Source organism: Luteimonas saliphila (genome assembly GCF_016774335.1).
In the GTDB taxonomy this organism is placed as follows: Bacteria; Pseudomonadota; Gammaproteobacteria; order Xanthomonadales; family Xanthomonadaceae; genus Luteimonas; species Luteimonas saliphila.
Window position 1 is genome coordinate 167191 of the sequence record NZ_JAETWA010000014.1, and the last position, 115343, is coordinate 282533.

Sequence of the window (115343 nt, forward strand, 5' to 3'; positions counted from 1 at the left end):
GCGCGCATCCGGGGACGGGGACATGGCCACCATCTACGACATCGCCAGGTACGTCGGCGTCTCGGCGGGCACCGTGTCCCGCGCGCTCTCGCGGCCCGAGAAGGTCCTGCCTGACACGCGCAAGCGCATCGAGCAGGCCGCCGCCGCGCTGGGCTACGTCCCCAATGCGGTGGCCCGGACGCTCAGGACCCAGCGCAGCGCCAAGATCCTGATCACGGTGCCGGACATCGGCAACCCGTTCTTCGCCCAGGTCCTCAAGGGCGCGGAGGAGGCCGCACAGGCCGCGGGCTACGCGGTCCTGCTCGGCGATACCGAGCACCAGGCGGAGCGCGAGGAGCGCTACGCGCAGATGCTGCCGCGCAACCAGGCCGACGGCATGATCGTCCTCGGGCACCGGCTTCCGCCGACCGCGCGGGAGATCGTCCGGCAACTCGGCGCGACGGCGCCGGTGGTCAACGGCTGCGAGTTCGATCCGACGCTGGGGATTCCCAGCGTGCACATCGACAACGCGGCCGCGGCGCGCACGGCGATGGAGCACCTGTATGCGCTGGGGCACGCGCGGATCGCCGTGGTGGGTGGCCCGACCGACAACCCGCTGCATCGGCAGCGCCTGGAAGGGGCCATGGCCGCGGCCAGGGCGCACGGCCGTGTGGACCTGCTGACGACGGTGCCCGGCGACTTCTCGGTGGAGTCCGGCCACGCGGCCGCGACGCAGTTCCTGGCCCGGGCGCCTGCGCCCACCGCCGCGTTCTGTTTCAGCGACCAGATGGCGTTGGGCGTGCTCGCGGCGTGCAGGGACCTGGGCGTCCGCGTGCCGGAGGACTTTTCCGTGGTCGGTTTCGATGACCTGGCGTCCTCGCGCTACCTGAGCCCGCCGCTGACGACCATCAGCCAGCCCATGCGGGAGATCGGCGTCCGCGCGGCCAGGCTCCTGCTGGCCATCATCGAGGGGGTCGACGTGCCGCACCAGCAGACCCTCGACTTCAGCCTGATGCTGCGCGGGTCGACCGCCGCGCCACCGGAGCGGCGCCTCTGACGCGCTGTGACCGGGCGCAGGTGGCCACCAGGCAACCTGCGCTGCGCCCGACGGCTCCGCCGGTTGGCGGCAGACGCAAAACGCGCGGGCGCCGTACATCGCGCCGGCCGCGGAAAGGATCCATGCGCGCATGGACCTCGGCGGTACAGGCCGGGCACGCTCGGCGTGGCTAAAATGGGCCGTTTTCCGCCCGCCACCGAGCCAGCCGTGACCCACGCTCCCGTCAGTACGATCAAGCAGGACGATCTGATCCAGTCGATCGCCGACGCCCTCCAGTACATCAGCTACTACCACCCCGTCGATTACATCCGGAACCTCGCCGCCGCATACGAGCGCGAGGAGTCGCCGGCAGCGAAGGACGCGATGGCGCAGATCCTGATCAACTCGCGCATGTGCGCCGAGGGTCACCGCCCGATCTGCCAGGACACCGGTATCGTCACCGTGTTCCTCGAAGTCGGCATGGACGTGCGCTGGGAGGGTTTCAGCGGCTCGCTGGAAGACGCCGTCAACGAGGGCGTGCGCCGCGCCTACAACCACCCGGACAACAAGCTGCGCGCCTCGGTGCTGGCAGATCCCGCCGGGCTGCGGGTGAACACGAAGGACAACACCCCTGCGGTGGTGAACGTGAAGATCGTGCCGGGCGACAGGCTCGACGTGATCGTCGCGGCCAAGGGCGGCGGCTCCGAGGCGAAGTCGAAGTTCGCGATGCTCAACCCGTCCGATTCGATCGTCGACTGGGTGCTGAAGACGGTGCCGACGATGGGCGCCGGCTGGTGTCCACCGGGCATGCTCGGCATCGGGATCGGCGGCACCGCCGAGAAGGCGATGCTGCTCGCGAAGGAGGCGCTGATGGAGCCGATCGACATCCAGGACCTGATCGCACGCGGGCCGGCGAACCGCATCGAGGAACTGCGGCTGGAACTCTACGGGAAGGTCAACGCGCTCGGCATCGGCGCACAGGGCCTGGGCGGCCTGACCACCGTGCTCGACATCAAGATCCGCGATTACCCCACCCACGCGGCGAACCTGCCGGTGGCGATGATCCCCAACTGCGCCGCGACGCGCCACGCGCACTTCACCCTCGACGGCACCGGCCCTGTGGCGCTGGATCCGCCTTCGCTGGAAGACTGGCCAAAGCTCACCTACGCCCCGCAGAATGCGCGCCGGGTCGACCTCGACAGCATCACGACGGACGACGTCGCCACCTTCAGGCCGGGCGAGGTGCTGCTGCTCAACGGCAGGATGCTCACCGGGCGCGACGCCGCCCACAAGCGCATCGTCGAGATGCTCGATCGTGGCGAATCGCTGCCGGTCGACCTGCGCGGGCGCTTCATCTACTACGTCGGGCCGGTCGATCCGGTGCGCGATGAGGTCGTCGGCCCGGCCGGCCCGACCACGGCCACGCGCATGGACAAGTTCACCGAGCAGGTGCTGTCGCAGACCGGCCTGCTGGGCATGATCGGCAAGGCCGAACGCGGCCCCGCGGCGCTGGAGGCGATCAGGAAGCACCGCTCGGTGTACCTGATGGCGGTCGGCGGCTCGGCCTACCTGGTGTCGAAGGCGATCCGCGCGGCGCGCGTGGTCGCGTTCGAGGACCTGGGCATGGAGGCGATCTATGAGTTCGAAGTGCGCGACATGCCGGTCACGGTGGCGGTCGATTCGAACGGCACGTCGGTGCACGTCACCGGGCCGCGCGAATGGCAGGCCAGGATCGGGAGGATCCCGGTGGTCGAGATCGCCTGAGCATCGCGCGGCCGGTCGTTGGATTTCTCCCTTCGGTCGAAATGACAGGTTTCTGCAGATCGAGCCCGTCGTTCCAACTGGAAAAAATGCCTGGCGTTCCGACTGGAAACGCCTGTCGTTCCGAATGGAAAGGCCTGTCATTTCAACTGGACGACCTTTCATTTCGACTGGAAAAGGCCTGTCATTCCGAACTCGCGCAGCGGGTGAGGAATCCCGCACGGCGCACCCTCCTTGCGCGGGGCCATCGCAGGCTGGCCGCATCCGGGCGGCGCGCCGGGGCACGGGGATCGCCCGGTGTTCGACGACGCAGGCGCAGGCGATAATCGCAGCTCCCCGATGCGTGCGAAGCCCATGTCGATCGTCCTCTATGGTTCTCCCAGCAGCGCCTCCCTCGTCGTCCACTGGCTGCTGATCGAGCTCGGGGTCGAACACGAGCTGCGCATGCTCGACTTCGGGCGGCACGAGCAGAAATCGCCGGACTACCTCGCGATCAATCCGCAGGGCCGGGTGCCGGCGCTGGTCGTGGACGGGCAGGTGCTGACCGAGTCGGCGGCGATCGTCATGCAGCTCGCCGACCTGCATCCGCAGGCTGGACTGGCGCCTGACGTCGGCACGTCCGCGCGCGGCGACTACTACCGCTGGATGCTGTTCTGCGCCTACACGCTGATGCCGGCCTACCGCAACTGGTTCTATCCGGACGAGCCGGCCGGCCCGGAGAACGTGGAACGGGTGCGCGAGTCGGCGCGCGGAGTCGTCGAGCGTGCCTGGCAACAGGTGTCCGACCATCTCGCCGAGCACGGCCCCTACCTGCTCGGCGGGCGGCGCAGCGCCGCCGATTTCCTGCTGACCATGCTGATGCGCTGGTCGCGCAACATGCCGCGACCCAGCGACGGCTGGCCGGCGCTGGCCGCGCACGCGGCGCGGATGAAGGCATTGCCTTCCTTCGCCGAGGTCTACCGCCGCGAAGGCCTCGTCGACTGGACCTGAGCGCCGCCCGCTACAGCTGCGAGCGCAGCGGCCTTACCACTTTCTCGGCGAACTTCTCCGACAGCGGCCGGTTCGCCCACATCGCCAGGCTGTACTGCTTCGCCCGCCCCAGGTCGTCCTCGAACACCGCGGTCATCTTCGCCGCGAAGTCGCGGTCGTAGACGTTGAGGCTGGCCTCGTCGTTGAGCCGGAACGAACGGATGTCGAAATTCGTCGAACCCACCGACACCAGTTCGCCGTCCACCACCAGCAGCTTCACGTGGGTCATGGTCGGCTGGTACTCGTGGATCTCGACCCCGCCCTCCAGCAGCGGCCCCCACGAGGCCTTCGACGAGAGCTTCACCGTGTCCGAGTCGATGTGCTCGCCCGGCAGCAGCACCCGAACCCGCACCCCCCGCCTGCGCGCCGCCAGCAGTGCGTCCGCGATCAGCTCGTCGGGCACGAAATAGGCGGCGGACAGGTCGATGCTGCGCGTGGCCGCGGCGATCGCCGAGAGATACATCAGGTGCATGCTCTCGCTGCCCCCGGCCGGCGAGGCGATGAACAGGTGCGCGTCCATATCGCCGGCGCGCTCGAGTTCCGGGAAATACTCCGGCCCGTTGAGCAGTTCGCCGGTGGTCTTGATCCAGTTGTCGTTGAAGGCCGACTGCATCTGCGCCACGGCCGGTCCCCCGATGCGGAAGTGGCTCTCGCGCCAGTGGTCGGGATCCTGGGCGTGGCCCGTCCACTGGTCGGCGATGCCGACGCCGCCGGTGAAGCCGATCCGGCCGTCGACCACCAGCAGCTTGCGGTGGGTACGGTTGTTCATGCGCCCCAGGTTGTACCAGTGCAGCGGCCGGTAGCGCTCGACGCGCACGCCCGCGTCTTCCATCAGCGACAGCAGCTGCTCATCCATCTTGATGCTGCCGACCCAGTCGACCACCAGGTGCACGGCGACGCCGTCGCGTGCGCGCGCGGACAGGGCTTCGGCGAACTCCTTGCCGATCTCGCCGGACCAGTAGATGTAGGTTTCCATGGTGATGGTGCGCCGGGCGCCACGGATCGCCTCGAGCATCGCCGGGAAGATCTGGTCGCCGTTCTGGAAGTCCTCGATGTGGTTGCCGGCCAGGATCGAAGGGCCCAGCAGCACCGACATCTCGCGCCGGAACTGGGGGTCGGAGACCGCATGCCGGTGCTCGACCTTCTTCTCGACCTTCTTCTCGGGCGTGGCGAAGTTCATCGCCAGCACCACGACCAGGATCGTCAGCACGATCGTCACGACGATGACCCAGGTCATGCGGCGGCGGCTCCGGCGAAGGGTGGGCATGGGCAGTGCGAAAGGGCCGTTCGGACGCGGCGCGGCACTGTGCCGGGTTGGCCGCCATGGCTGCGTGAAGCCGTCGCCGCGGGCGGCTCAGTCGACATGCGGCTCGAACCACTCCTGCAGGGAAACCCCGAGGCCCAGGTAGGTCGCCTTGTGGTTGTAGTCGATCAGGCTCTCGCCGTAGCCGTGGAAGAGCTGCAGGCGGCCGCGCATGGGCAACGAATGGTGGATCGGGAAACCCCAGTCGAACTGGACCGCGCCGTGCGAGCGGTCGCCGCCGCGCAGCGAATGCCGCGCCATCAGCGAGAACTCGTTGCGCCCGCGCACATGGGTGAGTGTGGCGTCGCCGCGGCCGATGTAATCCTCCATGCCGGGGTTGTCGTCGTCGTCGCCGTCGGACACCCGGATCCAGGGACGCAGCATCAGCGCCCAGTCCTCGCGGTCCAGGCCGATGTTGAACATGATCCGGTTCCAGCTGCGCGAGAGCGGGTCGCCGCGGCCGTTGGACTGGTGGTTGATGCCGATCGCGGCCATGCGTCCCTTCCAGTCGCCGAGGCTGTAGGCGTTGCGGAACACCAGCAGGATCTCCGGCTCGTAGTTGGTCTCCCGGAACGGCCGCGACGCGTCCGCGTTGTAGACCTGCCAGCGCGAGGACTGCGTGTATCCCATCCAGAGGTCGCCGTTGTCGCCGAACAGGTTCTCCACCGCCTTGGTCTTGAAGCTCAGCTGGAACTTGGTCTCGATCGCCTCCTGCCCGGTCGCCTGGGTGACGGTATTGTCCGGGTTGGGCGAGAACGGCAGCTCGTTGGTCCGCGAGGTCCAGAACGCGGGCATCAGGTACACCGGTTTGTAGACGCGGAAGTTGAAGATCCCGAGCTTCGAGTCGCGGGCCAGTTCCCAGCGGCTGTCGAGCAGCGATCCGCGCCCGGCATTGGCCAGCGCCTGGCCGATCTCGTCGTCGTGCCGGAACAGGTCGTTCGCGCGCCTCGCGCGGCCGCGGCCCGGCGCCGCGTCGTCTCCCGCCTGCGCATCCCGCGCTGCGCGCGCGCGGGCCGCGGCGAGGTCCGCTTCGAGCGGACCGGCCGAATCGCGCCGGGCGAGCGTGTCGTAGCACGCGAGCCGCGCGGCATCGGTTTCGATCGCAACGCAGGTTTCCAGCGAAGGATCAGCGTCCGACTGCGCCAGGGCCGGCGCCGATGCGAGCGCCAGCAGGGCCAGGGCTGCGGTCGGGGCGTACATCGGGTTCATCTGGCGTCGGACCGGCGTTCGAGGAGGTTGACGCCGCCGTCGGCCGCTTGTTGCGCTTGAGCCAGTTGTTCGTCGATGTCGCGGTTGACCGAGGTATCGGCCTCGGCGCCGTGCACCGGTTCGGCATGCTCACGCGCCTGCGCGGCGCCGCTCTGCTCGCGTGCGGTCAGCAGGTGGTAGGTCGTACGCGGCCCCTCGATGCCGGCGTGCGCAAAGGCCGTCTTGACCAGGCGGATCGCCTCGCTGCGAACCTTGCCCAGGTCGCTGTGGCGCTGGTCGATCCAGCCGAAGAAGCGCAGCACGATGCCGCCGGGCGTGAACTCCTTCACGCTCCACGACGGGCCGGGGTCGGAGAGCAGTCCCTCGATCCGGCACACCTGCTCGAGTCCCAGCGACTGCGCCATCCGGATCGACTGGCCGACATCGATGGTCACGGTGAAATCGAAGCGCCGCTTCGGATTGCGGCTGTAGTTGAGGATGATGGCCTTGAACACCAGCGCGTTCGGCAGCCGCAGTTCGTTGCCGTCGAGCGTCATCAGCAGGGTCGAGCGCGAGTGCAGCGCGACCACCTTGCCCTCGTTGCCGTCGACCACCACGTGGTCGCCCGGCGCGAACGGCTGGCGCAGGCTGAGCAACACGCCGGCGACGTAGTTCTCGGCGATGTCCTTGAAGGCGAAGCCGAGCACCAGGCCGATGACGCCGGCCGACCCCAGCACGGCGGTGACCAGGGCCGTGGCGTTGAGCAGATCCAGCGCCAGCAGCACGCCGAACAGGATCAGCAGCGCACGCAGGACGTTGCGGATCAGCCCGTCCATGTAGGGGTTGTGGGTCCGCAGCCGCAGCAGGTGCAGCCGCCGAGACACGAAGCCGCCCAGCCACGCGGAGAAGGCGACGATCAACAGCGCGGCGAGCAGCAGCGGCAGCTTCGCCACCAGTTCGGCAAGCCGCGCGGCCACCCGGTCGAAGGTGAAGTCGAAGCGTCCGCGGATATCGTCGTCGGGCGGGGGCACGGCCGGTGCGGCGGTCGCGGGCGGCTGTGCGGGCACGGCGGCATCGGCGGCCGCCTGCATCGCCTCGACCGGAACGACGGACAGCACGCCGGCGAGCAGCAACGCCGACAGCACGATGGTTCGGGCTGCGAGCCCGGGAGCGAAGTGGAACGCAGGCATGCGGGGGCGGGGCGGGGAAACCGGCAGTCTATCGCCGCACCGACAAGGCGGCGTCAATCGGTCCACCAGGCCAGCGCGAAGATACCGACCATCGCGAACGCAATGGTGATCTTCAGCACGGTGCCGACGAAGATCCCGAACCAGGTGCCGATGCCGACCCTGGTCGCCTGGCCGAGGTCGCGGTGTCCGATGCCGCGGCGCGCGACCAGTTCGCCGAATACCGCGCCCACGAACGGGCCGACGAACACGCCCACCAGCCCGAAGAACAGCCCGACCACGGTTCCCACCAGCGCCCCGACGACCGCCAGCCGGCTCGCTCCGACGCGCTTGGCGCCGGCGGCGGAGGCGAGGAAGTCGACGCCGATGGAGATCAGGGTGAGCGCCGCGAGCAACAGGACCGTCCACCCCCCGATCTGTTCGAATCCACCCGCCCACGCGGCCAGCAGCATGCCCGCGAACACCAGCGGCAGGCCCGGCAACGCCGGCAGCAGGATCCCGGCCAGACCGGCCAGCACCAGAAGCACCGCGACGGCGTAGTAGATCGATTGCGCTTCCATGGGAACTCCGTGGACGGCGGATGCCGTCGGTCGGCCCATTCTGGCAAAGGCGTCGGGCTGGCGCCCGTTTTTCCTGCGAATGCGGGAGGCGTGACCGCCCGGGGCCGGCGGCCGCGTTGTCTGTTGTGGCACAGGCGCACACGCACGCGCACGGGGCATCCGTCGCCGGCGACCCATGGCCGGCACAGGCTGCCGAGCAAGCGCCCGTCGGCCCGGCCAGGAAAGGCCACGACGACCAGGCGCGCGGGCAGGCACCTGATTCGTCGCGAGCGGGTCCGGACATGCGTCGGACTCTCGACCTGGAAACGCGCGGGACGCGCGTTTCCAACCACCTGTTCCATCACCTGTCGGGGAGAATCACCATGTCGTCGGAGCGTCAGACTGGCACCGTCAAGAGCATCAACGAAGGCGCGGGCCAGGTACTCGTGGGCCGGGTCGGCGGCGGCGACATCCGCTTCGGCAGCGCCGACTTCGTCGCGATGGGCGGGCCGTCGCCGTTCGTCGGCCAGCAGATCAGTTTCCTCGTCGACAGCGCCGATCCCGACAGCGCCCACCTCGATCCCGGGTGGCACGAGCCGCAGGGCGGCGGCGGCACCCATCTCTGACGGGCCTTGGTGGCACCACACGGATACGACTCGTCCGAGATGGGCCGCGAGGATGCGGGGCGGACCTTGCGCGGTTCACCCCGGGGACGGACAAGAAGACGCCGCCGGTCGCGTGCGGCCGGCGGCGTCGGGACGACAGACAGCGTCCGGACTCAGTAGACCCAGGCGCGCCCGTTCTGGACGCGGACGTAGGAGCCTTCGCGAATCCCGCCAAGATCGGCCTGGTGCACGGCGGTGGTGCGCCCATCGTCCATGCGGACGTGGACCGTGTAGCCGCTGCGATTGGCTTCCACCCGGTTCTGGATGGCGTTGCCGGCGACCGCGCCGCCGGCCGCACCCGCGGCGATCGCGACATTGCGCCGGCCCTCGCTGTCGGTGTTGCGGCGTGCGAGCTCCTTGGCCGCGACCGCGCCGACGATGCCGCCGAGTACCGGTCCGGCGACGTTGGTGCCGCCCGCGGCCGAGGTTTCGATGGCGACCACCGTGCCGCAGTCGTAGCAGCGACCCGAAGCCGGCGCGGTGCCGGTACTGCCGTAACCCGGACCGTAGCCGGGGGATGTGCTGGCGCAGCCGGCGAGGGCCAGCGTGGCGATCGTGGCGACACAGGTCATGCGCATGCGGATGCTCATCGGTAACTCCTCGACTTCGTGGACGACGGGCCGCGCGCAACGCGGCACGGGTCGGACACTAGGCTTCGCCCGGTGAACGTCGCGGCAATCTCCCCGCAAACCCGGGCCATCCCGGCGAACCCATGCAGTCGCGGTTCAGCCGTTGCGGTCGGCGTTGCGCCCGGCGTCAGCGGAAGTCCTGGTGGCAGGCCTTGCAGGCCTCGCCGACCTTGTCGGCAGCCTGGGTGACGCCCTGGCAGCCCACGGGCGGTGCGGACAGCGCGGCGTCGAGCTCGCCACGGAACTGGGCCGCGTGCGCGACGAAGCGCTGGTCGTCGCGCAGCTCCGGCAACGCACGCTCGAAATCGTTACCCAGGGTGCGCAGCGCCTGCAGGTGGGGCAGGGTGTCGGTGGGGCTGCAGCGGTTGGCGGTCGCGTTCTCGCGCATCTGCGCGGCCTGTGCCGAGAGCAGGTGCATCAGCGCATCGGGGTAGTGGTCGCGCCAGGTCTTTCGCGACTCCAGGGTGCGCAGAAGCATCACCACCGCCACGATGCCGATCACCAAGCCCAGCAGGAATACGAACAGGTACTTCGACGCGGCCGACGGCGGTTTGCGTCCTGGCCCGGATGCGGATGCGGGCGGTGGCGTGGTCGACATGGCGGACTCCATAACGGGCACGGCGACGATAGCACGCGGTCCCGCCGGCTAGACTTGCAGGATGGAACAGGTCTGGAGCGAGCGGTTTGCCGGGATCGACCGGCTGTACGGCCGCGGCGCGGTCGAGCGCCTGCGCGGCGTGCGGGTGGGGGTTGTGGGCCTCGGCGGGGTGGGTTCGTGGCTGGTCGAGGCGCTGGCGCGCAGCGCAGTCGGGCACCTGTCGCTGATCGACGCCGACGACCTGTGCCTGTCCAACACCAACCGCCAGTTGCCGGCGCTCGACGGTCAGTTCGGCCGCAACAAGGCCGAGGCGATGGCCGAACGCTGCCGGGCGATCAACCCCGCGGTCTCGCTCGACGTGGTGCCGGCGTTCCTCACGCCCGGTAACCTCGAGGAACTGCTCGATCGCGGCTTCGACCTGGTGGTCGACGCCTGCGACAGCTTCCGCAGCAAGGTCGAGCTGATCGCGTGGTGCCGGCGGCGCAAGCTGCCGGTGCTGACCGTCGGGGCCGCGGGCGGGCGCACCGATCCTACCCTGGTGCGCGTGCGCGACCTCTCGCGCACCGAGCACGATGCGATGCTGGCCCTGATCCGCAAGAAGCTGCGCGGCGAATTCAGTTTCCCGAAGAACCGCGACCGTTACTTCGGCGTGCCGGCTGTGTATTCGCTCGAGAACGTGAAGTATCCGCAAGCCGATGGTTCGGTCTGCGGGACGCGGCCCCCGGCGGGGCCGGACGCCGCGCTGAAGCTCGACTGCGGCGCTGGACTGGGTGCGGCCACCCACATCACCGGTGCCTTCGCCTTTGCCGCCGCGGGCAAGACCCTGGAGATCCTGCTCAAGCCGCAGCGTCCATAGCTGCGCCTGTGTGCGGCCTGGCGCACGGCGTTGCGGATGCAGACGCGATCCGCTCGCGAGTCACGCCAGCCACTTGAGAACGCGATACCAGACGAACCGGGGGAGCTGATTCCGGGCCCGCACGGATCGTGTCGACGACCGCCGCACCGTCCGGAACACGGTTGCAGTACGCGCCGCGCGGAGGAAGCGCGGCCCCGGCCGGACGCGCATCCCTGCTCAGCGAGCAGCCGTCGCGACTTCGTCAGGCGGATCCCGTGGCGGCGGCAGGCCGAACAGGCGCGCGGCATTGACGCTGGTCGCCCGGGCGATCTCTTCCGGATCGACCTCGCGCAATGTCGCTACCGCCTCCAGCACGGCCGCCAGGCGTGCCGGTTCGTTGCGCTGGCCGCGGATCCCTGCGTCGGGCTGGTCGGGTGCGTCGGTTTCCAGCAGCAGGTGCTGCAGCGGCATGGCCGCCACCAGCCGGCGCAGTCTCCTGGCGCGTTCGTACGTGACCGGCCCGCCGATGCCGAGCAGGAAGTCGAGTCGCCACAGTTGCCGCGCCTGTTCCTCGCTGCCCGACCAACTGTGGACCACGCCGCGCAGCCCGCCGATGCGGCGCAGGGTCGCGATCACGGCGTCGACCGCACGGCGCGCATGTACGATCACCGGCAGGTCGAACTCGCGCGCAAGCCGCAACTGGCCTTCGAAGCAGGCCTGCTGCGCGTCGCGGTCGAGGCCGTCGACGAAGTAGTCCAGCCCGCACTCGCCCACGGCGACCGGGCGCTCGCGCTCGATCCAGGCACGCAGGTCCTGCAGGTGCCCGGGCAGATGCGCCGCGAGATACATCGGGTGCAGTCCATAGGCCGGATACAGGCCCGGCGTCGTGCGGCAGAGATCGCGCAGCTTCGGCCATGCCTCCGCCTGCACGGCAGGGATCACCTGGGAGCGCACGCCGGCCGCGTGGGCGCGGGCGACGACGGCATCGCGGTCGCCGTCGAACTCCGGGGCATCGAGATGGCAATGGCTGTCGATCAGCAGCATGGCGGGCCGCGGCGCGGCGGGCGCTCAGGAACGGCGCGTCGCCTCGCCCTCGACCGCGGATGCCGGCGGCTTGCGATTCTTCCAGTTCGCCAGCAACAGCGTGCCGAGGCCGAGCACGATCTCGTCGATGAAAGGGATCGGGTCGAACGGCCAGAGCACGCTGATCGCGAACGCGATCGCGGTGACCTTGAACAGGGTCGGGTAGCGCAATCCCCGCGCCCAGTTGAGCAGCGGCAGCAGCAGCGGGTTGGCCATGCGCGGGACTCCGGCAGAGGCAGTGGCGACGACGCTAGCACGACCCGCGACCGCTGGCGATTCATTGCCGCGTCAGCTTGCCGGGAACTTCTGCGGTCCTCGTTCAGGTTGGCAATGCTGCAATCACCTCGCAGATTCGGATGCGGGCACAGACCCGAGGAGGAGCGTGATGAAAAGCAATACTCTGGCCATCGCCCTGGCGTCGCTGCTGGTGGGTGGCGTCGCGGTGGGTGCCTACCACAACAGCCGCGACAAGGGCCCGCTCTCCGCGGAAGATGGCGTCGAAGCCGGCGCAGGTCGGCTCGAATACGCTTCCGTCGTCGCGGTCACGCCGGTGACCGAGAAGGCGGAGCTGTACGCCACCGTGATCGGATCCGAACCGGTGCGCGAGACGACCACGTCCACCACCCCGCGCCAGGTCTGCCAGGACGTGGTGGTGCAGGAGCGCCTGCCGGAGCGCGATGGCAACGTCGGCGGCACCGTGGCCGGCGCCGTGATCGGAGGCCTGGTCGGCAACCAGGTCGGCAGCGGCAACGGCCGCAAGCTGGCGACGGTCGCCGGCGCCGTCGGCGGCGGCTTCGCGGGCCGCGAGGTCGATCGGCGCCATGTCGGCGGACGCGTGGTCGAACGCGTCGACCGCCAGTGCCGGACGGTCCAGGACAGTGCGCGGTCCTCGCGCGTGGTCGCCTACAACGTGACCTACCGCAACCCCGACGGCACCACCGGCACCATGCGCACCGGCGACAAGCCGGGCGACCGGATCGCCCTGGGCAGCGAGGACCGCACCATCGGCTACGACGTCACCTATGAATACGACGGCGTGGAGACCACGGTACGGATGGACGAGGATCCGGGCGACCGGCTGCCGGTCATCGACGGCGAGATCATGACCCGGATGGCGGCGACTCACGTGCCCGACCGCGGCTGATCCCGCGCCCGCCGCAAGCAAGGCGTCCCCGGACGGGCCGGCATTTGCCGGCCCGTCGGCGTTGAGGGGGCGGCAGTCGTGGCCGCGGACCGTACAATATGAAACCTTCCTTGTCCGAAGCCGTCCGATGGCCCTGCATCCCTACGATCTCTACGACGTCCGCTCTCTGCTCAGCGAGGAGGAGCGTGCGGTGCAGGACGCCGTTGCCCGCTTCACCGACGAGCGGGTGTTGCCGATCATCGGCGACTGTTTCGACGAGGGCCGCTTCCCGGCCGAACTGGTCCCGGAAATGGCCGGTCTCGGCCTGCTCGGCGCGACCCTGCCGGAGGAGTACGGCTGCGCCGGCCTCAACGCCGTCAGCTACGGTCTGATCTGCCAGGAACTCGAGCGCGGCGACTCCGGCCTGCGCAGCTTCGCCAGCGTGCAGTCGTCGCTGTGCATGTACCCCATCTTCGCCTACGGCAGCGAGGAGCAGAAGCGACGCTGGCTGCCCGACATGGCGGCCGGCAAGGTGATCGGCTGCTTCGGCCTGACCGAACCGCATGGCGGCTCCGACCCGGGCAACATGAAGACCCACGCGAAGAAGGACGGTGCGGACTGGGTCCTCAACGGCTCGAAGATGTGGATCACCAACGGCAACCTCGCCCACATCGCGATCGTGTGGGCGCAGACCGAGGACGGCATCCAGGGCTTCGTGGTCGAGAAGGATTTCGCCGGCTTCAGCACGCAGGAGATCAAGCACAAGATGAGCCTGCGCGCGTCGGTGACCAGCGCGCTGTACTTCGACAACGTGCGCGTGCCCGACGCCAGCCGCCTGCCTAACGTCAAGGGCCTGAAGGGCCCGCTGGGCTGCCTCACGCAGGCGCGCTACGGCATCACCTGGGGTCCGATCGGCGCCGCCATCGCCTGCCTCGACGAGGCCCTGAACTATTCGAAGGAACGCATCCTGTTCGACCGCCCGGTCGCGGCCACCCAGAGCGCGCAGATCAAGATGGCCGACTGGGCGCGGCGCATCACCTCGGCCCAGTTGCTGTCGCTGCAGCTCGGCCGGCTCAAGGACGCCGGCAGGATGCAGCCCACCCAGGTGTCGCTGGCGAAGTGGAACAACTGCCGCATGGCGATCGACATCGCGCGCGAGGCGCGCGACCTGCTCGGCGGCGCCGGCATCACCACCGAGCACTGCCCGATCCGCCATGCGCTGAACCTGGAATCGGTGATCACCTACGAGGGAACGGAGACCGTGCACCAACTGGTGGTGGGCCGGGAACTGACCGGCATCAACGCGTTCTGATCAATGTGGTCGCCCGCCCCGCGCGGCGGGGCAGGGCCGGGGGCTCGACATGACCGATCACGGTCCCGTTCTCGAAACCGAACGCCTGATCCTGCGGCTGCCGCGGATCGAGGATTTCCCGCGCTACGCCGAGCTGCTGGCGGACGAGGAGGCCTGCCGCTACATCGGCGGGCACCAGCCCGCCGGCGGCGCCTGGCGGCGCTTCCTGCAGATGCCGGGTGCATGGGCGCTGCAGGGCTTCGCGATGTTCTCGGTGATCGAGAAGGACAGCGGTCGCTGGGTGGGGCAGATGGGGCCGTGGCAGCCGTTCGGCTGGCCGGGGACGGAGATCGGCTACGCCTTCCATCGCGATGCCTGGGGCAGGGGCTATGCGACCGAATCCGCGGTCGCGGCGATCGACTGGGCGTTCGCCCAGCTCGGTTGGGACGAGATCATCCATTGCATCGACCCGGACAACCTCGCCTCGCAACAGGTCGCACAGCGGTTGGGTTCGAGCCTGCGCGGCCCGGGCCAGCTGCCGGCGCCGTTCGATGGGGCGCGGGTCGACGTCTGGGGCCAGACGCGCGCGCAGTGGCAGCACAACCGGACGCGCTTCGCATGACCACGGTGCATGGCTACTCCACGTCGGGCAACTGCCACAAGCTGCGCCTGTTGCTGGAACAGCTCGACCGGCCCTGCCGCTGGGTCGAGGTGGACAGTTCCCGGGGCGAAACCCGCACGCCGGAATACCTGGCGAAGAATCCCAACGGCAAGGTGCCGATGCTGGAACTCGACGACGGCCGCGTGCTGGTCGAGTCGAACGCGATCCTGTGCTGGCTGGCCGAGGGTACGTCGTTCCTGCCGTCGGACCCCTGGCAGCGCGCGCAGGCGCTGAGCTGGATGTTCTTCGAGCAGTACAGCCACGAGCCCTACGTCGCGGTGGCGCGCTTCATCCGCGGCTGGACGCCGCCCGATTCTCCCCGCCGCGCGGACCTGCCGCAGCTGCGCGAACGCGGCCACGAGGCGTTCGCGGTGATGGAGCGGCACCTGGGCGGCCATGCATGGTTCACGGGCCCCGAATACGGCATTGCCGACATCGCCCTGTTCGCCTACACCGATGTCGCCGGCGACGGCGGCTTCGATCTTTCCCCCTACCCGGCGCTGCGCGACTGGCTGGCGCGCGTGCGTGCGACGTCCGGGTTCGTTGCGATGCCGGCGCCGCCACGTGAGGTACAGGCACTGCTCGACCAATCCCAGTAGGCCGGCCTCCAGCCCGCCTCCACAGCACGGGCGCCGCCCGCCAATGCGTGATCCGCCGGGTCACGCGACCAGACGACCACACACGAAGACCCTGCATGTTCGCCTCCGTCCCGAATCCGATCCCGGCCCGCATGAAGGGCCTCAACCGCGCCGAGATCTGCGACGTCAACTTCATCGAGTTCGTCAAGGCCTGGAGCGGCAAGGTCGATGCCACACCCGCGGCCGACGAGGCGATTCTCGAAGGCAGCGCGCTCGATGCCCGCGGCTTCCGCGAGCTGTTCGAGTCGCAGCTCGTCAGCCGCCACCTCGACCTGATGGCGCGCGTGCTGCGCGTGCAGAACAAGGTCTTCTACACCATCGGCTCCAGCGGCCACGAAGGCAATGCGATGGTCGCGCGGCTCACGCGCCACACCGACCCGGCATTCCTGCACTACCGCAGCGGCGGCTTCATGGCCGAGCGCTTCCGCAAGCTGCCGGGCATGGACCCGGTGATGGATTCGGCGCTGTCGTTCGCGGCATCCAAGGACGATCCGGCCAGCGGTGGCCGCCACAAGGTGTGGGGCAGCAAGCCGCTGTGGGTGCTGCCGCAGACCTCGACGATCGCCTCGCACCTGCCCAAGGCATTCGGCACCGCGGTGGCCATCGAGCAGGCCCGGCGCATCGGCCATGCGTTGCCGGTGCCCGACGACAGCATCGTGGTGTGTTCGTTCGGCGACGCATCGAGCAACCACGCCACCGCGCAGACCGCATTCAATGCCGCGGCGTGGACGGCCTACCAGAAGCTGCCCGCGCCGGTGCTGTTCGTCTGCGAGGACAATGGCATCGGCATCTCGGTGAAGACGCCGGGCGGCTGGGTGGCGCGCAACTTCGGCCAGCGCCCGGACCTGGATTACTTCCATGCCGACGGCCTCGACCTGGCCGCGGGCTACGGCGAGGTGCAGCGCGCGGTCGAGCACTGCCGGCGTACGCGCCGCCCGACCTTCCTGCACCTGCGCACCACGCGGATCATGGGCCATGCCGGCACCGACTTCGAGATCGAGTGGCGCAGCGTCGAGGAGTTGTGCGCGGTGGAAGCGGGCGATCCGCTGCTGCGTTCGGCCGCGATCGCGCTGGAATCCGGGCTGATGTCGAAGGAGGAGATCCTTGGCCTGTACGAAGCCACGCGCGCGAAGTGCTTCGCCGCCGCGGAGGATGCCGACCGCCGCCCGCGCCTGCAGACGCTGGACGAGGTGATGGCGCCGCTGGCGCCGTACTCGCCCGACGCCGTGCGCGAGGAGGCCATGCGCGCCGACTACGCGGATCGTCGCGTGGCGGTCTTCGGGGGCGAAGCGAAGCTCCCCGAGCACCAGCCGCCCCGGCACCTCGCGATCCAGATCAACCAGGCGCTGCACGACCTGTTCGCCAAGTATCCCGAGGCGCTGCTGTTCGGCGAGGACGTCGCGCAGAAGGGCGGCGTCTACACCGTGACCAGGGGACTGCAGAAGGCCTTCGGCGCGCGCCGGGTGTTCAACACCCTGCTCGACGAGACCATCATCCTCGGTCTTGCCCAGGGCTACGCCAACATGGGCATGCTGCCGCTGCCGGAAATCCAGTACCTGGCCTACTTCCACAACGCCTGCGACCAGATCCGCGGCGAGGCGGCGAGCCTGCAGTTCTTCAGCAACGGCCAGTACCGCAACCCGATGGTGATGCGGATCGCGTCGCTCGGGTACCAGCGCGGTTTCGGTGGGCATTTCCACAACGACAACTCGATCACCGCGCTGCGCGACATCCCCGGGCTCGTGGTGGGTTGTCCGTCGCGCGGCGACGATGCCGCGACCATGCTGCGCACGATGATGGCGCTGGCGAAGGTCGACGGTCGCGTCTGCGCGTTCCTGGAGCCGATCGCGCTGTACATGGCCAAGGACCTGCACGCGCCCGGCGACGGCAGCTGGCTGACCGGCTATCCGCCGCCCGAGCAGGCGATGACGTTCGGCGAGGAACGTGTCTACCACCCGGACGCGAAGGACCTGGTGGTCTTCACCTTCGGCAACGGCGTGCCGATGAGCCTGCGCGCGGCGCGGTCCATCGAAGCCAAGCACGGCTGGAAGGTGCGGGTGGTCGACCTTCGCTGGCTGGTGCCGCTCAACGAGGCCGCGATCGCGCGCCATGCCGGCGAATGCGACCGCATCCTGGTGGTCGACGAGGGACGCCGCAGTGCCGGGGTCGGCGAGGGCATCGTCACCGCGATCGCCGAAGCCGGCTATCGTGCACGGCCGTTCCGGCGCGTGGTCGGCGCGGACACGTTCACCCCGCTGGCGGGCGCCGCGTTCCTGGTGATCCCGTCGGACGACGAAATCGTCGCCGCGGCGGACGCGCTGGCCGCAGGCTGACCGCGCCCGGACCGCAAGGGTCGGGGCGCACCGGCAGCTCGCAGTTCGCCGGCGCGCGGTCGCCCGTGCGGGCCGAACGCGTCGGCAAGCGCTATTCCGCGTAGCCGACCCGCACTTCCACGCGCCGGTTGGGCGCCAGGCAGGCGATCAGCGCCTCGCCGCGTTCGCCGGCGCACTCGACCACCGGTTCGACGCTGCCGCGGCCGACGGCCGTGAACACGTCGGCCTGAACGCCGCGCGCGGCGAGGCGGTCGCGCACCGCTTCGGCGCGCCGGGTCGACAGCGCGAGGTTGGCCTTGTCGCTTCCGATACGGTCGCTGTGGCCGATCACATGCACCGCGCGGGGCCTGCGCTCGACGAGCTTCGCGGCGAGCGCATCGAGTTCGGCAAGCGCCTCGCCGCCGACCGCATCGTCGAGGCTGGACTTGCCGAAAGCGAACAGGCCATCGGCCGAGAGCTTCTCGACGTAGGCGCGCGGCGGTATCGGCGCCGGCGGCGCGGCTTGTGACGCCGGCTCCGGCGTGCTGGAACACGCGCCGAGCAGGAGGGCGGATACGAAAGCCAGGCCGGCGACGGCCGGCGCTCTGAGGTTCGAGTTCATGTGGTCCCCGCAAGGTGGAGTGGGCACGCGCAGCGTTCACGCAATCGCTCCATCCCCGACGATCCTGCGGGAACGCCACGTGCGCGCCGAGCATAGCAAGGCAAACCGGTTGCGATTGCGACAACCGCCGCAGGTGTCGCGACGGCGCCGAGGTCAGCGGGCCAGGCCGTCCAGCAGCGGCAGGGGGCAGCACCGGATGCCGTCCACCGCGAAAGGCCCCGCCCCGGCCTCCAGCGGCATCACCGCCAGCCCTTCCCGGCCGGCGATGCTCACCACGCGCCCGAGGGTACGGTCGGGGGCGTCCATCGCGACCACATCCCCGGACGGCATGGCAGCGTCCGCGCGGAGGCGCTGCAGACCGCGCTTGGCCTGGCCCAGGAAATGGGTGCGGGCCACGATTTCCTGCCCGGGATAGCAGCCCTTGCGGACACTGTAGGCGCGCAGGCGCTCGAGCGAGAGCTGCTGTGGGGTCCATTGCCCGGCGTGGTCGGTGCCCAGTCGCGGCAGGCCGTGGGCGAGGTCCCGGGCCCGCCATTCGGCCGCCAGCCTATCATCCTGCAGCGCGGCGGTGGCGCCGATCCGCAGCGTGCGGCCGTCCTGCGCGGTCCCGAAGTCCAGCTCCAGCCCGCCTTCGGCATCCCGGGCCACGGCGGCGCCTCGTGCGGCGGCCGACGCCATGAACGCGCCGCTGACACGTGAGCCGTCATCGACGACGATCGATACCTTGCTGCGGAAGACGAAGCGCGACAGCGCGGCGGCGAAGGCCTGCGGCTCCGCGTCGGCCAGCAACAGCAGCAGCGAGGTGTCGTCGAGCCTGACCAGCGCGAACAGCGCGACCAGGCGGCCTTTCGGCGTCAACCAGCCGCTCCATTGCCAGTGGCCGGCCGGGAGCGCCACCACGTCGCTCATGAACTGTGCCTGCGCGAAGCGCATCGCGTCCGGGCCGCGCAAGTCCACGACCGACCACCCCGGAATGGTGAAGAAATCGCCATGCGGCGGAATTGGCTTGTCGGACATGGGCGCGGGAACTAAACTTTCGCTCGTGAAACACCATGACATCTTAGGCGAACAGGGTGCCGGACCGGATCCGGTGGGGATGGAAAGCCCTGTTGCGGTCGTGGTGTCCGGAACGCGGCCCGGATCGTCGAAGATGGACCCCACCGGCGGCCAGGAACGCCTGGATCCCACCCGGTACGGAGACTGGGAAAAGAACGGCCGCTGCATCGACTTTTGAACGAGGGCGGGGCCGCGTCGGCGGCCACGATCCTGCCACGCGGCACCGCCGCCAGCGAGGAGACCAGCCAGCGATGGCACATCCGGAACGCCCCCTGTCGCCGCACCTGCAGGTCTACAAGCCGCAGATCACGACGACGATGTCCATCCTCCACCGCATCACCGGCATCTCGCTGTCGCTGGGCGGCATCTCCCTGGTCTGGTGGCTGATGTCGATCGCCATCGGCGGCGAGTCCTTCGCGTTCGCGTCGCGGCAGTGGTCCTCGCCGCTGGGCCTGCTGTTCCTGTTCGGTTTCACCCTGGCGCTGGTCTACCACCTGCTCAACGGCATCCGCCACCTGCTGTGGGATGCCGGCTGGGGCTTCGACATCCCGACCGTGTACAAGTCGGGGTACGCGGTATTCGTGGCGGGCTTCCTGGTGACCGGCCTGATCTGGTTCTTCGGCCTGCGGGGTGGCGCATGAGCGGCGGCTTCCCGGGCGGCGGCGGCGAGACCTCGCGCGCGGCGCCCTACCGCACCCCGCTCGAGCGTGCGCGCGGCATCGGTTCGGGCAAGTCGGGCACCCACCATTTCTGGGTGCAGCGGCTCACCGCGATCATCCTGGTGCCGCTGGTGGTGTGGTTCATCCTGGTGCTGCTGTCGCTGGTCGGCGCGGACCTCGAGACCGCGCGCGCGACCATCGCGCGGCCGTGGAACGCGATCCTGTTCGCGATCTTCCTGGTCGCGATGTTCTGGCACGCGCGCCTCGGCCTGCAGGTGGTGATCGAGGACTACGTGCACACGCGTGCGCTGGAACTGGCCCTGCAACTCTTCGTCGCCTTCCTGTGCGGGCTGGGCGCCATCGCCTCGCTGTACGCGATCGCCCGCATCGCCTTCACCGCATGAGCCCGCAATGACGTCCGCGTATCCGATTACCGAACACAAGTACGACATGATCGTCGTCGGCGCCGGCGGCGCCGGCCTGCGCGCGACCTTCGGGCTCGCGCACAAGGGCCTGCAGACCGCGTGCCTGACGAAGGTGTTCCCGACCCGTTCGCACACCGTGGCGGCGCAGGGCGGGATCTCCGCCGCGCTCGGCAACATGGGCGAGGACGACTGGCGCTTCCATTTCTACGACACCATCAAGGGCTCGGACTGGCTGGGCGACCAGGACGCCATCCAGTACATGTGCCGCGAGGCGATCCCGGCGATCATCGAACTCGAGCACCAGGGCGTGCCGTTTTCGCGCACCGAGGAAGGCAAGATCTACCAGCGCCCGTTCGGCGGCATGACCACGCACTACGGAAAGGGCATCGCCCAGCGCACCTGCGCCGCCGCCGACCGCACCGGCCACGCGATCCTGCACACGCTCTACCAGCAGTCGCTGGCGCACGACGCGCGCTTCTTCGTCGAGTACTTCGCGCTCGACCTGATCATGGACGAGGAGGGCGCCTGCAAGGGCGTGCTCGCGCTGGACATGGCCGAGGGCACGCTGCACCTGTTCCGCGCCCATGGCGTGGTGCTGGCGACCGGTGGCTACGGCCGTGCGTACTTCTCGGCGACCTCCGCGCACACCTGCACCGGCGACGGCGGCGGCATGGCGCTGCGCGCCGGCCTGGGCCTGCAGGACATGGAATTCGTGCAGTTCCACCCTACCGGCATCTACGGCGCCGGCTGCCTGATCACCGAAGGCGTGCGCGGCGAGGGCGGGATCCTGCGCAACAGCAACGGCGAGCGCTTCATGGAGCGCTACGCGCCGAACGCCAAGGACCTCGCCTCGCGCGACGTGGTGTCGCGTTCGATGACCATCGAGATCCGCGAGGGCCGCGGCGTCGGCGAGCACAAGGACCACATCCACCTCGACCTGACCCACCTGGACCCGGCCGACATCCACAAGAAGCTGCCCGGCATCGCCGAGAGCGCGCGCATCTTCGCCGGCGTCGATGTCGAGAAGCAGCCGATCCCGGTGATCCCGACCGTGCACTACAACATGGGCGGCATCCCGACCAACTACCTGGGCGAAGTGGTGCAGCTCAGGGATGGCGATCCGGATGCCGTGGTGCCGGGCCTGTACGCGATCGGCGAGGCGGCGTGCGTCTCGGTGCATGGCGCCAACCGGCTGGGATCGAACTCGCTGCTCGACCTGGTGGTGTTCGGTCGCGCGGTCGCCAACCGCTGCGCCGAGACGATCAGGCCGGGGCAGTCGCACAAGCGCCTTGCCGGCGACGCCACCGACAAGGCGGTCGCCAACCTCGATCGCCTGCGCAACGCCAGCGGCGACACGCCCACGGCCGTCATCCGCGACCGCATGCAGCGCTCGATGCAGGCGCACGCGGCGGTGTTCCGCACCCAGGAAACCCTGGCCGAGGGCGTGAAGCAGGTGCGCGAGATCGGCGAATCGTTCGCGGACGTGCGCGTGAGCGACCGGTCGATGGTGTGGAACTCCGATCTGGTCGAGACGCTCGAACTGCAGAACCTGCTGGCCCAGGCGATGGTGACCATCACCTCGGCCGAGAACCGCAAGGAATCGCGCGGCGCGCATGCGCGCGAGGATTTCCCCGACCGCGACGACGCCAACTGGCACAAGCACACCCTGTGCTGGCTGGACGATGCCGGCAACACCCGGATCGATTTCCGCCCGGTGCACATGTACACGCTCGACGACGAGGTCGAGGTCGTGCCGCCGAAGGCGCGCGTGTATTGACAGCCGTGATCGGTGATTCGGAATAGCAGGACGTCCGACGCAGCACGCCTTCACGAATCACCAATCACGAATCACGGACTCACGATGGCCGAATTCACCCTCCCCAGGAACTCGAAGATCAGGAAGGGACGCCACTTCAAGGCGCCCGCCGGGTCGACGCGCGTGCGCACGTTCAAGATCTACCGCTGGAACCCGGACGACGGCCAGACCCCGAGCACCGATACCTACGAGGTCGACCTCGACAAGTGCGGGCCGATGGTCCTGGACGCGCTGATCAAGATCAAGAACGAGGTCGACCCGACGCTCGCGTTCCGCCGTTCCTGCCGCGAGGGCATCTGCGGCTCGTGCGCGATGAACATCGACGGCACCAACACCCTGGCCTGCACCCGCGCGATCGACGACTGCACCAAGGCCGAAGTGCCGGTGTATCCGCTGCCGCACATGAGCGTGGTCAAGGACCTGGTGCCGGACCTGACCCACTTCTACGCGCAGTACGCCTCGATCCAGCCGTGGATCCGCACCCAGACCGCGCCGCCGCCCGACCGCGAGCGGCTGCAGTCGCCGGCCGACCGGGATCGGCTCGACGGCCTGTACGAGTGCATCCTGTGCGCCTGCTGCACCACCAGCTGCCCGAGCTACTGGTGGAACGGCGAACGATACCTCGGCCCGGCGGTGCTGCTGCAGGCGTATCGCTGGATCGCCGACAGTCGCGACGAGGACACCGGCGCGCGCCTGGACGATCTCGAGGATCCGTTCAAGCTCTACCGCTGCCACACCATCATGAACTGCGCGCGCACCTGTCCCAAGGGTCTGAACCCGGCCAAGGCGATCGGCTCGATCAAGCAGCTGATGCTGGCGCGGCACGGGTAGGAGCGCCTTCGGGCGCGACTGCCGGCCGTTCGGGAATCCCCGCGTTTGTCATTTCGAGCGCAGCGAGAAATCTGCCTTCCGCAGGACGCTCCGCGGCCCGAAGCAGATCTCTCGCTGCGCTCGAAATGACAGGGTGGGTGTGGTTCGTGATCCACAGAGGCCGCGCACGATGACGACATCTTCCGACGCCGCAGAGCTCCGCCGCGTGCGCTGGCGCTGCCGACGCGGGATGCGCGAACTGGACCAGTTGTTCGAGCGCTGGCTCGATCGCGAATGGGCGACTGTTTCCGACGCCGAGCGCGGCGTTTTCCTACGGCTGCTGGATTGCGAGGACGATAAGCTCTGGCACTGGTTCATGGGCCATGAGGCCGCCAGCGATGCCGAACTCGACGCGCTCGTCCGCCGCATCCGCGCACTCCCGCCCGGGTAGCGTTCCCGAGGCGCGGATCGAATGGCGACCCTCGCGATGGCTGCTCACCGCGATCCTCGCGCTCGGCGTGCTGGCCGCGTGCTCGCTCCTCGCTTCGGAAATGCCGCGCGCGGCGGCGTGGCCCGCTGCGCTCGCGGCGCTGGGGTATGGCGTCTGGCTGTTCCGGCGCGAAGCACGGCAACCCGCGCGCTCGTTCGTGTTCAGGGGCGATGCGGCGCCGGTGCGGGTCGATGGCGAGCCCGCAACGGACTTCGAGCTGCAATGGCGAGGACCCCTCGCGTTCGCCAGCTGGCGCGGGCCACGGGGTCGCCGATGCCGTTGCGCCTGGTGGCCCGACACCCTGCCGCCCGCGCGTCGACGTGAACTGCGACTGGCCGCGCCCGCCGGGCGGGCTGCGCGCCGCGGGACTTCGATGGCACCATAGCGCCTGCTCCGTCGGCGTCCCCGCATGTTCAGACCCATCCCCGTCGCCATCGGCCTGCGCTACCTGCGGGCCAAGCGTCGCAACGGCTTCATCTCCTTCGTCTCGCTGGCCTCGATCCTGGGCATCGCCATCGGCGTGATGGTGCTGATCACCACGCTGGCGGTGATGAGCGGCTTCCAGCGCGAGATCAAGGACCGCATGCTGGGCATGGTCGCGCACGCCACGGTCACCGCCGACGGCGAGGCGATGCAGGGCTGGCAGCACGCCATCGAGGTCGCCAAGCGCGATGCGCGCGTGTCCGGCGCCGCGCCCTACATCGACACCCAGGCGCTGCTGCGCGCGAGCCGGCAGGAACCCGCCGCGATCCGCGGTGTCATGCCGGAGGACGAATCGCAGGTGTCGGAGCTGGCCGCGTGGATGGTGCAGGGCCAGCTGTCGGACCTCGCGCCCGGCGAGTTCAACATCGTGCTCGGCAAGGAACTGGCGCAGTGGCTGGGCGCGCGGGTGGGCGACAGGGTGGTCGTGACCACGGACTTCCAGGTCACCCCGATGGGCGCGGTGCCACAGCTCAAGCGCTTCACCGTCAGCGGCATCTTCGAGGCCGGCTACCAGGACTTCGACCGGCGCCTGGCGGTGGTCAACATGCAAGACGCCCAGCGCGTGATGCGCATGGGCGAGGGCGTCACCGGGGTGCGCCTGAAGCTGCACGACATGGACCAGGCCTGGAACGTCGCGCGCGACCTCGCCGAGGCGCTGGCGCGCGAGAACCGCAGCTACTACCGCGTGAGCGACTGGAGCATGGAGAACGCGAACATGTTCCGCGCGCTCAAGCTGGAGAAGACCATGATCGGCATCCTGCTGTCGCTGATCATCCTGATGGGCGCGTTCTCGCTGCTCAACTCGCAGGTGATGCTGGTGACCGACAAGCTCGCCGACATCGCCATCCTGCGCACGCTGGGCCTCACCCCGGGCGGGGTGATGCGGGTGTTCGTGGTGCAGGGCACGCTGATCGGGGTGATCGGCACGGTGCTGGGCGTGGTCGGTGGTCTGCTGCTGACCTACAACCTCGAACACATCCTGCGCGCGATCGAGCGTGCGTTCGACGTCGTGCTCATGCCCGAGGACGTGTACTACGTGACCGGCCTGCCGATCGACCTGCAGGCCGGCGACGTGGTGACGATCGGCCTGGTGGCGCTGGCGATGGCCTTCCTCGCCACGATCTACCCGGCCTGGCGCGCGGCGCGCACCGCGCCGGCGGAGGCGCTGCGGTATGAGTGAGGTCATGCGTTTGCGAGGCACTGCCTCGCGCATGTCCGAACGCCCGGCCAAGGATGGCCAGGCCAGCGGCTCCGAAGCCGGCGTGGTCACGCCAGGGACGGCACGTCATGGCTGAGAGGAACGATGCGATGCCAGAGTACGTCATCCGCGCCGAGACCCTGGGCAAGACCTACGCCGAAGGCAGCATGCGCACGCCGGTGTTCGACGGCTTGGACTTCCAGGTCGAGGCGGGCGAGACGGTCGCGATCCTGGGCGCGTCCGGCGCGGGCAAGAGCACGCTGCTGCACCTGCTCGGCGGCCTCGACACGCCGAGCGCCGGCGAGGTCTACGTGACCGGGCAGAAGATGAGCGCGCTGTCGGACGCGGCCCGTGGCCAGCTGCGCAACCGCGCGCTCGGCTTCGTGTACCAGTTCCACCACCTGCTGCCGGAATTCACCGCGCTGGAGAACGTGATGCTGCCGGTGCTGCTGGGCGGCAGCGACGTCGAGGATGCGTCCGGGCGGGCACGGGCGCTGCTCGAGTCGGTCGGGCTCGGCCACCGGCTGGAGCACAAGCCGGGCGAGCTCTCCGGCGGGGAGCGCCAGCGCGCCGCGGTGGCGCGCGCGCTGGTCAATCGGCCGGCTTGCGTGCTGGGCGACGAACCGACCGGCAACCTCGACGAGAAGACCGCGGAAACGGTGTTCACATTGATGCTCGACCTCAACCGCGCGCAACGCACCAGCCTGGTGCTGGTGACCCACGACCGTCGCCTCGCGCGCCGCCTGGACCGCGTCGTGGAGCTGCACGAGGGCAAGCTGCGGGAACTCGCGCGCGACGCGGTCTGATCGTTCCTGCGGCGCCAGTCGGCCGGCGCATCGCACCGTTTGCGCCCGCGATACGCGCAGCGCCTCGCAGGGGCGTCACCGCCTTCATGGTCGAACACGCGCAGCACATGCTGCGCATCGCCGCCGTCCGGCCGGGATGCGCCGGTACACGTCGGTCGTCCAGCGTCCACCTCAGTGCGCGGAGGCGGGCAGCTGTTCCCCGGTGCGTTCGGATTGCTGAAGCTCCAGCTCGGCAAGGTCCACCGCCGTCCCGCCGGTGAGGCGGATCCGGTACTCGGCATACTCGCCCGGCGACGCGATGTCGAACGGCCGCAACTGCCGCGCCCAGCGGAACGCCTCGCCCTGCCGCTCGTCGAGCGCGGACCACGCACCGGAGGCATCACGACCTTCCAGCACCCAGTCGCTATCGGAGACGGGCCCGGCGCCGCTGGTCAGCGTGTAGTGGGCGATCGCGGTCGGCGCGTCGAAGCGCAGGACGACCGCTGCGCCTTGCGGCAGCGGCAGCGAGGTGGCGGCATCGTCGTCGACCAGCGCACCGGCATTCGCCCCGGCGCCGGCCACGGAAACGCTGGCGACGTCGCTGCGGTCGACGCGCGGCATCGGCTTCCGGCCGGCCTCCGTCAGCGAGGGCGGGAGCGCCTCCGGAGCGCTGCCCCACGCTGAGGGCTCGGGGCCCATGGCGAATTCGAGCGTGCCTCCCTCGGCGATGTCCGCGTGCCGCAGCCAGGCCTTGTCCAACGGCCGGCCGTCGAGCGTGAGCGACTGCACGTAGACGTTCTCCGGGCCGTTGCCGTGCGCGACCACGCTGAGCGTGCGGCCGTTGTCGAGCCGCACGTCGACGCGGTCGAACGCGGGCGAGCCGATCACGTACTCCGGCGCACCCATGCGCAGCGGGTACAGGCCCAGCATCGCGAACAGGTACCAGGCGGACATCTCGCCGTTGTCCTCGTCGCCCGGGTAGCCCTGGCCGATCTCGCTGCCGAGGTACAGCCGCCGCAGCACCTCGCGCGAGACCTGCTGCGCCTTCCACGGCTGCCCGGCCGCCACGTACATCCACGGGATGTGGTGCGAGGGCTGGTTGCTGTGCGCGTACATGCCCATGCGCACGTCGCGCGCCTCGGTCATCTCGTGGATCACGCGGCCATAGCTGCCCGCGAACCGCTCGTGCGCGGTTTCCGGGGTGGAGAAGAACTCGTCCAGCCGCCGCGCCAGCGCCGCGCGACCGCCCATCAGGGCCGCCAGGCCTTCGGCATCGTGCGGCGCGGTGAAGGCGAAGGTCCAGGCGTTGGACTCGGTGTAGTCGTGGCCCCAGATGCGCGGATCGAAGCGCGCGGCCGGTTCGCGCCAGTCGCCATCGGCGTCGCGTCCGCGGAAGAAGCCGGTGCCGGCGTCGTACACGTGCACGTAGTCCGTGGCGCGGGCGCGGAAGTACGCGGCTTCCTCGCGGTAGCGTTCTGCGCGCTGCGGGTCCCCGTCTTCGGCGGCCAGCGCTTCGGCCAGCGTGGCCAGGCCGAAGTCGTTCAGCGCACCCTCCAGCGTCCACGACATGCCTTCGTGCACCGAGGCGTCGGCGTAGCCGCGGTACATCGACCGGGCCAGCCCCTTGCGCCCGACATTCGACACCGGCGGCACGACGGTGGCGTTGCGCAGCGCGGCCTCGTAGGCCTCGTGCGGATCGAACCCGCGCACGCCCTTGTGCCAGGCATCGGCGAAGGCGACATCGGAACTGGTGCCCACCATCAGGTCCGCATAGCCGGGGGACGACCAGCGCGCCACCCAGCCGCCGTCGCGGTACTGCTGCAGGAAGCCGTCGACCATCTCGCCGGCGCGGGTGGGCGCGAACAATGCATAGGCCGGCCAGCTGGTGCGGAAGGTGTCCCAGAACCCGTTGTTGACGTAGACCTTGCCGGGCAGGATGCGCGCGGACGTGCGCGTGGCATCGCCGCCGGGTGCGTCCTGCGACCAGCTGTTCTGGTCGGCGTGCCGCCAGTCCGGGCGCTCCTTCGTGCCGAGGTTCTCGTGCGCGACGTTCGGATACAGGAACAGCCGATACAGGTTGGAATAGACGGTCGTCAGCTCGTCTTCGCTGGCGCCTTGCACCTGCACGCGGCCGAGCAGGGCGTCCCAGGCGTCCTGCGCCCGGTCGCGCACGGCCTCGAAACCGTCGTCGCCGATCTCCAGTTCGAGGTTGCGCCGCGCCTGGTCGACCGAGACCAGCGAGGTGGCGATGCGCATGCGTACCTCGCCGTCCGTGCTAGGCGCGAACTTCACGTAGCCGGTGGGCCGGCCCGTGTCGAGCATGCCGCTGTCGCGCCAGGGCTGGTCGAAGCGCGCGTAGACGAACATCCGGGTGGCGCCGTTGGACAGGCCGCTGCGGGTGTCGGTGTAGCCATGCAGCGCCTGCGCCTGCGCGTCGAGCGTCAGCCCGCCGCGGTCGTCGACGTTGTCGAACAGCAGGTTGGCGTCGGCGCCTTGCGGAAAGCGGAAGCGGAAGATCGCCGCGCGTTCGCTGGGCGCAAGTTCGGCGCGAATGCCGTTGTCGAAGTCGACGCGGTAGGTGTGGGGGCGGGCGAGTTCGCGATCGTGCGAGAACGACAGCGCACGCCGCTCGCGATCGGCATCGGGCACGCCGTTGGTCGCGGACGGCATCACCTGGAACGTCTGCCGGTCGCCCATCCAGGGGCTGGGCTGGTGGCTGATCGACAGCGCCTGCAGGCGCGGGCGGTTGTCGTCGCCGTTGTGCTCGTTCCAGCGGTACAGCCACGACAGGGTGCCGGCGTCGGTCACCGGCACCCAGAAGTTGAAGCCGTGCGGCATCGCGGTGGCCGGGATGTTGTTGCCGCGCGAGAAAGTGCCGTTGGACTGGGTGCCGCGGGTGGTGAGCACGCGATCGCTCGGCCGGGGCATGTCGGCGGGGCGGGAAGCCTCGATCGCGATGTCGTCGATCCAGCCGCGGGCCCGGTGGCCGTCGCCCGGCGCGAGTTCCAGCTCGATCGCCCGGATGCGGCGGCCGGACACGCCGGGCACGTCGCCGAGCCGGACCTCCTTGCGCGCCCACTGCTGCGGGTAGAGCGTCTTCGAGTCGGCCTGCGGCTGCGCGCCGATCGATGCACCGTGCTGGTCGCGCACCTCGCTGGCGGACAGGCGTCGTCCATCGTCGAAAACGAGATCGAGCGAGACACCGGTGGAGGCGACCGGGTTGCCGTCGACGATCTCCGGCAGCACCATCCACGACAGGCGGGTATCGGCCTGCACCGGGATGTCGACCTCGAACAATCGCATGCGCCCGCCGGTGCCCTCGAAGCGCAGCGCGGCCAGGCCGCTGTAGCCCATGCCGGCGCGGGCGGCGTAGGGCGCCTCGGGCCCGGTGCCGACCCGCACCCGCGCCCCGTCGTCGCCGCGTTGGGCCGGCGCGGGGTCGTCGCGCTCGAACGACGTCGAGAAGGCCGGGTCGCCTGCGATCGATGCGGCGGTCGCCAGCGCCAGCAGCGGCAGCGCCAGGATGGCGGGAAGATTGCGCATGCGCTCAGCCACGGCCGCGCAGCACCGCGAGCACGTCGTGGCAGGCGCCCATCGTGTGGTAGTCGGTCTTGCCGGCCGGGCTCTTGTCGTCGTCATGCTTGCGGTTCTCCCGATCGAGGATGCGGAACCAGGCGCCATACCGGTGGTCCACCATGTGTCGCCACGCGTAATCCCAGAGGCGGTCGTACCACTCCCAATAGCGTGCGTCGCCGGTGGCCGACGCCAGACGCGCCGCGCAGGCCAGCGACTCGGCCTGCACCCAGAAGTACTTGTCGTCGTCGCAGATGAAGTGGCGGCCGTCGGACAGCGACGGGCCGGGCACGTCCTTGCGCAGCGACTCCGGGGCGAAGCCGTACATCAGGCCGCCGAAGTCCGGATCCCAGGCGGCCTCCACCGCGCGGTCGAACAGCTCGCGGGCACGCGGCACCAGCCATGGCTGTGGCGTGCCGGCGTCGCGCAGGTGGCCGTCGAGGATCAGCAGCAGCTTGGACCATTCGGTCTGGTGCCCCGGCTGGAAGCCCCAGGGGCGGAACAGGTGCTTCGGATCGTCGCGGTGGTAGTCGGTATCGACCTGCCAGTCGGCATCGTAGTGCTCCCAGACGAGACCATCGCATTGCGCGGCCTGGCGCCGAGTCATGTGGTCGGCCAGGGTCAGTGCGCGCTCCAGGTAGCGCGGCTCGCGGCTGGCCTCGAACGCCGCCAGCATCGCCTCGCACATGTGCATGTTGGCGTTCTGGCCGCGATAGTCGCTGAACCGCCAGTCGCGCGTGGCCTCGTCGCGGTACAGGCCGTGCTGAGGCTCCCAGTAGCGCGTCTCCAGCATGTCCCAGTGCGCATCCATCCAGCTGCGGCACTCTTCGACGCCGGCCTTCAGCGCGATCGAGTACGCGAGCAGCACGAAGGCCGCGCCGTAGCAGTGCTGGGTGGTGTCCTCGGCCACGCCACCGCGCAGGGTCCAGGCGTAGCCGCCGCTGGAGGGATCGAAATGGCGCTCGCGCAGGAACGCCAGGCCATGGTGGACTGCGCGCATGTACTCGTCGCGCAGCGCCGGATCCTCGCCCGCGAACTCGAGCGCCGCGGTGGCGTAGTTGAAGACGAAGCGCGTGCTGCTGACCAGATGCCGGTGCGAGGCATCGTAGACGCGCCCTTCGTCCTTGAAGTAGTGGAAGAAGCCGCCGGCCGGATCGATGCAGCGCGGATGGTAGAAGGCCATGGTGTGGCGGATGTGCTGGCGCAGGAAGGCTTCGCTGCGGAAGTCGGCATGCGCGGGGGCGTCGGGCATCGCGGAGGTGGGAACCGTCATGGGGTCGCGGGTCTCGTGCTGGACTCGGAAGGAAGGGGCGTGGCATCGGCCAGCGTACGGGCCTGCAGCGCGTCGCGCAGGGCGTCGACGCCAGCCTGGGAGGTCAGGCGCACGCTGACCGGCTCGCCCGGCAGCAGGGTGATCGCGTTGTCGGACAGATCGGCGTCGAGCGTGCCGAAGTCGATCCAGGCGGCCCGCGCGAGCCGGTCCGCGACGAGTTCGAGCACGAGGCCATCGCCATCGCCGCGCAACGTCGCGCGCAGGCCGGGATCTGGCCAGGCGATGTCCTTCGCGGCAGCGAAGTACACCATCTCGCGCGCCGGTGTTTCGCCGTCGACGGCGAGATCGAACACGGCGACGATGCCAGGGCGCGTGCGCGCGCGGCGAGGCGAATGCGCGTGGGTCATGGGGCGGGCGCCCTGCAGTGGCGATCGATGAACTGCTGGTGGGACGGCATGGCCTCGACCGCGCGGGCGACGTCCTCGCGCATGCGGTCCACGAACGCCGCCAGGTTCGTCTCGGGCATCTCGTCCACGATCGGATGGTAGCCGGCCGGCACGATCCGCTGTCCCAGCATCACCTGCACCCAGCTGGGCAGGGCGAAGAAGTCGTCGCCCTGGCGGAAGTAGCGGCCGTCGCGGCGGAACATCGCGATCGTCTCCTGCAGGGCCTCGGGAACAGGCATCGTGCGGCAGTGGCTCCAGAACGGACTGTCGTCGCGTTCGGTGGCGTGGTAGTGCAGCACCAGGAAGTCGCGGATGCGCTCGCACTCGAACGTGGTCTCGGCGTTGTAGCGCCGCGCCAGCTGCGGATCGAAGTCGCGTTCGGGGAACAGCCCGAGCAGGCGCTGCAGCCCGGACTGCACGAGGTAGATGCTGGTCGATTCCAGCGGCTCCATGAAGCCGCTCGCCAGCCCCAGCGCCACCACGTTCGCGCGCCAGAACTCGCTCCGCATGCCTGTGGTGAAGCGTAGCGGGCGCGGCTCGGCCAGCGCCTCGCCATCGAGGTGGGACAGCAGGGTCGCGGCCGCCTCGTCGTCGCTGAGGTGGTCGCTGGCATAGACGTAGCCGTTGCCGGTGCGGTGCTGCAGCGGGATGCGCCATTGCCAGCCCGCGGGGCGTGCGGTCGCGCGCGTATAAGGCGTGAGCGAACCAATGTTCGCGCTCGGCACCGCCATCGCCCTGTCGCAAGGCAACCAGTGGCGCCAGTCGACGTAAGGCGTGCCCAGGGCCTGCCCGATCAGCAGGGCGCGGAAGCCCGAGCAGTCGATGAACAGCTCGCCCTCGATGCGTTCGCCGCTGTCGAGCAGTACCGCTTCGACGAAGCCGTCTCCGCTCCGTCGCACCACGTCGACGATCCGGCCTTCGGTGCGCGCCGCGCCGCGGTGTTCCGCCAGTGTCCGCAGGAAACGGGCGTAGCGGCCGGCGTCGAAGTGGTAGGCGTAGGCGACGTCGGCCAGCGGCGAACCGGGCGGCGCGTCCGGCGGGCTGGGCATGAACCTGCCCAGCGGCGCGGCCACCGTCTGCAGCGTGTAGGCGCCGATGTCAGGCGCGCGCCCGGCAAGGAACCGCTTCAGCCAGAACTGGTGGAACGGCAGCGGTCCCATCGAGCGGCCGATCCTGCCGAAGCCGTGCATGTAGCGATCGCCGATGCGGCCCCAGTCGCGGAACTCGATGCCCAGCTTGAAGGTGCCCTGGGTGCCGACAACGAACTCGGCTTCGTCGATCCCGAGCACATCGCCATTGAAGGTCTTCAGATGCGGCACGCTGGCCTCGCCCACGCCGACGATGCCGATTTCCTCGGACTCCACGAGGCGGATCGACGCCCCGCGACCGAGATAGGTCGCCAGCGTCGCTGCCGCCATCCAGCCGGCGCTTCCGCCGCCGACCACGACGATGCGGCGGATGCGGGCGTCGTGGTCCGTCACCCGACCATCCGGTGGAAGGCGTGCGGCGGTGCGGGGCAGGGTCGGGTCATCGCAGGCGGTGACGGGCGGAGTGTGTGGCGCGTAGCGCGGGGAGGAAGAGGCGCTGCCGACGATGATCCAGCATCGCCGACAGCACGGACCCGAGCCCTCTCGCGGATGCGCGAAGGGGCACAGCGCTAGAACTTGTAGGTCACGCCCAGGTACGTCACGCGGCCCGCGTAGCCGTTGGAGTAGAAACGATCCTTCGTGTCGTTGCCCAGGTGCGACCGTGTCTCCTCCTCGGTCACGTTCAGGACCGATGCGGTGATGCTCAGCGCCGGGGTGATGTTGTAGGCCGCGTTGAGGTCGATCTGCTGGTAGGGCTCCTCGTAGACGTTCAGGCCGTTGACCAGTCCCTGCACGACTTCGCCGCGACGGTTGTAGGACGCGCGCAGCAGCAGGTCGTGCGCTTCATAGAACACCGTGAAGTTGGTCTGGTTCCGTGCGCTGCCGACCAGCGGCGACTCGCCGAGCTCGGTCCCATCCTCGAGGGTGATCGCCGCCTCGTTGGTGTCGTTGTAGGTGTAGTTGAACTGGAAGCCGAGTCCGAAGTCGAGCGTGTGCTGCGCGTACAGCTCGACGCCTTGCGATACCGCATCGCGGCCGCCGGCATCGGTCGAGTAGTTCTGCACGGTCACGGTTTCCCCATTGACGACCATCTGTACATCGGAGATCACCGGCACCGCGAAGTTGCTCACGTTCTTGCGGAACAGCCCCAGGCCGAGCACCGAACCGGGCTGGAAGTACCACTCGAGCCCCACGTCGTACTGGGTGGCCTTGTACGGTTCGAGTCCCTTGTTGCTGCCGGACCCGTACCAGCCCTGCTGGCCGGCGCCGCCTGTCAGACGGCGGTCGGCAACGTACTCGGGGCTGTAGTACTCGAGGCTGCCGGGCGCTGCGATGTCGCTGTAACTCGGGCGTGCGACTACCTTCGACGCCGCGCCGCGCAGTACCAGGGTGTCGGTCAGGTCGTAGGCCAGGTTCAAGCTGGGCAGCACGTCGGTGTAGGTACGGTCGAGCGCGCTGACCTCGAACGACTCGGGTCGCGCCACGCTGTCCGAAAGCCTCCAGAACCCCTCGCTTCCGCAGTAGGTATCCGCAGGCGCACCGACGGGCATGGAAGCACCCTGCTGGCATGGAAGCGGGTTGCCATCGCTGCCGTCGAAGAAGTAGTCGTTGTAGTTGGTCACCTTGTCGGTCGAGTCCGCGTGCTGCCTGGTCTGCGCGATGCGCAAGCCGAGGTTGCCGCGCAGGCGGTCAGTGCGGAAGTTGGCCTGGAAGTACTGGGAGTAGATCCGTTCGTCGACGTTGTAGACGAAGTTGTCCTCGTCGCGTCGTTGCACCGGACCGTAGGTGCTGTTGAGGTAGGCGATGTAGGCCGGGTAGTCGATCGCCGGGTACGCACTGGCATTGATCCCGCCCGCCAGGTTGCCCAGCGAGTACAGGAAATCCGGCGAGAACTGGGTGGCGACATCGTTGCAGCGGCCGTTCCAGAAGCGGTTGTCGTAGTCCCCTGGGTCGGTACCGGGGCACACCCAGTAGCTGTTGCCGGTGCTGCGGCTGATGCCGCCGTCGCGGGCCTTGAAGCCGAACTGGAACGACTCCACGAAGCTGCCTTCGGTATACCAGGTGCCATCGAGCTGGACGTAGTTCTGCTCGGTGCTGTTGCGGGTCCAGGAAGAACCGGTCGAACCGAGGTCGACCTGCAGGATGCCGGCGGCGAGGTTCTGCATCAGCTCCGGCGAGAACGTCATAGAAGGCGTGCCTGTCAGGTTCCATGCGCTCGCGTAGTTGCCCAGGCTCCAGCTGCCGTCCGCGTTCTGGCGACGCGGCTTGATCGGCACCGAGAACTGGAGGTCCGGGCCGCCCTCGGCCCAGGTGCGACCTGCCTTGAAGGACAGGTCGATCCATTCGCCACGCCACTCGGCAGCGAAGTCGGCGGTCTGCGACAGCGACTCCTCGATGTTGTAGCTGCCGGTGATCTGCGGAGTCGGCACGGTACAGTCGTCGGACCCCCAGCCGCCCGGCGCCATGCCGCCGGCGGCCGCTTCTTCTTCGCTGCAGTAGTAGATCTTGCCCGGGTGCAGGCTGTAGTCCGCGCCGGTGACGATGGTGCCGCTGCGGTCGAAGTGGAGCGCGTCGAGCAGGCGGCCGCCGCGCCAGTTGCCGTCGCCGAAGTAGCGGGCGATGTTCCACTCCGGTACCTTCAGGGTGCTGGTCTGCGAATCCTGCGACAGTTCGAACCGGAAGTAGTTGGCCGTCAGGGTCAGGTTGTCGGTCGGCTTGAACTGCAGCGTCACCTGGCCGCCGCGGCGCTCGCGCTCTTCCTCGCGCACGTTGAAGTTGACCGAGGTCGGCATCATGAAGCCGGTGTAGTAGTTGCCGTTCTGGTCCCAGAAACCGGTGCCGCCCCACCAGTTCGAGTTGAAGTCCGACGGCCGGCCGTTGACGTCGACCGCGGTCCCGCCTTCGTCGCGGCCGTACCATTGCCAGCTCTCGGTGCTGGCGCCCATGGTGCGGGTGGTGCGCGTCTGGTCGGAGTAGCCGACGAAGACACCGAAGCGGCCTTCCGCGTCGTGCCAGGCATACGAGCCCGACAACTGTCCGTCGTTCTTGCCGCTCGTGTCGGCGCGTGTGCCCTCGACGGAAACGAAGCCGGTGTTGGATTCCATCTCCAGCGGGCGACGGGTATGCAGGATGACCGTGCCGCCGACGCCGCCCTCGTCGATGCGCGCTTCCGGCGTCTTGAACAACTCGGCCTTGGAGAGCATATTCGAAGGCAGCAGCATGTAGTTGAAGGAGCGGGTCGGGTCGCCGTTGGATTCGGCGGTGGCGATGTAGTTGCCGTTCAACTGGGTCAGCGTCAGTTCCGAGGACAGGCCGCGGACGCTGACGTTCTTGCCCTCGCCGCCGCTGCGGGTGACGATCACGCCCGGCACGCGCTGCAGCGCATCGGCCACGTTCTTGTCCGGGAACTTGCCCACATCCTCGGCGGTGACCACCTCCACGATCGCATTGGCATTGCGCTTCTGGTCCAGGCTCTGCTCGATCGCGTACCGGTAGCCCGTCACACGCACCGCGTCGAGGGTGGCGGCGTCGGTGGTGGCCGCGGGTGTCTCTTCCGCATCTGGAACGGTGCTGGCGGCGTCCTGGGCGAACACCAGCGCCGGCACGGTGGCCATCGCCGTCAGCGCGAACGCGATGGCGGCGGACAGCGTGGTCCGCCCCTGCGTGTATGGCATCAACTTCATCACAATCTCCCTCTCCAAAGAACTGATGGACGATGCGCCCGATGGTTTGGATCGATCCAAAAACAGCGCCCGCCCATTGGGGTTGCGAGCTTCCTTGCAGGCACCCAGGAGGCGGGCCGCTGGTCTCCGGCGGCGCTTGCTCGTGGTTTGGATCGATCTAATTCGGCGTGCAAAGATGTAGCATGCCGCGTCACGCGACGCATGCTGCCCCGCAGCAAGGCTCCCGTGCGGCGTTCTCCGGGCACCGCTGGCGGGCGGGCGTGATTCCATGCAAGCCATTGATCGGAAAGGAAGAATGTGGGAGAAGACGGCGAGTTGCACAGGCGCCCGGCGGTCGCCGGTGAAGCGATCGATCTTGACCGCGCCGAGGCGACTGGGGATCTTGGCCACCGCTGCGCAACGCCGCGATGCCGGTAGACCCATGCACCTGCGATCGTTCCCCCGCCACGCCCCGCATCCGCCACCCGCAGCCGCCATCGGGTGGGACGTGGCGCCGCCGTTGCGCGCGCCGTGACCGGCGTTCTGGAAATCGCCGCGAACTCGCTGGCCTCGGCGCTGGCCGCGGGCGCCGCCGGCGCGTCTCGTGTGGAACTGTGCACGGCGCTCGAACTCGGTGGACTGACGCCCTCCGCCGGGGTCATCGCCCGCGTGCGCGAACGCCTGTCCTTGCCACTGCATGTCCTGGTCCGGCCCCGCGCCGGCGACTTCGTCTACACCGACGAGGAACACGTCACGATGCTGGCCGACATCGCCCATTGCGCCGCGAGCGGCTGCGACGGCATGGTCGTCGGTGCGCTCACCGGAAGCGGCGAGATCGATCTGGCGCGGTGCCGCGAACTGGTCGAGGCGGCCGGCGCGCTCGACACCACCTTCCATCGCGCGATCGACCTGTGCCCGGACATGCCAGCGGCCCTGGAGTCGGTCATCGCGCTGGGCTTCCGCCGGGTCCTCACGTCCGGTGGCGCGGCCAGCAGCATCGCGGGCGCGGACATGCTGCGGCGACTGGTCGACCAGGCTGGCGACCGCATCGTGGTGATGCCCGGCGCCGGGATCGCCTCGGACAACATCGGCTGGCTGGTGACATGCACGGGTGCGCGCGAGTTCCATGCCTCCGCCAGGCAGGCGCTTCCCACGCGCATGCGCGTGCCGGTCGATCCGGCGCTGGGAATGAATGGCGGCGAATCGCGCGCCGACGTGGATCGCATCCGGTCGCTGCGCGCGGCCCTGGATGAGGCGATGCGGGATTGAACGCGCCATTCGTCTCGGCCGACATCGGCGGCACCAATGCGCGCCTGGCGTGGGTGCGCCCGCGCGCCGATGACGGCATCGAGGTGCTCGCCCAGCGACACTACCTGTGCGCGGCGCATCCCTCATTGCGCGAGATCCTGGCGGATTTCATGGGCGATGCCGGCGCTCCGGACGCGCTGGCGATCGCAGTCGCGGGGATCGTCGATGGCGACGTGGTCGTCAGCCGCAACGTGCCCTGGCCGATCGACCTGGCCGACCTGCGCGCGGCGGGCTTCGCGCAGGTGGCGGCAGTGAACGATTTCGTCGCGGTCGCGCACGCCTGGCAGTGCATGGACGACGCCGACACCCTGTTGCTGACACCCGGCGTCGCCGCGCCGGCGGAGCCGGGCACGAGCCTGCTGCTCGGCCCGGGCACCGGGCTCGGCGGCGCCCTGCGCGTGATCCGAGACGGTCGCGCGCTGGTGCTGCCCTGCGAACCGCAGCAGGTCTCGCTGGCGCCCGGAAACCTGCGCGAACTGGCGGTGCTCGCCCACTGGATGGGCGAGGGCGCGGGCCACGTCGGCGTCGGTCACGCGGTGTCCGGACCGGGCCTGTCGAACCTCTATCGGGCGCTGTGCGCGATCGACGGCTTGGCCCCACGCTGGACGTCGTCGGACGAAGTCGTCGCGGCGGCGGACGCGGGCACCGATGCGCAGGCGGGCGAGGCGGTCGCGATGTTCTGCGGCATGCTCGGCAGCGTGGTCGGCGACCTTGCAATGGTGACCTCGGCGACGCGCGTATTCGTCGCCGGCGGCGTGCCGGCGAAGATCCGTCGGTGGCTGCTCGACAGCGCCTTCGCGCAGCGGATGGCGGACAAGGACGTCATGCGCCCGATGCTGGAACGGATCCCGGTGCGTCTGATCGAGAATCCGGACGTCGGGGTGATCGGTGCGGCGAGCTGGTTCCTGCAGCGCAACGCGAACGGCTGAGCACTGCGTACGACCTTCCCGACCCTGGGTCGTGAAAACGGCACTGCGGACGCGCCGGATGCGCATCCGTGGTTCGCGGACCCTGCCTACGCGGCGGTCGCCGTGTCGGCGAGCAGGGCGCTGGCTTCCTCGTGCGTGGGCAAGGCCGCAAACGCGCCGTGGCGTGTGACCGCCAGCGCGCCGCAGGCGGAGGCGTAGCGCAACCACCGTTCGATCCCGGGCAGGTCCGAGAGGAATGCGTCGAAACTCGCGGCGTCGATGCCGTCGCGCTGCAACTGCACCAGCAGGCCGCCGGTGAAGGCGTCGCCGGCGGCGGTGGTATCGACCGGGCGCACCAACAGGGCCGGCAGCTCGCCACGGGCGGCGCGCGTGGACCAGCGCATCGGCGCCGATCCGTCGGTCACCACCACCACGCGCGCATGCCGCAGCAATCGTGCGATGACGGCGTCCTCGTCCTGATGGCCATCGCGCCTGAGGTGGTCGAGTTCCTCGCGCGACAGCTTCACCAGGTCCGCGGCTTCCAGTGCCTGCCGCAGCACCTGAAACGACGGTTCGCCCTGCGGCCACAACGCCGGGCGCAGGTTGAGGTCGACGCTCAGCAGCGCGCCCGCGGCGCGCGCCATGGCCATGCCCGCCAGCGTGGCGGTCGCGATGTCGGGGTCGGTCAGGCTGTTGCTGCAGGCGTGGAAGATGCTGGCACTCGCCATGCAGGCGGGATCGAAGTCGCTGGCGCGGAACAGCAGGTCCGCCGCCGGCGGGCGGTAGAAGCTGAAACTGCGCTCGCCCTGGTCGTCCAGCGAAACGAACGCCAGCGCGGTATTGGCCTGCGGGGTCCTGCGGACGAAGCGGACCCCGGCACCGGCCTCGCGCAGGCTCTCGAGCAGGAAGTCGCCGAACATGTCGTTCGCGAGCATGCCGACGAATTCGCTGCGGCCGCCGAGCCTGGCGATGGCGACCGCGGCATTCGCCGGCGCGCCACCTGCGAACTGCCGGAACACGCGCGCCTCGCCCGCGTCCGCGGGGGTCGCGAGGAAATCGATCAGTGCTTCGCCGAAGCAGACGATGGTGTGGTCCCTGCTCAAAACTGTGCCCTGTGCATTGGTGGCGTGGTCCGGCCTTGCGCGCGCGAGTCAGTCGGCGACGGCCGGCGTGCTCTCCCGCTCGGTGAGGTGGACCGGAGCGATCACGCGGCGCCCGGGCAGCGACGGCGCGGCGGCGCGTTGCAGCAGCAGTTCGGCCGCCTGGCGGCCGCGTTCGCGCGGTGCGGCGCTCACCGTGGTCAGCGGCGGGATGCCGACCGCCGCCTCCGGGATGTCGTCGAAGCCGGTGATGGCGAAATCCTCGCCGGGCCTGCGTCCGAGCCGTACGAGCCCGAGCATCAGGCCGAGCGCGACGGCGTCGTTGTAGCAGACCGCCGCGGTCGGCGCAGGGTCGAGCGCGAGCAGAGCATCGGCCCGCGCGTTGGCCTCGAGCCGGGTCGGCGCGGTCTCGATCAGCCACGACGCCTGCGGCCCGATCCCCGCTCCGCGCAGCGCGTCCTGGTAGCCGAGCCGGCGCTCGCGGCAGGAACTCGAACTGGCATGGCCGCCGAAGAACGCGATGCGGCGGTGGCCCAGTGCCAGCAGGCGCGCGGTGGCGGCACGGGCACCGGCGCGGTTGTCCAGGCCGAGGAAATCGTATTCGAACCCGGTGCTCTCCGGGCCGGTCAGCGCACGGTTGAACACCAGCAGCGGCATCTGGCGGCCGATGGAAAGTTCCACGTCGGCAACACTGCTCGATTCGGCGGGCGAGAGAATGATGCCGGCGGGGTGGTGCTCCATCAGCGAGCCCAGGACCTGCCGCTGTCGCGCCGGGGATTCGTTGCTGCTGCCGAGCAGGGTGACGAAGCCCTTCGCGCCGAGCGCCTCGTCCACGCCGGCGGCGAACTCGGCGAAGAACGGGTTGGACAGGTCGTTGATCACCAGTGCCACCGCGCTGGATACGCGCTGGCGCAGGTTGGCCGCGGCACGGTTGTAGACGTAGCCCTGCCGCAGCATCTCCGCCTCGACCAGGGCGCGGGTGTCCGTATGCACAAGCGGGCTGCCGCGCAACACCAGCGACACCGTCGCGCGAGACACGCCGCAGGCGCGCGCGATATCGTTCAAGGTGATCCTGCGACGCTTTTCCAAACCGTCCCCACCGCGTTTAGATCGATCCAAGGCCCGCATCCTGCGGCATCCTCGGGAACGCTGCAAGCACGGGGCGATGGTGCAGGGCAGCATGAAAATCGCCAAGGAGTGTGGTCAATTTAGATCGTTCCAAATCGGAAAAATTTCGATTTGATCGATCCAAACCACTGACCGGAGACCTCCCCCCATGGCCGCCGCCGAGCGCCGCATTCCTTTCCCCCCGCCCGTCTCCGCTTCTCCCATGGCGCCTGCAGCCGACTGCCGCGGCGCCTTTGGTCCGGTCCCCGCCGGGCCTTCTTTCTTCCCCGGCGCGCGGGCCCGGCGTCGCACCCTGACCGGTATCGCGGCGATCGTGCTGGCCTGCACATGGCCGGTTGCGCAGGTCGCGGCGGCACCGGCGCTGCCGGCCGAGGCGGTCAACACCTTCATCGGCACCAAGGACGACGGCAACACCTTCCCCGGCGCCTCGGCGCCGTTCGGCAAGATCCAGGTGAGCCCGATCGGTTCGCATTACTCGGGATGGCGCTACGACGATCCGCAGATCCGCGGCTTCGGCCATTCCTTCATCTCCGGCGCTGGCTGCTGGGAGCAGGGCGGGCAGGTGTCGGTGCTGCCGGTCACCGGCACGATCGCACCGGGCGGCGATTTCGACACGAAGGACGCCAAGGCCTTCGACCAGCGCCAGTACGGTGCCCGCTACACGCACGAGGTAGAAGTGGGGCAGGCCGGCTATTACCGCGTGCGCCTGACCGACTACGGCGGCATCGACGCCGAAGCCACCGCGCGGGTGCGCGCCGCGGCCGAGCGCTATACGTTCCCGGCCCGCGCGCGCGAGGGCCACGTACTGGTGAATCTCGGTCAGGCGAACGAGCGCCATGCGGTCACGGGCAGCGCGATCGAGATCATCGGCGACCGGGTGGTCGAAGGTCGCGTTACCACCAGGAGCTTCTGCGGCGGGCACCAGTACACCACCTGGTTCCGGCTGGAGTTCGACCGGCCATTCGAAGCTCATGGCGTCTGGGGCGAAGCGGGTGGACTGCCCGGCGCGCGCCACAACATGGAAGGCGAGGCGAAGCCGAACGGCGCGTGGCTCAGCTTCGACACCGGCGAGGACCGCGCGGTCACCATCGTCTCGGCGATCTCGCATGTCGACGCCGAGGGTGCGCGCACCAACCTGCGTGCCGATGGCATGGACGATGGCCGGCTGCTGGGATTCGACGCCATGCGCGCGCACGCGACGCAGGCGTGGAACCGGGAATTGCGCAGCGTTCGCGTCGAGGGCGCGGATGCCGACGACGTCGCGGTGTTCTACACCGCGCTCTACCACGCGCTGCTGCAGCCGATGACCGGCAGCGACGCCGACGGCCGCTATCGCGGCTACGACAACCGCATCCATCGCGCCGAGGGCTGGACGTACCACGAGTACCTGTCGCTGTGGGACACCTACCGCAGCCAGAACCAGTTGCTCGCCCTGCTGCGTCCGCGGCAGGCGCGCGACATCGCGCGCTCGGTGCTCGCCATCCACGAACAGGGCGGCTGGCTGCCGCGCTGGGGCTACGCCAGCTTCGAGACCAACATCATGACCGGTGATCCAGTCACGCCGTTCCTGGTCGACCTGTGGCGCCTGGGCGCGCTCGAGGGGCGCGAGGCGCAGGCGTACGCCGCGCTGCGCCAGAACGCTTTCGGCGAGCCGCCGCAGAACTCGCGCCACGCCGGCCGCTCGGGCAACGCGCGCTACCTCGCCGACGGCTTCGTGCAGTACGACCGCACCTGGCCGTCGAAGGGCATGGACGTCGATCCGCACCATGGCGGCTCGGCCACGCTCGAGTACGCGCTGGCCGACTGCTCGCTGGCGCAGATGGCCCAGGCGCTGGGGAAGCGCGACGACGCCCGGGTGCTGCTGCAGCGTGGCGGGAACTGGCGCAAGGTGTGGGACCCCGACGTGCGCGACACGCACACCGGCTTCACCGGTTTCCCGCGCCCGCGCATCGACGACGGCAGCTGGTACCAGCCGGCCGACGACCACTACAGCCCGCGCTCGCATCACGGCTTCCACGAGGGCACCGCCTGGCAGTACCAGTGGCTGGTGCAGCAGGACGTGCCCGGCCTGGTGCAGGCGATGCACGGCCGCGACCAGGCATTGCGCCGGCTCGATGCCTTCTTCGCCCTCGACGCGCTGCGCGCCGATCCCGCCGCGGCCGCGCGCAAGGACTGGGTGGTCGGCCCGTACAGCTAATACAACCAGTTCCGCTACAACCCCAACAACGAGCCCGACCTGCACGCGCCGTGGATCTACACGCTGCTCGGCGAGCCGTGGAAGACCTCGACCGTGCTGCATGCGGCGCAGACGCTGTTCACCAACGCACCCAACGGCGTGACCGGAAACGACGACCTGGGCACGATGTCGGCCTGGTACCTGTTCAGCGCGATCGGGCTGTATCCGGTGACGCCCGGCACGGGGCAGTTCGTGCTGCATGCGCCGCGTTTCGAGCGGGTGGAACTGGACCTGGGCGAAGGCCGCACGCTGCGCATCCAGGCTCCCGGCGCCGGCGACGGCCAGCTGCGGTTCGTCGCGTCCGCGAGTTTCGATGGACAGCCGCAGTCGCGGGTGTGGCTGGACTGGGAGCAGCTGCGCGAGGGCGGCGAACTCGCGTTCTCGCTCACCGGCGACGCGCCGGCGGCGGCCTGGGGTGCCCGCGCGGAGGATCTTCCACCTGCGGCCTGCGCGACGGACCCGGAAACGCTGCGCTGGTGAGCGCGCGCCGAGGACCGCCGCCAGCATCCTGGGCGGCCGGTCCGCAGGAATTGCGTTTGCGGCAGTGCCGCCTCGGGCGCCACGCGCGATGATCCATGCGCGGCGTTCCGGGGCAGGGCCTTCCCGGCCCGCCACGATGTCGCTTCAGCGCAGGCTGGGCGCCTCCACCAGGCGCGAACCGCTGGCGGTCCGGATCGCGAAGTTGAAACCCGGCTGCAGCGAGTAGCCGCCCAGCGCGCCGTCGCTGCGCAAGGCGACGAAGGCCATTTGCAGGTCGTCTCGCGACGCCGGATGCCGGCGCGCGATGCGTTCGACCGCTTCGCGGCAGGCCTGCTCGGGCGAGCGCCCATGGCGCATCAGTTCCACCACCGTGTGCGAGCCGCAGATCCGCAGGCATTCCTCGCCCACGCCGGTGGCGGTGGCGGCGCCGACCTCGCCGTCGACGAACAGGCCCGCGCCGCTGATGGGCGAATCGCCGACGCGGCCGCGCATCTTGAATGCCATGCCGCTGGTGGTGCAGGCGCCGGCCAAGTGCCCCGCACCGTCGAGCGCGAGGATGCCGATGGTGTCGTGGTTGGTCTCGCCACCCGGCAGTTCGCCGGGCATACGGTAGCGGTTGCTGCGTTCGATGTTCGGTTGCGGGCGGTACTCGGCGGTCTCTTGCCACTGCCGCCACGCCGCTGCCGCCTCGGGCGTCAGCAGGTCCTGCCGCTCGAACCCTTCCGCCAGCGCGAACTGCAGGGCGCCTTCGCCCACCAGCAGCACGTGCGGCGTCTTCTCCATCACCCGGCGCGCGACCGACACCGCGTGCACGATCTCCTCCAGGCACGCCACGGAACCGAGATTGCCGAGGTGGTCCATCACGCAGGCATCGAGCGTCACGTGGCCGTCGCGGTCCGGATAGCCGCCCAGGCCGACCGAGTGGTTGTCTGGATCGGCTTCGGGGACTCTCGCCCCGGCCTCGACCGCGTCGAGCGCGCTGCCGCGGCTTTCCAGGACCTGCCATGCCGCGGCATTGGCCGTTTCGCCGAAATTCCAGGTCGACACCACGACCGGTTGGCTGCCGGGCGCTATCCCGGACGCCGCGGCGGCAGGAAGCGCGGGAAGCGCGGCGGTCAGACCAAGCAGTCGCAGGAAGTCGCGGCGAAGAGGCATGGGGATCGGATTTCCCGGGACGGTTGGCAGTGATCGATGCGCTTCACGCCACGATACCGCACGCGGTAAACATGTCTGCGCAATCGCATCATGCGCGACCACCGCCGGTCGCCGGTCGACGGTGTGCGAGTTGCAGTGGCCCTGCCTTGTCCTTCAGGCATGCCGGCCGTGGGCAGGGAAAGCGCGCAGGCCCATGGCCGGAACTTCGACGAAGCCCGGCCTCGCCTGTCTCAGCGATTGCCACCGCGCGGACCGCGATTGCCACCGCCGGGGCGGGGTCCCTTGCCTGGGCCTTTCGGACGGTTCTGTCCGCCGGCCGGTCGCGGACCGCCGGGACGCGGGCCGCGTGGACGCGCGTAGGGGCTGAACGCATCCGGTGAGGCATGGTCCGAAGGGAACGTCGGCGCACTGTCCGGATGGCCATAGGGACGCGCCGCCTGGTTGCGGGGACCCTTGCCGGCGCCCGGACCCTGTCCCTGGCCCGGCCCGCGGCGGTTCTTGTTGAACGGCTTCTTCGGTCCGCGGCCATCGGCGTTGCGGTGGCCGGCCGGGCCGGTGTCCACGCCCTCGGGCACGTACCAGGTGCGGAACGCGGCGGGGTTGCCGTCGGGCAGCGCCTGCGGACCCTTCTGCTTGCGCTGCTTGAACGGCTTCTGCGACTGCTTCGCCGCCTGTTCGCCGCTGACCGTGAGGCCGCCATGCGGCTTCTTGCCGCCGCGGCCGCGACGATCCTCGCGCACGTGGTCGAAGCGGCGCAGTTCGCGGCCCTCGTCGGCGGTGTTGTGGCCGTTGACGTAGCCCTGCGGGCGGCGGTCGCCGGTCAGGTGCACGGTCGCCTTGGCCGCCTTGCGCTGGCCGATCACCGGCAGCAGGGTGAGCGCCGGCGGCGGGCCTTCCTCGAGCTTCAGTTCCTTGCGCAGCGTTTCGACCTGGGCATCGGGCAGCTCCTGCGACTGGCCGCGCAGCAGCGTCTGCGGCAGCGAAACCTTGCCGTAGCGGATGCGCTTGAGCCGGCTGACCTGGCAGCCCTGCGATTCCCACAGCCGGCGCACCTCGCGGTTGCGGCCTTCCTTGAGCAGCACCTGGAACCATTCGTTGGAATCGGTGCCGCCGATGCGCTTGATCTCGTCGAACTTCGCCGGGCCGTCCTCGAGCGCGACGCCGCGCTGCAGCCGGTCGACGATCTTGTCGGACACCGTCTCTTCCCCCTCGGGCGCACGCACGCGGCAGACGTACTCGCGTTCGACCTCGTAGGAGGGATGCATCATCGCGTTGGCCAGCTCGCCGTCGGTGGTGAGCAGCAGCAGGCCGGTGGTGTTGATGTCCAGGCGCCCGATCGCGATCCAGCGCGCGCCCTTGAGCGCGGGCAGCGATTCGAAGATGGTCGGCCGGCCTTCGGGATCCTCGCGCGTGGTGACTTCGCCCTCAGGCTTGTTGTACATCAGCACGCGCGCCGGTTCGGCCAGCGCGCTGGCGACGAACTGGCGGCCGTCGATCTCGACGCGGTCGCCGCCCTTGACCGACATGCCGGTCTGCGCGATCTCGCCGTTGACCTTCACCAGGCCGTCGGCGATGCGCTGCTCGAGCGCGCGGCGCGAGCCGAGCCCGGCCTGCGCCAGCACCTTGTGCAGCCGCTCCTCGAGCCGCGGCGCTTCGGCGGCCTTGTCTTCGCCGCGCTTGAGCGACAGTTTGCGGCTGGCGGCGGGGTGTTGCTCAGTCATGTCGTGCTCCGGTGCTGTCGCCGTCGTCGGCGAGGGCGTCTGGGTCCGCCGCGGATTCGCGGACGGTGTCGTGGGTGTCGGTTTCGGCTTCGACTTCGCGCTGGAGGTCTTCGTCGAGTCGATCGTCGGGATCGGGTGCATGCGGATCGCGGGTGTCGGCGGCGGGCTTCTCGCCAGCCGGGTCTTCATCGAAGGCGGCCTCGTCGGGGGCGTCGTCTCCGAATTCGTCCTGGCCGTCGCGATCCTCGTCGTGGGCCGCGGGTGCGAGCGGATCGCCCTCCGCGGCATCGTTGGCGGCCTGGCTTTCGCGGTCTGCATCGCCATCGTCATCGCCGACCGCGGCGATGCCACCGACCGCGCGCGGGCCGTCGAACTCGAACTGCGGCTCCAGTTCGCCGAAATCCTTGAGCTCCGACAGCGGCGGCAGCTCATCGAGCCGCTTGAGGCCGAAATAGTCGAGAAAGCCCTTGGTCGTGCCGAGCAGTTCCGGGCGACCGGGCATGTCGCGGTGGCCGACGACGCGGATCCACTCGCGCTCCTCCAGCGCCTTGATGATGTTGCTGTTGGTCGCCACGCCGCGGACCTGTTCGATCTCTCCGCGGGTGATCGGCTGGCGGTAGGCGATCAGCGCCAGGGTTTCGAGCGTGGCGCGCGTGTACTTGGTCTGGCGCTCGGTCCACAGCCGCGCCACCCAGGGGTGGACGTCGGCCTGTACCTGGTAGCGCCAGCCGGAGGCCACCTCGACCAGTTCGATGCCGCGGCCGGCCGCCTCGGCCTGCAGCGTTTCGAGCGCGACCTGGAGGCTGCCCTCGGGTGCCGGCTCGTCGAGCGGGAACAGGCCGTTGAGCTGGACCACGGTCAGCGGCTGGCTCGAGGCCAGCAGCGCGGCCTCGACGATGCGGTTGATGAGTTGTTGATCCATGCGTCTTGGGTGTGGCGGGATGGATGGCGTGCGGGTGTTCGCGCCGGTGGTGGACCGGCCGCGGGCACGGCGGTGGGGTCAGGCGTCGTCTTCGGGCGCGTCGTCGTCGAACTCGCTGGCGAATTCCAGCGGCTCGTCCGCCGCACGCCCGGTGGCGAGCGACTTGAGGTAGATCGGCGCGAGCGGTGCTTCCTGGACGATGTCGAGCAGGCGTTCCTTGGCCAGTTCGAGGATCGACAGGAAGGTCACGACCACGCCCAGCTTGCCTTCGCCGGGATTGAACAGCGCCTCGAAGCGGTGGAAGGCGCCGTCCTCGAGCCGGGTCAGCAGTTCGCCCATGCGCTGGCGCACGCTCAGCGCATCGCGCCGGATCGCGTGGCTGGTGAGCAGCTCGGCGCGCTTGAGCACGTCGTGCAGCGCCAGCAGCATCTCGCGCAGGTCCACCGGCGGCGGCAGCCTGACCGAGGCGCGGTCGGGCAGGAAGGCGGCGACCGGCGCGGTGTCGCGCTCCATGCGCGGCAGGGTGTCGATGTCCTCGGCAGCCTGCTTGAAGCGCTCGTACTCCTGCAGGCGGCGCACGAGGTCGGCGCGCGGGTCGTCCTCCTCGCCTTCTTCGCTGGCCGGCCGCGGCAGCAACATCCGCGACTTGATCTCGGCCAGGATCGCGGCCATCACCAGGTACTCGGCCGCCAGTTCGAAACGCAGGTCCTGCATCACGCCGATGTACTCGACGTACTGGCGGGTGATCTCGGCGACCGGGATGTCGAGGATGTCGAGGTTCTGGCGGCGGATCAGGTACAGCAGCAGGTCGAGCGGGCCTTCGAACGCCTCGAGGATCACCTCCAGCGCGTCCGGCGGGATGTACAGGTCCTGCGGGATCTGCAGCACCGGCTGGCCATGCACCGTCGCCAGCCGCATCTCCTGCTGCTGCGGATGGGAGGGCGCCTGCGCGGCGTTGTCCTGGGCGGCTTGGTTCATTCGCGGTGCGGCCCCTCCGGGGCCGTCTGGCTTGTCGGTCTTGTCGCGGGGCCGAGGGCGGTCGCGGGCTGCGAGGAGGAACGGGCGTGCATCCCTGGCGGGCACGGGTCCGTTACGTCGCACTGGCAAAGCGTCTTGCGACCGGGCGCCACGGGCAGGCCATGCCGGATGCCGGCAGAAGACTGCTGGAGGGGTCGTCGGGTCTGGCCGAAGGGCCGCGACTCTTGCGTCCTGCTGCGACGGGAGCGGCGTTCGGCTGCGGAACTTGGCTCCTAGGGTAAGCGCTGGCCGGCGGCCTGTCCAGCACGAGGGACGGTGGCCCGCACGTGGCTAGAATCGCCACTCGGGCAGGCAGGAGTGCGCATGCATGTGGTACGCGATCGAGGGCTACGACGGAGAGCAGGCGCTCGACAGGCGCAAGGCGACGCGCGAGCGGCATCTCGAGCGCCTGGCGACGCTGCGCGACCAGGGCAGGTTGCTGGTCGCCGGGCCGTGCCCGGCGATCGATGCGGAGGATCCGGGTCCGGCCGGCTTCAGCGGCAGCATCGTGATTGCCGAGTTCGGTTCGCTGGACGAGGCGCGCGCCTGGGCGGACGCCGACCCTTACGTCGCGGCCGGCGTCTACACGCGCGTCGAAGTACGACCGTTCCGTCAGGTCCTGCCGTAGCCCGGGTAAGCGAAGCGCACCCGGGTCGCACATCTCGCCGACGGAGTAACGCGAGACAGGGCCCCAGATCCGCAACGCGTCTCGCTCGATATCGCAGTCCCGCCCGCATCGCATGTTGCGTCGTGCCATGCATCCGGCGCTGAAAACGATTACATTCGCGCGGCCTGTTCGCCCGGAAGGACCATGAAGCGCGCCAGTTCCCGTCTCCGCACCCGTCCCATCCTCTCCGGAATGCTCGCCACCCTGCTGGCCACGCCGGTCGCCTGGGCCGCTCCTCCGCCACCGCAGACCTCGGCGGGCGACCTCGCCGCGGAACGCGCCTTCGTCGACGCCCTGATGGCCAGGATGACGCTGGCGGAGAAGCTCGGCCAGCTCAACCAGCCACCGGCCGTGGGCAACAACACCGGTCCGGCGGCGATGGCCGGCAGCGAGGACCAGGTGCGTAGTGGCGCGATCGGTTCCTGGCTCGGCACCCATGGCGCGGAACTGACCTGTCGCCTGCAGCGCATCGCGGTGGAGGAGTCGCGGCTCGGCATCCCGTTGCTGTACGCCTACGACGTGATCCACGGCATGCGCACCACCTTCCCGGTGCCGCTGGGCGAAGCGTCGAGCTTCGATCCGGACGAGGCGCGCAACGCCGCGCGGGTGGCCGCGGTGGAAGCGACCGCGCACGGGGTGCACTGGACCTATGCGCCGATGGTCGACATCGCCCGCGATCCGCGTTGGGGTCGTGTGGTGGAAGGCGCCGGCGAGGACCCGTACCTCGGCGCCGTGTTCGCCGCCGCGCGCGTGCGGGGCTTCCAGGGCGACGACCTCGCCGCGCCCGACACCCTGCTCGCCACCGCCAAGCACTTCGTCGGCTACGGCGCGGCCGAGGGCGGGCGCGACTACAACGTCGCCGAGATCCCCGAGCGCACCCTGCGCGAGGTCTACCTGCCGCCGTTCGAGGCCGCGGTCGACGCCGGCGCGCAGTCGATCATGGCCGCCTTCAACGAGGTCGCCGGGGTGCCGATGCATGCGCACACGCCGCTGATCCAGGATCTGCTGCGGGCGCAGTGGGGATGGGACGGCGTACTGGTCAGCGATTACACCGGCGTGCTGGAACTGGTGGAGCACGGCGTGGCCGCGACCCGCGAGGAAGCAGGGCGCCTCGGGCTGCGTGCCGGCGTGGACGTGGACATGGTCAGCGACATCTATCTGAAGGACCTGCCCGCCGCGGTGGAGGCAGGGCGCGTGCCGATGGCGGAGGTCGACGCCTCCGTGCGGCGGGTGCTCAACGCCAAGTTCCGCCTCGGCCTGTTCGACGATCCCTACCGCTACTGCAAGGACAGCGCGCGCCAGGAGGCGACGACGCTCGCGCCCGAACACCGCGCCGCCGCGCGCCGGATGGCGCAGAAATCCATGGTGCTGCTGGAGAACGAGGGCGGGGTGCTACCGCTCTCGAAGTCGCTCGGCACGCTCGCGGTGATCGGCCCGCTGGCGGACGAACCCTGGGCGATGCTCGGCAACTGGGTGGGCATCGGCAGGCCGGAAGACGCGGTGACGCCGCTGGCGGCACTGAAGCAGGTGCTGGGCGATGGCACGAAGCTGGTGGTCGCCAAGGGCGCCGACATCGACAGCGACGACACCTCGGGTTTCGATCGTGCCGTGCGCGCCGCGCGCTCGGCGGACGCGGTGGTGATGTTCCTCGGCGAGCATCCGGAGATGAGCGCCGAGGCCAACAACCGCACCTCGCTCGACCTGCCGGGCGTGCAGGAACGGCTCGCACTGGCGGTCGCCGCGACCGGTAAGCCGGTCGTCGTGGTACTGCTCAACGGCCGGCCGCTGTCGACTGGCGCGCTGCAGGGCGAGGTGCCGGCGATCCTCGAAGCCTGGTTTCCGGGTATCGAGGGCGGCAATGCGATCGTCGACGTGCTGTTCGGCGACGTGAACCCGTCCGGCAAGCTGCCGGTGACGGTGCCGCGCAACGTCGGCCAGGTGCCGATCTACTACGCGCATCGCAACACCGGGCGTCCGCCCGCCAGCGACAACAAGTACACCAGCAAATACATCGACGTGCCGTGGACGCCGCTGTATCCGTTCGGCCATGGGCTGAGCTACACCACGTTCGGCTACGACCCGCCGAGCGTGGCGCGCGCGATGCTGGCGGGCGACGACCTGGCGCAGCAGGTCAGCGTGCGCGTCACCAACACCGGCCAGCGCGCCGGTACTGAAGTGGTGCAGCTGTACGTGCGCGACGACGTCGCCAGCGTCACCCGGCCGGTGCGGCAGTTGCGCGGCTTCCAGCGCGTCGAGCTGCAGCCCGGCGAATCGCGCACGGTCACCTTCGAGCTCGGTTTCGACGACCTCGCGTTGTACGACGCGCGGATGAATCGAGTGGTCGAACCGGGCACGTTCACCGTGTTCACTGGCGGCAATTCGCTGGCCACGGATTCGGTGCAGTTCGAGGTGGTGCGGTGACCTCTCACGCGTGCCCGGCCGATGGCGGGGTCCGGTACGTGTGCGTTGGCGGTCGTCGGGTCTCGGCCCGCGTGGATATTGACGGCTAGGCGGTATCCGCGGTCGTGCCGGTGTAGGAACCGAATGAAACCAGAATCCATCCTCCGTACTGGCATCGGCGGCGCGCTCGCCACGCTGCTCTGGATCGGCATCCCGGTGGCCGCGTGGTGCGGTCTCCCGGATGCCGGCCTGCCTCGGCGCGAGGGTTGGTCGGCCTCGGCATCGTCGACGCAGGTCGATGCACTGCGCGCAGCGCATGCGATCGACGGCGATCCCGCCACCCGCTGGGGCGGTGATTTCAGTGCCGGTCACTGGCTGCAGGTCGATCTCGGACGCGCCGCAGAAGTGGCGGGCGTTCTGATCCACTGGGACAGCGGTTTCGCGGTCTCCTGGACGATCCAGGCATCGATCGATGGCAGGGCGTGGGACGTCGTCTACACCAGTCGCGACTCGCGCGGGGGCCACGACTACGTGTTCTTCCCCGCCGCCGAGGCACGTTACCTGCGGTTGGCGAGCCTCCCGCACACCGCGGACTGGGGTGTGTCGGTGTTCGAGTTCACGCCTTTGTCGACGCGCGACGCGGCGCGCATATCCGGCGTCGCTTCAGCCGACGGGCGCGGTCTTTTCGATGGCGAGGGGCGTTACCCGGAGGAAATGGTGGCCGCCGGCGCCGGGCGGGGCACGCGCGGCATCGAGGTCGCGCTGCCTCCGGGCATCGAGATCGCCGGGCTCGAGGTCTGGTGGGACGGTCCGCGCAATGGCGCCGTACTGGAGGTGCGCACTGCGAATGGATGGCAGCGGGTCGCCGAGGATCCGGGGACGCTGGGCGGGACGTCTTTCCTGTCGGCGCGCGCGCCCTTGCGGACCGATGCCATGCGCCTGCTGTCCGGTGAAGTGTCCGGACGCGCTCCGCGTATCGGCCGCCTGCGCCTGCTGGGTCCGCGCGAGGTGATGACGCCCATGCGGCGCTACGAGATCGTGGCTGCGCGCGCGCATCGCGACCTGTTTCCACCGTCGCTGCACGGTGAGCAGGTGTACTGGACGACGGTGGGGGTCCCCGCGGGCCGGCAGAAGTCGCTGTTCGACGAGTTCGGCAACCTCGAGGCGTACCGCGGCGCGCCCATGGTGCAGGCGCTGTGGCGCGACGATGAACATGGTGCCGCGACCTCGGCGCAGGTCGAACGCCGGCATGCGCTGCGCGACGGATGGATCCCGTGCCCGTCGGTGGAGTGGTCGCCGCGAGAGGGCCTGTCGGTGCGCAGCGAAGCACTTGCCTACAGGCAGGACGACCAGCCGATCACCCTGCTGCGCCACACCTTGCGCAATGCGGGGACGCGCGACGTGCGTGGCGACCTGTCGCTGCTCGTGCGGCCGCTGCAGGTGAACCCGCCCTGGCAACACGGCGGCGTGTCGCGGATTGAGCACATCGTGGTTGGACCGGAACCGGCCGGTATGGCGGTGCGCGTCAATGGCCGCAGGCTGTTCACCTCGCTGACCCCGCCGGCGGCGCAGGGCGTGGCAGGATTCGGCCGGCATGGCGAGGGCGAGCCCACGTCGAAAGCTGCGGCGGGTGTGGTCCCTGACGCGCGCGGAGCGCGCGACCCCGATGGTCTAGCGACCGCGGTACTGCGGTATCCGGTGTCACTCGCCCCGGGCGAACAGGCGCAGGTGGTGGTCGCGTTCGCGCTCGGCGACGCGGCCATGGATGCAGCCGGCGCACTGCCCGAAGCACCGCCGGTCGACGTCGAGGCACTGCTTGCGGGACACGCCGATCCCGGCGCCGCGTTCGACGCGATGGCGGCACTGGTCGCCGAAGAGTGGCGATCGAAGTTCGCGTCCTTCGACCTGCGGCTGCCGGACGCCTCGATCGTCGACGGCCTGCGCGCGCAGGCGGCGTCCATGATGATCAACCAGACCGGCCACGCGATCCAGCCGGGACCGCGCAATTACAACCGATCCTTCATCCGCGACGGGCAGGCGACCGCTTCGATTCTCGTGCGCATGGGCCAACCGGCGGTCGCGCGCGAATACCTGCGCTGGTACACCGACCATGCCCTCAACCCAAACGGACTGGTCTCGCCCATCCTCGACGAGGACGGGAGCATCAACCGCGGATTCGGTTCGGACATCGAACACGACAGCCAGGGCCAGTACATCCTGCTCGTGGCCGACATCGCGCGCTACGACGGCGGGCCGGAAAGCGTGCGCCAGTACCTGCCTGCGGTGAAGCAGGCGATGCGGTTTATGCAGACGCTGCGCGATCGGACCATGGTGCCCGGATACATGGCCGCTCAGCCGGCGCCCGGGCGTTTCCGCGGCCTCATCGCGCCCTCCATCAGCCACGAGGGCTATTCCACGCCGACCCACAGTTACTGGGACGACTACTTCGCGATCAAGGGCTGGGACGACGGCGCGTGGCTGGCGGGAGCGCTGGGCGATGAGGCCACCGCGGCCTGGGCACGCGAACAGGGGGCCGCGCTGCGACGATCGGTGTCCGCTTCGATCCGCGCCACGATCGCGTGGAAGGGCTCGGACACGATCCCCGCGTCCGCCGACCTCGGTGAGAGTGACCCCACCAGCGTGTCGATCGCGCTGGATCCGGCGGGCGCGCGCGATGTGTTGCCCGAGCGGCAGTTGCTCAATACGTACGATCGCTACATGGTCGACGTGCGGCGGCGCGACGTGCCGGGTGCGCTCTACGCCTACACGCCGTATGAGTTGCGCAACGTCCTGACGTATGTACACCTCGGACGGCCCGCGGACGCGCGTGAACTGCTCGACCGCTTCGTTGCGCAGCAACGCCCCCGGGCTTGGCGGATGTGGCCCGAGGTCGTGCACTCGCGCGAGCGGCACCCCGGCTACATCGGCGACATGCCCCACACCTGGATCGGCTCGGAATATGTGCGCGCGGTGCTGGGCATGATCGTGCAAGAGGCCCCGGGACGGCTGGTGCTCCTGCCGGGGGCGCCGGCGGACTGGCTGGCGGGTGACGGGCTGGCATCGCACGGCATGCCGACCGCGTTCGGCCGCATGGACCTGCATGCGCGCCTCGTCGACGACCGGTTGCGCGTCGAGCTGTCGGGTGTCAAGGGGGTGGGTGTCGAAGTGCACTGGCCGCCGGATATGGGGCCGCCCAGGGTCCTGCGGGTCGACGGACGGGCGGTCGAGGTGCCCGGCGCGACCCCGTTCGCCAGTCTGCCCGAGCCGTTCCGCGTGCTCGAGGCCGCATGGTGACCGCCGGCGTCGTCCCCTGCCGGCCTTGCTGTGCCGCAGCATCGTCCGTTGCGCGGGATCGCTTTACAGGATTGCTTGAAAACGATTACATTCCGCGCATCGTGAAACCGCGGAGGGGCGGATGAGCGTCACGATCAAAGACGTGGCACGACGTGCGAATGTCTCCGTTGCCACCGTGTCGCGTGCCCTCAACGGTCACCAGAACGTCGCCGAGGAAGTCCGCAAGCGGGTACTCTCGGTCGCCGACCAGCTGCGCTACAGCCCGCACCATGCGGCGCGGAGCCTGAGCAGCCGGCGGACCCAGACCATCGGGGTCGTGCTGCCGGATCTGTACGGCGAATTCTTCTCCGAACTGATGCGGGGCATCGACCATGTGGCACGCGAGCGCGGCCTGCACCTGCTCGTCTCCAGCTACCACGGTCATCCGCAGGAACAGGGTGCGGCGTTGCGCGCCATGCGTGGACGCGTGGACGGTTTGCTGCTGATGTCGCCGTTCCTGGAAGGTCAGGAATCGCTGGCCGACGACATGCCGGCGAGCATGCCAGTGGTCCTCATGGGCTCCCCGGTCGCCGCCGACGGGCCAGCGTCGATCGGTGTCGACAACCACGGTGGCGCGAAAGCGATGATGGAGCACCTGCTCGAAGCCGGGCACCGGTCGATTGCATTCCTGTCGGGGCCCGACGACAACTTTGACGCGCGCGAGCGTTTGCGCGGCTACACCGATGCGCTCGCTGCCGCCGGCCTGGAGCCCTGGGTGTTTCCGGGAGATTTCGACGAGGCCTCCGGACATCGCGCCGGCGGGGCCCTGATACAGGCGCCACGCCGGCCCGACGCGGTGTTCGCCGCCAACGACATGATGGCGCTCGGATGCATGTTCGCGCTCAGCCAGGGCGGCGTCCGCGTTCCCGACGACATCGCGATCGCTGGGTTCGACGACATCCCGCTTTCGCGCTACGTGCACCCCGCGCTCACGACCATGCGTGTGGAAATCGCGGAGTTGGGCGCGCGCGCGATCCGGAGCCTGCTCGAGCCTGGACAGGAAACGGCGGAGGGGAGCAGGTTACAGGAACTGCTTTTCCCGGAACTGGTCGTGCGGCAATCCAGTCGCCCTCGTACGGACACACCCGCGGCCCCATCGACGACATCTTGAGCGACAAAAAAAGCAGGAAGAACGCATCTGAAACGAGAATTCGCCAGCGTCCAAGGCGAGCACATCAGAGCCGATCAACCCTTATCAACACTTTTGAGGACCGCCCTGGGAGGGGCATCGCCATGAATCGCAAGACCCGAGCATCCCTCAGGATCCAACGCAGCGTGCTTGCCGGCGCGCTCGCGAGTTGTCTCGCGTTGACCGCGACGGTCGCCCACGCCCAGAGTGCGAGCGCCACGCTTCGCGGACGCGTCGCCGGTGCCGAGGACGGCACGACGGTCACCGCCACCAACACCGCCGATGGCAGCGTCCGCCGCACGCAGACCAATGCGGACGGCAGCTACACGCTGGTGGGCCTGGCGCCGGGCACCTACAACGTCGAAGCGGAGGGCGGCGGCGCGCAGATCGTCCGCCTGCAGGTCGCATCCACGTCCACACTGAACCTGTCGGCCGATACCGGCGTCGCGGAAACACCGCAGACGGGCGATGCCACCAACCTCGATGCGGTGGTCGTGACGGCCCCCGCGCTACAGGAGGTGAACACGTCCGAGGTCGGAAAATTCGTGTCGCTGCGCGAGATCCAGAACGTGCCCCAGTCTTCGCGCAACTTTCTGGAGTTCGCCGACGCGGTGCCGGGCATGATCTTCGAGCGCGATGGCAACGGGCGTACGACCCTCAAAGGTGGTGCCCAGAATGCCAGCTCCACCAATCTGTACATCGATGGTGTCGGGCAGAAGAGCTATGTCAAGAAGGGCGGCGTCGCCGGACAGTTCGACAGCGCGGGCAACCCGTTCCCGCAGATGGCGATCGGCGAGTACAAGGTCATCACGTCCAACTACAAGGCCGAGTACGGCCAGATATCCAGTGCCGCGGTGACTGCGGTCACACGCTCCGGCGGCAACGAGATGGAAGGCGAGGTGTTCTATCGGTTCACCGACGAAGGGATGCGCGAGAAGACACCCGCGGAGGAAGCGAGCGACCAGGAAAAGAAGAAGAGCAAGGAAACCGAGGCGGGTATCGCGGTCGGTGGCCCATTGATCGAAGACAAGCTGCACTTCTTCGCGGCGATCGAGACCAAAGAGTTCGCGCTTCCGACCGCGGTCGTGCCGGGCGTGATAGCGACGCCCGAGATCCTGGCGCAGTTGCCGGTCGAAGCCCGGCAGTTCGGTCCCACCTCGCAGCCGTTCGACGAAACCCTGATATTCGCCAAGATCGACTGGAACGTGACCGACAACGATCACATCGCGTTCTCGGCACAGCGGCGCGACGAGGAAACGGTCGGCAACGTCGGTAACCAGAACGCGTACTCGCATGGCATCTACACCGACAATTACGACCACCGCAACAGCCTGCGATGGGAGCACAGCGCCGATCGCTGGTTCAACGAGGTGCTGCTGACCAGCGAGAAATCATTCAACAATCCGCTGCCGATCACCTTCGGGAACGGCTATCTCTACCGGACTCCAGACGGTACCAACGACGCTACGGTCATCCAGGTGGGCGGCGGCGACCCGCGTGCCGGACAGGTGAAGGGCCAGAAGGGCTGGTCGATCGAGGACAACCTGACCTTCGTCGACATCGAGGCGGCCGGCTACCACACGATCAAGATGGGCGCACGCTACAAGAGCGTCGATCTCTACGCGGCCGACGCGCTCAACGCGAATCCGCAGTTCGCGTACATCCTCGGCGCGGACTTCCCGCCGGACCAGCCCTACCAGGCCATCTTCGCAAAGCCCGTCACCGGGATCGGCAGCATCGCGCCAAGCGTGGAGACCACCTCCAAGCAGTACGGTCTCTACATCCAGGATGATTGGCAGGTCAACGATCACCTGATACTAAATATCGGCCTGCGCTGGGACTACGAAGAGGTGCCGGCCTACCTCGACTTCGTGACGCCGCAGAACGTGGTCGACGCGCTGAATGGCCAGGATCCGAACGCGCCAGCTGGCCAAACGTATGCCGATTCGCTTCGTGCAGGCGGAGTGGACATCAACGACTACATCAGCACCGGCAACAACCGGGAGGCGTTCAAGGATGCGTGGCAACCGCGCCTTGGTTTCTCCTACGACTTTGGCGCGGATCAGAAGCGGGTTCTGTACGGTGGCGCTGGACGCTCATACGATCGCAACGTGTACGACTTTCTGCAACTTGAAGTCACGAAATCCGCACTTCCACAACTGACGATCAACTTCCGCGATCCGGTGACGGGAGAGTGTTACCGCGACCGCGACCCGTGCTTCGACTGGGATCCGAGCTACCTCAACGGCATCGAGAACCTGCAGGCACTGGTCGCAGCCAGCAACGAAGGCGTCGAAGTCGATCTGATGAACAACGACCTCAAGACCCCGTACTCGGACCAGTACAGCCTCGGTATGCGCAACACGATCGGCCAATGGCTGACCGATGCGGCGGTGACCCGGATCGAAAGCCACGACGGTTTCGCGTTCTCGCTCGGCAACCGCTATCCCAACGGCGATTTCTTCCAGAACGGCAGCCAGCCGTGGGGGAACGCGGTGCCCGGCTTCGGCGCGTTGATCATCGGCAACAACGGCATCGAGACCAAGTCGACCCAGTTGCTGCTGTCGGCGCAAAAACCGTACACCCGCAATTCGGGATGGGGCACGAGCTTCGCCTACACCTTCACCGACGCCGAGCAGAACCGCGACATCAACGAGCACTATTCGTTCGACTACGCGACCCCCGGCGACTACCCGGTGCTGGTGTCGAATTCCGTCCCGAAACACCGGTTCGTCGCCACGGGCACGTTGGATGGCTTCTGGGGCATCACCTTCGGCGGGAAACTCGTGCTCGCCACCCCGACACCTGTCTACAGCAGCACTTGCCTCGCGGATGGGGTTCCGACGCCGGTGGGGGGGGGGCGCTGCATGCCGGCTGCGACCGAGCCTGATGGCACTTGGGGGTACCGTAGCCTCGACCTCCAGGCGACCAGGGAGTTCGACGTCGATGGGGTGCGGTTCTACGGGCGAGTCGACGTGCTCAACGTCTTCAACTGGAACAACTACACCAGCGTGGTCGTGACAGACAACCGGGATGGCACCATCTCCGCGCGGTACCTTGAGGGAGGCAACATCACCGGTGTGCCACGCATGGTCAAGGTCGAGTTCGGCATGCGCTTCTGAGGCGCGACCGCGGTCTGGTCCAACAGGCGTACCAGGGCGGAAGCGGCGCCCTGGTTGTCGCCGGCAACGAGAGCATGACGTGATGGAGGGGGCGCATGCCCACCAGTGCGGTTCGCGACATCGTCATCCTGGGCGGAGGTACCGCAGGCTGGATGGCAGCCGCTGCGTTCGTGCGGGTGCTCGGAGAAGCATGCCGCGTGCACGTCGTGGAGTCCGAGCTGATCGGCACCGTCGGAGTCGGCGAGGCCACGGTGCCGCATATCAAGGCCTTCAACAACCTGCTGCAGATCGACGAGGCCGACTTCGTCCGCAGGACGCAGGGTACCTTCAAGCTTGGCATCCAGTTCGTCGACTGGCTGCGCGTCGGTGAGACCTACATCCATGGCTTCGGCACGGAGATCGGCCGAAATCTCGGCCTGCTGCCGTTCCATCAGTACTGGATCAAGGGCCACCTGAAGGGACGGGTCCAGGGAATTGGCGCGTACTCGCTCAACACCTTGGCGGCCGAGCGCGGCAAGTTCATGGTATCGGCAAGCGATGTGCCGCCCGGTTCTCCGTTGGCCAACATCGCCTATGCCTACCACTTCGACGCCGGGCTCTACGCCCGCTACCTGCGCGAATACGCGGGGCAGCGTGGCGCGAGACACACTGAAGGAATGGTGCGCGAGGTGGTCCTGGATCCCGAGAACGGGCACGTAGCCTCGCTGCGCATGGAGTCGGGGGCCGAGATCCAAGGTGACCTGTTCATCGACTGCTCAGGCTTCCGGGGACTGCTGATCGGCGATGCTGTCGGCACTCCCTACGAGGATTTCAGCCATTGGCTGCCTTGCGACCGCGCGTTCGCGGTCCCGTGCGAGAGCACAGGGCCGCCAACGCCATACACGCGCTCCACCGCGCGCGCGGCGGGCTGGCAATGGCGAATCCCGTTGCAGCACCGCACCGGCAACGGCTACGTCTACTGCAGCCGCTACGTCAGTGACGACGAGGCGGCTGCCACGCTCTTGGCCAACCTCGACGGCGACGCGTTGGGGGACCCTCGGCCTCTGCGTTTCACCACCGGCCGGCGTTCTGCCTGCTGGAATCGCAACGTGGTCGCACTCGGCCTGGCGAGCGGATTCATGGAGCCGCTGGAGTCGACCAGCATCCACCTAGTTCAATCCGGCATTTCCAAGCTGCTGGAGATGTTCCCGCGGGACGGTTTCAACCCTGTGTTGGCGCAGAAGTACAACGCCAGACTTGCGTTCGAGTTCGACCGGATACGTGATTTCCTGTTGCTGCACTACTACGCCACCGAACGCGGCGAGCCGTTCTGGCGCGAATGCCGGGAGATGGTGATCACGCCGGAATTGAGCGAGAAGATTGCCCTGTTCCGCGACAGCGGCCAGTTCTATCGTAACGCCGAGGAAATGTTCGGTGATGTCAGCTGGATCGAGGTCATGCTGGGCCAAGGCGTGGTGCCGAACGGGTACCACCCGCTCGTGGACCAGGTTCCGGAGCCCGACCTGTACCGGTTTATCGAAGGGGTGGGCAAGACGATCTCCAACTGCGTCGAGGCCATGCCGATGCACCAGCAGTTCATCGACCGTTTCTGCAAGGCGGATCGGTGATTGCAAGGGTGGGGATATGGACGGCCTGCGACTCCATACGGCAGACCGTGCCAATCGCCTATGGATCGTGTTGCGGTGCACGAGTACATTTGTTTAACAATCTGGTGTAATCGTTTTCATGGCTCGAAACCGGCCCTCGGTGATGCCCCCACCTCGTCCGTGTGTAGTAAATGATCCGGGCGAGCTCCCGATAGGAACATGCATGCTGCCCCCATCGCGCGAGAACCCGACTCTGGTCCGTTGGATTCCCCTGCTACTCGCGTTGGCCTTGCTGGCATCCTGCCAGCGGGAAGCGCCTCAGCCGCAGCAACCCGTCGTCGCACCGCCGACGCCCGGCCCGATCCCGCAGGTCGTGCTGCCGGAGCCCGAGCCCAGGCAGGAAGAACCCCCGGGCCCGCCCGAGCTGCCACCGCTGTTCCGCGACATCGAGCGGCGCACGTTCCAGTTCTTCTGGGATACCACCAACGAGGTGAACGGACTGACGCCGGACCGCTTCCCGTCGCGGCCGTTCGCGAGCATCGCCTCGGTCGGCTTCTCGCTGACCGCGTATCCGATCGGGATCGAGAACGGCTGGGTCAGCCGCACCCAGGCGGTGGACCGGACGCTGGCCACGCTGACGTTCCTGCGCGGGGCGCAGATGGGGCCGCAGGCCGAGGGACGCAGCGGCCACAAGGGATTCTTCTATCACTTCCTCGACATGCAGACCGGCGCGCGCTACGACCGGTGGGTCGAGCTGTCGAGCGTGGACACCGGCCTGCTGCTGATGGGCGTACTGTTCGCGCAGTCGTACTACACCGGCGAGGATCCGCGCGAGGCGCAGATCCGCAAGCTCGCCGACGAGGTCTATCGCCGCGTCGAATGGCCGTGGCTGCAGCAGCGGCCGCCGCTGATCTCGATGGGCTGGTATCCCGAGCGCGGCTTCATCGGCCACGACTGGAAAGGCTACAACGAGGCGATGCTGGTCTACATCCTCGCGCTGGGCTCCCCGACGCATCCGGTGGACCCGGAGGCGTGGCAGGTCTGGACGGAGACCTACGAGCGGGACTGGGGCGTGTTCCAGGGCCAGGAGTACCTGAGTTTCGGCCCGCACTTCGGCCACCAGTATTCGCACGTGTGGATCGATTTCCGAGGCATCCGCGACCAGTACATGGCCAGCCGCGGCATCGACTACTTCGAGAACAGCCGCCGGGCGACCTACGCCCAGCGGGCGTATGCGATCGAGAATCCGATGAAGTGGGACGACTACGGCGAGAACGTCTGGGGCCTCACCGCCAGCGACGGACCGCAACGCACCACCCAGGACTTCCGCGGCGAACAGCGCGAGTTCCGCCACTACAGCGCACGCGGAGCGGGCCTTTCGGACGAGTTCGACGACGGCACGATCGCACCGACTGCGGCGATCGCCTCGATCGCGTTCGCGCCGGAGATCGTGATCCCTGCCACCGAGGAGCTGTACGAGCGCTATGGCGAGTACCTATACTCCAGCTACGGCTTCCTCGACGCGGTCAACCCGAGCTTCAAGTACGACGTGCCGCTCAAGACCGGGCGCCTGATCCCCGGACGCGGCTGGGTGGCGAGCGACTACATCGGCATCGACCAGGGACCGATCCTGACCATGATCGCGAACTACCGCAGCGAGTTCGTGTGGAAGGTGATGCGGGAGAACGCCTACATCCGCAAGGGCCTGGAGCGCGCGGGCTTCACCGGAGGATGGCTGGCGCCGCCCGGCGGTCCGCAGACGTCGGGCGAGCCCGATCCGGAAGCCGCGGCGGCCAGCGACATCGGCATGGCGCAGTCGCGCGCGTCGTCCGGCGAGGACGACAAGCCCCCGTCCGAGCCGAGGGCGTCGGACCCGCCGCAGTAGCGTGTCGCGCGAGGCCGTCCCGGGCGTTGCGGGAGTCCTGCCTCCGCATGCCTGCGGACAGCGGCGCGCAGGCGTTGCCGATGCGTCCGGAGCGGCAGAAACCTCTACCATCCGCCGCATGCGATATCCGATTCCCGCGCTGCTGGGGCTGTTGCTGTGCATCGTGCTCGCGGGCTGCGCCCGCGACGACGGCACGACCACGATCCGGTTCTGGGCCATGGGGCGCGAGGCCGAGGTGGTGGCAGGATTGCTCAGCGACTTCGAGCGCGAACACCCGGGCATCCGCGTCGACCTGCAGCAGATCCCCTGGACCGCCGCGCACGAAAAGCTCCTGACCGCCTTCGCGGCCGACGGCTTGCCCGACATCTGCCAGCTCGGCAACACCTGGATCGCCGAGTTCGCGATGCTCGACACGCTCGAGCCGCTGCAGGGGAGGGTGGACGCCTCGCAGGTCGTCGAGGAGGCGGACTATTTCCCCGGCATCTGGGCCACCAACGTGGTCGACGACGTGCTCTACGGCGTGCCGTGGTACGTCGACACGCGCCTGCTGTTCTACCGCAAGGACCTGCTCGCCAAGGCGGGCTTCGATGCCCCGCCCGCCACCTGGGCCGAATGGGAACGCGCGATGGCGGCGATCGTGCGCGACGGCGCTCCCGGCCGCCACGCGGTGCTGATGCCGGTCAACGAGTTCGAGCCGCAGCTCTCCTTCGCGCTGCAGACCGGCGAGCCGCTGCTGCGCGACGACGACCGCTACGGCAATTTCCGCGGTCCCGGCTTCCGCAAGGCGCTGGCGTTCTATGCCAACGCTTTCGCGCAGGGCTGGGCGCCGCGCATGTCCGATACGCAGATCTCGAACGTCTGGGACGAGTTCTTCCGCGGTTCCTATGCGTTCTACCTGTCGGGCCCCTGGAACATCCGCGAGTTCCGGCGGCGCCAGCCACCGGAACTGGCCGGAGCCTGGGGCACGATGCCCTTGCCCGGGCCGGATGGACCGGGTGCGGGGATCGCGGGTGGCACCAGCCTGGTGCTGTTCCGCTCGTCCGAACGCAAGGATGCGGCGTGGAAGCTGGTCGAGTTCCTGTCGCGGCCCGACATCCAGCAGCGCTTCCACGCGCTGATCGGCGACCTGCCCCCGCGCCGCAGCACCTGGGAGCATCCCGCGCTCGCCGAAGACGAACTCGCGCGCGCCTTCCGCGACCAGCTCGAGCGCGTACAACCGACGCCGCAGGTGCTGGAGTGGGAGCGTATCGCGCAGGAGATGCGACTGGCGACCGAGCGCGTGGTGCGCGGCGGGCAGCCGCAGGAGCGGGCGGTCGTCGAACTGGACGCGCGCGTGGATGCGATCCTGGCGAAGCGACGCTGGGTGCGCGAGCGGGAGGCGCAGTGATGAGGTCGCCGACGCGGCACCCGGCGGGAACGGGCGATCCAGGCCTGCGGGGGTCCGGTCGCTGCCGTCGGCGCCGCGCATGCGCGGAGAGCCCCCGTGCGGGCTAGCCTGGCAGGTTGGGTATTCGCCGCGCCGGCGCTGGCGGTGCTCGGCATCTTCTTCGGCCTACCGGTGCTGGCGGCGCTGCTGTTGAGCCTGACCGATTTCGACCTGTACGCGCTCGCCGATTCAGGCAACCTGCGCTTCGTCGCGCTCGACAACTATCTCGACCTGCTGCGCACGCCGCTGTTCTGGAAGGCGCTGGGCAATACCTTCTACTTCGTGGTGATCGGCGTTCCGCTGTCGATCGCGGTGTCGCTGGCTGCGGCGCTGCTGCTGAACTCGTCCGTCGCCAGGATGCGGGCGCTGTTGCGCACCGCGCTGTTCGCGCCGGTGGTGACCACGCTGGTGGCGGTGGCGGTGATCTGGCGCTACCTGTTCCACACCAGCTACGGTCTGGTGAACTGGGGTCTGGCCCAGGTCGGCATCGCGCCGGTGGACTGGCTGGGCGACCCGCGCTGGGCGATGCCGACGATCATCCTGTTCGCGGTGTGGAAGAACTTCGGCTACAACATGGTGATCTTTCTCGCCGGCCTGCAGGCGATTCCCGGCGACCTGTACGAAGCCGCGCGCATCGACGGCGCTTCGCGCTGGCGCCAGTTCATCCACATCACCCTGCCGCAGCTCGGTCCGGTGCTGCTGGTGGTCGGCGTGATCACGGTGTCGGGCTATTTCCAGCTGTTCGCCGAACCCTACGTGATGACCCGCGGCGATCCGCTGCAGAGCACGGTGAGCGTGCTGTACTACATGTTCGAGGAAGGCTTCAAATGGTGGAACCTCGGCCGCGCGTCGGCGGTGGCGTTCCTGCTGTTCCTGATCATCCTCGCCGCGACGACCCTGCTGCTGCGCGTCGGGCGCAGAAAGGGGCTGGTATGAGCGGCGTCGGTCAATCGTGGTGGCACGTGTCGCGGGTCAACGGCGCGCTGCTGGTGCTGTCGGTACTGAGCCTGGCGCCGCTGCTGTGGATGGCCTCGGTGTCGTTCATGCCGCGCGGCGAAGCCAGCCAGTTCCCGCCGCCGTTCCTGCCGTCCGCGTTCACTCTCGACAACTACCGCGAGCTGTTCGCCAGGACCGGCGTGAGCCGCAACTTCGGCAACAGCCTGCTGGTCTCCGCGGCGATCACGCTGCTGTCGCTGCTGGTCAACACCATGGCCGGCTATGCCTTCGCCAAGCTGCGCTTCCGCGGCCGCGAACGGATCTTCCAGCTGCTACTCGCCGCACTGGTGATACCGGCGCAGGTGGCGATGCTGCCGCTGTTCCTGCTGATGAAGCAGCTTGGGCTGGTGAACAGCTACTGGGGCGTGATCATCCCCGGCATGGCGACGGTGTTCGGCATCTTCCTGGTACGGCAGTACGCACGCAGCATCCCCGACGACCTGATCGAGGCGGCGCGGATCGACGGCGCCGGCGAACTCCGGATCTTCTTCCAGGTGGTACTGCCCATGCTCAAGCCGGTGCTGGTCACCCTGGCCACCTTCACCTTCATGGGCGCGTGGAACGACTTCATGTGGCCGCTGATCGTGCTCACCGACCAGGAGCGCTACACGCTGCCGGTCGCGCTCGCCGCGCTCTCGCGCGAGCACATCATGGACGTGGAGCTGATGATGGCCGGCGCGATGGTCACCGTGCTGCCGGTGCTGCTGCTGTTCCTGCTGCTGCAGCGCTACTACATCCAGGGCCTGCTACTCGGGAGTGTGAAAGGGTGAGGGCGGGCGCTTGCGAGGCACTGCCTCGCGCCCGCCCGAACGCCCGGCCAAGGATGGCCGGGCCGGCGGCTCCGGAGCCTGTGAAGTCCCGCCATGGATGGCCGCAAGAAGATAATTGCGCAACGCGCGCTTGCGAGCCACTGGCTCGCGCGCCCGCGAACGCCCGGCCAAGGATGGCCGGGCCGGCGGCTCCGGAGCCTGTGAAGTCCCGCCATGGATGGCCGCAAGAAGATAATTGCGCAACGCGCGCTTGCGAGCCATTGGCTCGCGCGCCCGCGAACGCCCGGCCAAGGATGGTCGGGCCGGCGGCTCCGGAGCCTGTGAAGTCCCGCCATGGGTGGCCGCAAGAAAATAGTTGCGCAACGCGCGCTTGCGAGGCACTGCCTCGCGCCATGGCGGAACGGCCGGGCCGGTGGGCACCGGAGGAGCCCGCGCTGTCGCGCCATCGATGGCCCAGTGCGAAGAACAGCAAATCGCAGGATCGCCACGGAAAGCAACCGGAAGACACTGGATCCAGATGCAGACTACGAACATGATCGACGGACACCACCACACGGCGGCAAGCGAACGTTTCACCCACGCTCTCGCAGTCGCGATGCTCACCTTCGCATGTTTTCTTTCGCAGGCGCTGGCGCCGGCGCACGCCCAGCCGATGCCGCCCGCGATCGAACTCCCGCCGGATCCCCCCCGCCTGCTCGACGGCTTCGACGATCCCGCGCCCTGGCGCGTCGTCACTTCGAACCAGGTCAGCGGCAGCGTGCGTGCGGTCGAAGGCGACGGCGGCGGCGCCGTGTGCCTGAACTACGATTTCAACGGCGTTTCCGGCTACGTCGGCATCCAGCGCGACCTGCCGATCGACTACCCCGGCAACTTCGCCTTCTCGTTCCGCCTGCGCGGAGACTCGCCGGACAACGACCTGCAGTTCAAGCTGGTCGACGCCAGCGGCGACAACGTCTGGTGGGTGAACCGGCCGAAGTACGACTACCCGCGGCAATGGACGCCTGTGCGCTACAAGCGCCGTCACATCGACAAGGCATGGGGACCGGACCCGGACCCGGTTTTGCGCCGGAGCGAGAAGCTCGAGTTCACCATCTACAACAACGTCGGCGGTCGCGGCAGCGTGTGTTTCGACACACTGGTATTCGAGCCGTTGCCGGCCGACGACGACAGCCCGCTGCGCGCCGACGCCGTCGCCACCGCGGGCGATGCGACGCTCGCGGTCGATGGCAGGATGGGCACCGCGTGGCGCGTGGACAAGTCGACGCTGCCGCAACGGCTGGTGCTCGACCTGGGCAAGGTCCGCGAGTTCGGCGGCCTGCGCCTGCGCTGGGATGGAAAGGATTACCCGTCGCGTTACCGGATCAGCGTGTCCGACGACGGCGCGGCCTGGCGCGAGGTGCGCGCAGTGACCGCCGGCAACGGCGGCGACGACTGGATCGCGCTTCCGGAGTCCGAGGCGCGCTACATCGCCTTCGACCTCGTCGACGGGCCGATACGACGCTTCGCCCTATTCGAGGCGAACGTCGAACCGCTGGCGTTCGCGGCGATGCCGAACGATTTCATCGGCTCGATGGCCGCGCACGCGCCCAGGGGCTGGTTTCCGCGCGGCTTCAGCGGCGAGCAAGCGTACTGGACGATCCTGGGGCTCGATGGCGGCGCGCAGCAGGGGCTGATCGGAGAGGACGGCGCGGTGGAGGTGGCCAAGGGCGGTTTCAGCATCGAGCCGTTCGTGCTGGTGGATGGCACGCTGGCCTCCTGGGCCGACGTGGCGACCACCCAGTCGCTGCAGGACGGCTACCTGCCGATCCCTGCGGTGCACTGGCAGCGCGACGACCTGGCACTCGACGTCACCGCGTTCGCGCATGGCACACCGCGCGAGTCGCGCCTGGTCGTGCGCTACCGGCTGTCCAACCCGGGTGGCAAGGCGCGCGACTACACGCTGGCGCTGGCGCTGCGGCCGTTCCAGGTGAATCCGCCCAGCCAGTTCCTCAATACGCGCGGCGGCGTCAGTCCGATCGGTGCGATGTCGATCGACGGCGGCACCGTGTCCGTCGACGGCAGGCCGAGGGTGTTCGCCAAGCAGTTGCCGAGCGCCGCGTTCGCCACGATGTTCGATGCGGGCATGGCGGTGTCGCACCTCGCCGCCTCGCGCACGCCCGCCACGACGAGCGTGGCGGATCCGACCGGGCTCGCTTCCGGCGCCCTGCTGTACCGGATGCGTCTTGCGCCGTGGGAAACGCGCACCATCGAGGTGATGGTGCCGATGACCGGCACCGCCGCGCTCGCGCGCCGCTGGTGGGACGCGGAGGCGCTGCAGGCCGAGACCGCAGCGATGTGGCGCGACAAGCTCGACCGCGTGACGCTGACCGTGCCGCCGCAGGGACAGGCGCTGGCCGACACGTTGCGCACCTCGCTGGCACACATGCTGATCTCGCGGATCGGCCCGCGCCTGCAGCCGGGCACGCGTTCGTACGCGCGCAGCTGGATCCGCGACGGCGCGATGATCTCGGAAGGGCTGCTGCGCATGGACCGCCCCGACGTGGTGCGCGAGTACGTGGAGTGGTATGCGCCCTACCAGTTCGACAACGGCAAGGTGCCGTGTTGCGTCGACGACCGCGGCAGCGATCCGGTGCCGGAGAACGACAGCCACGGCGAGCTGATCTTCAACATCGCCGAGTACTGGCGCCACACCGGCGACCTCGCCTTCCTGGAACGGATGTGGACGCACGTCGATGGCGCGTATCGCTACATGGAGGAATTGCGCCTGTCGGAGCGCACGGCCGCGAACCGGCGGCTCAATCGCGCGTTCTACGGGATGATGCCGGCCTCGATCAGCCACGAGGGATACTCGGCCAAGCCGATGCACTCGTACTGGGACAACTTCTGGGCGCTGCGCGGCTACAAGGATGCGGTGGAGGTCGCGCAGGCGTTGGGCAAGGCCGAAGAGGCGGCGCGGATGGCGGCGTCACGCGACCAGTTCCATGGAGACCTGATGGATTCGCTGCGGGCCGCGGCGGACCTGCACGACATCGACTTCCTGCCCGGCGCGGCCGAACTGGGGGATTTCGATCCGACCTCCACCACCATCGCGCTCGCGCCCGGCGGCGAGCAGGAGCGCCTGCCGCAGGACCTGCTGCACAACACCTTCGAGCAGTACTGGTCGCGCTTCCTCGACCGCCGCGACGGACGCCTGGAATGGAAGGACTACACGCCCTACGAATGGCGCAACGTGGCGGCGTTCGTGCGGCTGGGCTGGCGCGAGCGGGCGCAGGAGGTGGTCGACTTCTTCTTCGCCGATCGTGCGCCGCAGGCCTGGAACCAGTGGGGCGAGGTGGTTTCGCGCACGCCGCGCAAGCCGTTCTTCCTCGGCGACCTGCCGCATGCGTGGGTCGGGTCGGACTTCGTGCGTTCCGCGCTGGACATGTTCGCCTATCCGCGCGAGCGCGACGACAGCCTGGTGCTCGCGGCGGGCGTGCCGGTGGACTGGCTGGACGGCAGCGGTGTCGGCATCGCGGGATTGCGCACGGCCTCGGGTCCGCTCGCCTACCGCTTGCGGCGTGACGGCGGATCGCTGCTGCTGGAGGTCGACGATTCCGGCCTGCGGTTACCGTCGGGTGGGCTGGTGCTGCCGTGGCCGCTGGCAGGCGAGCCGGGCGAAACCAGCATCGAGTCGGGCGCGGCGCAGTGGAACGGGCGCGAGCTGTGGGTGACCGCCTTGCCTGCACGAATCCGCATCACTGCGGAAGCCGTGGAAGGGGGAAAGGGCGGCGAGGACAGGGCAGGTGCAGCGGAGATGACCAGCCCGGACTCTCCATCGCGCTAAGCTCCCGCTTCCAGAATCCGAATCACGGTTCCCGACCCCGGCGCTCGCCATCTCCCGCGCCCGGCATCGACGCGACGACATGGTCCGAACCCGATCCAACGCATTCCCGCTCTGGCCGCTGCCGCTCGCGATCGCGGCGACGTTCACCTTCGCCGCGCACCTCGCATTGTGGCTGTCGATCCGCGACGGCTATGTCGAGGCCTGCGTGCCGGTGCTGGAGGGCTGCACCTCGATCAGCGGCGCCGCGCGCCATGGCCTCGGCAACCACCTGTTCCGCCTCCTGGTGCTGCCATGCGCGTTGCTGCTCGGCCTGCACTGGTGGCTGGCGTCGCGCTGGCTGGGGCGCCACCGGGACGTGGCGTGGCTGGGCGCGATTGCCGCGGTGGCGCTGGCGGTCTACGCGACCTTCCTGGGCACCGACGGCGACACGTACCGGTTCCTGCGACGCTACGGCGTGGTCTGCTTCTTCGGTTTCGGCTACCTCGCGCAGTTGCGTTTCCTGCACGGCGCGCGAGGCGATGCGCGGAGTGGTCCGAACCTGTTCCGGGCCATGCTCGCGGTCAGCGCGACGATGCTGCTGCTCGGCGTGGGCAACGTCGCGGCGAGTGCGCTGGTCGGGGACGAAGACCTGAAGGACCGGATCGAGAACGCGCTCGAATGGCAGCTCGGCTGGCTGCTGGCGGCGTGGTACGTGTTGCAAGCCGTCTGCTGGAGGCGGGCTGGCGCGAAGCTTGCGCTCGATTGAATCGCAGACATCACGGCGGGCGCGCGGGGCGCTTCCGCCGGCATTCAGTGGAGCGCGCGCGCCTGGGCGATGATCGCCGCGGCCTTCGTGGCGCTTTCGCGAACCTTCGTCCATTCGCCCGCTGCCAGCCACTCCTTGGGCACCATCCACGAGCCGCCGATGCACGGCACGTTGGGCTGGGCGAGGAACTCGCCGGCATTGGCCTCGGTGATGCCGCCGGTCGGGCACAGCTTCAGCGCAGCGAGCGGGCCGGCCAGCCCCTTGAGCATCGACAGACCGCCCACGGCGGTGGCCGGGAACAGTTTGCAGCAGCGGAAGCCCAGCGACATCAAGCGCAGGAATTCGGTCGGCGTGGCGCCGCCGGGCACCGCGGGAATCGATGCCAGCACCAGCGCCTCGGCCAGTGCGGGCGGGGTGCCGGGCGTGACCAGGAAATCCGCGCCGGCGTCGATCGACTGGCGGATGTGCGTTTCGTCGAGCACGGTGCCGGCGCCGATGACGATGCCGGGCAGTTCCTTCTTCAGTGCCGCCAGTGCGTCCAGCGCGGCCGGCGTACGCAGGGTGAGTTCGAGCGAGGTCAGGCCGCCTTCCAGCAGCGCCTCGGCGATGCGGCGTCCCTGGTCGACGCTGTCGACGGTGATCACCGGCAGGATGCCGGCATCGCGCAGCAACTGTTCGGCGCGGTTCTGGAGAGCTTCGATGGTCATGGGTGGTGATTGGTGATTGGTGGATTTGTGATTCGTGATTGGTGATTAGTGGTTCGTGGTCCGAGGCGACGGTCGGCCTCCATGCGCGCAGCAGAATGGCGGCAGCGCGGGAGGATCAAGGTCGCAGCTTTCGAATCACCAATCACGAATCCACCAATCACGCATCCTTCGACTCGTGCGGCGCCTCGGCGGCAATGCGCGGATCGTCGCCGAGTTCGTATTCCGAATCGTAGTCCCACTGCCCGCCGTCGCGGGCGGGTGGGCCGCAGGAGATGGACAGCGCGCCCTGGTCGGCCGGCGAGACCATCGCGCGGTTGAACGCGAACAGGTTGCGGCCGATGTCCCAGGCGCAGTGCGCTGTGCTCGGCGCGAGTTCGCGCGCGGCCCACTCGCCGGCATCCACCAGCGCTTCGAGCGTGCCGGCCTCGCCGTCGAGGCGGATGATGTCGCCCTCGCGCAGCCTGGCGAGCGGGCCGCCGCGCGCGGCTTCCGGGGTGAGGTGGATCGCGGCGGGGATCTTGCCCGACGCGCCCGACAGTCGTCCGTCGGTGACCAGCGCGACGCGACGCCCCTGGTTCTGCAGCATGCCCAGCAGCGGCGCCAGCGAATGCAGTTCCGGCATCCCGTTCGCTTTCGGGCCTTGGTAGCGGACCACGGCGACGAAATCCTGCGGCAGCAGCCCGGCGGCGTGCAGTTTGTTGAGCGCGCGGGGATCGTCAACCACCACCGCCGGCGCCTCGATCGTGCGGAATTCGGGCTTCACCGCCGAGAGCTTGATCAGCGAGCGGCCGAGGTTGCCGCGTAGCAGTCGCAGGCCGCCCTGTGCTTCGAACGGTGCGGAGGCAGGGCGTACCACGGCCTCGTCGCCGCTGGTCGCCACCGTCGGGGCGAAGGCGAGCGTGCCGTCGGTCAGGGTCGGCTCGTCGCACCAGGCGCGCATGCCGCCGGCAAGCACGGTTTCGACGTCGGCGTGCATCAGCCCGGCATCGAGCAGTTCGCGGAACACGAAGCCGATGCCGCCGGCGGCGTGGAAGCGGTTCACGTCCGCCTCGCCATTGGGATACACGCGCGCCAGCAGCGGCACCACCTGCGACAGCTGGTCCATGTCGTCCCAGGTCAGGACGATCCCGGCGGCGCGCGCGACCGCGGGCCAGTGGATGGTGTGGTTGGTGGAGCCGCCGGTGGCCATCAGCGCCACGACCGCGTTGACGATCGCGCGTTCGTCGATTACCCGGCCGAGCGGCCGGTAGTCGTCGCCGAGCGCGCTGATGCGCAGCGCGCGTTCGGTCGCGGCGCGGGTGAGCGCCTCGCGCAGCGAGGTGCCGGGATTGGCGAACGAGCCGGGCAACTGCACGCCCATCGCCTCGAGCAGCACCTGGTTGGAATTGGCGGTGCCGTAGAAGGTGCAGGTGCCTGGCGCATGGTAGGACGCGGCCTCGGCCTCGAGCAGTTCCTCGCGCGTGGCCTCGCCGGCGGCGTAGCGTTCGCGCACTTCCGCCTTCTGCTTGTTCGGAATGCCGGGCGTCATCGGCCCGGCCGGGATGAAGATCGCGGGCAGGTGGCCAAAGGCGAGCGCGCCGATCAGCAGGCCCGGCACGATCTTGTCGCAGATACCCAGGTGCACCGTGCTGTCGAACATGTCGTGCGAGAGGCCGATCGCGGTGGCCTGGGCGATGACGTCGCGCGAGAACAGCGACAGCTCCATGCCGGCGCGGCCCTGGGTGACGCCGTCGCACATCGCCGGCACGCCGCCGGCGACCTGGGCGGTGGCGCCGAGCCTGCGCGCGTGTTCGCGGATCAGCTGCGGATAGGTCTCGTAGGGCTGGTGCGCCGAGAGCATGTCGTTGTACGCGGTGACGATGCCCAGATTCGGCGTGGCGCCGCCGCGCAGGCGCGACTTGTCGGTCGGCCCGCAGGCGGCGAAGCCGTGCGCGAGGTTGCCGCAGCTCAGGCGCGAGCGGTTCGGCCCGGCATGGTGCATGGCCTCGATGCCGGCGAGGTAGGCCGCGCGCGAGGCGCGGCTGCGGCGGCGGATGCGCTCGGTGACGTCGTGCAGTACGGGATGCAGGCTCATTGGCGTTCTGGCGATGAGGCGGGTCGATGGCGTCGCGACCGCAGGGTCACGGACACCAGTGGATGTGCAGCGGCGCGCCGGGCGTCAGGAAGGCGATACGCGCCGGGTATTCGCGCGGATCGTCGCCGTCCAACACGCGCTCGAGCAGCTTGCGCTTGCTCTCGCCGCGGATCAGCAGCAGTCGCGTGTGCGCGGGCGCGAGCCCGGCGGGCGTCAGGCTGATGCGGCGCAGGAACCTGCCGGCGCCGGGGCAGCCGGTGGCGTCGACCTGCACGTAGGCCGCACGCGAACCGAGCGCGGCATCGAGGTGCTGCATCCGCGGGAACAGCGAGGCGGTGTGGCCGTCCTCGCCCATGCCGAGCACCACCACGCCGGCCGGTGCCTGCGCGTGCAGGTTGGCGGCGCTGACCGCTTCCTCGATGCTGCGGCCGGGGCGGGTGATGTTCTCGAAGCGGGCCTTCGCCGCGTTGTTGCGCAACAGCGATTCGCGGATCAGGCGCGAGTTGCTGTCGGGATCGTCGGGCAGCAGCCAGCGTTCGTCGACCAGGGCCACGTCGACGCGGTCCCACTCCAGCGGCGCCTTCGACAATGCCTCGTACACCGGCGCGGGCGTGCTGCCGCCCGACAGCAGCAGTCGCGCGCGCGGCTGCTGCTGCAGGTCGCGCGCGAGCACCGAGGAGATCGCGACCGCCGCGCCCCAGGTCCACTGCGTCTGCGACTCGTAGCTGTGCATGCGCACGCGCGAGCCTTCGGCCTGCCCGGGGGAATCGTGCTGCGGGCCGTGGCCGGTCATGCCGGCGCCGCGTCCAGCGCTTCGCGGCGCGCGATCGCGGCCGTGCCGAGCAGGCCGGCATTGGGGTGCATGACCGCCAGCGACGGTACCCGGGCCATCGCCGGCGAGAACCGGCCCTTGTGCTCGAAGCGCTGGCGGAAGCCCGAATGCTGGAGGGCGTCGAGCATCTTCGGCACCACGCCGCCGGTGAGGAACACCGCGTCCCAGGCGCCGAGCGTGAGCACCAGGTCGCCGGCGATCGCGCCGAACACCGCGCAGAACACGTCGACCGCGCGCATGCAGCGCGGATCGCCGGCCTGGGCGCGGGCGGTGACGTCGGCCGGCTGCATCGGCCCGGGATCCTCGCCGGCGAGTTCGCTGAGCGCGCGATGGATGTTGACCAGACCCGGGCCGCAGACCAGGCGCTCGTTCGACACCCGCCCGAACTGCGCGGACAGGCGGTCGAGGATCGCCAGTTCCTCCGGCGTGCCGGGCGGGAAGCTGACGTGCCCGCCCTCGGTCTCGAGCGGATACTGGCGGCCCTCGCGGATGATCAGCGCGCCGACGCCGAGACCGGTGCCCGGCCCGAGGATCGCGTAGGTGCGGTGTTGCGGCGCCGCCTCGGGGCTCCACGTCGCGCCGCCGATCGGGACCACGTCGCCGGCCTGCAGCAGCGGGATCGCCATCGCCTGGGCGGCGAAGTCGTTGATCAGGGTGACGCGCTCGAAACCGAGCTGGGCCTGGGTGCGCTGCCTGGAGATCACCCAGGGATGGTTGGTGATCCGCGCGACGTCGCCGTCGACGTGGCCGGCGACGGCGAAGATCCCCTCGCGAATCCCGGATTCCTCCTGGCCGGTCTCGCGCAGGTAATGGCGCGCGGCATCGGCGAGCGAGGGGAAGTCGACGACCGGGTAGCGCTGCATGCTGTCCACGATCAGCGGCGAGGCGAGCGCCGGATCGGCCAGCGCGAAGCGGGCGTTGGTGCCGCCGATATCCGCCAGCAGGATCCGCGTGGCGTCGCTCATCCGCGCCTGCCCGTCGGACCCGGGACCGTTCGCGGCAGGAAGGCCGCCGCCGCCGCCGGTCCCCACGAACCCGCGGGGTATTCCTCGACGGGGGTTCGGGCCTGCTGCCAGGCCGCGCTGATGCTGTCGATCCAGCGCCACTGCGCCTCGACCTCGTCGTCGCGCACGAACAGGGTCTGGTCGCCCTTGAGCGCGTCGATCATGAGCCGTTCGTAGGCGATCCGGCGCTTGGGCGGCAGCATCGCCATGTCCAGCGACATCGGCATCAGTTCGGTGGCGCCCCATTCGGGCGCGGCCAGGCTGCCCATCAGGCCCAGTTCGATCGTCTCTTCCGGTTGCAGGCGCATGCGCAGGCGGTTGGGCGTGGCGTGCTTGCTGTCGGGACGATCGAACACCCAGTGGGTGACCGGCTTGAAGTTCACCAGCACCTCGGTGGTGCGCGAGGGCAGGCGCTTGCCTGTGACCAGCCGGAACGGCACGCCGGCCCAGCGCCAGTTGTCGATCCAGGCACGCAGGCCGACGAAGGTCTCGACAGCGCTGTCAGCCGTAAAACCCTTCACCGCCGCGCCTTCCACCACGCCCGCGCCGTAGCGGCCACGAACGCTGTCCGCGGCGGCGTCGGCGGCGGTCATCGGGCGCAGCGCGCGCAGCACCTTGCGCTTTTCGTCGCGCACGCTGTCGGCGTCGAGCGCCGCGGGCGGCTCCATCGCCACCAGCGCCAGCAGCTGCAGCATGTGGTTCTGGACCATGTCGCGCAGCGCGCCGTAATCGGCGTAATAGCCTTCGCGCCCGTCGACGCCGGCGGTCTCGGCGACCAGGATGTCGACCGACTCGATGCAGCGGTTGTCCCACACCGCCTCGAGCAGGGTGTTGCCGAAGCGCAGCGCCAGCAGGTTCTGCACCGGCGCCTTGCCCAGGTAGTGGTCGATGCGGAAGATCCGCGATTCGTCCAGCGCCGACTTGAGGGTGGCGTCGATCTCGCGCGCCGACGGCAGGTCGTGGCCGATCGGCTTCTCCAGCACCAGCCGCGACGGCGGTTCGAGCAGGCCGGCGGCCTTCAGTCCCAGGCAGGCCGACTCGAACAGGTTCGGCGGCGTCGACAGGTAGCTCACCGCCGGACGGTCGGCGTAGCGCGACAGCGTCGCGGCCATGCCCTCGATGTCGTTGAGGTTGAGCGGATGGTAGCGGATGCGGCCGAGCAGGTCGTCGAGCGCGCCGTTGCGCGCATCGCCATCGCCGATGCGCTCGCGCAGCCAGGCGCGGAAACCGTCGTCGTCGTGCTCGGTGCGACCGATGGCGACCACGCGGAAATTTTCGGGCAGCAGCCGGTCGCGCAGCAGGTGCAGCAGCGAGGGGAAGAGGTAACGTTGTGCGAGGTCGCCAGTGGCGCCGAACAGCAGGAGTGAATCGTGCATGGACGCCGGGGATGGCTCTGTTCAGTAGGGAAGGGGATCGGACAGGCCGCGTCCGTGGCTCTCAATGATGCCAGAGTACCAGCGCGCGCTGTCCTTCGGGGTCCGCTCCTGGGTCCCGTAGTTGACGTGGATGATACCGAACCGCTTGGAATAGCCCAGCGACCACTCCAGGTTGTCGAGCAGCGACCACGCCATGTAGCCGCGGATATCCACGCCGGCGGCGATTGCGTCGTGGATCGCGGACAGATGCTTTCGAAGGTAATCAATCCGCAGCGGGTCGCGCACGCGGCTATCCTCGGCCACTGCCGGGTCGAAGAACGCAGCCCCGTTCTCGGTGATGTAGACCGGCAGGTCGCCGTAGGTGCGCTTGAACCACAGCAGCAGGTCGGTGAGTCCCTGCGGGAATACCTCCCAGCCGGTCTCGGTATAGGTGCCCAGCGGCTGGCGCACCGCACCGGCCTCGAGCGGATAGCTGTCGTCGGCCGCGGTGACGCTGCGGGTGTAGTAGTTGATGCCGACGAAATCCAGCGGCTGCACGATGAGCCTGAAGTCGTCCTCGGGGAAGTCCGGCCAGGCATCGCCGAAGATCTCCTTCAGTTCCGGCGGGTAGCGCCCGAGCAGCGCCGGATGCAGGTACTGCTCGTTCATGTAGGCATGGGCGCGGCGGGTGGCGGCGGCATCCTCCGGCGAATCGCTGGCCGGGTACTTCGGTTCGATGTTCACCACCAGGCCGATCTCGTGCTTTCCCTCGGCGCGATAGGCCTGCACCGCGGCGCCATGCGCGCGCATCAGGTTGTGCGAGGCGATCGGCGCCTCGAAGCGGCTGCGATGGCCCGGGGCGAGGGCGCCGTGCAGGTAGCCGCCGTCGGTGATCACCCAGGGCTCGTTGAGCGTGACCCACTTCTTCACCCGGCCATCCAGCGCGCGGTAGAGCACGCTGCCGTACTCTGCGAACCAGTCGGCACAGTCGCGGTTGAGCCAGCCGCCGCGGTCGTCGAGCGCGGCCGGCAGGTCCCAGTGGTAGAGCGTGAGCAGCGGCTCGATGTCGCCCTCCAGGAGTTCGTCGACCAGGCGCGAGTAGAAGTCCAGGCCGGCCTGGTTCACCCGACCGGTGCCCCCGGGCAGGATCCGCGACCACGACACGCTGAAGCGGTAGGCCTGCAGGCCCAGCTCGCGCATCAGCCGCACGTCGTCCTTCCAGCGCCGGTAGTGGTCGCAGGCGACGTCGCCGGTGTCGCCGTTGAGGGTCATGCCCGGGGTGTGCGCGAAGCGGGTCCAGATGCTCGGTCCGGCCCCGTCGGCGAGCGGCGAGCCCTCGATCTGGTGCGCGGCGGTGGCGGCGCCCCAGAGGAATCCCTTCGGGAAGCTGAAATCCTTGTCTGCGGTTGGGCTCATTGCTGGGAATTCCTCGCGGCGGCATGGTGTGGAAACGATTACATGCCAGAATAGCGCAATCATCCGGTGCAGTGTATTCGCAGCCCGGGACCGCGGATGCACGCGATGCGCATGCATTCGTGACGCGGTTCGCAGCGCTGCGGTGGCGCTGGAATCCGTGCGGACTGGAGGAACGATGGCGCGCGTGCGGCTCGAAAACCTGCGCAAGGTCTACGACAACGGGCACGTCGGCGTCGCCGGCGCGAGCTTCGAGGTCGGCGACGGCGAGCGGCTGGTGCTGGTCGGGCCGTCGGGCTGCGGCAAGACCACCCTGCTGCGCATGCTCGCAGGCCTGGAAACCATCACCTCCGGCACCCTGCATATCGGCGAGCGCGTGGTGAACGAAGTCGCGCCGAAGGACCGCGACATCGCGATGGTGTTCCAGAGCTACGCGTTGTACCCGCACATGACTGTTGCCGAAAACCTCGGCTTCGCGCTGAAGCTGCGCGGGCTGTCGAAGAACGAGATCGCGTCGCGGGTGGGCGAGGCGGCGCGGATGCTGGAACTCGACGCCGTGCTCGCCCGGCGGCCGGCGCAGCTGTCCGGCGGCCAGCGCCAGCGGGTGGCGCTCGGGCGCGCGCTGGTGCGGCAGCCGCAGGTGTTCCTGCTCGACGAGCCGCTGTCCAACCTGGACGCGAAGCTGCGCGCGGGCATGCGGGTGGAGATCGCGCGGATGCACCAGCGGCTGGGCACGACCATGGTCTACGTCACCCACGACCAGGTCGAGGCGATGACGCTGGGCCAGCGCATCGTGGTGATGCGCGATGGGCACATCCAGCAGATCGACACGCCGATGGCGCTGTACGAACGCCCGGCGAACCTGTTCGTCGCCACCTTCCTCGGCAGCCCGGCGATGAACGTGCTGCGGGGGCGCGCGCTGCACGACGAGCGCTGGTCGCTCGCGCTCGCCGACGGCACGCGCGTGCCGCTGCCGGAGGATCTCCCGCTCGATGCCGGCTGGAACGGGCGCGAACTGTGCTTCGGTGTGCGTCCGGAACACCTGCAGCCAGCGGGCGAGGACGTGCGATCCGCATTCGATGCCGCGGTGGACGTGGTCGAACCGGTCGGCAGCGAGGTCTACGTCAACCTGCGGCTGGGTGAACAGGCGCTGGTCGCGCGGCTCACGCCCGGTGCCATGCCGAATCCGGGAGGCACGTTGCGGTTGCGCCTCGTACCGGGCCGCGTGCACGTGTTCGATCCGGAGAACGGTCTGGCGCTGGCGTGCGGGTGACAAGGCCTTCATGGCGCGTAGGCGCGATCCGGGCCATCATGTGGGTATGACCTACGACGGCGCCCCCATCCTGCCGCCGCCTCCACCGCTGTCCGATCAATGGGCGTTGTTCCTCGACGTCGACGGCACGCTGGTGGCATTCGCCGACCACCCCGAGCAGGTGCGCGTACCTGACGGCCTGGTCGATCGCCTGGCCCGGCTCTCGGAAGCCCTGGGCGGCGCCCTGGCGCTGGTCAGCGGCCGGCGGATCGAAACCCTCGACCGCCTTTTCGCGCCGCGGAGGTTCGCCGCGGCCGGGCTGCACGGCCTGCAACGGCGCGCAGCGGGCGAGCCGGCGCCGGCGCCCGAGACCCCGCCGATGGCGTTGCAGGCGGTGAAGATGCAGGCCAAGACCCTGCTGACGCGATATCCGCAGGCGTTGCTGGAAGACAAGGGAGAGGCGATGGCACTGCACTGGCGGGCGATGCCCGAGGCGGCGGCCGATCTCCAGGCCTTCGCGATGCAGGCGTTGACGCGCCTGCCCGGCTACCACCTGCAGCCGGGCGACCATGTGGTGGAATTGCGGCCACGGCACGCGGACAAGGGCGCCGCGATCGAGGCGTTCCTGTCCGAGCCGCCGTTCCGGGGGCGGACCCCGGCATTCATCGGCGACGACCTCACCGACGAGCACGGCTTCGGGATCGTCAATGCCCACGGCGGCGTCAGCGTGCTGGTGGGCGATCGCGAGGGCACGCGTGCCGGCCACCGGCTGGCGGACATCGGCGAAGTGTTCGAATGGCTGGGGGTGGCCCGGTGAGCGGCGTCGACGGCATGCCGCAATCGCTCGACCTGGGCGTGATCGGCAACGGCAGCTTCGGCGCGCTGATCGATCGCCAGGCGCGGGTGGTCTGGAGTTGCCTGCCGGCGTTCGATGGCGATCCGGCGTTCTGCGCGCTGCTGTCGCCGCGCGACAACGAAGGCGGCGACCTGGCGGTCGAACTCGAGGACTACGAGCGCAGCGAACAGCACTACGTCACCAACACCGCGATCCTGCGCACCGTGCTGCACGACCGCCACGGCGGCGTCGTCGAAGTACTGGATCTGGCCCCGCGCTGGAAGCAGAACAGCCGCATCTACCGCCCGGTCTCGATCATCCGCCGGATCACGCCGCTCGCCGGCACGCCGCGCATCCGCGTCCGCGCGCGGCCGCTGGCCGACTGGGGCGCGCGCCTGCCCGAATCGACCTGGGGCAGCAACCACGTGCGCTGGATGCTGCCGGACTACACGCTGCGCCTGACCACCGACGTGCCGATCCGCTTCGTGCGCGAAGGCACGCCGTTCGTGCTCGGCGAGCGAGTGCACCTGGTCTTCGGCCCGGACGAGTCGCTGCTGCGCTCGCTGTCCGGATACGTCGAGGAAGCGCTCGGCCGCACCGAACACTACTGGCGCGAGTGGGTCCGCTACCTCTCGATCCCGCTGGACTGGCAGGAAGCGGTGATCCGCAGCGCGATCACGCTCAAGCTGTGCCAGTACGAGGACAGCGGCGCGATCATCGCGGCCATGACCACGTCGATTCCGGAGGCGCCCGATACCCCGCGCAACTGGGACTACCGCTACTGCTGGCTGCGCGACGCGGCCTTCGTGGTGCGCGCGCTCAACCGGCTGGGCGCGACCCGCAGCATGGAGGAGTTCCTGCGCTACATCTTCAACATCGCCACCCACGACGGCAGCCTGCAGCCGCTGTACGGCATCGGCTTCGAGGAGAAGCTCGAGGAACACGAGGTCGAATCCCTGGCCGGCTACCGCGGCATGGGCCCGGTGCGACGCGGCAACCTGGCATGGGTGCAGAAACAGCACGACGTCTACGGCAGCGTGGTGCTGGCCTCGACCCAGCTGTTCTTCGATCAGCGCCTGGCGCACCCGGGCGACGCCGCGGCGTTCGCACGCCTCGAGCCGCTGGGCGAACGCGCCTTCGCGCTGCACGACCAGCCAGATGCCGGGCTCTGGGAATTCCGCGGCCGTGCCGAAGTTCATACCTACACCGCGGCGATGTGCTGGGCGGCCTGCGACCGCCTGGCCAAGATCGCCGGGGCGCTCGCGCTGGAGGAGCGCGCCGCATACTGGCGGTCGCGCGCAGACACGATCCACGCCACCGTGATCGAGCGCGCATGGCGCCCGGAGGCCGACCACTTCAGCGCCTCGTTCGACAGCGACTACCTGGACGCCTCGCTGCTGCTGCTGGCGGACATCGGGTTCCTCGCGCCCGACGACCCGCGCTACGTCGCGACCGTCGACGCCATCGGCCGCGACCTGCGCCGCGGCGACGCGCTGTTCCGCTACATCGCGCCGGACGATTTCGGCGAGCCGGAGACCAGCTTCACCATCTGCACCTTCTGGTACATCGACGCCCTGGCGGCGACGGGGCGGGTGGACGAGGCGAGGGCGATGTTCGAGCGGCTGCTGGCCCGGCGCAACCACCTCGGCCTGCTGTCGGAGGACCTCTCGTTCGAGGACGGCGAGGCCTGGGGCAACTTCCCGCAGACCTATTCGCACGTCGGCCTGATCATCGCCGCGACCCGGCTCTCGCGCAGCTGGCAGGAGGCGTCGTGAGCCGCCTCGTGGTGGTGTCCAACCGCGTGGCGGTGCCCGGGGAGGCGCGCGCAGGCGGTCTGGCGGTCGGCCTGGAGGCGGCGCTCGGGACGCGTGGTGGCTTGTGGTTCGGCTGGAGCGGCAAGGTGGTGCGGGAGGACAGCGGCCGCCTGCACGAACAGGCGGAGGGCGAGGTGCGCTACGTCACCATGGACCTCGACCGGCCCGACCACGACGCCTACTACAACGGCTTCGCCAACCGCACGCTGTGGCCGCTGCTGCACTCGCGCCTGGACCTGGTCGACTACGCGCGCGAGACCCGCGCCGGCTACCGTCGGGTCAACGCCCTGTTCGCAGACCGGCTGGCGCCGCTGCTGCGCGACAGCGACGAGGTCTGGATCCACGACTACCACCTGATCCCGCTGGCCGCGCTGCTGCGCGAGCGCGGCATCGGCTGCCGGATCGGCTTCTTCCTGCACGTGCCGATGCCGTCGGCGGACCTGCTGGGCGCGCTGCCCGAACACGGACGCCTGTTCGGCACGCTGTACGCCTACGACCTGGTCGGGTTCCAGACCACCCGCGACGCCGACCGCTTCCGGACCTATGCGCGCATCTACGGCGGTGCGACAGTCACGCCCGATGGCACGGTGAAGCTGCCCGGCGGCGGCACCGTCGCGGTGGGCGCATTCCCGATCGGGATCGATGCCGCGCGCATCGCCGAGCAGTCGGCGGCGGCGGTCGGCAAGCCCGCGGTGCGCGCGCTGCGCGAGAGCCTGAGCGGGCGCCAGCTGGCGATCGGCGTCGACCGGCTGGATTATTCGAAGGGGCTGCCGGAGCGCTTCCGCGCCTTCGGCCGCTACATCGAGCGCCATCCTGCCGAACGCGGGCGCCTGACCTTCCTGCAGATCGCGCCGGTCTCGCGCGGCGACGTGGCCGAGTACCAGCACCTGCGCGATCAGCTCGAGGGCCTCGCCGGGCACATCAACGGCACCCACGCCGAGCCGGACTGGACGCCGCTGCGCTACGTCAACCGCAACTTCGCGCATGCCACGCTCACCGGCTTCTACCGGATGGCGTCGGTGGCCCTGGTCACGCCGCTGCGCGACGGCATGAACCTGGTGGCGAAGGAATACGTGGCCGCGCAGGATCCGGAGAACCCGGGCGCGCTGGTGCTGTCGATGCTGGCCGGCGCAGCGGCGGAGCTGGATGCGGCGCTGCTGGTGAATCCCTACGACCTGGACGGCGTCGCCGATGCGATCGCGCGCGCCTCGACGATGCCATTGCAGGAGCGGCGCGAACGCTGGGAGTCGATGATGCGCCCGATCACCGGCTACGACATCCACGTCTGGTGCCGGCGCTTCCTCGAGCGGCTGGCCGAAGTGGCCGGCTGAGCGGTTCCACGACCGCGACGGGCCCCGGGGCGGCTCGTTATACTCGCCAATTCCGGATGGGCACGGGATCGGCACGATCCCAGCCCATTCAATGACTTGAGCGTCATTTCTCCCTCTTTTCCAGAATATTGACGCCGCGCCGCAGGCGCGGCCCGGGGCCCACAACGCCGCATGCGCCTGTCCACGATCAAGCTGTCCGGTTTCAAATCCTTCGTCGATCCCACCACACTGCACCTGCCGACCAACATGACCGGCGTGGTCGGTCCGAACGGCTGCGGCAAGTCGAACATCATCGACGCGGTGCGCTGGGTGATGGGCGAGAGCTCGGCCAGCAGACTGCGCGGCGACTCGCTCACCGACGTGATCTTCGCCGGCTCGACCGCGCGCAAGCCGGTGTCGCAGGCCACGGTCGAGCTGGTCTTCGACAATTCCGACCACACCATCGCCGGCGAATACGCGGCCTTCAACGAGATCTCGGTCAAGCGCACCGTCGGCCGCGACGGCCAGAGCGGCTATTACCTCAACGGCGCCAAGTGCCGGCGCCGCGACATCACCGACCTGTTCCTCGGTACCGGCCTGGGGCCGCGCAGCTATTCGATCATCGAACAGGGCATGATCAGCCAGGTGATCGACGCCAAGCCCGAGGAGCTGCGCGTCTATCTCGAGGAGGCGGCCGGCATTTCCCGCTACAAGGAGCGGCGCAAGGAAACCGAGACCCGCATCCGCCACACCCGCGAGAACCTCGACCGTCTCGGCGACCTGCGCGAGGAGGTCGGCAAGCAGCTCCAGCACCTCGCGCGGCAGGCGAAGCAGGCCGAGCAGTACACCGCGATCCAGGCCGAGCGCAGGATCCGCGACGCCGAGTGGAAGGCGCTGGAGTTCCGCGCGCTCGATGCGCAACTGCAGTCGCTGCGCGAGGGCCTCTCGCACGAGGAGACCCGGCTGCAGCAACTGATCGCCGAGCAGCGCGAAGCCGAACGCGAGCTGGAAACCGGCCGCGTGCGCCGCGACGAAGCCGGCGCCGCGCTCAACAAGGCCCAGGCCGAAAGCTACGAGGTCGGTGGCACGCTGGCGCGCGTCGAGCAGCAGATCGCGCACCAGCGCGAGATGGCCGAGCGCCTGCACAAGGCGCGCGAGGAAACGCGCCATGCGCTGGAGGAGATCGGCTCGCACATCAGCGGCGACCAGGCGCGGCTGGAAACGTTGCAGGCCGCGATCGACGAGGCCGAGCCGCAGCTGGCGTCGCTGCGCGAGGACGACGAAGTCCGCCAGGAGGCGCTGCGCAACGCCGAGGAGGCGCTGGCCGACTGGCAGCAGCGCTGGGAAGCGCACCAGCGCGAACAGAACGAGGCCGCGCGCGCGGGCGATGTCGAGCGCACGCGCGTGGATTACCTCGATCGGCAGTCGCTCGATGCCGATCGCCGCCGCCAGCAGCTCGAGGCCGAGCGCGGCGCGCTCGACCTGGCCGCGCTGGCCGAGGCCTTCGAGACCGTGGCCCTGCGCCACGAGGAGCAGAAGGCGGCGCTCGACGGCCTCAACGCGGAACTCGAACAGCGCAAGCAGGCGGCGCTCGAGCTGCAGGACCAGCAGCGCCAGGCGCAGAACGAGCTTTCCGACGTGCGCAAGCAGGCGCAGGAAGCGCGCGGCCGGCTGTCGTCGCTCGAGACGTTGCAGCATGCCGCGCTCGGCCAGGAGCAGGGCGCCGCGGTGGAATGGCTGCGCCGGCAGGGCCTGGACTCGGCCGCGCGCGTGGGCGAGCAACTGGTGGTCGAGCCGGGCTGGGAAAACGCGGTCGAGGGCGCGCTGGGGCAGCTGATCGAGGGCGTGCTGGTCGACGCGCCGGAAGCGCTGGTCGATGCCCTGGGCGACCTCGGCGAAGGCCGGTTGGCCCTGGTCTCAACGCAGGCCGGGGACGAGGCATTCGCGCCGACCTCGCTGGCAGCGAAGGTGCAGGGTCCGCTGGCGATCCGCCGCCTGCTCTCGCGGCTGCACGTCGCCGAATCGCTGTCGGAGGCGCGCGCGCTGCAGGCGCGGCTGGACGCGGGCGAGTCGGTCATCACCCGCAACGGCGAGCGCCTCGGCGCGGGCTGGGTGCGGGTGCTGCGTTCGGGCGCGGCCAAGCAGGGCGCGCTGCTGCGCGAGCGCGAGATCAAGCAGCTGCGTGGCGCGATCGAGGGCCTGCAGCAGCGCGAACACGAACTCGAGCGCGGCATCGCCGCCTGGCGCGACCGCCTGCTGGCGGCCGAGCAGCAGCGCGAGGATGCGCAGCGCGCGCTGTACATGGCCCATCGCGGCGTCTCCGAACTGGCAGGACAGTTGCAGAGCCAGCAGGGCAGGGTGGACAACGCGCGCACCCGCATCGAGAAGATCGACGCCGAACTCGCGCAACTCGTCGAGACCATCGACGACAGCGCCCGCCAGGCGCGCGAGGCGCGCTCGAAGCTGGAAGACGCGATCGGCCGCATGGCCGAACTGGAGTCCGTGCGCAATGCGCTGGAAACCGAGCGCCGGTCGCTGGCCGAGGCGCGCGACGCCGCCCGCGCGGCCGCCCGCGAATCGCGCGACACCGCGCACGCGCTGGCGCTGACGCTCGAATCTCAACGCGCCCAGGTGGTGGCCCTGGCGCAGGCCCTGCAACGCATGGGCGGCCAGCGTGGCCAGCTCGATGCGCGGCTGGGCGAACTCGCCGCGCAGCTCTCGGATGGCGATGCGCCGGTGCTGGCCCTGGAGGAACAGCGCCAGGCCGCGCTGGAACAGCGCGTGCTGGCGGAAAAGGCGCTGGCTGCCGCGCGCTCCGCCCTGGAGGGGATCGACGAAGACCTGCGCGCCTTCGAGCGCACCCGCCACGAGCGCGAGGAACAGGCACTGTCCCAGCGCGAGGCGATCGCGCAGCGTCGCCTCGACCAGCAGGCGCTGGCGATCCAGGCCGGACAGCTCACCGCGGCCGTGGTCGAGGCTGGGTTCGTGCTCGACGAGGTGATCGCCAGCCTGCCCGCGGAGGCCGAGGCTGCGGCCTGGGAGAAGATGGTCGGCGATTTCGACGCCAGGCTGCGCCGCCTGGAGCCGGTCAACCTCGCCGCGATCGCCGAGCACGCCGAGGCCGCGCAGCGCAAGGAGTACCTCGACGCGCAGGACACCGACCTCACCACCGCGCTGGAAACGCTGGAAGACGCGATCCGCAAGATCGACCGGGAAACCCGCGGCCGTTTCAAGGACACCTTCGACCGGGTCAACTCCGGCGTACAGGAACTGTATCCGCGCCTGTTCGGCGGAGGACACGCCTACCTCGAACTCACCGGCGAGGACCTGCTCGACACCGGCGTGGCGATCATGGCCCGCCCACCGGGCAAGCGCGTGTCCAACATCTCGCTGCTGTCCGGCGGCGAGAAGGCGATGACTGCGGTGGCGCTGGTGTTCGCGATCTTCCGGCTCAATCCCGCGCCGTTCTGCCTGCTCGACGAGGTCGACGCGCCGCTCGACGAAGCCAACGTCGGCCGCTTCACCGCGATGGTCGGCGAGATGAGCGAGCAGGTGCAGTTCCTGTTCGTCACCCACAACAAGGCGACCATGGAAGCCGCGCAGCAGCTCAGTGGCGTTACCATGCGCGAGCCGGGCGTGAGCCGCCTGGTGTCCGTCGACCTGGCCGAGGCCGCACGCATGGTCGGCGCCGCGTGAGGCCCCGCACGATCCCCGGAGGACCGGCATGACCGAACTGCGCATTGGCATCCTCGTGGCAGGCCTGATCCTGCTGCTGGCGATCTGGTACTTCGGGACCCGGCCGCGCCAGGGACAGGGCCGCCGCGTGCCGCGCGGAGAACAGAAGGGCGAGGGCGACCGCATGGAGCCGACCCTCGGCGCGCAGATCGAGCGCGAGCTGGCCGATGCGCCGGCTTCCGCGGGCGAGGAATCGGTGCAGGCCGAGATGGAACTGCTCGACGGCGCGGTCGGCGCGGCTTCGCCCAACAGCGAGCTGGGCAAGCGCGTCAGCGACGACTTCGACAAGATCGTCACCCTCTACATCGCCGCCCGCGCCGGGCAGGTGCTGCGCGGCCCCGACATCGTGGTCGCCGCCGAGAAGGCGGGACTGACCTACGGCCACATGAACGTGTTCCACCGGCTGGTCGAAAGCCACCCGGAGCGCGGGCCGATCTTCAGCGTCGCCAACATCCGCCGGCCGGGCAGCTTCGAGATGTCGGAGATCCAGGCGCTGGAAACGCCGGCCATCGCCTTCTTCCTGACCCTCCCGGCGCCGGTCAGCGCGCTCGATGCCTGGGACGCGATGCTGCCGGCCGCGCAGCGCATGGCCGAACTGCTGGACGGCGTGGTGCTGGACGAACAGCGCAACGCGCTCGGCCGCCAGCGCATCGCCGGCCTGCGCGATGAACTGCGCGCCTGGGACCGCGAACATGAGGCGCCGCCGGTCACGCGCAGCCCACGTTGGTAGAGGCCCCAGACTGACCGCGCTGGGTGTCGCGGTTCCCTGTTGGACTGCAGTCGCATCAGGCAGGTCTCGCGGAAGCCGCGAGCGCTCGCTCGATGTCTTGGTGGCGTGTCGTTGCGTTGATCGTCTACCGTCGAGGCTTGTCTGCAGGTCGGGCCGCAAGAGCACGTCGTCCGGATTGCGGCGGGGCGCCGGATGCGGGTGCCCTTGGGTACGAATGTCCCCCGGCAACGACCTTCGGCCGTCGCCTCCTTGATTTCGTACCCAAGGGCACCCGCACCCCGCGTCGGGCGACGCCGGCGGCCTGTTCCCGTTGGAACACGCCTTGCGGTCGCTGCCTAGCTGCCGGCCGTGCGACTTGCGGGGGTGTCGCTTCGCAGGTCGGGTAGGCGAAGACGTACTCGATCCTGTACTCCCACATCCATCCGTCAGCCGAGCCCCGCCGTGGCCGGGCGGCCTTTGCGGCGAAATCAAGGAGGAGGCGTCGGCCGGGAAGCCGGCGCCGGGGGACATTCGCCGCAAAGGCCGCCCGGTCGCGGCGGGGCCCGTCAGGTAGCGGAACATGAAAAACGTGCGTGCAGAGGCCCGCCGCAGGCGCGACTGCCCTGACCCGGTAGACATGACGCCGAGGCCACCGCCGCGTCCTACAATTCCCCCATGCCCGATCCTGCCGCCGCCGCCCGCGCCGCCAAGTTGCGCGCGCGCATCGAAGACGCCAACCACCGCTACTACGTGCTCGACGATCCGTCGATCCCGGATGCCGAGTACGACGCGCTGATGCGCGAACTGGAGGCGCTGGAAGCCGAACATCCCGAACTGGCGAGCGACGACTCGCCGACCCGCACCGTCGGCACGCGACCCGATGGCGGCTTCCCCGAAGTACGTCACGCGATCCCGATGCTGTCGCTCGCCAACGCCTTCGAAACCGCCGGCGTGCCCGAGGATGCCGACGATCGCACCCGCTACGCCGAGGTGGCCGATTTCGAGCGCCGGATCGAGCAGCGCCTGGGCGTCAGCGCGCCGGTGTTCTCGGTCGAGCCCAAGCTCGACGGCCTCGCCATCAGCCTGCGCTACGAGGATGGCGTGTTCGTCCAGGGCGCCACCCGCGGCGACGGCGCCAGCGGCGAGAACGTCACCGCCAACCTGCGCCAGGTGCGCGCGGTGCCGCTGAAGCTGCGCATCGGGAAATCGCCGCCGCCCGCGGTGCTCGAGGTGCGCGGCGAGATCTACATGCCGCGCAAGGCGTTCGCCGACTGGAACGCCAATGCGCTGGAGCGCAACGAGAAGCTGCTCGCCAATCCGCGCAACGGCGCGGCCGGCTCCCTGCGCCAGCTCGATCCGGCCGTCACCCGGCGTCGGCCGCTGGCGTTCTTCGCCTACGGCGTGGGCGAGGTGGTGGGGCTGGAACTGCCCGACACCCATTCGCAGACCCTGCAACTGCTGCGCGGGTTCGGCTTCCCCGTCGCGTCGGAAGTCGACACCGCAGTAGGCCTGGATGGCCTGCTCGCGTATTTTCGTCGCATCGGCGAGCTGCGCGACACGCTGCCGTACGACATCGACGGCGTGGTCTACAAGCTCGACGACTACGACCAGCAGCGCGAGATGGGCTTCGTCTCGCGCGCGCCACGCTGGGCGCTGGCGCACAAGTTCCCGGCGCAGGAGCAGGCCACCGTGCTGCGCGCGATCGAAGTGCAGGTCGGTCGCACCGGCGCGATCACCCCGGTGGCGCGTCTGGAGCCGGTGCAGGTGGCCGGCGTCACCGTCACCAACGCCACCCTGCACAACGCCGACCAGATCGCGCGCCTGGACGTGCGCGAGGGCGACACGGTGATCGTGCGGCGCGCCGGCGACGTCATTCCCGAGATCGTGCGCGTGATCGAGGAGCGCCGCACGGTGGGTGCGGCGCCCTGGACCATGCCATCGCAATGCCCGGTGTGCGGTTCGCAACTGGTGCGCGAGGAGGGCGCGGCCGCCTGGCGCTGCAGCGGCGGGCTGGCCTGCGCGGCGCAGCGCAAGGAGGCGGCGCGGCATTTCGCCTCGCGCCGGGCCATGGACATCGAAGGGCTGGGCGACCGTCAGGCCGAAGCGCTGGTGGAGTTCGGCTTCGTGCATTCGCCGGCCGACCTGTACGCGCTGACGGTCGAGGACCTGGTGCGGATGAAGGCCGCGCTCGACGCCGCCACCGCGGCCGACCTGGCCGAGGCCGTGGCCGACAGCCGCGGCGCGCTGCTGCTCGATCCACGCGGGCAGGCGCTGCTCGCCGACGACGCGTACGAATGGAAGAACGCGGCCTTCCTGCGCAGGCACCTGGCGGTGGACCTCTCGGGCAAGCTGGCCACGCGCTGGGCCGAGAACCTGGTCGCGGCGATCGCCGCCAGCAAGGCGACCACGCTGCCGCGGTTCCTGTTCGCGCTGGGCATTCCGCACCTGGGCGAGACCACGGCGAAATCGCTGGCGCAGTGGCTTGGATCGCTCGACTTCATCCGCTCCACGCCCGCGGTGCTGCTGCAGGCGCTGCCCGACATCGGCGCCGAGGTTGGGCGTTCGATCGCGACCTTCTTCGAACAACCCGGCAATGCGGCCGTGGTCGACGCGCTGCTCGCGGCCGGCATCGTGTTCGCGGACGAGAGCCCGCCCTCGGCGGCGCTGCGCGAACGGCTCGGGCTGGCGCACCTGCTCGAGGCCCTGCCGGTGGACAAGCTCGGCGGCAAGAGCGCCGAGCGCCTGGCCGACATCTACGTCACGCTCGACGCGTTGCTGCGCGCCAACGCCAGCGGCTGGACCGGTGCGGGGCTGTCATCGGCCGGTGCGGAGAACCTGGCCGCCTACCTGGCCGACGTCGAGGCGCTGGCGGATCTGCGTGCCGCAGACGTGGCGATGCGTCGCCTGCTCGATGCCGCGCCGGCGCAGGCCGCGCGTGCGCAGGGGCCGCTCGACGGCAAGTCGGTGGTGCTCACCGGCACACTGGATTCGATGACCCGGGACGAGGCGGGGGAACGACTCGAGGCGCTTGGCGCCCGCGTCGCCGGCAGCGTGTCGAAGAAGACGCACCTGGTGGTGGCCGGCGAGAACGCCGGTTCGAAGCTCGCGAAGGCGCAGGAGCTCGGCATCGAAACCTGGGACGAGGCGCAGTTGCTGGCGTTCCTGGCGAAGCACGCGTGATGGTTGGCGCAAGTCGACGCCAATCCCGCGGTACCGGCGTTCACGCGGTTTCGACCGGCAGGAGACGGCGCTGCGGGAGGCTGGAGACCCGTTCGCGCCCGCGCTTCGCGGTGACGATTCGCAGTTGCGTGGGAATGAAGGGAAGCTGTGACGCGCGCCCGGGGCCGGAATGAACTGGCAACCCTGCGCCAACATCGATGCGCTGCGCCTGCGCGCACGGCTGAACCGGCTGGTGCGCGATTTCTTCCGCGCGCGTGACGTGCTCGAAGTCGAAACCCCGGTGTTGTCGCGCGCCGGCAACACCGATCCGAACATCGCCCCGTTCGCGCTGGAGTTCTCCGGCCGCACCGACGGCGCACCGCATACGCGCTGGCTGCGTACTTCGGCGGAGTTTCCGATGAAGCGCCTGCTCGCCGCCGGCATCGGCGACTGCTACGAACTCGGGCGGGTGTTCCGCGACGGCGAGGCCGGCGGCCGCCACAATCCCGAGTTCACGATGCTGGAGTGGTATCGCCTCGGCCACGACCACCTGCGCCTGGCCGACGAAACCGTCGAGCTTGTGCAGGTCGCGCTCGCGCTGGTGGGACGCGAAGCTTCGGTCGCGCGCACCAGCTTCCGTGCGTTGTACCGCGACCTGCTGGGCGTCGACCCGATGACCGCCGGCGTCGACGCGCTGCGTACCGCCGCGGGTGGCATCGACATCGATCCGGCCGGCCTAAGCCGCGACGACTGGCTCGACCTGCTGATGACCCATCGCCTTCAGCCGCGCTTCCCGCCCAACCAGTTGCTGGTGCTGCACGACTATCCCGCCTCGCAATGCGCGCTGGCGCAGGTGGTCCGGCGCGGCGATGTCGAGGTGGCCGAGCGGTTCGAGCTGTACCTCGGCCCGCTGGAGCTCGCCAACGGCTATCACGAACTGACCGACGCCGCCGAACAGCGCCAGCGCTTCGAACGCGACCTGGCGGTGCGTTCCGGGCGCGGCGCGGTGCTGCCACCGCTCGACGATGCGCTGCTCGACGCGATGGCGGAGGAATTGCCGGCGTGCGCCGGCGTCGCACTCGGCGTCGATCGACTGCTGATGGCGATGCTCGGCACGTCGCGGATCGCCGACGTGCTGGCGTTCGACTTCAATCGCGCCTGAATCCCGCTACGGTCTGCGACCGATCGACCGTTCGCTTGTCCGGTCGTTCACATGGTGGCGCGCACTGTAAACGCGCATGGGACATGTCGGGAGGCGCGCGACGGGCGGGATCAGGATCGGACTGGGCGCTGCGGCCCTGGCTTTGCTGACGGGCTGCGTCGGCTATGGCTATCCCTCCGGTGGCTGCGGGGGCGGCTGTCCGGGTGCGGGAGGCTATCCCGGCGACGGCTATCCGGGGGGCGGATACGGTCATGGATCGGGTTCCACCGTGCGCTGCGAGTCGGACGAAGGCCGGACCCGCCATTGCCGCGTCGATACCCGGGGTGGCGTGTCCATCACACGCCAGCTCTCGCGCACCGCATGCGTGCAGGGCCGCAACTGGGGTTGGGATGACAGGGGCGTCTGGGTATCGCAGGGGTGTCGCGCCGAGTTCGTGACCGATCGTGGTGGCGGCGGATACGCGCCCGGCTATCCGTCGGGTCCCGGCGCCGGCTACGGGCAGGTCGTGCGCTGCGAATCCGACCGTGGGCGGCATCGCCGCTGCGACGTGCAGGTCGGCCGCGGCGTCGATCTGGTCCGCCAGTTGTCCGAGACGCGCTGCGTGCGCGGGCAGAACTGGGGCTGGGATCGTGGCGGGATCTGGGTCGATGCGGGTTGCCGCGCGGAGTTCCGCGTGCGCTGAGGCATGCCAGTGGCGATGCGGCGCCAGTAGAATCGGCGCCATGACCGACGCCATCGACTACGCACGCTACGACCGCATCCGTCCGATCCGCTGGACAGGCGAGACGCTGGAACTGCTCGACCAGCGCAAGCTGCCGTTCGTCGTCGAATACCTGGCCTGTACCAGCAGCGACGCGGTCGCCGATGCGATCCACTCGTTGTCCGTGCGCGGCGCCCCCGCAATCGGGATCTCCGCGGCCTGGGGCGCGGTGCTGGCCGCCCGCGCGATCGACGCGACCGATGCCGCCGATGCCGCTGCACGCCTGGAACCCGCGCTGCAGCGGCTCAGCGCCGCGCGACCGACCGCTGTGAACCTCGCATGGGCGCTGGCGCGGATGCGCGCGGCCCTGCTGCGCGCGCAGGCGGGCGAAGGCATGGACTGGCGCGCGGCGCTCGAGGCGGAGGCGCTGGCGATCGAAACCGAGGACCTGGCCGCGAACCGCAACATGGGCATGCTCGGCGCCTCGCTGATCGCGCCCGGCAGCGGCGTGCTGACCCACTGCAATACCGGATCGCTGGCGACCGCCGGCTTCGGCACCGCGCTGGGCGTGATCCGCGCCGGCGTCGCGCAGGGCCACATCGAGCGCGTGTACGCCGGCGAGACGCGGCCCTGGCAGCAGGGCGCGCGCCTGACCGCGTGGGAGCTGATGCAGGACGGCATCCCCGCCACCCTGATCGCCGATTCCGCCGCCGCCCACCTGATGAAGACCGGCGTGGTGCAGTGGGTGGTGGTCGGCGCCGATCGGATCTGCGCCAACGGCGACACCGCCAACAAGATCGGCACCTACCAGCTCGCCATCGCCGCGCGCCACCACGGCACCAGGTTCATGGTGGTGGCGCCGTCCTCGACCGTCGACATGGAGACCGCCTCGGGCGAACTGATCGAGATCGAGGAGCGCGACCCGGCCGAGCTGTACGGCATCGGCGGCACCCGCACCGTGGCCGAGGGGGTGCCGGCGTGGAACCCGGTGTTCGACGTGACGCCGGCCGGCCTGATCGACGCGATCGTCACCGAGAAGGGCATCGTCGAGAACCCGGACACGACTTCGATGCGGGCGCTGTTCGGCGGCTGACACGCCACCGCCTGGCGTGGGCTTGCGCCAGTCGAAGTCCGACGCGTGCGAGAAAGGGAGTGTCGGGCCGCCGCGGACGCGCTCCATCGACCCGCGTCAGGTCTCGGCATCGCTCCGGCGGACCGCCGCGCTTGCAGGCGCCCCGCAAGCAGCGCGCCCGGCGCCGCCTGGAACCCGGGTGACCGCCTTGCAAGTGCTTGTTTCTGCGCGGGAAAATAGTGGCGGACGAGGGCCCCGCGTGGTACCATTCGGACACTGTTTACGGCGGGGTCGAAAGGCTCCGCCGCCCTGTTTCCGGACCCCGGCGCGGATCGCGCGCGGAGGCGCCCGCTCCACGAGGATGCAAGCAATTCGATGACCGATCTCGCGCAGGAAATCATCCCGGTCAACCTCGAAGACGAAATGCGCCGCAGCTACCTCGATTACGCCATGAGCGTGATCGTCGGCCGCGCGCTGCCCGACGTCCGCGATGGCCTCAAGCCCGTGCACCGCCGCGTGCTGCACGCGATGAACGAGCTGGGCGCGCACAGCAACAAGCCCTATTACAAGTCGGCGCGCATCGTCGGCGACGTGATCGGCAAGTACCACCCGCACGGCGACCAGTCGGTGTACGACACCCTGGTGCGCATGGCGCAGCCGTTCTCGCTGCGCTACCTGCTGGTCGACGGCCAGGGCAACTTCGGTTCGGTCGACGGCGACTCCGCCGCGGCGATGCGTTACACCGAGGCGCGCATGGCGCGCCTGACCCACGAGCTGATGGCCGACATCGACAAGGAAACCGTCGATTTCACCCCCAACTACGACGAGAAGGAACTCGAGCCGTCGGTGATGCCGACGCGCTTCCCGAACCTGCTGGTCAACGGCTCGGCCGGCATCGCGGTGGGCATGGCCACCAATATCCCGCCGCACAACCTGGGCGAGGTGGTCGATGCGCTGATCGCGATGATCGACAACCCCGAGATCGACATCGACGGATTGATGGAATACATCCCCGGGCCGGATTTCCCCACCGGCGGCATCATCAACGGCGTCGGCGGCATCCACCTGGCGTACCGCACCGGCCGTGGCCGCGTGCGCATCCGCGCCAAGTGCGACGTGGAAGTGGCCGACAACGGCCGCGAGTCGATCATCGTCACCGAGATTCCCTACCAGGTGAACAAGGCGCGGCTGATCGAGAAGATCGCCGAGCTGGTGAAGGAGAAGAAGCTCGACGGCATCAGCGAACTGCGCGACGAGTCCGACAAGGACGGCATGCGCATCTACATCGAGATCAAGCGCGGCGACTCGGCCGAGGTGGTGCTCAACAACCTCTACGCCCAAACCCAGCTCGAATCTGTGTTCGGCATCAACATGGTGGCGCTGGTCGACGGTCGCCCGCAGTTGCTCAACCTGCGGCAGATCCTCGAGGCCTTCGTCCGCCATCGCCGCGAGGTGGTCACGCGCAGGACGATCTTCGAGCTGCGCAAGGCGCGCAACCGCGCCCATATCCTCGAGGGCCTGACGGTCGCGCTCGCCAACATCGACGAGATGATCGAGCTGATCAAGACCTCGGACAATCCGCAGATCGCGCGCGAGCGCATGCTCGCGCGGCTGTGGCAGCCGGGGCTGGTCGGCGCCCTGCTCGGCGCGGCCGGCGCCGAGGCCTCGCGTCCGGAAGACCTGCCGGCGGGCGTCGGGCTGCTCGCCGACGGCTACCAGCTCACCGAGCAGCAGGCCCAGCAGATCCTCGAGATGCGCCTGCACCGCCTGACCGGGCTGGAGCAGGAGAAGCTGACCGAGGAATACCGCCAGTTGCTGGAGGCGATCCGCGGCCTGATCGAGATCCTCGAGGATCCGGAAGTGCTGCTGGAGGTCATCCGCACCGAACTGCGCAACGTCAAGGAAGAGTTCGGCGACGCGCGCCGCAGCGAGATCCGCGCCAGCGAGGAGGACCTCGACATCCTCGACCTGATCGCGCCGGAAGACGTGGTGGTCACGCTGTCGCATGCCGGCTACGCCAAGCGCCAGCCGGTGACCGCCTACCGCGCGCAGAAGCGCGGCGGGCGCGGGCGCAACGCGGCTGCGACCAAGGACGAGGATTTCATCGACCAGCTGTGGCTGGTCAACACCCACGACACCCTGCTCACCTTCACCAGCGCCGGCCGCGTGTTCTGGCTGCCGGTGCACCAGTTGCCCGACGCCGGGCCGAACGCGCGCGGCCGCCCGATCATCAACTGGATCGCGCTGGAGGAGGGCGAGAAGGTGCAGGCGGTGGTGCCGGTGCGTGAGTACGCGGCCGACAAGTTCGTGTTCTTCGCGACCCGCCACGGCACGGTCAAGAAGACGCCGCTGACCGAATTCGCCTACCGGCTGGCGCGCGGCAAGATCGCGATCAACCTCGACCAGGGCGACGCGCTGGTCAATGCCGCGCTGACCGACGGCAGCCGCGACATCATGCTGTTCGCCAGCAACGGCAAGGCGGTGCGTTTCGACGAGGGCTCGGTGCGGGCCATGGGCCGCACCGCCACCGGCGTGCGCGGCATCCGCCTGGCCGCGGGCGAGGAGGTGCGCAGCCTGGTGGTGGTCGACGGCCCGGGCGACGTCCTCACCGCCAGCGAGCGCGGCTACGGCAAGCGCACCCCGCTCGACGAGTATCCGAAGAAGGGCCGCGGCACCCAGGGCGTGATCGCGCTGCAGACCACCGCCCGCAACGGCAGGCTGGTGGGCGCGATCCAGCTGTCCGACCACCACGAGGTACTGCTGATCTCCGATGGCGGCACCCTGGTGCGCACGCGCGCGGCGGAGATCTCGCAGGTGGGCCGCAATACCCAGGGCGTGACCCTGATCCGCCTGGCGGCGGACGAGAGCCTGCAGGCGATCGAACGCGTGGACGCGTCGCTCGACACGGACAACCCGGTCCACACCGCCGATGATGTCCTCGGCGACGGGTCCGGGGCGATGGACGGAGCCGACGTGCACGCCTGAGCGGCCCGGCTTCCCGCAGGCGGGACGTGATCGCCCGTGGGCCCAGGACGTGGTTGCGGCTCCGCCCGCTGTGCGGGCCCACCGTGAGGGGAGGTCGCGCCGGAAGGGATTCCGGCACGGGGAGGCACCTGCGGTGGCGAGGGTCGGAGGTGGGTCGGCAAGCCTTGCCGGAACCGTTCGCCCGCTGCGGGTCCTCACAGACCGCCCGGTCGAACGGACGCTAGTCGTCGCCCAACGCGGTTCGCGCCAGCTCACGCACCAGACGATCCGGATCCTCGCGCAAAGGCAGCGCGTGTGCGCGCTGCGCGCCATCGCCCGCCAGGTCTCCCCCGGCGTGCAGGGCGTGCAGGGCCTGGAAACGTACCTGGGGAGCCGGATCCGCCAGCCGGGCGAGCAGCGCTGCCCGGATTGCATCGTCGCGCAACGGGGCAGCGGAGCGGGTCGCTTCCAGGCGCACGCTTTCCTCTTCGTCCGACATGGCCTCGGCCAGTGCCACGGATATTTCGGGGGGCAGCGTGGCGCGGCCTTCCGCGGCCAAGGTCAGTTGGCCGAGCAGCGCGACCGCCGCGGCCCGGATGCCGGGGCGTTCGTGTCTCGATAGCTCGGCCAGTGGTCCGGCGAGGGCGAGATCGTCCGGCCTGACCTCGCCCTGCAGCCGTGCCAGCGAGGCGGACGCGCGCAGTTCGGCGAGCTCGGGGTCGGGGGGCAGCGCGGCGAGCGTCTCGTAGGCGGCACGTAGCGGGGTGGCTTGGGTGTGCATGGGCTCTGCGGCCTGCGGGGGTTCCGGGTCGGGCGTGGATTGCGGTGGTGCCCCGCACGCGGTCAGCGCCAGGACGAGTATGCCGATCGCCAGCGTGCGCCGGGGCTTATCGAAGTGGACGACGACGCAGCGCGGTGGGGGCTTGGCAGGCGACATGCCCTGATTGTGCCGCATGCCGGCCGGACAGGCGCGGTCTGCTGTGGTCACGCCGGCTCGAAAGTCCGGATCGCGACCGCGAGGCGCCCGCCCTCTGCCTGCAGCGCGTCCGCCAGCGCGCGGAGACGGACGCAGGCTGCCACCATCGACTGCGTCGCCAGCGCGTAGGCGGGGTCGCGGGCCGGCCCGCCGGACCAACCGCCTTCCGTGAACGCGTCAAGCGGCACCACTTCCACTGCGGGCCCGGTGCTTTCCCAGCGGCTGCGCCTCCATTCCAGCACGACGCAGTCCTCGCGCTCGTGCACGGGCGCCGAGCCTGGACCGAAGTACAGGCGGGTGCGATGCCAGCGCAGCATCGATTGCGCCGCTTCCAGCATGGCCTGGACCGCGGGTGCGACGCGGCGGACCGGTTCGGGAAGGGAGTCGGCGAGATCGTGGTCGATCTCCACTCCGAGCAATTCACCTGCGTGGTAGAAGCGCGCCGACGGTTCGTCGGGCAGGCGCAGCCACAGGTTGATCCGCTGGCGATCGGTCGCCGCCGATCCGAACGCACTCCACAATGCGGCATCCGGCGCTTGCGGCGAGCGGCGCCGGGCCTCACGGCTTGCGTCGAGCCGCAGGACCGAGAGCGGCGACAGCGTGTCGGTCCCCGCCTCGCGGGCCGACGCGGGGGCGGACTCAGCGCTGGCCATTGGCGAGGATCGTGGTGTTGGTCCAGTCGATCGCGTTGCCGACATCGCTGCTGGTCCAGCCTTCCGGCGGGTGCTGCAACCATTGCAACTGGATCTCGGCCTGCACCCGGTTGGCGACCTCTTCGAAATCGCGCGGCGGGTTCGCGCCCTGGTAGACGCTGTTCAAGGCGGAAATGCCTGCAGCGGCCGCCACGCCCCATGGGCCGAAGCCCGCGGCGATCGTGCCGGTCACGCCGGCGAGACCGTTGATGATCGAGTTCCGGGTGGCGTCGGAAGCGTTGATCGCGTCGAAGTGCTTGAGCATGCCGGAGATCAGCACGCCATTGAACGCACCTGCGTTCTCCGGCGTGAACGGCATCGAGCACCCGACTTCCGCGATCAGCTGCTCGACCGCGTCGACCACCGCCTGTGGATCGTCGCCTGCGTTCTTGTCCAGATAGATTTGCACCAGGTCGCCGAGCGCATCGAGTTCGCCGGTCTCGTAGCCGGCCTTGCTGCCGTCCCAGTAATCCGCGCTGGCGCTCATCTCGCGCATGATCAGCGTCATGTTCTCGGCGGTGAGGACCCGCGAGCCATTGCCGGTCAGGTAATCGAGCACGTGTTCGGGCGCAGCCGCGAACGCTTTCGCGAATGCCACCGAATCGCCGCTGGCCCAAGCCATCGCGGCGATCGCCGTCGCGCCATTGAGTTCTGTGTTCCTGCCGTTCACGGACACACTGAAGTCCCGCCCGGCCATCCAGGTATCCATGAACCCGTTGAGGTTGCTCGGAGACAGGTCCTTGAGCATCTCGGGGGTGATGCGGTTGAGGTGCAGGACGTTGCCTTCCATGGCCGCGCCGAGGGACGTGTTGGCCCAGCTGTCGCCCTTGTCGCCCATGTCGATGGTGGCATCGTCGCCCACGAACTGGAGACTGGCGATCTCGCCGTCCTCGACGGTGTGGGTGTCCGACCCGGGCCGGCACTCGGCCACGTCCTGCGGGTGCTGTGTGTAGCCGGTGCGGAGCTGGGTATCGAGGTCTGTGCTCACGGGACGTCCTCGTTCATCGCCTTGTCGTGTACGCGACCGCCGCCTGACGGTGCCTTCTCGAGCGGCAGTGTCCCGCACCGTTCCGGCCCGCGACAGTCCGGGGCTACCCTAGGTCCCGGACGGACCCCCGCGACGGCCGTGGCCGCTGGCCTCCGCGCGAGATGTCGGCGGCCGCACCTGCCCCGGCGGGGTGCCACTGCCTATACTGATAGCGACCAACGCACCGGGGGGAACATGGGACTTGCAGCGCGCTTCGGGATGCGGGCGGGGGGGCGTGTGGCCCGCTGTCTCGCGCTGTTGGGCCTCCTGGCTGTTGCAGCGGCAGGCTGCCAGCGCAACGACTCCGGCCAGTTGCCAGCGGTCAGCGGCGAAGCGATCCGGGGCGAGCGCGATGCGGTCGAGGGGTTCGGTCTGGTCCGCGCCTGGCCGGACCAGTCCAGTCAATCGCTGGCGATCGCGCTGGAGTTCTCCCGGCCGCTGGTCGGCACCCAGGACTTCGACAAGCTGGTCACCTTCGCCGAGCCCGTCGCCGAACCGAGCGGCTGGACCCTGTCCGAGGACGGCAGGATCCTGCGCTATCCGCACGTCGAGGCGGACGCCCATTACACCCTGCGCATTTCCGGTGAGCTGACCGCGGCCGACGGCAGCAAGCTCGGCCAGGACCGCGAGGAGAAGGTGTACACCGGCGAACTCGATCCGGTCGTGGGCTTCGCCTCGCAGGGCAGCGTGCTGCCGGCGAAGGAGTCGCGCGGCCTGCCGGTGGTGTCGGTCAACGTCGCGGAAGTCGACGTCGAGTTCCTGCGGCTGAAGGAGTCGTCGCTGCCGAAGTTCTTCGCCGAGTACCAGCGCGGTGGGCGCCGCGGCAGCTGGGAGCTCGACAGTCGCTGGGGCGACAAGGCGCCGATGTCGCAGCTGGCCGAGCCGGTCTACGTCAATCGTTTCGTGCTCGGCGGCGAGCGCAACGAACGGGTGCTGACCTACCTGCCGCTGCAGGACATCGCCGAGCTGCAGCAGCCGGGCCTGTATTTCGCGGTGATGAAGAAGGCCGGTTCGTTCCAGGACCAGTTCGAGACCGCCTTCTTCACCGTCAGCGACATCGGCCTGCACGCGCGCGCCTACAAGGACAAGCTGTTCGTCCATACCGCCTCGCTACGCGACGGCAACGCGCTCGGCAGCGCCGAATTGCGGATCCTCGATGCGCGCGGCGAGACGATCTACAAGGCCAGTACCGACGCCAACGGCAATGCCCTGGTCGACTACACGCTGGACGCCGCGCACGTACTGGTCGCCAGCCGCGGCAACGACGTCTCGATGCTGCCGTTCAACCAGCCGGCGCTGGACCTGTCCGAGTTCGCGGTATCGGGTCGCGAGAACGCCTGGTTCGACGTGTTCGCCTGGTCCGGCCGCGACCTGTACCGGCCGGGCGAGACCGTGCGCGTGTCGGCGCTGCTGCGCGACAACGACGGCAAACCGGTGGTGGCGAAGGACGGCAAGGCGCAGACGTTGTTCGCGCGCCTCAAACGGCCCGACGGCAAGACCTTCTTCGAGACCCGGTTGCAACCGGGCGCGCTCGGATACTTCGGCTTCGAGAAGGTAGTGCCGGTGGATGCGCCGACCGGTCGCTGGCAGGTCGAGTTCCGCACCGACCCCTCCAGCAAGGAGGCGGTGCAGGGCATGACTCTGCGCATCGAGGAGTTCCTCCCGGAGAGGATGAAGCTCGACCTCGAGTCCGCCGAGGCCGTGCTCAGACCCGGACAGCCGCTGAAGCTGCAGGCCATCGGCGCCTATCTCTACGGCGCGCCGGCATCGGGCAACCGCTTCACCGCGAAGCTCGCGGTCGCGGTGGAACAGCATCCGCTCGAGGGAATGCCCGGCTGGTTCTTCGGCGATCCCACGGTGGCGTTGCCGCGGGAAGCGAAGGACGTCGTCGACGCGACGCTCGATGCGCAGGGACGCCTCGCGCAGGACATCGCGCTGCCCGAAGAGGTGAAGGCGACCACGCCGGTCGCCGCGGTGGTGTCGGGCAGCCTGTACGAGACCGGTGGCCGCAGCGTCAACCGCACGCTCAAGCGTGTGTTGTGGCCCGCGGAGGCGCTGGTCGGCGTGCGCCCGCAGTTCGACGACAAGGACGGCGCGGATGCCAATGCCAACCCCGGCTTCGAGCTGTTGCGCGTGGGCAGCGACGGCAAGCCGCGCCCGGGCAAGGGCCTGCAGGTCACCCTGGTGCGCGAGCACCGGGACTACCACTGGCGTCATGACGAGGACAGCGGCTGGGACTACGAGTACAGCAGCCGCTTCGAGAACGTCGAGACGCGTACCGTCGACGTCGGCGAGACCGCGACGCGCCTGAATTTTCCGGTGGAGTGGGGCGAGTACCGCGTCGACGTGCTCGATCCGGCCACTAAGCTGGTCACCCGCTATCCGTTCCGCGCCGGCTGGAGCTGGGGCGACGAGAACCGTGGCCTCGATGCGCGCCCGGACAAGGTCAAGCTCTCGTTCGACAAGACCGCCTACCGCGCCGGCGACAGGCTGCGGGTCACGCTCACGCCGCCGCACCCGGGCCACGGCCTGCTGATGGTCGAGAGCGACCGCATGCTTTACGTGCAGGCGATCGAGGCTAAGGCAGGCGGCAACAGCTTCGAAATCCCGGTGACGGCCGACTGGGAGCGCCACGACGTCTACGTCACCGCACTGGTGTTCCGCGGCGGCAGCGCGGCCAGCAAGGTTACGCCGGCACGTGCGGTAGGCGTGGCGCACGTGCCGATGGACCGCCGCGATCGACGCATCGCCGTCGGCCTGAAGGCGCCGGAACGCATGCGGCCCGAAGGCCCGCTGCAGGTGGTGTTGAGTGCGCCGCAGCTCGCGGGCAAGGAAGCGTACGCCACGGTGGCGGCGGTCGATGTCGGCATCCTCAACATCACCCGTTATCCGGTGCCCGACGCGCGCAGGCACTTCTTCGCGCAACGCCGGCTCGGCGTCGACGCCTGGGACATCTATGGCCGCGTGATCGAGAGCCACGAGGGCGGCACCGCACGGCTGCGTTTCGGCGGCGACGTGGCGCTGGCGGCGCTGCCGCAGGCCAGGCGACCGACCGCACGGGTGCAGACGGTCGACCTGTTCGCAGGTCCGGTCAAGCTCGATGCGCAGGGCAACGCGAAGCTCACGCTGCAGGTGCCCGACTTCAACGGCACGCTGCGGGTGTCGGCCCTGGTGTACTCCGCCGACAGCTACGGCAGCCGCGACGTCGAGACGATCTCGCGGGCGCCGATCGTGGCCGAGGCGAGCATGCCGCGGGTGATGGCACCGGGCGACCGTGCGACGGTCACGCTCGATCTCACCAACTTCACTGGCAAGGCCGGCGAGTTCGACGTCCGCGTGGACGGCATCGGCCCGGTATCGATTTCCGAGGGTGCGCGCAAGGCGAGCCTGGCGGTCGACGGCATATCGACGCTCAGCTTCCCGCTGGCCGCGAACACCGGATACACGGTCGCGAAAGTGCGCGTGCGGGTGGACGGCAACGGCTTCAAGGTCGACCGCAGCTACGACCTGCCGGTGCGCCCGGCGTGGCCGTCGGTGCTGCGTTCGAGCACGCGCGTGCTGCAGTCGCCGGCGCCGGTGACGCTCGACGGCTCGCTGGCGAGCGGGCTGATGCCCGACTCGGTGGTGGCGCAGTTCACCGTCAGCGCATTGCCCCCGATCCCGTTCGCCAGCGCGATCCGCGGCGCGCTCGGCTATCCCTATGGTTGCGCCGAGCAGACCACCAGCAAGGGGTATGCGGCGTTGCTGCTGGACGAGCCGACCGCGAAGATGCTGGGCATCGCCGACGTCGACACCGGCAAGCGCCGGCAGTACGTCGAAGGGGCGTTCGGCCGGCTGGCGTCGATGCAGATCGCCTCGGGGCATTTCTCGATGTGGGGCGACGATGGCTACGTCAACCCCGTGCTGACGCCGTACATCGTCGAGTTCCTGCTCGACGCGCGCGACGCCGGCTTCAACGTGCCCGAGGCGGTGCTGCAGAAGGCGCTGGAACGGCTCAACGAGGACCTGCTGGCCGGTGGCAACCAGTTCTACGGTCGCGACCACCGTTCGCACCTGCGCTTCGCCTACCAGGCCTACGCCGGCTACGTGCTCGCCCGCGTCAACCGCGCGCCGCTGGGCACGCTGCGCGCGCTGTACGACAACGATCGCAGGAACACGCTCACCGCATTGCCGCTGGTGCACCTGGGCCTGGCCCTGTCGCTGCAGGGCGACAAGGTCCGCGGCGAGAAGGCGGTCGAGGACGCGTTCGCGTTCAAGGGCGACCGGCCGGGCTACCTGTGGGACTACGGCAGCCCGCTGCGCGACCAGTCGCTGATGGTGGCGCTGACCCACGAGCGCGGCCAGGTGCGCGCGGCGTACGATGCCAGGGCGATCGAGGTCGGCCGCGAGCTGGACGTGCGTCGCAACCGCGGCTGGCTGTACCTGAGCACGCAGGAGCAGATCGCGCTGGCGCGGCTGGGCAAGGCGCTGGCGTCGGCCCAGGGCAAGCAGGTGTCCGGCACGCTGGTGGAGGGCGGCGTGAGCCAACCGGTGCCGGCGGCGCGCGTGGTCGGGCGTACCTACGACGGCGGGACGCTGGCCAAGGGCGTGCGTTTCGATCCGCAGGGCCCGCCCTCGGGTGACGCGGGACCGCTGTTCGTCAGCATCGACGTGGCCGGCGTGCCGACCTCGGCGCCGGCGGTCGACGCCAGCCGGATCAAGGTCGAGCGCGCGCTGTACACCACCGAGGGCAAGCCGTGGACCCCGGCACCGCTGAAGGAGGGCGAGGCGCTGATCGTCGCGCTGTCGATCACCAGCGACGTGGCGATGCCCGATGCCCTGCTCACCGACCTGCTGCCGGCCGGGCTGGAGCTCGAGAACTTCAACCTCGGCGACGCCAAGCAGTGGGCGGACGTGGTGGTCGAGGGCATCGAGATCAACGACCGCTCCGATGCCGCCGACGTCGAGCACGAGGAGTTCCGCGACGACCGCTACGTCGCCGCGCTCGACCTCGATCCGGGCCGCACGGCACGGGTGTTCTACCTGGTGCGCGCGGTAACCCCGGGCACGTACACCGTGCCGCCGCCGATGGTGGAGGACATGTACCGGCCACAGATCCGCGGCGTGGGACGGGCGGTGCCGGGGACGATCACGGTGGTGCAGCCATGATCCGGGGATAGCGCAGGCGTACGGTTCCGGACGCCGCGTCCGGAATCGTACCTGTGCTGCGTGGAAGTCCTGCGCAAGACGTCTATTGGTTCAGTGGTTTACGCGAAGCGCCCGGTTGGCATGGGGATTGCTGACGATTGGGCATGGATATCGCGAAAGCCCGTGGCGGCCCGGCATGGCGCCGCCCGAGGAATCTCTGGATCGTCGCCGCCGCGTTGGCCCTGTCGGCGCTTGCGTGGCTGCTGTCGGGACTGGACCGCGCGGCGCCTTCGGCGGCGGCCAGGGATCTGTGGATCGACGCGGCGCGGCACGGCGAGATGCTGCGCGAGATCCGCGCCGTCGGCACGCTGGTGCCGCGCAACACGCGCTGGATCACGGCCCGCGCCACTGCGACCGTACAGGACGTGATGGTGGAGCCGGGCGCGAGGGTCGAAGCCGATACGCCGATCCTGCGCCTGGCGAACCCGGAACTGGAAGCGAACCTGCGCAGGGCGGAAGCGGCACTGGCCGGCGCGGAGGCGGACGTGCTGGCGACGCGTACTTCGTTGCGTTCGCAGTTGCTCGACCAGCGCTCGCAGCTCGCCCAGGTGGAAGCGGAATGGCGCATCGCCGAGGTCAGGGCGCAGGCCAACGAGCGTGCCCATGCCGCGGGCGTGATCTCGGCGATCGAGTTGCGGCAGAGCCAGATCACCGACGTGCAGAACCGGGAGCGCTCGGATATCGAACGGCAGCGGGTGGACACGTTCCGCGAGAACATGGCGGCGCAGCTGCAGGCGGCGCAGGCTCGGCGCGACGAAGCGGCCAGCCTGCTGGCGATCGCACGCCAGCAGGTCGAGGCGCTGGACGTGAAGGCCGGCATCGGCGGCATCTTGCAGCAGGTCGAGGCGGAGGCGGGGCAGCAGGTCGAGATGGGCGCGATGCTCGCGCGTGTGGCCCGTCCCGACGACCTGATCGGCCGCCTGCAGGTGTCCGAAGTACTGGCCAAGGACCTTGCGCTCGACCTACCGGCGACCGTGGACACCCGAAACGGCGTTGCCGAGGCTCGCGTGTCGCGCATCGACCCGGCGGTGGTGGACGGCAGCGTCGTGGTCGACGTGTCGTTCGTCGGCGGACTCCCCGCGGGCGCGCGACCCGACCTGTCGGTCGAAGGCCGCATCCGCCTCGGCCGGCTGGAGGACGTGGTCAGTCTCGCGCGTCCGCCGTTGGCGGTGCCAGGCAGCGCCTCGTCGCTGTTCGTGCTCGATGCCGATGGCAGGACCGCGCGTCGCGTGCGCGTCCGCTACGGCGCCGCGTCCAGCGACCGCATCGAAGTCGTCGAGGGCCTGGGCCCGGGCGACCGCGCCATCCTGTCCGACACCAGCCAGTGGGACGACTACGACGTCCTGCGCCTGCGCTGATCACCCAGAGGAAGACCGCATGACCGCAACTCCCGCCCGTGCCGATGCGCCGCTGATCCGCCTGGACGGCGTGCGCAAGGTGTTCCATACCGACGAGATCGAAACCCATGCGCTGTCCGACATCGCGCTCGACATCGCGCAGGGCGAATTCATCGCCGTCACCGGACCGTCTGGCTGCGGCAAATCGACGCTGCTGTCGATCCTCGGCCTGCTCGACCAGGCCAGCGGCGGCCGCTACCTGCTCAAGGGCGACGATGTGGCGGGACTGGACGGGCGCCGCCGCTCGCGGGTGCGCAATGGCGAGATCGGCTTCATCTTCCAGGCGTTCAACCTCATCGCCGACCTCAACGTCGAGGAGAACGTGGCGTTGCCGCTGACCTACCGCGACGACGTTCCCGCCGACCAGCGCAGGCGTCGCGTGCGCGAGGTGCTGGAACTGGTGGGCATGAGCCATCGCGGCAGACACTACCCCGGCCAGTTGTCCGGTGGCCAGCAGCAGCGCGTGGCGGTGGCGCGGTCGCTGGTCGGCGATCCGTCGATCCTGCTTGCGGACGAGCCGACCGGCAACCTCGACACCCGCAACGGCGAAACCGTGATGCAACTGCTGGAACAATTGCACGAGAGCGGCACGACGCTGTGCATGGTGACCCACGATCCTGCGTTCGCGCGACGCGCGCAGCGGATCGTGCACATGCTCGACGGCCGCATCGTCGACGAGGACACGTTCGAGCGCGTGCGCCACGAACGCGACATCCCCGTGCCGGGGCAGGAGGCGCCGCGATGACCCGTGCGGACGTGCTGTTCGCGGAGCTGGGGCAGGCGTGGCGTGCGCTGCTGCGGCGTCCCGGCTACTTCGCGCTGGCGTCGCTGACGTTGGCGCTGGGCGTGGCCGCGGCGACCTCGGTGTTCGCGCTGCTCGACAGGGCGCTGCTGCGTCCCTTGCCCTATCCGGAGCCGGAGCGCCTGGCGATGTTGGGTGCGGAATTCGTCGAAGGCTACGCCAGCGCGGCGCCGGGATACCGCAGTGCGCTGCGGCGCCTGGACGGCGTGGAGTCCATGGGCCTGGTCGCCGGTTTCACCCGCAACAGCAACGTCGCCGTCGGCGACAGCGCGGAGGTGGTCCCGTCGCTGCTCGCCGACGGCGGCTTCCTGCCGACCCTGGGCCTGCCGATGGCATTGGGGCGCAACTTCAGCGATGACGAGATCCAGCCGAACGGTCCGATGGCGGTGATCCTCGACCACGGCTTCTGGCGCCGGCAGTTCGGGGGCGATCCGTCGGCGATCGGTTCGAGCCTGCAGGTCGAGGGCCGCGCCGTGGCCATCGTCGGCGTACTGCCGGCGGACCTGCAATGGGCGGACCGGTTCGACATCCTGCTGCCGTTGCAGGCGGCCTCGACAAGCACCAACATGGCGACCAACGAACTCCTGGTCGCCAGGTTGTCGCCTGGCACGCGGATCGAGGAGATGGACGCCGCGATCGAGCCGCTGTTGCGCGCCGCCTATGCCGACCAGCCCGGGACGAGCGCCGAGGACCTGCGCTGGCTGGAGAACGTAGGCATGGGCGCGAAGCCGCTTTCCAACTTCTTCACCTTGCGCGCGCAGACGCTTTGGATGTTCTTCGCCGCCGCCGCCTGCGTGCTGCTGATCGCGGCGATCAATCTCGGCAACCTGATGCTGGTGCGCGCGCTGTCGCGTTCGCACGCAGGCGCGGTGCGCGCGGCACTGGGCGCACCGCGCTTGCGGCTGGCGTTCCCGTCGATGGCGGAGGCGCTGCTGGTGGGCCTGTGCGGCGCAGCTGCGGGGCTGGCGTTGGCCTGGGCCGGGCTGCGCCTGTTCGGTGGCCTGGTGCCCGCCGAGTGGATGCGCGGCGGCGAGCCGGGACTGACGGTCGCCAGCCTCGCATTCGCGTTGCTGTGCGCGGTCGCGTTCGCGTTGCTCGGTGCCTTGCTGGGCGCATGGCGAGGACGCGCGCGTTCGCTGACGAGCGAACTGTCGGGGGGCGGGCGCGTGGGCTGGAGCCGGGGCGCAGGGCGCCTCGGCCGGGCGCTCGTGGTCGCGCAGGTTGCGGTCGCCTCGCTGCTGCTGATCGGGGCGGGACTTTTCGCGCTCAGCCTGCATCACCTGCTGTCGGTGCCCATGGGGTTCGAAAGCCGGCACATCGTGGCGTTCGCGCTGTCGCCGGTGCGCGAATCGCAGCCGGACCTGGCATCGACGCTCGAACAGACCCGCCGCATCCTGGAAGGCTTCGAACGCCTGCCGGGCGTGGAGGCCGCCACGGTCGCCAACGTGGCGCCGACGCGCGGACAGTTCAACATGGGCTTCGAATTCCCCGACGGCCGCACGGTCTCGACGCAGTATCGGCTGGTCGGGCCGGGCTACGCGGACGCCATCGGCTTGCCTTTGCTGTCTGGCCGCACGCTGGAACTCGCCGACGCGGCGGGGCGCGAGCCGGTGGCGGTGGTCAACGCACAGTTCGCGCGCGCCTATCTCAACGGCGATGCGCTGGGCAAGACGGTGCGGCTGTCGTTCGACGGGGCGCCGCCCATGCGCATCGTCGGTGTGGTCGGCGACACCCGGCAGTTCGGCCCGGCGCATCCGGCGCCGGCGATCCTCTACGCGCCGTTCGCGCAGGCGCCGGAACAGATATGGGAACTGGTGCGCGGCTACATCCCGCTGCACTACATGGTGCGGCTGAAACCCGGTGCCGGCGTGGGCGAGCGGGAGATCCGCGCGGTCGTCGCGCAGGCGTCGCCGACCCAGCCGATCTCGGGGGTGCAGACGATGGAGGCCGTGGTCGCGGAGTCCACAGGCGAGCAGAAGCTCAACCTGTTGCTGGTCGGCCTGTTCGCCGCGCTCGCGCTTCTGCTCGCCACCGTCGGGCTCTATGCGGTGATGGCGGTCGCGGTGGAGGCCCGGCGCCATGAGTTCGGTGTGCGCGCCGCGCTGGGCGCACCGCCAGGACGACTGTTGCGACAGGTACTGCGGGAAGGGATGGCGCAGGTTGCGTTGGGACTCGCGATCGGACTTGCGGCAGCGCTGTCGATGTCGCGCCTGGTGCAAAGCCTCCTGTTCGAGGTCGGCGCCGCCGATCCGGTCGCCATCGGCACCGTGCTCGTGGTGCTCACGACCGCCGGCCTGCTCGCCAGCCTCGGGCCGGCGCTGCGCGCTGCGCGCGTGCCTCCGATGCAGGCGCTGCGCGCGGACTGACCGATTCCCGCCGGCAGCCGCTAGACTTGCGCCATGCGTGTTCCGGACGAGACGGGCAAGGGAAACGCGTCGCGCATCCTCGTCGTCGACGACCAGCCCGACGTGCGCGAAGCCTTGCGCATGCTGTTGCGCACCGAGGGATACGAAGCCGTGGGCGCCGGTTCCCCCGACGAGGCGCTCGGCCTGCTGCGCGGCGAAGGGGGCGAATTCGCCGCTGCACTGGTCGACATGAACTACCGCATCGACACCACCTCGGGCGAGGAGGGACTGGCGCTGGTGGCCGGCATCGCCGCCGAACGCCCCGGCTTGCCGGTGGTCGCGATGACCGCGTGGGGAAGCGTGGAGCTGGCGGTGGAGGCGATGCGCCGCGGTGCCGCGGACTTCATCGAGAAGCCCTGGCAGAACGCGCGCCTGCTGAACGTGCTGGAGAGCCGCATCGCACTGGAGCGCAGCCGGCGCGGCGAACGGCGGCTGAGCGAGGCGCAGTCGCTGGCGTTGCGCGATGCGGATGACGCTTTCGTCGCGGTGTCCCCGTCGATGCAGCGCCTGGTCGGCGAACTGCGGCGGATCGCCGGCAGCCACGCGGGCGTGCTGCTGCTCGGCGAGAACGGCACCGGCAAGAGCCTGCTCGCGCGACGGGTGCACCAGTGGTCGCCGCGTCGCGCGCGGCCGTTCGTGAAGGTAGACGTTGGTGGGTTGGCGCCGACGCTGTTCGAATCCGAATTGTTCGGCCACGTGCGCGGCGCGTTCACCGACGCCCGCCAGGAGCGTGCGGGCCGCTTCGAGCTGGCCGATGGCGGTACGCTGTTTCTCGACGAGATCGGCAACCTGCCGCTCGAACAGCAGCCCAAGCTGCTGCGGGCGATCGAGGAAGGGGAATTCGAACGCCTGGGCTCGGCGCGCACGCAGCGTGTGGACGTGCGCATCGTCGCCGCGACCAACACCGATCTCGCCGGGGCGGTGGCGGCGGGCCGCTTCCGCCAGGACCTGTTGTACCGGCTGAACACCTTCCAGATCGTGGTGCCGCCGTTGCGCGAACGCAGCGAGGACATCCTGCCCCTTGCGAGGCATTACCTCGCGGTCGCGTGCGTTCGCTACCGCCGTCCGCAGCCCACCCTGGACGGAGACGCCGAACGCGCGTTGTCGGCGTATCCGTGGCCGGGCAATGTCCGCGAACTCGCGCACGCGATGGAGCGCGCTGCGCTGCTGGTCGATTCGCCGCGATTGCGCGCGGCGGACCTCGGACTGCAGGCGGCCCAGGGCGAAGGATCGCAGGCGATCGAAGCGATGACGCTCGAACAGGCCGAGGCCTGGCTGCTGCGCCGCGCACTGCGCGCGGCGAGGGGCAACCTGCAGGCGGCGGCGGACCGGCTGGGCATCACCCGGCAGAGCCTGTACCGACGGCTCGAGAAGCACGGCATCGGCCAAGATGGCGAGGATTGAACCGGAACACCGGAGACGACTGCTGGCGGCGCTGCCGGCGGTCGTGGTGCTGGCGCTGGTGCTGCTCAGCGGCGTTCCCGATCCCGTGCCGGCGTGGCTGCTGGTGCTGATCGTCGTCGGCCTGACCCTTGTCGCGTCCTGGGTGCCGAGTCGCGGCCGCGGCCAGCGGCTGCGCGCGATCGGCAACCTGCTCCATGCGCTGCACGAAGGCGACTATGGCGTGCGTGGCGCGCCACCGCCGCGCGGCGACGCGCACGCGGGCATCGTCGAACGCATCAACGCGCTCGCGCAACGCCTGCAGGATGAGCAGCGCGGCATGCAGGAAAGCCTGCAGCTGCTCGCCAAGACGCTGGCCGCTCTGGACGGCGCGGTATTCGCCTTCGAGCAGGACGGTCGGCTGCGGGTCGTCAACCCGGCCGGCGAAAGACTGCTGGCGCGGGACGTGCAGGCGTTGCTCGGAAGGAGCGCCGAGGAACTCGGGCTCGCGGCATTGTTCGGGACGCCGAATGGCGGCATTCGCGCACACGCGTTTCCCGGCCAGCAGGGACGCTGGCAGATCGGCCACGCGGCGCTGCGCAGCCGCAGCCAGGCGGGCAGGCTGCTGGTGGTGCAGCCGATGGAGCGCGCGCTGCGGGAAGAGGAAGCGCTGGCCTTCCGCAAGCTGCTGCGCGTGCTGAGCCACGAGATCAACAATTCGATGGCGCCGATCGCGTCGATGTCGGATACGCTCCGGCGCATGCTGCCGGCCGACGGCGAGGAATGGAGCGACGAGCTGGCGAACGAGTTGCGCGGTGGCCTCGGCGTGATCGAACAGCGAAGTGATGCGCTGCAACGTTTCCTCGGCGGCTATGCGCGGTTGGCCCGTTTGCCTCCGCCGCAGGTCCGGCCGCTGGATCTCGCTCTGCTCTGCGGTCGCGTGCATGGGTTGCTCGCGGACGCACGTTTTCGGCTCGAACCCGGCGAACCGGCGCATGTACTGGCCGATGGCGACCAGATCGAACAGGTGCTGATCAACCTGGTGCGCAACGCGCTGGAGGCCGACCCCCACGGCGTGGTGGCGTTGCGCTGGCGCAGCGAAGGCGGGCAGGCATGGATCGAAATTCTCGATGGCGGCCATGGCCTGCCGTCGAGCGACAGCCTGTTTGTACCGTTCTTCACCACCAAGCCGGGCGGTTCCGGGATCGGGCTGGTGCTGTCGCGGCAGATCGTCGAGGCGCAGGGCGGGCGCCTGTCGCTGAGGCCGCGCGACGACATGCGGGGCACGGTCGCGGACGTCGTGCTGCCGCTGTGCGACGCGACGAAGGCGTGAGCCCGCCACATGGACGATGCCACGAAAGCCGGGCAGGGACAGCGCAAGCGACGGCGGCATCGGGTGCTGCCGTGGTTCCGCTGGGGCGCGGTGGCTGCGCTGCTGGCGCTGCTGGCCTTCGACCTCGCATTCCCTCCGCAACTGCCGCAGGCGCGCGACACCAGCACGCTCGTGGTCGCCGCCGACGGCACGCCGCTGCGCGCGTTCGCCGACGCCGACGGCGTGTGGCGCCATCCGGCGGCGCCGGACAGCGTGTCGCCGCTGTACCTCGAGGCGCTGCTGGGCTACGAGGACCGCTGGTTCCGCCGCCACCCGGGCGTGAATCCCCTCGCGGTGCTGCGCGCGGCGTGGCAGTGGGCGAGTGGCGACGGCATCGTCTCGGGAGGCTCCACGCTGACCATGCAGGTCGCGCGGATCCTCGACCGCGGTCCGGGCGCGTCCACCCGTTCGTTGCGCGGCAAGTTCCTGCAGATGCTGCGCGCGCTGCAGCTGGAAGCGCACCTGTCGAAGGAGGAGATCCTCTCGCTGTACCTGGAGCGCGCCCCGTTCGGCGGCACCATCGAAGGCGTCGAAGCGGCGAGCTGGGCGTACCTGGGCAAGCCGGCCGCCCGCCTGTCGCATGCGGAGGCGGCGTTGCTGGCGGTGCTGCCGCAGGCACCGAGCCGGCTGCGGCCGGATCGGCATCCGGCTGCCGCGCGCGCCGCCCGCGACAAGGTGCTCGAGCGCATGGCGACGCTGGGCGTGTGGACGCCGGCGCAGGTGGACGACGCGAAGGTCGAGGCGGTGGTGTCGCGGCGCCTGCGCCCGCCGATGTCGGCGCCGTTGCTCGCGCAGCGCCTGCGCGCCGCGCGGCCGCGCGACGCGCGCATCGTCTCCACCCTCGATGCCGACCTGCAGCGCACGCTGGAAGAGCGCGTGGCCGCCTATTTCTCCGCCCTTCCCGAGCGCACCTCGGCCGCGCTGCTGGTGGTCGACAACGCGACGATGGAGGCGCGCGCCTATGTCGGCTCGCTCGACCTGCACGATCGCGCGCGCCTGGGCCACGTCGACATGGTGCGGGCCTGGCGTTCGCCCGGGTCCACGCTCAAGCCGTTCCTGTACGGCATGGCGCTGGACGACGGCCTGGTCCATTCCGAAAGTCTGCTGGTGGACGCGCCGCAGTCGTTCGGAGGCTACCGGCCCGGCAACTTCGACACCGCGTTCAACGGACCGGTCGGGGTCGCGACCGCGCTGCGGCTCTCGCTCAACGTGCCGGCGGTGGACCTGCTCGACCGGGTCGGCCCCGGGCGGTTCGCCGCACGCCTGGACAACGCCGGCATCTCGCTGAAGTTCCCGCGCGGCGCGACCCCGAACCTGACGCTGATCCTCGGGGGAACCGGCGCGCGGCTGGAGGACCTGGTCGGTGCGCACGCCGCGCTGCATCGCGACGGCATCGCCGGCCGCGTGCGTTACTCGCCGGAGGATCCGCGGATCGACCGGCGGCTGCTGTCGCCCGGCGCGGCGTGGATCGTGCGCGAGATCCTCGCATCCAACCTGCGCCCGGGAGAACGCGAGGGCATGTTCGAAGCCGGCCGCCGGCCAAGGGTGTCGTGGAAGACGGGCACCAGCTACGGCTTCCGCGACGCCTGGGCGATCGGCGGCACCCGGCGACATACCGTCGGCGTGTGGGTCGGTCGCCCCGACGGCACGCCGCTGCCGGGCCAGTACGGCGCGATCACCGCGCTGCCGCTGCTGTTCGAAGTGGTCGACAGCCTGCCGCGTGCGCGCGGCGGCGACCCGGCCACGCCGCCGCCGGCGGAGGTGGCGCGGCAGACGGTGTGCTGGCCGCTCGGGACCGCGGCCGACGCGCAGCCGCCGGCGCTGTGCCAGCGCCGCTTCGACGCCTGGATGCTCGGCGGCGCGATTCCGCCGACTTTCGCCGAGCGCGATGCGCGCTCGTGGAGCGCCGGGCTGGAGCGCTTCGACGTGGATGCGACCACCGGCCTGCGCCTGTCCGCCGACTGCACCCGGCCGCATGTGCCGAAGGCGAGAGCGATCGCGCGCTGGCCCGCGCTGGCCTCGCCCTGGTTGCCGGCTTCGACGCGGCGCGCCTCGCGCCCGCCGCCGCTGTCGCCGGACTGCGCCGACGACGGGCGCGACGCGGTCGCGGAACTGCGCATCGAGGGCCTCGTCGACGGCGCGACGCTGGCCAGGCCTCCCGGCAGCGAACGCGGCGTCCGGCTGTCGCTGCGCGCGATCGGGTCCGATGCGCCGGTGCAATGGCTGCTCGACGGCCGCTGGATCGGCGAGACGCGTGGCGCGGCCGCATTCCAGCACACCTTCGAAACGGCCGGCGCGCAGCGGCTGACCGCGCTCGCCGAGAGCGGCGCATGGGCGTCGGTGCAGTTCCGGATGCTGCGCTGAGGCGGTTGTCGCCGTGGCCGTATGTGGCCCTGGCGCACCGACCTGGCGTTCAGGGGTATCGAGCGTCCGTCATGCCGGCCGTCACCACGGGTGGAGTCGGGTTCCGTCGACGCGGCGAACGCCCGGCAGCCGAGCACGCGACGGATCGCCGGCGACAGCCCTCAGGCGGGCAGGTGCGCCAGCATGTGCTCCGCGCCCGAGACGCGGAACTCGCCCGGCGCCTCGACGAACAGCTGCTTCACGATCCCGTCTTCGGCATACAGCGCAAAGCGCTTGCTGCGCACGCCCATGCCGTAGCCGCTGGCGTCCATCTCCAGGCCCAGCGCCCGGGTCAGGTCGGCATTGCCGTCGGAGAGCATGCGCAGCCCCTTCGGCACGTGCTGGCTCTCGCCCCAGGCCTGCATCACGAAGGGGTCGTTCACCGCGACGCAGGCCACGTGCACGCCGCGTTCGCTGAACGCGTCGAAGTGCTCGACGAAGCCGGGCAGGTGGCGCTCGGAACAGGTGGGGGTGAACGCGCCCGGCACCGCGAACAGCACCATCTTGCGGCCTTCGAACAGGGTGGGGGTGTCGACGGCCTGGACGCCGTCGTCGATGTACTTGAGCACCACTTCGGGGATGCGGTCGCCGATCTGGATGGTCATGGGGGGCACGCCTCTGGTGGATGAACGGTGACTATCGTCGCACGCCCGGGCGGGGGCTTGAAAAGACCGGCGACGCTCACACATCGCGGGCATGGCGGCCGCCGCGCCGCCGCACCAGACTTCAGGAGCCGCAGACATGAGCATCGTCCGTTACCGCCAGCGCCCTTCGGAACTCGCGCTGCATGATGAGATCAAGCAGGTGTTCGACCGCTTCCTCGGCGAGCAGGACACCGACGCCTCGGCCGTGGTCACCGCGCAGTGGGTGCCGCGGGTCGACATCAAGGAGGAAGCCGAGCGCTTCGTGATCTACGCCGACCTGCCGGGCATCGACCCGCAGGACATCGAGATCCAGATGGACAAGGGCATCCTTTCGATCAAGGGCGAGCGCAAGAGCGAGTCGAGCACCGAGACCGAACGCTATTCGCGCGTCGAACGCCGCTACGGCAGCTTCCATCGCCGCTTCGCGCTGCCCGACAGCGCCGATCCCGACGGCGTTTCCGCCAACGGCCGCAACGGCGTGCTCGAGATCGTGATCCCGAAGAGGCCGGAGACCACGCCGCGCCGGATCCAAGTCGGGAACCCGACCTCGCACTGACCGCCGCGCGCTTCCACCGGTAAACTGGCGACGGCCCGCATCGCGGGCCGTCGTCGTGGAGCGACCATGCAGTTCAAGGATTACTACAGCGTGCTCGGGGTCGAGCCGAATGCGGGCGACGCGGAGATCAAGTCCGCGTATCGCCGGCTGGCGCGCAAGTACCATCCCGACGTCAGCAAGGAAGCCGGCGCCGAGGACAAGTTCAAGGCCCTCAACGAGGCCTACGAAGCGTTGCGCGACCCGGCCAAGCGCAAGGCCTACGACCAGCTGCGCGCCGGCGGCTACCGTCCGGGCGACGAGGTACC

At 69.6% G+C, this 115343-nt stretch carries 83 protein-coding genes and 1 pseudogene (1 of these 84 running past the window's edge); 53 read left to right on the plus strand and 31 right to left on the minus strand.

Features of this window, described 5'->3' with window-relative positions; genetic code table 11:
* Nucleotides 1-22: 22 nt before the first annotated feature.
* The 3 genes from JMO03_RS03820 to JMO03_RS03830 all read left to right on the plus strand — a co-directional run bounded on the left by JMO03_RS03820 (nucleotide 23) and on the right by JMO03_RS03830 (nucleotide 3766).
* On the plus strand, nucleotides 23-1036 hold the full coding sequence (locus JMO03_RS03820; protein WP_202840381.1) for a LacI family DNA-binding transcriptional regulator: 1014 nt from the start codon (nucleotides 23-25) through the stop codon (nucleotides 1034-1036).
* Between the two features lie 207 nt (nucleotides 1037-1243).
* Nucleotides 1244-2779 (plus strand): fumarate hydratase, encoded by a 1536-nt coding sequence (locus tag JMO03_RS03825; protein WP_337926352.1) that lies wholly within the window; start codon nucleotides 1244-1246, stop codon nucleotides 2777-2779.
* 351 nt (nucleotides 2780-3130) lie between these two features.
* Nucleotides 3131-3766 carry a glutathione S-transferase family protein gene (locus JMO03_RS03830; RefSeq protein ID WP_202840384.1) on the plus strand — a complete coding sequence of 212 codons (636 nt, stop codon included), beginning with the start codon at nucleotides 3131-3133 and terminating at the stop codon, nucleotides 3764-3766.
* A gap of 10 nt (nucleotides 3767-3776) precedes the next feature.
* On the opposite strand, the gene JMO03_RS03835 is transcribed toward JMO03_RS03830, so the two are convergent.
* The 4 genes from JMO03_RS03835 to JMO03_RS03850 form a co-directional block, all read right to left on the minus strand.
* Nucleotides 3777-5042 (minus strand): phospholipase D-like domain-containing protein, encoded by a 1266-nt coding sequence (locus tag JMO03_RS03835; protein WP_202840385.1) that lies wholly within the window; start codon nucleotides 5040-5042, stop codon nucleotides 3777-3779.
* Nucleotides 5043-5159: 117 nt separating this feature from the next.
* Nucleotides 5160-6317: a phospholipase A gene (locus JMO03_RS03840; protein WP_202840392.1), complete on the minus strand. Its 1158-nt coding sequence runs from the start codon at nucleotides 6315-6317 to the stop codon at nucleotides 5160-5162.
* Nucleotides 6314-7486 (minus strand): mechanosensitive ion channel family protein, encoded by a 1173-nt coding sequence (locus JMO03_RS03845; RefSeq protein WP_202840394.1) that lies wholly within the window; start codon nucleotides 7484-7486, stop codon nucleotides 6314-6316. Before JMO03_RS03845 ends, JMO03_RS03840 begins: the two co-directional genes overlap by 4 nt.
* Nucleotides 7487-7539: 53 nt before the next feature.
* Nucleotides 7540-8043 (minus strand): DUF456 domain-containing protein, encoded by a 504-nt coding sequence (locus JMO03_RS03850; protein WP_202840396.1) that lies wholly within the window; start codon nucleotides 8041-8043, stop codon nucleotides 7540-7542.
* Between the two features lie 362 nt (nucleotides 8044-8405).
* On the opposite strand from JMO03_RS03850, the gene JMO03_RS03855 reads away from it, so the two are divergent.
* Complete coding sequence (locus JMO03_RS03855) at nucleotides 8406-8648, plus strand: hypothetical protein (protein WP_202840398.1); 243 nt, start codon at nucleotides 8406-8408, stop codon at nucleotides 8646-8648.
* A gap of 152 nt (nucleotides 8649-8800) precedes the next feature.
* On the opposite strand, the gene JMO03_RS03860 is transcribed toward JMO03_RS03855, so the two are convergent.
* Both JMO03_RS03860 and JMO03_RS03865 read right to left on the minus strand, forming a co-directional pair.
* Entirely contained in the window at nucleotides 8801-9271 is a 471-nt protein-coding gene (locus JMO03_RS03860; RefSeq protein ID WP_202840626.1) for a peptidoglycan-associated outer membrane lipoprotein precursor, read from the minus strand.
* A gap of 172 nt (nucleotides 9272-9443) precedes the next feature.
* Nucleotides 9444-9914: a cytochrome c gene (locus tag JMO03_RS03865; RefSeq protein ID WP_202840405.1), complete on the minus strand. Its 471-nt coding sequence runs from the start codon at nucleotides 9912-9914 to the stop codon at nucleotides 9444-9446.
* Nucleotides 9915-9975: 61 nt separating this feature from the next.
* Between JMO03_RS03865 and JMO03_RS03870 the strand changes: the two genes are divergently transcribed.
* The gene (locus JMO03_RS03870) at nucleotides 9976-10770 is read left to right on the plus strand and encodes a tRNA threonylcarbamoyladenosine dehydratase (protein ID WP_202840408.1); all 795 of its coding nucleotides are present in this window, start codon (nucleotides 9976-9978) and stop codon (nucleotides 10768-10770) included.
* Between the two features lie 216 nt (nucleotides 10771-10986).
* Here the strand turns inward: JMO03_RS03870 and JMO03_RS03875 are convergent, their stop codons facing one another.
* Together JMO03_RS03875 and JMO03_RS03880 are read right to left on the minus strand one after the other, a co-directional pair.
* Nucleotides 10987-11793, minus strand: a complete 807-nt coding sequence (locus JMO03_RS03875; protein ID WP_202840410.1) for a TatD family hydrolase — start codon at nucleotides 11791-11793, stop codon at nucleotides 10987-10989.
* A 24-nt stretch (nucleotides 11794-11817) separates the two neighbouring features.
* Nucleotides 11818-12048, minus strand: a complete 231-nt coding sequence (locus JMO03_RS03880; RefSeq protein ID WP_202840412.1) for a DUF6116 family protein — start codon at nucleotides 12046-12048, stop codon at nucleotides 11818-11820.
* 169 nt (nucleotides 12049-12217) lie between these two features.
* On the opposite strand from JMO03_RS03880, the gene JMO03_RS03885 reads away from it, so the two are divergent.
* The 5 genes from JMO03_RS03885 to JMO03_RS03905 all read left to right on the plus strand — a co-directional run bounded on the left by JMO03_RS03885 (nucleotide 12218) and on the right by JMO03_RS03905 (nucleotide 17878).
* Nucleotides 12218-12976 carry a glycine zipper 2TM domain-containing protein gene (locus tag JMO03_RS03885; RefSeq protein ID WP_202840414.1) on the plus strand — a complete coding sequence of 253 codons (759 nt, stop codon included), beginning with the start codon at nucleotides 12218-12220 and terminating at the stop codon, nucleotides 12974-12976.
* A 127-nt stretch (nucleotides 12977-13103) separates the two neighbouring features.
* Complete coding sequence (locus JMO03_RS03890) at nucleotides 13104-14267, plus strand: acyl-CoA dehydrogenase family protein (protein WP_202840416.1); 1164 nt, start codon at nucleotides 13104-13106, stop codon at nucleotides 14265-14267.
* Between the two features lie 49 nt (nucleotides 14268-14316).
* Nucleotides 14317-14868 (plus strand): GNAT family N-acetyltransferase, encoded by a 552-nt coding sequence (locus JMO03_RS03895; RefSeq protein WP_202840418.1) that lies wholly within the window; start codon nucleotides 14317-14319, stop codon nucleotides 14866-14868.
* Nucleotides 14865-15506 (plus strand): glutathione S-transferase family protein, encoded by a 642-nt coding sequence (locus JMO03_RS03900; RefSeq protein WP_202840420.1) that lies wholly within the window; start codon nucleotides 14865-14867, stop codon nucleotides 15504-15506. Before JMO03_RS03895 ends, JMO03_RS03900 begins: the two co-directional genes overlap by 4 nt.
* 95 nt (nucleotides 15507-15601) lie before the next feature.
* Nucleotides 15602-17878 (plus strand): thiamine pyrophosphate-dependent enzyme, encoded by a 2277-nt coding sequence (locus JMO03_RS03905; protein ID WP_202840422.1) that lies wholly within the window; start codon nucleotides 15602-15604, stop codon nucleotides 17876-17878.
* Nucleotides 17879-17969: 91 nt separating this feature from the next.
* On the opposite strand, the gene JMO03_RS03910 is transcribed toward JMO03_RS03905, so the two are convergent.
* Together JMO03_RS03910 and ygfZ are read right to left on the minus strand one after the other, a co-directional pair.
* Nucleotides 17970-18479, minus strand: coding sequence for an OmpA family protein (locus JMO03_RS03910; protein WP_202840424.1), 510 nt, complete (start codon nucleotides 18477-18479; stop codon nucleotides 17970-17972).
* Between the two features lie 153 nt (nucleotides 18480-18632).
* On the minus strand, nucleotides 18633-19436 hold the full coding sequence (gene ygfZ / locus JMO03_RS03915) for a CAF17-like 4Fe-4S cluster assembly/insertion protein YgfZ (protein WP_337926353.1): 804 nt from the start codon (nucleotides 19434-19436) through the stop codon (nucleotides 18633-18635).
* 16 nt (nucleotides 19437-19452) lie between these two features.
* Here ygfZ and JMO03_RS03920 point away from each other — a divergent pair, with 16 nt between their 5' ends.
* From JMO03_RS03920 to lolD, 8 genes are all read left to right on the plus strand, one after another.
* The gene (locus JMO03_RS03920; RefSeq protein WP_238345874.1) at nucleotides 19453-19713 is read left to right on the plus strand and encodes a DUF1674 domain-containing protein; all 261 of its coding nucleotides are present in this window, start codon (nucleotides 19453-19455) and stop codon (nucleotides 19711-19713) included.
* A 73-nt stretch (nucleotides 19714-19786) separates the two neighbouring features.
* The gene (sdhC, locus tag JMO03_RS03925) at nucleotides 19787-20176 is read left to right on the plus strand and encodes a succinate dehydrogenase, cytochrome b556 subunit (RefSeq protein WP_202840429.1); all 390 of its coding nucleotides are present in this window, start codon (nucleotides 19787-19789) and stop codon (nucleotides 20174-20176) included.
* A complete protein-coding gene (gene sdhD, locus JMO03_RS03930) occupies nucleotides 20173-20598 on the plus strand; it encodes a succinate dehydrogenase, hydrophobic membrane anchor protein (RefSeq protein ID WP_202840431.1) in 426 nt (141 codons plus the stop codon). The genes sdhC and sdhD overlap by 4 nt, the downstream gene beginning before the upstream one ends.
* Before the next feature lie 7 nt (nucleotides 20599-20605).
* The gene (gene sdhA, locus JMO03_RS03935) at nucleotides 20606-22396 is read left to right on the plus strand and encodes a succinate dehydrogenase flavoprotein subunit (RefSeq protein WP_202840433.1); all 1791 of its coding nucleotides are present in this window, start codon (nucleotides 20606-20608) and stop codon (nucleotides 22394-22396) included.
* Nucleotides 22397-22480: 84 nt separating this feature from the next.
* A complete protein-coding gene (locus JMO03_RS03940; RefSeq protein WP_202840434.1) occupies nucleotides 22481-23266 on the plus strand; it encodes a succinate dehydrogenase iron-sulfur subunit in 786 nt (261 codons plus the stop codon).
* A 169-nt stretch (nucleotides 23267-23435) separates the two neighbouring features.
* A complete protein-coding gene (locus JMO03_RS03945; RefSeq protein ID WP_202840442.1) occupies nucleotides 23436-23696 on the plus strand; it encodes an FAD assembly factor SdhE in 261 nt (86 codons plus the stop codon).
* Nucleotides 23697-24144: 448 nt separating this feature from the next.
* Entirely contained in the window at nucleotides 24145-25398 is a 1254-nt protein-coding gene (locus tag JMO03_RS03950) for a lipoprotein-releasing ABC transporter permease subunit (RefSeq protein ID WP_202840450.1), read from the plus strand.
* A gap of 128 nt (nucleotides 25399-25526) precedes the next feature.
* Nucleotides 25527-26222 carry a lipoprotein-releasing ABC transporter ATP-binding protein LolD gene (gene lolD, locus JMO03_RS03955; RefSeq protein ID WP_202840452.1) on the plus strand — a complete coding sequence of 232 codons (696 nt, stop codon included), beginning with the start codon at nucleotides 25527-25529 and terminating at the stop codon, nucleotides 26220-26222.
* Nucleotides 26223-26393: 171 nt separating this feature from the next.
* Here the strand turns inward: lolD and JMO03_RS03960 are convergent, their stop codons facing one another.
* From JMO03_RS03960 to JMO03_RS03980, 5 genes are all read right to left on the minus strand, one after another.
* Nucleotides 26394-29744 carry a GH92 family glycosyl hydrolase gene (locus JMO03_RS03960; protein WP_202840454.1) on the minus strand — a complete coding sequence of 1117 codons (3351 nt, stop codon included), beginning with the start codon at nucleotides 29742-29744 and terminating at the stop codon, nucleotides 26394-26396.
* A 4-nt stretch (nucleotides 29745-29748) separates the two neighbouring features.
* On the minus strand, nucleotides 29749-31047 hold the full coding sequence (locus JMO03_RS03965) for an AGE family epimerase/isomerase (RefSeq protein ID WP_202840456.1): 1299 nt from the start codon (nucleotides 31045-31047) through the stop codon (nucleotides 29749-29751).
* A complete protein-coding gene (locus JMO03_RS03970; protein WP_337926354.1) occupies nucleotides 31044-31400 on the minus strand; it encodes a glycoside hydrolase family 2 protein in 357 nt (118 codons plus the stop codon). Before JMO03_RS03970 ends, JMO03_RS03965 begins: the two co-directional genes overlap by 4 nt.
* 50 nt (nucleotides 31401-31450) lie before the next feature.
* Nucleotides 31451-32974 (minus strand): tryptophan halogenase family protein, encoded by a 1524-nt coding sequence (locus JMO03_RS03975; protein WP_337926355.1) that lies wholly within the window; start codon nucleotides 32972-32974, stop codon nucleotides 31451-31453.
* 176 nt (nucleotides 32975-33150) lie between these two features.
* Nucleotides 33151-36264: a TonB-dependent receptor gene (locus tag JMO03_RS03980; RefSeq protein ID WP_202840459.1), complete on the minus strand. Its 3114-nt coding sequence runs from the start codon at nucleotides 36262-36264 to the stop codon at nucleotides 33151-33153.
* 510 nt (nucleotides 36265-36774) lie between these two features.
* On the opposite strand from JMO03_RS03980, the gene JMO03_RS03985 reads away from it, so the two are divergent.
* Together JMO03_RS03985 and JMO03_RS03990 are read left to right on the plus strand one after the other, a co-directional pair.
* Complete coding sequence (locus tag JMO03_RS03985) at nucleotides 36775-37512, plus strand: copper homeostasis protein CutC (protein ID WP_202840461.1); 738 nt, start codon at nucleotides 36775-36777, stop codon at nucleotides 37510-37512.
* Nucleotides 37509-38480, plus strand: coding sequence for a glucokinase (locus JMO03_RS03990; protein WP_202840463.1), 972 nt, complete (start codon nucleotides 37509-37511; stop codon nucleotides 38478-38480). The genes JMO03_RS03985 and JMO03_RS03990 overlap by 4 nt, the downstream gene beginning before the upstream one ends.
* 86 nt (nucleotides 38481-38566) lie before the next feature.
* On the opposite strand, the gene JMO03_RS03995 is transcribed toward JMO03_RS03990, so the two are convergent.
* Nucleotides 38567-39562 carry a carbohydrate kinase family protein gene (locus JMO03_RS03995; protein ID WP_202840465.1) on the minus strand — a complete coding sequence of 332 codons (996 nt, stop codon included), beginning with the start codon at nucleotides 39560-39562 and terminating at the stop codon, nucleotides 38567-38569.
* A gap of 48 nt (nucleotides 39563-39610) precedes the next feature.
* On the minus strand, nucleotides 39611-40687 hold the full coding sequence (locus tag JMO03_RS04000) for a LacI family DNA-binding transcriptional regulator (RefSeq protein ID WP_202840467.1): 1077 nt from the start codon (nucleotides 40685-40687) through the stop codon (nucleotides 39611-39613).
* A 202-nt stretch (nucleotides 40688-40889) separates the two neighbouring features.
* On the opposite strand from JMO03_RS04000, the pseudogene JMO03_RS04005 reads away from it, so the two are divergent.
* A pseudogene (locus tag JMO03_RS04005) lies at nucleotides 40890-43403 on the plus strand (GH92 family glycosyl hydrolase).
* A gap of 144 nt (nucleotides 43404-43547) precedes the next feature.
* Here JMO03_RS04005 and JMO03_RS04010 read toward each other — a convergent pair.
* The 4 genes from JMO03_RS04010 to JMO03_RS04025 all read right to left on the minus strand — a co-directional run bounded on the left by JMO03_RS04010 (nucleotide 43548) and on the right by JMO03_RS04025 (nucleotide 48179).
* Nucleotides 43548-44558 (minus strand): glycosylasparaginase, encoded by a 1011-nt coding sequence (locus JMO03_RS04010; RefSeq protein WP_202840469.1) that lies wholly within the window; start codon nucleotides 44556-44558, stop codon nucleotides 43548-43550.
* A 230-nt stretch (nucleotides 44559-44788) separates the two neighbouring features.
* Entirely contained in the window at nucleotides 44789-46279 is a 1491-nt protein-coding gene (locus tag JMO03_RS04015; RefSeq protein WP_202840471.1) for a pseudouridine synthase, read from the minus strand.
* A complete protein-coding gene (scpB, locus tag JMO03_RS04020; protein ID WP_425491769.1) occupies nucleotides 46272-47201 on the minus strand; it encodes an SMC-Scp complex subunit ScpB in 930 nt (309 codons plus the stop codon). The genes JMO03_RS04015 and scpB overlap by 8 nt, the downstream gene beginning before the upstream one ends.
* A 78-nt stretch (nucleotides 47202-47279) precedes the next feature.
* Nucleotides 47280-48179, minus strand: a complete 900-nt coding sequence (locus JMO03_RS04025; protein WP_238345875.1) for a segregation and condensation protein A — start codon at nucleotides 48177-48179, stop codon at nucleotides 47280-47282.
* 367 nt (nucleotides 48180-48546) lie between these two features.
* On the opposite strand from JMO03_RS04025, the gene JMO03_RS04030 reads away from it, so the two are divergent.
* From JMO03_RS04030 to JMO03_RS04085, 12 genes are all read left to right on the plus strand, one after another.
* Nucleotides 48547-48846, plus strand: a complete 300-nt coding sequence (locus tag JMO03_RS04030) for a YciI family protein (RefSeq protein ID WP_202840475.1) — start codon at nucleotides 48547-48549, stop codon at nucleotides 48844-48846.
* Nucleotides 48847-49077: 231 nt separating this feature from the next.
* Nucleotides 49078-51306, plus strand: a complete 2229-nt coding sequence (locus JMO03_RS04035) for a glycoside hydrolase family 3 N-terminal domain-containing protein (protein ID WP_238345876.1) — start codon at nucleotides 49078-49080, stop codon at nucleotides 51304-51306.
* Between the two features lie 123 nt (nucleotides 51307-51429).
* The gene (locus tag JMO03_RS04040) at nucleotides 51430-54579 is read left to right on the plus strand and encodes a discoidin domain-containing protein (protein WP_202840479.1); all 3150 of its coding nucleotides are present in this window, start codon (nucleotides 51430-51432) and stop codon (nucleotides 54577-54579) included.
* Nucleotides 54580-54700: 121 nt separating this feature from the next.
* Nucleotides 54701-55729 (plus strand): LacI family DNA-binding transcriptional regulator, encoded by a 1029-nt coding sequence (locus JMO03_RS04045; RefSeq protein WP_202840480.1) that lies wholly within the window; start codon nucleotides 54701-54703, stop codon nucleotides 55727-55729.
* A gap of 122 nt (nucleotides 55730-55851) precedes the next feature.
* Nucleotides 55852-58869: a TonB-dependent receptor gene (locus JMO03_RS04050; protein WP_202840482.1), complete on the plus strand. Its 3018-nt coding sequence runs from the start codon at nucleotides 55852-55854 to the stop codon at nucleotides 58867-58869.
* A gap of 95 nt (nucleotides 58870-58964) precedes the next feature.
* Nucleotides 58965-60476 (plus strand): tryptophan halogenase family protein, encoded by a 1512-nt coding sequence (locus JMO03_RS04055; RefSeq protein ID WP_202840484.1) that lies wholly within the window; start codon nucleotides 58965-58967, stop codon nucleotides 60474-60476.
* Between the two features lie 202 nt (nucleotides 60477-60678).
* Nucleotides 60679-62340: a glucoamylase family protein gene (locus JMO03_RS04060; protein WP_202840486.1), complete on the plus strand. Its 1662-nt coding sequence runs from the start codon at nucleotides 60679-60681 to the stop codon at nucleotides 62338-62340.
* Nucleotides 62341-62458: 118 nt separating this feature from the next.
* Nucleotides 62459-63727: a sugar ABC transporter substrate-binding protein gene (locus tag JMO03_RS04065; RefSeq protein ID WP_202840488.1), complete on the plus strand. Its 1269-nt coding sequence runs from the start codon at nucleotides 62459-62461 to the stop codon at nucleotides 63725-63727.
* A gap of 96 nt (nucleotides 63728-63823) precedes the next feature.
* Complete coding sequence (locus tag JMO03_RS04070) at nucleotides 63824-64702, plus strand: ABC transporter permease subunit (RefSeq protein ID WP_202840489.1); 879 nt, start codon at nucleotides 63824-63826, stop codon at nucleotides 64700-64702.
* Nucleotides 64699-65532: a carbohydrate ABC transporter permease gene (locus tag JMO03_RS04075; protein WP_202840491.1), complete on the plus strand. Its 834-nt coding sequence runs from the start codon at nucleotides 64699-64701 to the stop codon at nucleotides 65530-65532. The genes JMO03_RS04070 and JMO03_RS04075 overlap by 4 nt, the downstream gene beginning before the upstream one ends.
* Nucleotides 65533-66184: 652 nt before the next feature.
* Nucleotides 66185-69355 (plus strand): discoidin domain-containing protein, encoded by a 3171-nt coding sequence (locus JMO03_RS04080; protein ID WP_202840630.1) that lies wholly within the window; start codon nucleotides 66185-66187, stop codon nucleotides 69353-69355.
* 79 nt (nucleotides 69356-69434) lie between these two features.
* Nucleotides 69435-70100 (plus strand): hypothetical protein, encoded by a 666-nt coding sequence (locus JMO03_RS04085; RefSeq protein WP_202840493.1) that lies wholly within the window; start codon nucleotides 69435-69437, stop codon nucleotides 70098-70100.
* Nucleotides 70101-70144: 44 nt separating this feature from the next.
* Here the strand turns inward: JMO03_RS04085 and eda are convergent, their stop codons facing one another.
* From eda to JMO03_RS04115, 6 genes are all read right to left on the minus strand, one after another.
* Nucleotides 70145-70807 carry a bifunctional 4-hydroxy-2-oxoglutarate aldolase/2-dehydro-3-deoxy-phosphogluconate aldolase gene (eda, locus tag JMO03_RS04090; RefSeq protein ID WP_202840495.1) on the minus strand — a complete coding sequence of 221 codons (663 nt, stop codon included), beginning with the start codon at nucleotides 70805-70807 and terminating at the stop codon, nucleotides 70145-70147.
* Between the two features lie 157 nt (nucleotides 70808-70964).
* On the minus strand, nucleotides 70965-72881 hold the full coding sequence (gene edd / locus JMO03_RS04095) for a phosphogluconate dehydratase (protein ID WP_202840496.1): 1917 nt from the start codon (nucleotides 72879-72881) through the stop codon (nucleotides 70965-70967).
* 46 nt (nucleotides 72882-72927) lie between these two features.
* Nucleotides 72928-73674 carry a 6-phosphogluconolactonase gene (pgl, locus tag JMO03_RS04100; protein ID WP_238345877.1) on the minus strand — a complete coding sequence of 249 codons (747 nt, stop codon included), beginning with the start codon at nucleotides 73672-73674 and terminating at the stop codon, nucleotides 72928-72930.
* Nucleotides 73671-74678, minus strand: a complete 1008-nt coding sequence (gene glk, locus JMO03_RS04105; RefSeq protein ID WP_202840498.1) for a glucokinase — start codon at nucleotides 74676-74678, stop codon at nucleotides 73671-73673. Before glk ends, pgl begins: the two co-directional genes overlap by 4 nt.
* Entirely contained in the window at nucleotides 74675-76093 is a 1419-nt protein-coding gene (gene zwf, locus JMO03_RS04110; RefSeq protein WP_202840500.1) for a glucose-6-phosphate dehydrogenase, read from the minus strand. Before zwf ends, glk begins: the two co-directional genes overlap by 4 nt.
* 21 nt (nucleotides 76094-76114) lie before the next feature.
* Nucleotides 76115-77488, minus strand: a complete 1374-nt coding sequence (locus JMO03_RS04115; protein WP_202840502.1) for a GH1 family beta-glucosidase — start codon at nucleotides 77486-77488, stop codon at nucleotides 76115-76117.
* A 175-nt stretch (nucleotides 77489-77663) separates the two neighbouring features.
* On the opposite strand from JMO03_RS04115, the gene JMO03_RS04120 reads away from it, so the two are divergent.
* From JMO03_RS04120 to gyrA, 11 genes are all read left to right on the plus strand, one after another.
* Nucleotides 77664-78758 carry an ABC transporter ATP-binding protein gene (locus tag JMO03_RS04120; protein WP_202840504.1) on the plus strand — a complete coding sequence of 365 codons (1095 nt, stop codon included), beginning with the start codon at nucleotides 77664-77666 and terminating at the stop codon, nucleotides 78756-78758.
* 46 nt (nucleotides 78759-78804) lie between these two features.
* A complete protein-coding gene (otsB, locus tag JMO03_RS04125) occupies nucleotides 78805-79554 on the plus strand; it encodes a trehalose-phosphatase (RefSeq protein ID WP_202840512.1) in 750 nt (249 codons plus the stop codon).
* A 14-nt stretch (nucleotides 79555-79568) separates the two neighbouring features.
* Nucleotides 79569-81347: a glycoside hydrolase family 15 protein gene (locus JMO03_RS04130; RefSeq protein WP_202840634.1), complete on the plus strand. Its 1779-nt coding sequence runs from the start codon at nucleotides 79569-79571 to the stop codon at nucleotides 81345-81347.
* Nucleotides 81344-82717 carry an alpha,alpha-trehalose-phosphate synthase (UDP-forming) gene (gene otsA / locus JMO03_RS04135; protein WP_202840514.1) on the plus strand — a complete coding sequence of 458 codons (1374 nt, stop codon included), beginning with the start codon at nucleotides 81344-81346 and terminating at the stop codon, nucleotides 82715-82717. The genes JMO03_RS04130 and otsA overlap by 4 nt, the downstream gene beginning before the upstream one ends.
* 171 nt (nucleotides 82718-82888) lie before the next feature.
* Nucleotides 82889-86392, plus strand: coding sequence for a chromosome segregation protein SMC (smc, locus tag JMO03_RS04140; protein ID WP_202840520.1), 3504 nt, complete (start codon nucleotides 82889-82891; stop codon nucleotides 86390-86392).
* Nucleotides 86393-86420: 28 nt separating this feature from the next.
* Nucleotides 86421-87161: a cell division protein ZipA gene (gene zipA / locus JMO03_RS04145; protein ID WP_202840522.1), complete on the plus strand. Its 741-nt coding sequence runs from the start codon at nucleotides 86421-86423 to the stop codon at nucleotides 87159-87161.
* Between the two features lie 654 nt (nucleotides 87162-87815).
* Nucleotides 87816-90320, plus strand: coding sequence for an NAD-dependent DNA ligase LigA (ligA, locus tag JMO03_RS04150; RefSeq protein WP_202840524.1), 2505 nt, complete (start codon nucleotides 87816-87818; stop codon nucleotides 90318-90320).
* 169 nt (nucleotides 90321-90489) lie between these two features.
* Nucleotides 90490-91461, plus strand: coding sequence for an EF-P lysine aminoacylase EpmA (epmA, locus tag JMO03_RS04155; RefSeq protein ID WP_202840526.1), 972 nt, complete (start codon nucleotides 90490-90492; stop codon nucleotides 91459-91461).
* Between the two features lie 76 nt (nucleotides 91462-91537).
* Nucleotides 91538-92143, plus strand: coding sequence for a DUF3011 domain-containing protein (locus tag JMO03_RS04160; protein ID WP_238345878.1), 606 nt, complete (start codon nucleotides 91538-91540; stop codon nucleotides 92141-92143).
* Nucleotides 92144-92183: 40 nt separating this feature from the next.
* Entirely contained in the window at nucleotides 92184-93254 is a 1071-nt protein-coding gene (gene mtnA, locus JMO03_RS04165; protein ID WP_202840530.1) for an S-methyl-5-thioribose-1-phosphate isomerase, read from the plus strand.
* Between the two features lie 354 nt (nucleotides 93255-93608).
* Nucleotides 93609-96218 (plus strand): DNA gyrase subunit A, encoded by a 2610-nt coding sequence (gene gyrA, locus JMO03_RS04170; protein ID WP_202840538.1) that lies wholly within the window; start codon nucleotides 93609-93611, stop codon nucleotides 96216-96218.
* Nucleotides 96219-96438: 220 nt separating this feature from the next.
* Here the strand turns inward: gyrA and JMO03_RS04175 are convergent, their stop codons facing one another.
* Genes JMO03_RS04175 through JMO03_RS04185 form a run of 3 tightly spaced genes read right to left on the minus strand, consistent with a single transcriptional unit; the run spans nucleotide 96439 to nucleotide 98853 of the window.
* The gene (locus tag JMO03_RS04175) at nucleotides 96439-97134 is read right to left on the minus strand and encodes a HEAT repeat domain-containing protein (RefSeq protein WP_202840539.1); all 696 of its coding nucleotides are present in this window, start codon (nucleotides 97132-97134) and stop codon (nucleotides 96439-96441) included.
* Between the two features lie 47 nt (nucleotides 97135-97181).
* A complete protein-coding gene (locus JMO03_RS04180; protein ID WP_202840541.1) occupies nucleotides 97182-97826 on the minus strand; it encodes a hypothetical protein in 645 nt (214 codons plus the stop codon).
* Complete coding sequence (locus JMO03_RS04185) at nucleotides 97813-98853, minus strand: hypothetical protein (RefSeq protein ID WP_202840543.1); 1041 nt, start codon at nucleotides 98851-98853, stop codon at nucleotides 97813-97815. The genes JMO03_RS04180 and JMO03_RS04185 overlap by 14 nt, the downstream gene beginning before the upstream one ends.
* A gap of 234 nt (nucleotides 98854-99087) precedes the next feature.
* On the opposite strand from JMO03_RS04185, the gene JMO03_RS04190 reads away from it, so the two are divergent.
* The 7 genes from JMO03_RS04190 (at nucleotide 99088) to pbpC (ending at nucleotide 113799) form a co-directional block, all read left to right on the plus strand.
* The gene (locus tag JMO03_RS04190; protein WP_202840545.1) at nucleotides 99088-104040 is read left to right on the plus strand and encodes an alpha-2-macroglobulin family protein; all 4953 of its coding nucleotides are present in this window, start codon (nucleotides 99088-99090) and stop codon (nucleotides 104038-104040) included.
* Between the two features lie 143 nt (nucleotides 104041-104183).
* Entirely contained in the window at nucleotides 104184-105437 is a 1254-nt protein-coding gene (locus tag JMO03_RS04195; RefSeq protein ID WP_202840547.1) for an efflux RND transporter periplasmic adaptor subunit, read from the plus strand.
* 19 nt (nucleotides 105438-105456) lie between these two features.
* The gene (locus tag JMO03_RS04200; protein ID WP_202840549.1) at nucleotides 105457-106221 is read left to right on the plus strand and encodes an ABC transporter ATP-binding protein; all 765 of its coding nucleotides are present in this window, start codon (nucleotides 105457-105459) and stop codon (nucleotides 106219-106221) included.
* Nucleotides 106218-108644: an ADOP family duplicated permease gene (locus JMO03_RS04205; protein ID WP_202840552.1), complete on the plus strand. Its 2427-nt coding sequence runs from the start codon at nucleotides 106218-106220 to the stop codon at nucleotides 108642-108644. Before JMO03_RS04200 ends, JMO03_RS04205 begins: the two co-directional genes overlap by 4 nt.
* 33 nt (nucleotides 108645-108677) lie before the next feature.
* Nucleotides 108678-110087, plus strand: a complete 1410-nt coding sequence (locus JMO03_RS04210) for a sigma-54-dependent transcriptional regulator (RefSeq protein ID WP_202840553.1) — start codon at nucleotides 108678-108680, stop codon at nucleotides 110085-110087.
* Between the two features lie 805 nt (nucleotides 110088-110892).
* Nucleotides 110893-111396 carry a sensor histidine kinase gene (locus JMO03_RS21000; protein WP_337926356.1) on the plus strand — a complete coding sequence of 168 codons (504 nt, stop codon included), beginning with the start codon at nucleotides 110893-110895 and terminating at the stop codon, nucleotides 111394-111396.
* Nucleotides 111397-111405: 9 nt separating this feature from the next.
* Nucleotides 111406-113799, plus strand: a complete 2394-nt coding sequence (gene pbpC, locus JMO03_RS04220) for a penicillin-binding protein 1C (RefSeq protein WP_202840557.1) — start codon at nucleotides 111406-111408, stop codon at nucleotides 113797-113799.
* A 161-nt stretch (nucleotides 113800-113960) separates the two neighbouring features.
* Here the strand turns inward: pbpC and JMO03_RS04225 are convergent, their stop codons facing one another.
* Complete coding sequence (locus JMO03_RS04225) at nucleotides 113961-114443, minus strand: peroxiredoxin (RefSeq protein WP_202840560.1); 483 nt, start codon at nucleotides 114441-114443, stop codon at nucleotides 113961-113963.
* 136 nt (nucleotides 114444-114579) lie between these two features.
* On the opposite strand from JMO03_RS04225, the gene JMO03_RS04230 reads away from it, so the two are divergent.
* Complete coding sequence (locus JMO03_RS04230; RefSeq protein ID WP_202840562.1) at nucleotides 114580-115038, plus strand: Hsp20/alpha crystallin family protein; 459 nt, start codon at nucleotides 114580-114582, stop codon at nucleotides 115036-115038.
* A gap of 66 nt (nucleotides 115039-115104) precedes the next feature.
* Nucleotides 115105-115343, plus strand: partial view of a DnaJ C-terminal domain-containing protein gene (locus JMO03_RS04235; RefSeq protein WP_202840569.1) — the beginning only. 658 nt of this gene lie beyond the right edge of the window; 239 of the gene's 897 nt are visible here — the first part of the coding sequence; its start codon is at nucleotides 115105-115107; the stop codon falls past the right edge of the window.

Excerpts from the sequence above, each read along its gene's own strand:
- JMO03_RS03840 (WP_202840392.1), bottom strand. The coding sequence starts at position 6,317 with ATGAACCCGATGTACGCCCCGACCGCAGCCCTGGCCCTGCTGGCGCTC.
- JMO03_RS03880 (WP_202840412.1), bottom strand. The coding sequence starts at position 12,048 with ATGGCCAACCCGCTGCTGCTGCCGCTGCTCAACTGGGCGCGGGGATTG.
- JMO03_RS04000 (WP_202840467.1), bottom strand. The coding sequence starts at position 40,687 with ATGCGGGCCTTGGATCGATCTAAACGCGGTGGGGACGGTTTGGAAAAG.
- JMO03_RS04025 (WP_238345875.1), bottom strand. The coding sequence starts at position 48,179 with ATGAACCAAGCCGCCCAGGACAACGCCGCGCAGGCGCCCTCCCATCCG.
- JMO03_RS03885 (WP_202840414.1), top strand. The coding sequence starts at position 12,218 with ATGAAAAGCAATACTCTGGCCATCGCCCTGGCGTCGCTGCTGGTGGGT.
- zipA (WP_202840522.1), top strand. The coding sequence starts at position 86,421 with ATGACCGAACTGCGCATTGGCATCCTCGTGGCAGGCCTGATCCTGCTG.
- JMO03_RS03870 (WP_202840408.1), top strand. The coding sequence starts at position 9,976 with ATGGAACAGGTCTGGAGCGAGCGGTTTGCCGGGATCGACCGGCTGTAC.
- JMO03_RS03820 (WP_202840381.1), top strand. The coding sequence starts at position 23 with ATGGCCACCATCTACGACATCGCCAGGTACGTCGGCGTCTCGGCGGGC.
- JMO03_RS04030 (WP_202840475.1), top strand. The coding sequence starts at position 48,547 with ATGTGGTACGCGATCGAGGGCTACGACGGAGAGCAGGCGCTCGACAGG.
- JMO03_RS03850 (WP_202840396.1), bottom strand. The coding sequence starts at position 8,043 with ATGGAAGCGCAATCGATCTACTACGCCGTCGCGGTGCTTCTGGTGCTG.
- JMO03_RS04195 (WP_202840547.1), top strand. The coding sequence starts at position 104,184 with ATGGATATCGCGAAAGCCCGTGGCGGCCCGGCATGGCGCCGCCCGAGG.
- JMO03_RS03865 (WP_202840405.1), bottom strand. The coding sequence starts at position 9,914 with ATGTCGACCACGCCACCGCCCGCATCCGCATCCGGGCCAGGACGCAAA.
- sdhD (WP_202840431.1), top strand. The coding sequence starts at position 20,173 with ATGAGCGGCGGCTTCCCGGGCGGCGGCGGCGAGACCTCGCGCGCGGCG.
- JMO03_RS03965 (WP_202840456.1), bottom strand. The coding sequence starts at position 31,047 with ATGACGGTTCCCACCTCCGCGATGCCCGACGCCCCCGCGCATGCCGAC.
- edd (WP_202840496.1), bottom strand. The coding sequence starts at position 72,881 with ATGAGCCTGCATCCCGTACTGCACGACGTCACCGAGCGCATCCGCCGC.
- sdhC (WP_202840429.1), top strand. The coding sequence starts at position 19,787 with ATGGCACATCCGGAACGCCCCCTGTCGCCGCACCTGCAGGTCTACAAG.
- JMO03_RS04180 (WP_202840541.1), bottom strand. The coding sequence starts at position 97,826 with ATGGCCAGCGCTGAGTCCGCCCCCGCGTCGGCCCGCGAGGCGGGGACC.
- JMO03_RS04175 (WP_202840539.1), bottom strand. The coding sequence starts at position 97,134 with ATGTCGCCTGCCAAGCCCCCACCGCGCTGCGTCGTCGTCCACTTCGAT.
- JMO03_RS04050 (WP_202840482.1), top strand. The coding sequence starts at position 55,852 with ATGAATCGCAAGACCCGAGCATCCCTCAGGATCCAACGCAGCGTGCTT.
- JMO03_RS03920 (WP_238345874.1), top strand. The coding sequence starts at position 19,453 with ATGGTGAAGAAATCGCCATGCGGCGGAATTGGCTTGTCGGACATGGGC.
- JMO03_RS04210 (WP_202840553.1), top strand. The coding sequence starts at position 108,678 with ATGCGTGTTCCGGACGAGACGGGCAAGGGAAACGCGTCGCGCATCCTC.
- JMO03_RS04045 (WP_202840480.1), top strand. The coding sequence starts at position 54,701 with ATGAGCGTCACGATCAAAGACGTGGCACGACGTGCGAATGTCTCCGTT.
- JMO03_RS03895 (WP_202840418.1), top strand. The coding sequence starts at position 14,317 with ATGACCGATCACGGTCCCGTTCTCGAAACCGAACGCCTGATCCTGCGG.
- JMO03_RS04130 (WP_202840634.1), top strand. The coding sequence starts at position 79,569 with ATGCCGCAATCGCTCGACCTGGGCGTGATCGGCAACGGCAGCTTCGGC.
- mtnA (WP_202840530.1), top strand. The coding sequence starts at position 92,184 with ATGACCGACGCCATCGACTACGCACGCTACGACCGCATCCGTCCGATC.
- JMO03_RS04205 (WP_202840552.1), top strand. The coding sequence starts at position 106,218 with ATGACCCGTGCGGACGTGCTGTTCGCGGAGCTGGGGCAGGCGTGGCGT.
- pgl (WP_238345877.1), bottom strand. The coding sequence starts at position 73,674 with ATGACCGGCCACGGCCCGCAGCACGATTCCCCCGGGCAGGCCGAAGGC.
- JMO03_RS04015 (WP_202840471.1), bottom strand. The coding sequence starts at position 46,279 with ATGACTGAGCAACACCCCGCCGCCAGCCGCAAACTGTCGCTCAAGCGC.
- smc (WP_202840520.1), top strand. The coding sequence starts at position 82,889 with ATGCGCCTGTCCACGATCAAGCTGTCCGGTTTCAAATCCTTCGTCGAT.
- JMO03_RS03855 (WP_202840398.1), top strand. The coding sequence starts at position 8,406 with ATGTCGTCGGAGCGTCAGACTGGCACCGTCAAGAGCATCAACGAAGGC.
- JMO03_RS03900 (WP_202840420.1), top strand. The coding sequence starts at position 14,865 with ATGACCACGGTGCATGGCTACTCCACGTCGGGCAACTGCCACAAGCTG.
- JMO03_RS04010 (WP_202840469.1), bottom strand. The coding sequence starts at position 44,558 with ATGCCTCTTCGCCGCGACTTCCTGCGACTGCTTGGTCTGACCGCCGCG.
- JMO03_RS04115 (WP_202840502.1), bottom strand. The coding sequence starts at position 77,488 with ATGAGCCCAACCGCAGACAAGGATTTCAGCTTCCCGAAGGGATTCCTC.
- JMO03_RS04200 (WP_202840549.1), top strand. The coding sequence starts at position 105,457 with ATGACCGCAACTCCCGCCCGTGCCGATGCGCCGCTGATCCGCCTGGAC.
- JMO03_RS04225 (WP_202840560.1), bottom strand. The coding sequence starts at position 114,443 with ATGACCATCCAGATCGGCGACCGCATCCCCGAAGTGGTGCTCAAGTAC.
- JMO03_RS04035 (WP_238345876.1), top strand. The coding sequence starts at position 49,078 with ATGCTCGCCACCCTGCTGGCCACGCCGGTCGCCTGGGCCGCTCCTCCG.
- zwf (WP_202840500.1), bottom strand. The coding sequence starts at position 76,093 with ATGCACGATTCACTCCTGCTGTTCGGCGCCACTGGCGACCTCGCACAA.
- pbpC (WP_202840557.1), top strand. The coding sequence starts at position 111,406 with ATGGACGATGCCACGAAAGCCGGGCAGGGACAGCGCAAGCGACGGCGG.
- otsB (WP_202840512.1), top strand. The coding sequence starts at position 78,805 with ATGACCTACGACGGCGCCCCCATCCTGCCGCCGCCTCCACCGCTGTCC.
- JMO03_RS04120 (WP_202840504.1), top strand. The coding sequence starts at position 77,664 with ATGGCGCGCGTGCGGCTCGAAAACCTGCGCAAGGTCTACGACAACGGG.
- JMO03_RS04160 (WP_238345878.1), top strand. The coding sequence starts at position 91,538 with ATGGGACATGTCGGGAGGCGCGCGACGGGCGGGATCAGGATCGGACTG.
- glk (WP_202840498.1), bottom strand. The coding sequence starts at position 74,678 with ATGAGCGACGCCACGCGGATCCTGCTGGCGGATATCGGCGGCACCAAC.
- JMO03_RS04055 (WP_202840484.1), top strand. The coding sequence starts at position 58,965 with ATGCCCACCAGTGCGGTTCGCGACATCGTCATCCTGGGCGGAGGTACC.
- lolD (WP_202840452.1), top strand. The coding sequence starts at position 25,527 with ATGCCAGAGTACGTCATCCGCGCCGAGACCCTGGGCAAGACCTACGCC.
- eda (WP_202840495.1), bottom strand. The coding sequence starts at position 70,807 with ATGACCATCGAAGCTCTCCAGAACCGCGCCGAACAGTTGCTGCGCGAT.
- JMO03_RS03940 (WP_202840434.1), top strand. The coding sequence starts at position 22,481 with ATGGCCGAATTCACCCTCCCCAGGAACTCGAAGATCAGGAAGGGACGC.
- sdhA (WP_202840433.1), top strand. The coding sequence starts at position 20,606 with ATGACGTCCGCGTATCCGATTACCGAACACAAGTACGACATGATCGTC.
- JMO03_RS03980 (WP_202840459.1), bottom strand. The coding sequence starts at position 36,264 with ATGAAGTTGATGCCATACACGCAGGGGCGGACCACGCTGTCCGCCGCC.
- JMO03_RS04080 (WP_202840630.1), top strand. The coding sequence starts at position 66,185 with ATGCCGCCCGCGATCGAACTCCCGCCGGATCCCCCCCGCCTGCTCGAC.
- scpB (WP_425491769.1), bottom strand. The coding sequence starts at position 47,201 with ATGGATCAACAACTCATCAACCGCATCGTCGAGGCCGCGCTGCTGGCC.
- JMO03_RS04230 (WP_202840562.1), top strand. The coding sequence starts at position 114,580 with ATGAGCATCGTCCGTTACCGCCAGCGCCCTTCGGAACTCGCGCTGCAT.
- JMO03_RS03945 (WP_202840442.1), top strand. The coding sequence starts at position 23,436 with ATGACGACATCTTCCGACGCCGCAGAGCTCCGCCGCGTGCGCTGGCGC.
- JMO03_RS04060 (WP_202840486.1), top strand. The coding sequence starts at position 60,679 with ATGCTGCCCCCATCGCGCGAGAACCCGACTCTGGTCCGTTGGATTCCC.
- JMO03_RS03960 (WP_202840454.1), bottom strand. The coding sequence starts at position 29,744 with ATGCGCAATCTTCCCGCCATCCTGGCGCTGCCGCTGCTGGCGCTGGCG.
- JMO03_RS04040 (WP_202840479.1), top strand. The coding sequence starts at position 51,430 with ATGAAACCAGAATCCATCCTCCGTACTGGCATCGGCGGCGCGCTCGCC.
- gyrA (WP_202840538.1), top strand. The coding sequence starts at position 93,609 with ATGACCGATCTCGCGCAGGAAATCATCCCGGTCAACCTCGAAGACGAA.
- JMO03_RS04065 (WP_202840488.1), top strand. The coding sequence starts at position 62,459 with ATGCGATATCCGATTCCCGCGCTGCTGGGGCTGTTGCTGTGCATCGTG.
- JMO03_RS04190 (WP_202840545.1), top strand. The coding sequence starts at position 99,088 with ATGGGACTTGCAGCGCGCTTCGGGATGCGGGCGGGGGGGCGTGTGGCC.
- JMO03_RS03845 (WP_202840394.1), bottom strand. The coding sequence starts at position 7,486 with ATGCCTGCGTTCCACTTCGCTCCCGGGCTCGCAGCCCGAACCATCGTG.
- JMO03_RS03890 (WP_202840416.1), top strand. The coding sequence starts at position 13,104 with ATGGCCCTGCATCCCTACGATCTCTACGACGTCCGCTCTCTGCTCAGC.
- JMO03_RS03835 (WP_202840385.1), bottom strand. The coding sequence starts at position 5,042 with ATGACCTGGGTCATCGTCGTGACGATCGTGCTGACGATCCTGGTCGTG.
- JMO03_RS04085 (WP_202840493.1), top strand. The coding sequence starts at position 69,435 with ATGGTCCGAACCCGATCCAACGCATTCCCGCTCTGGCCGCTGCCGCTC.
- ligA (WP_202840524.1), top strand. The coding sequence starts at position 87,816 with ATGCCCGATCCTGCCGCCGCCGCCCGCGCCGCCAAGTTGCGCGCGCGC.
- JMO03_RS03905 (WP_202840422.1), top strand. The coding sequence starts at position 15,602 with ATGTTCGCCTCCGTCCCGAATCCGATCCCGGCCCGCATGAAGGGCCTC.
- JMO03_RS03875 (WP_202840410.1), bottom strand. The coding sequence starts at position 11,793 with ATGCTGCTGATCGACAGCCATTGCCATCTCGATGCCCCGGAGTTCGAC.
- JMO03_RS03950 (WP_202840450.1), top strand. The coding sequence starts at position 24,145 with ATGTTCAGACCCATCCCCGTCGCCATCGGCCTGCGCTACCTGCGGGCC.
- JMO03_RS04075 (WP_202840491.1), top strand. The coding sequence starts at position 64,699 with ATGAGCGGCGTCGGTCAATCGTGGTGGCACGTGTCGCGGGTCAACGGC.
- epmA (WP_202840526.1), top strand. The coding sequence starts at position 90,490 with ATGAACTGGCAACCCTGCGCCAACATCGATGCGCTGCGCCTGCGCGCA.
- JMO03_RS03910 (WP_202840424.1), bottom strand. The coding sequence starts at position 18,479 with ATGAACTCGAACCTCAGAGCGCCGGCCGTCGCCGGCCTGGCTTTCGTA.
- JMO03_RS03830 (WP_202840384.1), top strand. The coding sequence starts at position 3,131 with ATGTCGATCGTCCTCTATGGTTCTCCCAGCAGCGCCTCCCTCGTCGTC.